Source organism: Rhodospirillaceae bacterium (genome assembly GCA_018660465.1).
GTDB lineage: Bacteria > Pseudomonadota > Alphaproteobacteria > Rhodospirillales > JABJKH01 > JABJKH01.
The window spans coordinates 113,866-210,016 of record JABJKH010000089.1; the positions used below are offsets into that span (position 1 = coordinate 113,866).

The 96,151-nt window shown below is 51.8% G+C and carries 97 protein-coding genes (1 of these 97 cut by a window edge); 60 read left to right on the forward strand and 37 right to left on the reverse strand.

All coding sequences use genetic code 11. The features are described from left to right. The 5 genes from HOM51_14705 to amrS form a co-directional block, all read right to left on the reverse strand. Positions 1–84: the 5' end (the start) of a DNA polymerase III subunit chi gene (locus tag HOM51_14705; GenBank protein ID MBT5035760.1), read on the reverse strand. It extends 372 nt beyond the left edge of the window; only the first 84 of its 456 coding nucleotides appear in the window; the start codon lies at positions 82–84; its stop codon lies off the left edge, out of view. 16 nt (positions 85–100) lie between these two features. After that, positions 101–1,615: a leucyl aminopeptidase gene (locus HOM51_14710; protein MBT5035761.1), complete on the reverse strand. Its 1,515-nt coding sequence runs from the start codon at positions 1,613–1,615 to the stop codon at positions 101–103. A 28-nt stretch (positions 1,616–1,643) separates the two neighbouring features. Then, complete coding sequence (locus HOM51_14715; protein MBT5035762.1) at positions 1,644–2,024, reverse strand: hypothetical protein; 381 nt, start codon at positions 2,022–2,024, stop codon at positions 1,644–1,646. A 76-nt stretch (positions 2,025–2,100) separates the two neighbouring features. Beyond that, entirely contained in the window at positions 2,101–3,078 is a 978-nt protein-coding gene (locus HOM51_14720; GenBank protein MBT5035763.1) for a flippase-like domain-containing protein, read from the reverse strand. A gap of 98 nt (positions 3,079–3,176) precedes the next feature. After that, positions 3,177–4,268: an AmmeMemoRadiSam system radical SAM enzyme gene (amrS, locus tag HOM51_14725; GenBank protein ID MBT5035764.1), complete on the reverse strand. Its 1,092-nt coding sequence runs from the start codon at positions 4,266–4,268 to the stop codon at positions 3,177–3,179. 182 nt (positions 4,269–4,450) lie between these two features. Here amrS and HOM51_14730 point away from each other — a divergent pair, with 182 nt between their 5' ends. From HOM51_14730 to HOM51_14740, 3 genes are all read left to right on the forward strand, one after another. Then, positions 4,451–4,903, forward strand: coding sequence for a hypothetical protein (locus HOM51_14730; GenBank protein MBT5035765.1), 453 nt, complete (start codon positions 4,451–4,453; stop codon positions 4,901–4,903). 21 nt (positions 4,904–4,924) lie between these two features. Continuing rightward, a complete protein-coding gene (locus tag HOM51_14735) occupies positions 4,925–5,674 on the forward strand; it encodes a sulfite exporter TauE/SafE family protein (GenBank protein MBT5035766.1) in 750 nt (249 codons plus the stop codon). 64 nt (positions 5,675–5,738) lie between these two features. Beyond that, the gene (locus HOM51_14740; GenBank protein MBT5035767.1) at positions 5,739–7,070 is read left to right on the forward strand and encodes a hypothetical protein; all 1,332 of its coding nucleotides are present in this window, start codon (positions 5,739–5,741) and stop codon (positions 7,068–7,070) included. Here HOM51_14740 and HOM51_14745 read toward each other — a convergent pair. Genes HOM51_14745 through HOM51_14755 form a run of 3 tightly spaced genes read right to left on the reverse strand, consistent with a single transcriptional unit; the run spans position 7,067 to position 9,607 of the window. After that, complete coding sequence (locus tag HOM51_14745; GenBank protein MBT5035768.1) at positions 7,067–8,317, reverse strand: MFS transporter; 1,251 nt, start codon at positions 8,315–8,317, stop codon at positions 7,067–7,069. The two genes, HOM51_14740 and HOM51_14745, sit on opposite strands and share 4 nt — an antisense overlap. A 60-nt stretch (positions 8,318–8,377) precedes the next feature. Next, positions 8,378–9,124, reverse strand: a complete 747-nt coding sequence (locus HOM51_14750) for a hypothetical protein (GenBank protein MBT5035769.1) — start codon at positions 9,122–9,124, stop codon at positions 8,378–8,380. A gap of 18 nt (positions 9,125–9,142) precedes the next feature. Beyond that, positions 9,143–9,607, reverse strand: coding sequence for a selenoprotein B glycine/betaine/sarcosine/D-proline reductase (locus tag HOM51_14755; GenBank protein ID MBT5035770.1), 465 nt, complete (start codon positions 9,605–9,607; stop codon positions 9,143–9,145). Positions 9,608–9,673: 66 nt separating this feature from the next. On the opposite strand from HOM51_14755, the gene amrB reads away from it, so the two are divergent. The 3 genes from amrB (at position 9,674) to HOM51_14770 (ending at position 12,896) form a co-directional block, all read left to right on the forward strand. Continuing rightward, positions 9,674–11,107: an AmmeMemoRadiSam system protein B gene (amrB, locus tag HOM51_14760; GenBank protein MBT5035771.1), complete on the forward strand. Its 1,434-nt coding sequence runs from the start codon at positions 9,674–9,676 to the stop codon at positions 11,105–11,107. A gap of 83 nt (positions 11,108–11,190) precedes the next feature. Beyond that, positions 11,191–11,943 (forward strand): 3'(2'),5'-bisphosphate nucleotidase CysQ, encoded by a 753-nt coding sequence (gene cysQ / locus HOM51_14765; protein ID MBT5035772.1) that lies wholly within the window; start codon positions 11,191–11,193, stop codon positions 11,941–11,943. Positions 11,944–11,954: 11 nt separating this feature from the next. Then, positions 11,955–12,896 (forward strand): threonylcarbamoyl-AMP synthase, encoded by a 942-nt coding sequence (locus HOM51_14770; GenBank protein MBT5035773.1) that lies wholly within the window; start codon positions 11,955–11,957, stop codon positions 12,894–12,896. A 3-nt stretch (positions 12,897–12,899) separates the two neighbouring features. Here HOM51_14770 and HOM51_14775 read toward each other — a convergent pair whose 3' ends face one another. Further along, complete coding sequence (locus tag HOM51_14775) at positions 12,900–13,775, reverse strand: MBL fold metallo-hydrolase (protein ID MBT5035774.1); 876 nt, start codon at positions 13,773–13,775, stop codon at positions 12,900–12,902. 167 nt (positions 13,776–13,942) lie between these two features. On the opposite strand from HOM51_14775, the gene HOM51_14780 reads away from it, so the two are divergent. After that, positions 13,943–14,986 carry a hypothetical protein gene (locus tag HOM51_14780; protein MBT5035775.1) on the forward strand — a complete coding sequence of 348 codons (1,044 nt, stop codon included), beginning with the start codon at positions 13,943–13,945 and terminating at the stop codon, positions 14,984–14,986. 4 nt (positions 14,987–14,990) lie between these two features. On the opposite strand, the gene HOM51_14785 is transcribed toward HOM51_14780, so the two are convergent. Continuing rightward, the gene (locus tag HOM51_14785; GenBank protein ID MBT5035776.1) at positions 14,991–16,184 is read right to left on the reverse strand and encodes an MFS transporter; all 1,194 of its coding nucleotides are present in this window, start codon (positions 16,182–16,184) and stop codon (positions 14,991–14,993) included. A gap of 116 nt (positions 16,185–16,300) precedes the next feature. On the opposite strand from HOM51_14785, the gene HOM51_14790 reads away from it, so the two are divergent. From HOM51_14790 to rsmA, 14 genes are all read left to right on the forward strand, one after another. Continuing rightward, on the forward strand, positions 16,301–17,119 hold the full coding sequence (locus HOM51_14790; GenBank protein MBT5035777.1) for a helix-turn-helix transcriptional regulator: 819 nt from the start codon (positions 16,301–16,303) through the stop codon (positions 17,117–17,119). 35 nt (positions 17,120–17,154) lie between these two features. Continuing rightward, the gene (locus tag HOM51_14795) at positions 17,155–18,561 is read left to right on the forward strand and encodes an FAD-binding oxidoreductase (protein ID MBT5035778.1); all 1,407 of its coding nucleotides are present in this window, start codon (positions 17,155–17,157) and stop codon (positions 18,559–18,561) included. A gap of 15 nt (positions 18,562–18,576) precedes the next feature. Then, entirely contained in the window at positions 18,577–20,346 is a 1,770-nt protein-coding gene (locus tag HOM51_14800) for an acyl-CoA dehydrogenase (GenBank protein MBT5035779.1), read from the forward strand. A 91-nt stretch (positions 20,347–20,437) separates the two neighbouring features. Further along, positions 20,438–21,283 carry a hypothetical protein gene (locus tag HOM51_14805; GenBank protein ID MBT5035780.1) on the forward strand — a complete coding sequence of 282 codons (846 nt, stop codon included), beginning with the start codon at positions 20,438–20,440 and terminating at the stop codon, positions 21,281–21,283. Beyond that, entirely contained in the window at positions 21,280–21,714 is a 435-nt protein-coding gene (locus HOM51_14810) for a hypothetical protein (GenBank protein MBT5035781.1), read from the forward strand. Before HOM51_14805 ends, HOM51_14810 begins: the two co-directional genes overlap by 4 nt. A 122-nt stretch (positions 21,715–21,836) precedes the next feature. After that, positions 21,837–22,013, forward strand: a complete 177-nt coding sequence (locus HOM51_14815; GenBank protein MBT5035782.1) for a hypothetical protein — start codon at positions 21,837–21,839, stop codon at positions 22,011–22,013. Between the two features lie 267 nt (positions 22,014–22,280). Further along, on the forward strand, positions 22,281–22,499 hold the full coding sequence (locus tag HOM51_14820; protein MBT5035783.1) for a plasmid maintenance system killer protein: 219 nt from the start codon (positions 22,281–22,283) through the stop codon (positions 22,497–22,499). 6 nt (positions 22,500–22,505) lie between these two features. Next, positions 22,506–22,799, forward strand: coding sequence for a HigA family addiction module antidote protein (locus HOM51_14825; protein MBT5035784.1), 294 nt, complete (start codon positions 22,506–22,508; stop codon positions 22,797–22,799). Between the two features lie 166 nt (positions 22,800–22,965). Further along, entirely contained in the window at positions 22,966–24,102 is a 1,137-nt protein-coding gene (lptF, locus tag HOM51_14830) for an LPS export ABC transporter permease LptF (GenBank protein ID MBT5035785.1), read from the forward strand. 3 nt (positions 24,103–24,105) lie between these two features. After that, positions 24,106–25,206, forward strand: a complete 1,101-nt coding sequence (lptG, locus tag HOM51_14835) for an LPS export ABC transporter permease LptG (GenBank protein ID MBT5035786.1) — start codon at positions 24,106–24,108, stop codon at positions 25,204–25,206. A gap of 7 nt (positions 25,207–25,213) precedes the next feature. After that, positions 25,214–27,412 (forward strand): LPS-assembly protein LptD, encoded by a 2,199-nt coding sequence (locus HOM51_14840; GenBank protein ID MBT5035787.1) that lies wholly within the window; start codon positions 25,214–25,216, stop codon positions 27,410–27,412. 113 nt (positions 27,413–27,525) lie between these two features. Further along, positions 27,526–28,791, forward strand: coding sequence for a hypothetical protein (locus tag HOM51_14845; GenBank protein ID MBT5035788.1), 1,266 nt, complete (start codon positions 27,526–27,528; stop codon positions 28,789–28,791). Next, positions 28,788–29,822 carry a 4-hydroxythreonine-4-phosphate dehydrogenase PdxA gene (gene pdxA / locus HOM51_14850; GenBank protein MBT5035789.1) on the forward strand — a complete coding sequence of 345 codons (1,035 nt, stop codon included), beginning with the start codon at positions 28,788–28,790 and terminating at the stop codon, positions 29,820–29,822. Before HOM51_14845 ends, pdxA begins: the two co-directional genes overlap by 4 nt. Position 29,823: 1 nt before the next feature. Further along, positions 29,824–30,639 (forward strand): 16S rRNA (adenine(1518)-N(6)/adenine(1519)-N(6))-dimethyltransferase RsmA, encoded by an 816-nt coding sequence (rsmA, locus tag HOM51_14855; GenBank protein MBT5035790.1) that lies wholly within the window; start codon positions 29,824–29,826, stop codon positions 30,637–30,639. A gap of 2 nt (positions 30,640–30,641) precedes the next feature. On the opposite strand, the gene gmk is transcribed toward rsmA, so the two are convergent. Both gmk and HOM51_14865 read right to left on the reverse strand, forming a co-directional pair. Continuing rightward, positions 30,642–31,274 (reverse strand): guanylate kinase, encoded by a 633-nt coding sequence (gene gmk / locus HOM51_14860; GenBank protein ID MBT5035791.1) that lies wholly within the window; start codon positions 31,272–31,274, stop codon positions 30,642–30,644. Positions 31,275–31,290: 16 nt separating this feature from the next. Further along, positions 31,291–32,181 (reverse strand): YicC family protein, encoded by an 891-nt coding sequence (locus HOM51_14865; GenBank protein MBT5035792.1) that lies wholly within the window; start codon positions 32,179–32,181, stop codon positions 31,291–31,293. Positions 32,182–32,287: 106 nt separating this feature from the next. On the opposite strand from HOM51_14865, the gene HOM51_14870 reads away from it, so the two are divergent. After that, positions 32,288–33,046 carry an SDR family NAD(P)-dependent oxidoreductase gene (locus tag HOM51_14870; protein ID MBT5035793.1) on the forward strand — a complete coding sequence of 253 codons (759 nt, stop codon included), beginning with the start codon at positions 32,288–32,290 and terminating at the stop codon, positions 33,044–33,046. Positions 33,047–33,173: 127 nt separating this feature from the next. On the opposite strand, the gene HOM51_14875 is transcribed toward HOM51_14870, so the two are convergent. The 6 genes from HOM51_14875 to fabD form a co-directional block, all read right to left on the reverse strand. Then, positions 33,174–33,635, reverse strand: a complete 462-nt coding sequence (locus HOM51_14875) for a cupin domain-containing protein (GenBank protein MBT5035794.1) — start codon at positions 33,633–33,635, stop codon at positions 33,174–33,176. 180 nt (positions 33,636–33,815) lie between these two features. Further along, positions 33,816–34,814 (reverse strand): endolytic transglycosylase MltG, encoded by a 999-nt coding sequence (gene mltG, locus HOM51_14880; protein ID MBT5035795.1) that lies wholly within the window; start codon positions 34,812–34,814, stop codon positions 33,816–33,818. 20 nt (positions 34,815–34,834) lie between these two features. Continuing rightward, positions 34,835–36,097, reverse strand: a complete 1,263-nt coding sequence (gene fabF, locus HOM51_14885) for a beta-ketoacyl-ACP synthase II (protein MBT5035796.1) — start codon at positions 36,095–36,097, stop codon at positions 34,835–34,837. A gap of 104 nt (positions 36,098–36,201) precedes the next feature. Then, positions 36,202–36,435 (reverse strand): acyl carrier protein, encoded by a 234-nt coding sequence (locus HOM51_14890; GenBank protein ID MBT5035797.1) that lies wholly within the window; start codon positions 36,433–36,435, stop codon positions 36,202–36,204. Positions 36,436–36,578: 143 nt separating this feature from the next. Then, positions 36,579–37,316: a 3-oxoacyl-[acyl-carrier-protein] reductase gene (fabG, locus tag HOM51_14895; GenBank protein MBT5035798.1), complete on the reverse strand. Its 738-nt coding sequence runs from the start codon at positions 37,314–37,316 to the stop codon at positions 36,579–36,581. A 26-nt stretch (positions 37,317–37,342) separates the two neighbouring features. Further along, positions 37,343–38,278: an ACP S-malonyltransferase gene (gene fabD / locus HOM51_14900; GenBank protein MBT5035799.1), complete on the reverse strand. Its 936-nt coding sequence runs from the start codon at positions 38,276–38,278 to the stop codon at positions 37,343–37,345. A 238-nt stretch (positions 38,279–38,516) separates the two neighbouring features. On the opposite strand from fabD, the gene rpsF reads away from it, so the two are divergent. The 13 genes from rpsF (at position 38,517) to HOM51_14965 (ending at position 51,278) form a co-directional block, all read left to right on the forward strand. Next, positions 38,517–39,017: a 30S ribosomal protein S6 gene (gene rpsF / locus HOM51_14905; protein ID MBT5035800.1), complete on the forward strand. Its 501-nt coding sequence runs from the start codon at positions 38,517–38,519 to the stop codon at positions 39,015–39,017. After that, positions 39,017–39,268 (forward strand): 30S ribosomal protein S18, encoded by a 252-nt coding sequence (locus HOM51_14910; protein ID MBT5035801.1) that lies wholly within the window; start codon positions 39,017–39,019, stop codon positions 39,266–39,268. Before rpsF ends, HOM51_14910 begins: the two co-directional genes overlap by 1 nt. Positions 39,269–39,332: 64 nt before the next feature. After that, entirely contained in the window at positions 39,333–40,274 is a 942-nt protein-coding gene (locus tag HOM51_14915) for a DUF2232 domain-containing protein (GenBank protein ID MBT5035802.1), read from the forward strand. After that, positions 40,274–40,969 (forward strand): 50S ribosomal protein L9, encoded by a 696-nt coding sequence (gene rplI, locus HOM51_14920; GenBank protein ID MBT5035803.1) that lies wholly within the window; start codon positions 40,274–40,276, stop codon positions 40,967–40,969. The genes HOM51_14915 and rplI overlap by 1 nt, the downstream gene beginning before the upstream one ends. Before the next feature lie 407 nt (positions 40,970–41,376). Further along, a complete protein-coding gene (locus HOM51_14925; protein ID MBT5035804.1) occupies positions 41,377–42,882 on the forward strand; it encodes a replicative DNA helicase in 1,506 nt (501 codons plus the stop codon). A gap of 250 nt (positions 42,883–43,132) precedes the next feature. Beyond that, entirely contained in the window at positions 43,133–44,236 is a 1,104-nt protein-coding gene (gene alr / locus HOM51_14930) for an alanine racemase (GenBank protein MBT5035805.1), read from the forward strand. A 6-nt stretch (positions 44,237–44,242) separates the two neighbouring features. Then, on the forward strand, positions 44,243–45,016 hold the full coding sequence (locus HOM51_14935; GenBank protein ID MBT5035806.1) for an ABC transporter permease: 774 nt from the start codon (positions 44,243–44,245) through the stop codon (positions 45,014–45,016). Continuing rightward, entirely contained in the window at positions 45,013–45,801 is a 789-nt protein-coding gene (locus HOM51_14940) for an ATP-binding cassette domain-containing protein (protein ID MBT5035807.1), read from the forward strand. Before HOM51_14935 ends, HOM51_14940 begins: the two co-directional genes overlap by 4 nt. 62 nt (positions 45,802–45,863) lie before the next feature. After that, a complete protein-coding gene (radA, locus tag HOM51_14945; GenBank protein ID MBT5035808.1) occupies positions 45,864–47,261 on the forward strand; it encodes a DNA repair protein RadA in 1,398 nt (465 codons plus the stop codon). Next, a complete protein-coding gene (locus tag HOM51_14950; GenBank protein MBT5035809.1) occupies positions 47,254–47,934 on the forward strand; it encodes a CvpA family protein in 681 nt (226 codons plus the stop codon). Before radA ends, HOM51_14950 begins: the two co-directional genes overlap by 8 nt. A gap of 14 nt (positions 47,935–47,948) precedes the next feature. Further along, entirely contained in the window at positions 47,949–49,427 is a 1,479-nt protein-coding gene (locus HOM51_14955) for an amidophosphoribosyltransferase (protein MBT5035810.1), read from the forward strand. Between the two features lie 2 nt (positions 49,428–49,429). Next, positions 49,430–50,146, forward strand: a complete 717-nt coding sequence (locus HOM51_14960) for an SDR family NAD(P)-dependent oxidoreductase (protein ID MBT5035811.1) — start codon at positions 49,430–49,432, stop codon at positions 50,144–50,146. A gap of 16 nt (positions 50,147–50,162) precedes the next feature. Then, on the forward strand, positions 50,163–51,278 hold the full coding sequence (locus HOM51_14965; protein ID MBT5035812.1) for a 2-aminoethylphosphonate--pyruvate transaminase: 1,116 nt from the start codon (positions 50,163–50,165) through the stop codon (positions 51,276–51,278). Here HOM51_14965 and HOM51_14970 read toward each other — a convergent pair. Further along, positions 51,275–51,991, reverse strand: a complete 717-nt coding sequence (locus HOM51_14970; protein MBT5035813.1) for a sel1 repeat family protein — start codon at positions 51,989–51,991, stop codon at positions 51,275–51,277. The two genes, HOM51_14965 and HOM51_14970, sit on opposite strands and share 4 nt — an antisense overlap. 3 nt (positions 51,992–51,994) lie before the next feature. After that, a complete protein-coding gene (locus tag HOM51_14975) occupies positions 51,995–52,351 on the reverse strand; it encodes a hypothetical protein (protein ID MBT5035814.1) in 357 nt (118 codons plus the stop codon). 247 nt (positions 52,352–52,598) lie between these two features. Here HOM51_14975 and HOM51_14980 point away from each other — a divergent pair, with 247 nt between their 5' ends. The 7 genes from HOM51_14980 to HOM51_15010 all read left to right on the forward strand — a co-directional run bounded on the left by HOM51_14980 (position 52,599) and on the right by HOM51_15010 (position 60,292). Continuing rightward, positions 52,599–55,295 (forward strand): PAS domain S-box protein, encoded by a 2,697-nt coding sequence (locus tag HOM51_14980; GenBank protein MBT5035815.1) that lies wholly within the window; start codon positions 52,599–52,601, stop codon positions 55,293–55,295. A 25-nt stretch (positions 55,296–55,320) separates the two neighbouring features. Then, positions 55,321–55,710 (forward strand): response regulator, encoded by a 390-nt coding sequence (locus HOM51_14985; protein MBT5035816.1) that lies wholly within the window; start codon positions 55,321–55,323, stop codon positions 55,708–55,710. 105 nt (positions 55,711–55,815) lie between these two features. After that, positions 55,816–56,316 carry a thermonuclease family protein gene (locus tag HOM51_14990; GenBank protein MBT5035817.1) on the forward strand — a complete coding sequence of 167 codons (501 nt, stop codon included), beginning with the start codon at positions 55,816–55,818 and terminating at the stop codon, positions 56,314–56,316. 165 nt (positions 56,317–56,481) lie between these two features. Beyond that, the gene (locus tag HOM51_14995) at positions 56,482–57,141 is read left to right on the forward strand and encodes a tetratricopeptide repeat protein (protein MBT5035818.1); all 660 of its coding nucleotides are present in this window, start codon (positions 56,482–56,484) and stop codon (positions 57,139–57,141) included. Positions 57,142–57,146: 5 nt separating this feature from the next. Beyond that, entirely contained in the window at positions 57,147–58,514 is a 1,368-nt protein-coding gene (locus HOM51_15000) for a PQQ-binding-like beta-propeller repeat protein (GenBank protein MBT5035819.1), read from the forward strand. A gap of 28 nt (positions 58,515–58,542) precedes the next feature. Further along, complete coding sequence (gene der / locus HOM51_15005) at positions 58,543–59,886, forward strand: ribosome biogenesis GTPase Der (protein ID MBT5035820.1); 1,344 nt, start codon at positions 58,543–58,545, stop codon at positions 59,884–59,886. Between the two features lie 100 nt (positions 59,887–59,986). Further along, on the forward strand, positions 59,987–60,292 hold the full coding sequence (locus HOM51_15010) for a PilZ domain-containing protein (GenBank protein ID MBT5035821.1): 306 nt from the start codon (positions 59,987–59,989) through the stop codon (positions 60,290–60,292). 12 nt (positions 60,293–60,304) lie between these two features. On the opposite strand, the gene HOM51_15015 is transcribed toward HOM51_15010, so the two are convergent. Beyond that, complete coding sequence (locus tag HOM51_15015) at positions 60,305–61,486, reverse strand: PrpF family protein (protein ID MBT5035822.1); 1,182 nt, start codon at positions 61,484–61,486, stop codon at positions 60,305–60,307. Positions 61,487–61,548: 62 nt separating this feature from the next. On the opposite strand from HOM51_15015, the gene HOM51_15020 reads away from it, so the two are divergent. Further along, on the forward strand, positions 61,549–62,310 hold the full coding sequence (locus HOM51_15020; GenBank protein MBT5035823.1) for an SDR family oxidoreductase: 762 nt from the start codon (positions 61,549–61,551) through the stop codon (positions 62,308–62,310). Between the two features lie 3 nt (positions 62,311–62,313). On the opposite strand, the gene HOM51_15025 is transcribed toward HOM51_15020, so the two are convergent. The 7 genes from HOM51_15025 to HOM51_15055 all read right to left on the reverse strand — a co-directional run bounded on the left by HOM51_15025 (position 62,314) and on the right by HOM51_15055 (position 67,802). Continuing rightward, positions 62,314–62,607, reverse strand: a complete 294-nt coding sequence (locus HOM51_15025; GenBank protein ID MBT5035824.1) for a hypothetical protein — start codon at positions 62,605–62,607, stop codon at positions 62,314–62,316. 2 nt (positions 62,608–62,609) lie between these two features. Further along, entirely contained in the window at positions 62,610–62,861 is a 252-nt protein-coding gene (locus tag HOM51_15030; GenBank protein ID MBT5035825.1) for a MoaD/ThiS family protein, read from the reverse strand. Between the two features lie 9 nt (positions 62,862–62,870). Next, entirely contained in the window at positions 62,871–64,151 is a 1,281-nt protein-coding gene (locus HOM51_15035; GenBank protein MBT5035826.1) for an FAD-dependent oxidoreductase, read from the reverse strand. Beyond that, positions 64,108–65,955 (reverse strand): aldehyde ferredoxin oxidoreductase family protein, encoded by a 1,848-nt coding sequence (locus tag HOM51_15040; GenBank protein ID MBT5035827.1) that lies wholly within the window; start codon positions 65,953–65,955, stop codon positions 64,108–64,110. The genes HOM51_15035 and HOM51_15040 overlap by 44 nt, the downstream gene beginning before the upstream one ends. A 13-nt stretch (positions 65,956–65,968) precedes the next feature. Continuing rightward, positions 65,969–66,448, reverse strand: coding sequence for a 4Fe-4S dicluster domain-containing protein (locus HOM51_15045; protein ID MBT5035828.1), 480 nt, complete (start codon positions 66,446–66,448; stop codon positions 65,969–65,971). A gap of 108 nt (positions 66,449–66,556) precedes the next feature. Further along, positions 66,557–67,147: an NAD(P)H-dependent oxidoreductase gene (locus HOM51_15050; protein ID MBT5035829.1), complete on the reverse strand. Its 591-nt coding sequence runs from the start codon at positions 67,145–67,147 to the stop codon at positions 66,557–66,559. A gap of 109 nt (positions 67,148–67,256) precedes the next feature. Then, positions 67,257–67,802, reverse strand: coding sequence for a hypothetical protein (locus HOM51_15055; protein MBT5035830.1), 546 nt, complete (start codon positions 67,800–67,802; stop codon positions 67,257–67,259). 120 nt (positions 67,803–67,922) lie between these two features. Here HOM51_15055 and HOM51_15060 point away from each other — a divergent pair, with 120 nt between their 5' ends. After that, positions 67,923–68,477, forward strand: a complete 555-nt coding sequence (locus HOM51_15060; protein MBT5035831.1) for a histidine phosphatase family protein — start codon at positions 67,923–67,925, stop codon at positions 68,475–68,477. A 135-nt stretch (positions 68,478–68,612) separates the two neighbouring features. Then, on the forward strand, positions 68,613–71,801 hold the full coding sequence (locus HOM51_15065) for an efflux RND transporter permease subunit (protein ID MBT5035832.1): 3,189 nt from the start codon (positions 68,613–68,615) through the stop codon (positions 71,799–71,801). 17 nt (positions 71,802–71,818) lie between these two features. Here the strand turns inward: HOM51_15065 and HOM51_15070 are convergent, their stop codons facing one another. Together HOM51_15070 and HOM51_15075 are read right to left on the reverse strand one after the other, a co-directional pair. Further along, positions 71,819–73,396: a phosphoglycerate dehydrogenase gene (locus tag HOM51_15070; GenBank protein MBT5035833.1), complete on the reverse strand. Its 1,578-nt coding sequence runs from the start codon at positions 73,394–73,396 to the stop codon at positions 71,819–71,821. 29 nt (positions 73,397–73,425) lie between these two features. Next, positions 73,426–74,586 carry a phosphoserine transaminase gene (locus HOM51_15075; GenBank protein MBT5035834.1) on the reverse strand — a complete coding sequence of 387 codons (1,161 nt, stop codon included), beginning with the start codon at positions 74,584–74,586 and terminating at the stop codon, positions 73,426–73,428. A gap of 194 nt (positions 74,587–74,780) precedes the next feature. Here HOM51_15075 and HOM51_15080 point away from each other — a divergent pair, with 194 nt between their 5' ends. Both HOM51_15080 and HOM51_15085 read left to right on the forward strand, forming a co-directional pair. Beyond that, positions 74,781–75,119 (forward strand): helix-turn-helix domain-containing protein, encoded by a 339-nt coding sequence (locus HOM51_15080; GenBank protein ID MBT5035835.1) that lies wholly within the window; start codon positions 74,781–74,783, stop codon positions 75,117–75,119. A gap of 265 nt (positions 75,120–75,384) precedes the next feature. Further along, positions 75,385–75,936: an RES family NAD+ phosphorylase gene (locus tag HOM51_15085; protein MBT5035836.1), complete on the forward strand. Its 552-nt coding sequence runs from the start codon at positions 75,385–75,387 to the stop codon at positions 75,934–75,936. Between the two features lie 2 nt (positions 75,937–75,938). On the opposite strand, the gene HOM51_15090 is transcribed toward HOM51_15085, so the two are convergent. Together HOM51_15090 and HOM51_15095 are read right to left on the reverse strand one after the other, a co-directional pair. Continuing rightward, entirely contained in the window at positions 75,939–77,807 is a 1,869-nt protein-coding gene (locus HOM51_15090) for an SLC13 family permease (protein MBT5035837.1), read from the reverse strand. A gap of 109 nt (positions 77,808–77,916) precedes the next feature. Then, positions 77,917–78,996, reverse strand: a complete 1,080-nt coding sequence (locus HOM51_15095) for a glycosyltransferase family 4 protein (GenBank protein ID MBT5035838.1) — start codon at positions 78,994–78,996, stop codon at positions 77,917–77,919. A 210-nt stretch (positions 78,997–79,206) separates the two neighbouring features. Between HOM51_15095 and HOM51_15100 the strand changes: the two genes are divergently transcribed. The 9 genes from HOM51_15100 to HOM51_15140 all read left to right on the forward strand — a co-directional run bounded on the left by HOM51_15100 (position 79,207) and on the right by HOM51_15140 (position 89,002). Continuing rightward, the gene (locus HOM51_15100) at positions 79,207–80,271 is read left to right on the forward strand and encodes a hypothetical protein (GenBank protein ID MBT5035839.1); all 1,065 of its coding nucleotides are present in this window, start codon (positions 79,207–79,209) and stop codon (positions 80,269–80,271) included. A gap of 145 nt (positions 80,272–80,416) precedes the next feature. Then, positions 80,417–82,564, forward strand: a complete 2,148-nt coding sequence (locus HOM51_15105) for a Gfo/Idh/MocA family oxidoreductase (protein MBT5035840.1) — start codon at positions 80,417–80,419, stop codon at positions 82,562–82,564. 15 nt (positions 82,565–82,579) lie between these two features. Continuing rightward, the gene (locus HOM51_15110; protein ID MBT5035841.1) at positions 82,580–84,667 is read left to right on the forward strand and encodes an alginate lyase family protein; all 2,088 of its coding nucleotides are present in this window, start codon (positions 82,580–82,582) and stop codon (positions 84,665–84,667) included. Positions 84,668–84,742: 75 nt separating this feature from the next. Next, a complete protein-coding gene (locus HOM51_15115) occupies positions 84,743–85,204 on the forward strand; it encodes a DUF302 domain-containing protein (GenBank protein ID MBT5035842.1) in 462 nt (153 codons plus the stop codon). Positions 85,205–85,213: 9 nt separating this feature from the next. Further along, positions 85,214–86,386, forward strand: coding sequence for a YeeE/YedE family protein (locus tag HOM51_15120; protein MBT5035843.1), 1,173 nt, complete (start codon positions 85,214–85,216; stop codon positions 86,384–86,386). A gap of 205 nt (positions 86,387–86,591) precedes the next feature. Next, complete coding sequence (locus HOM51_15125) at positions 86,592–87,119, forward strand: PAS domain-containing protein (GenBank protein ID MBT5035844.1); 528 nt, start codon at positions 86,592–86,594, stop codon at positions 87,117–87,119. 46 nt (positions 87,120–87,165) lie between these two features. Beyond that, positions 87,166–88,293, forward strand: a complete 1,128-nt coding sequence (locus HOM51_15130; protein ID MBT5035845.1) for a methyl-accepting chemotaxis protein — start codon at positions 87,166–87,168, stop codon at positions 88,291–88,293. Positions 88,294–88,322: 29 nt separating this feature from the next. Next, positions 88,323–88,634 carry an STAS domain-containing protein gene (locus tag HOM51_15135; GenBank protein ID MBT5035846.1) on the forward strand — a complete coding sequence of 104 codons (312 nt, stop codon included), beginning with the start codon at positions 88,323–88,325 and terminating at the stop codon, positions 88,632–88,634. A 32-nt stretch (positions 88,635–88,666) separates the two neighbouring features. Beyond that, on the forward strand, positions 88,667–89,002 hold the full coding sequence (locus tag HOM51_15140) for a tRNA-binding protein (protein ID MBT5035847.1): 336 nt from the start codon (positions 88,667–88,669) through the stop codon (positions 89,000–89,002). Here the strand turns inward: HOM51_15140 and HOM51_15145 are convergent. Then, positions 88,999–89,871, reverse strand: coding sequence for an SUMF1/EgtB/PvdO family nonheme iron enzyme (locus HOM51_15145; protein MBT5035848.1), 873 nt, complete (start codon positions 89,869–89,871; stop codon positions 88,999–89,001). The genes HOM51_15140 and HOM51_15145 overlap by 4 nt on opposite strands. Before the next feature lie 226 nt (positions 89,872–90,097). Here HOM51_15145 and HOM51_15150 point away from each other — a divergent pair, with 226 nt between their 5' ends. The 3 genes from HOM51_15150 (at position 90,098) to HOM51_15160 (ending at position 92,644) form a co-directional block, all read left to right on the forward strand. Continuing rightward, positions 90,098–90,355 (forward strand): hypothetical protein, encoded by a 258-nt coding sequence (locus HOM51_15150; GenBank protein MBT5035849.1) that lies wholly within the window; start codon positions 90,098–90,100, stop codon positions 90,353–90,355. Between the two features lie 171 nt (positions 90,356–90,526). After that, entirely contained in the window at positions 90,527–91,258 is a 732-nt protein-coding gene (locus HOM51_15155) for a hypothetical protein (protein MBT5035850.1), read from the forward strand. A gap of 102 nt (positions 91,259–91,360) precedes the next feature. Continuing rightward, on the forward strand, positions 91,361–92,644 hold the full coding sequence (locus HOM51_15160; protein MBT5035851.1) for an outer membrane beta-barrel protein: 1,284 nt from the start codon (positions 91,361–91,363) through the stop codon (positions 92,642–92,644). A 12-nt stretch (positions 92,645–92,656) separates the two neighbouring features. On the opposite strand, the gene HOM51_15165 is transcribed toward HOM51_15160, so the two are convergent. The 3 genes from HOM51_15165 to HOM51_15175 form a co-directional block, all read right to left on the reverse strand. Next, entirely contained in the window at positions 92,657–92,995 is a 339-nt protein-coding gene (locus HOM51_15165; protein ID MBT5035852.1) for a P-II family nitrogen regulator, read from the reverse strand. A 41-nt stretch (positions 92,996–93,036) separates the two neighbouring features. After that, positions 93,037–94,341: an ammonium transporter gene (locus HOM51_15170; GenBank protein ID MBT5035853.1), complete on the reverse strand. Its 1,305-nt coding sequence runs from the start codon at positions 94,339–94,341 to the stop codon at positions 93,037–93,039. A 268-nt stretch (positions 94,342–94,609) separates the two neighbouring features. Next, the gene (locus tag HOM51_15175) at positions 94,610–94,771 is read right to left on the reverse strand and encodes a hypothetical protein (GenBank protein ID MBT5035854.1); all 162 of its coding nucleotides are present in this window, start codon (positions 94,769–94,771) and stop codon (positions 94,610–94,612) included. Positions 94,772–94,955: 184 nt separating this feature from the next. On the opposite strand from HOM51_15175, the gene HOM51_15180 reads away from it, so the two are divergent. Next, positions 94,956–95,738 (forward strand): DUF427 domain-containing protein, encoded by a 783-nt coding sequence (locus HOM51_15180; GenBank protein ID MBT5035855.1) that lies wholly within the window; start codon positions 94,956–94,958, stop codon positions 95,736–95,738. On the opposite strand, the gene HOM51_15185 is transcribed toward HOM51_15180, so the two are convergent. Further along, positions 95,735–95,944 (reverse strand): hypothetical protein, encoded by a 210-nt coding sequence (locus HOM51_15185; protein ID MBT5035856.1) that lies wholly within the window; start codon positions 95,942–95,944, stop codon positions 95,735–95,737. The two genes, HOM51_15180 and HOM51_15185, sit on opposite strands and share 4 nt — an antisense overlap. Positions 95,945–96,151 lie beyond the last annotated feature (207 nt).

Consider the following 96,151-nt stretch of genomic DNA (forward strand, 5'->3'; position numbering starts at 1 on the left):
AGCCTCAACGGTTTTTTCCAAGAGCTTGGGCAAGGCCCGGTCGAGGGGCCATTTCTGTAAGTGATAGAATGCAACAGAAGTCATCCTACCCGCGCCGCCGCTACTTTTTCTCGTAGTAATCAGCCACCAGCCGGTCCAACAACCGGACCCCGAAGCCAGTTCCACCCTTGGGTACTGTCGGCTTCTCGGCCTTGGACCATGTGACGCCGGCGATATCCAGGTGCGCCCACGGGGTTTTATCTACAAATCGTTGCAGGAACTGCGCAGCCGTCGTGCTGCCTGCTCCCCGACCTGCGCCAATATTTTTCATATCCGCAGCGTCAGAGTTGATCATCTTGTCATAGGCGTCGCCCAGCGGCATCCGCCAAAGGTTTTCATCGACCTTCTTGCCGGCTTCGGTCAAACGTTCGGACAATCGATCATTGTTGGAAAACAAGCCCGCCATTTCACCGCCAAGACAAACGATGATCGCACCGGTCAACGTTGCCAAGTTGACCATGAACTTCGGCTTAAAGCGTTCCTTGGTGTACCAAAGCGCATCGGCCAGGACCAACCGCCCTTCGGCATCTGTGTTCAAAACTTCGATGGTCTGGCCCGACATTGAGGTAACAATATCACCGGGACGCTGAGCATTGCCACCCGGCATGTTCTCAACCAGCCCGACAACGCCAACAGCATTGACCTTGGCTTTACGTCCGGCCAGCGCCTTCATTAATCCAATAACGACACCAGATCCGCCCATATCCCATTTCATGTCTTCCATGCCGCCGGAGGGCTTTATCGAAATACCACCAGTATCAAACGTCACACCCTTACCGACGAATGCGATGGGGGCTTCTGCTTTCTTGCCTTTGGCAGGTTTGTCCGCACCATTCCATTGCATCACGACCATACGGGACTCACGGATACTGCCCTGCCCCACACCCAAGAGCGCGCCCATACCAAGCTTCGCCATCTGCGCTTCGTTAAGCACTTCAACCTTGATGCCCAACTTGGAAAGGGTTTGTGCCTGCTTTGCCAGGGTTACGGGATAAAGCACGTTGGCGGGTTCAGACACCAAATCGCGCGTAAAAAATACGCCATCCGCGACTTTATCTTTAGCCTGATACAAAGTTTTTGCGCGGGTATTTCCGGCACATTGGATCTGAATGGTTTTCAGAACCGGCTTGTTTTCTTTCTTTTCCTTGGTCCGGTACTTATCAAACCGATAGGACCGCAGCCGCGATCCAAATGCCATTTCAGCTGCTTGCTCCGCTGCCTTAAAAGAACAGCCATCAATGTCGTCAACCAGAACACTAATCGTGGTCGCACCGACCCGGTTTAGCGCTGCGTAAATCGCGCCCCCTGCGGACTGTAGCCCAAGATCATTGATCTCTTTAGGCTTGCCCAAGCCAACCGCAAGAATGCGGCTAATTTTGCCATCTCCGGGGGCCAAAAGCGTCAGCGTCTGACCTTTGGTTCCCTTGAAGGTGCTGGCTTTTACAGCGCGTGTTAAGGCACCTTTTAGGCTTTTATCAAGCGCGGTCGCACTGGCGGTAAGCTTTCGTCCGCCCAATATTCCGACAACGACAACACCTTTCTCAGGCAACGATGGCTTGGCAAATACGACTTTCATGAATCCCCCTTAGGTCCAAGGTGCGTAACTACTGTACGTAGTTATTGCTATTTTGTAGTTTTTCGAGATCAACCAGACGCTTTTCCCAACCTTCCAGGTCTTCCGGGTCGGCATCTTCGTCGTCTGTATCGATGAGTTCTTTGTGCATGTTGATCTGTTCTTGGACGACACCAATCACTTCGAACAATTGCGCATCGGTGATCGAATTAATGACGACCTTTGCGTCGAACAGCATGTCTGCCCGTGGCAGCGGGTCGAGCGATTCCAACCGAGTGTCCAATTGGCGCCACTGGTCATACCATTCATCGTAGACTGACGATCCACCTTCAACCGGTTTGCCCTTCCGGTTAAAATCCAGGTGGCCCATTATGGTCATGAACTCATGAACCGAAAATTCTAGTCTCTGCACCGTTACATCTCCTGCATGGCATGGAATAAATTAATCTAAGGACTCCGGGTCCCGCTTGCAATCAAACCTGTTGCTGTTAACTGTCGGCTTCTACAGCAGCCGTCTCTGTTTCAATATCCTTGCGGCGATATCCACTCATCAGCCAAATAATACCGCCGGGCAAACTTGCGACAATTGCTAAAATTCCCGCCAGTAATGAGAGCACCACAGCCCCCTCTTGCGATACACCAATAAGACCAAACGCGGCAACCATGGCGCCTTCGCGAACGCCCCACCCAGCAATGGAAATCGGCAGGGTCGTCGCTAACATGACCGGCGGGAACAGCGCCAAGCAATCTAACATCGATACATCTAACTTCAGCCCAAGTGCCAAAATATAAATACTCAGCGTTACATTCACGTGGCCAACCAAGGACCAAGCCAAAATTTTGGATGCCCATTGAGGGCTTAAGAATACCAACCTGGAATCGGAAGCCAGCATTGCAAGTCCGCGTACGACACGCCAATGGCTGTAACGTGAGGGCAGTCGGTCGAGGTTCATCAGCACGATCAAGCCCACAACCATCAGCACGAACAAGACCGCGACAGAGGTAAGAATTAAGCCTTCCTGATCATCTGGAACCCGGGTCATGAAATACGGCTGCATGGCCGTCACAATCAGCACCAGAGCAATAACCAACGCGCCACGTTCCAGAAGGACGCTATTAATAGAAGCTCCAAGCGGCACACCTGCTCTTTTCGCGATGTACATCCGAACGGCATCACCACCGACAGAAGACGGCAGGGTCTGATTGAAAAAGAGCCCGATATAATAAATCTTGAAGGAATCAATAAACGGCAACGGCGCACCAATCGCACTTAGAACGACTTTCCACCGCGCTCCCGCGATCACTGCCTGAACCAAAAACAACATCGTCGCGAACAACAGCATTTCCGGCGCAACATCCAACGCCCGGTCCTTGGCAGACGAGAGATCTATTTTACTGAGGACAAACCAGATAAGGGCACCCGAGACGGATACCTTTAGGGTTAGGCCAAGCCATTTTTTGAACATTGAATACGCCGCTAATTCCTTATCTTTGCGAACGTTTAGCAGGTCATGACCCGCATGTCATGCGCCGAAAAGAATGTTTAGGTAAATCGCCCTTGTGATTAAGAAAAACGCAACGGTACGCGCTTGCGGCCCCAGTCACCGGGTTCGTTTTCAAAGATCCCGGCGACAGGCTCACCACATTTCGCGCAATTGCCCCGGTAATTTCCGTCGAAGCTGATATTCCAAGCCTTTAACTCATGCCAATCGCGGCCAATCAATTTGCTTGAACAGTTATGGCAATAGCTGCTGCCGGTGCGTTCGTCGTGAATATTGCCAGTGTAAACGTAGTGAATGCCATTTTTGCGGGCGATGTTATATGCCTGAAATAGTGTCTCTGGCGGCGTTCGGGGCTTGTCCTGCATTTTCCAGTCGGGATGAAAGGCTGTGAAATGGACGGGTACATCAGGGCCTAAATTCTCGACAATCCATTGAGTCATTTCCTCCAGTTCCGCTTCCGAATCGTTTTCCCCGGGGATTAGAAGGTTGGTAATTTCGAACCAGACATCGGTCTCATGCTTCAGATATTTCAGTGTATCCAGAACCGGAGCCAACCGCGCCGTACAAAGTTTGTGATAAAAATCTTCAGTAAAACATTTCAAATCGACATTAGCCGCATCCATGTGCTGGAAAAATTCCTCACGCGCCGTGCCCTGAATATATCCCGCGGTTACAGCGACGTTTTTAATCTCCCGTTCGTGACACGCCTTGGCCACATCCACTGCGTATTCCAAAAATATAACCGGGTCATTATATGTGTACGCAACACTCCTGCAGCCCGACTGTTTTGCCGCCTCTGCAATCATTACCGGCGTCGCCTTATGCATTAGACGATCAGATTCTCGCGACTTGCTGATGTCGTAATTCTGGCAAAATTTGCACGTTAAATTGCACCCTGCGGTGCCAAACGACAGGATTGGCGTGCCCGGCAGGAAGTGGTTGAGCGGTTTTTTTTTGATAGGATCGATACAGAATCCGCTTGAGCGGCCATACGTTGTCAGAACGATTTCGTCGTTTTCGCGTGCACGGACAAAACACAGCGCCCGTTGCCCCTCATTTAATTTACATTCACGCGGACAGACATCGCACTGAATTCGACCGTCATCCAGCTTATGCCAATGCCTTCCTGATACTGAACCTGGAAACTCTGTCATGGGTCGGAATTATATATTACCCAACGCCGTCAAACCACCGCGTGTCCAATCGGCACACATTTTGTCATATGACAGAAACATTTTGAAATATATTAGATATTGATTATATAACGGTTTCAATTCATTGTTTCGCGATGTGTCAATAAAATCTATAATTTAAGTAATAAAAGATCAGTGTATTGGTGAGCTATAATACGGTTGTTCCGAGCGTTAACGCGCAAAATCATCCTTTAATTCAAGAGTTTGTCGCCTTGGTTAATGCGACAGCACCTGACGGCGTGCTGAGCTTCGCCGACTCTCAAACGCGACCTTTTATGAAATATTGGCCGAATATAATTATCAGCGAGTATCTAAAAAGCGAAGACGATTTTCTGTGCCGGTTTTTAGGAACGGCGTTGGTCGAAAATTATGGCGCCGACCACACCGGAAAATTAATGTCAGAGCGCGGCACCAAAGAGGTTCAAGAATTCCTGATGCAGCTCAATTTGGATGCCCTCAAAGGAGAAGGCCCAATTTATGCGAGCGGTAACGTCTTTTGGGACAGCAAAGCTCACAAAAAGTGGCATCAGGTTCGAATGGGTCTCAAATATGGTAAAACCATAGATGCCACGTTAGGGTTTGTTGTATTTGAATGACGGAAGGGAAGGAAGAGACCGCTGGAACTTGATCTCGTCCTCACCATCACTGGCTTATTTTTCTTAATTGCCGTTTTCTATTCTTCTGTTGGCCAAGCCGGGGCAACGGGATATCTGGCAGTGATGGCTTTGTTTGGGTTGCCGCCGGAAGTTATGCGGCCTGTGGCACTGGCGCTTAATGTCTTAGTTGCGGGACTAACCACCTACCGATTTTATAAAGCCGGGCATCTAAAGTTCTCTGAGGCATGGCCATTATTACTGATGTCAGCGCCGCTGGCCTTCGTTGGCGGTACAATGGTTCTGCCGCAAGAAATTTACCGCCTGCTTCTGGGTGGCCTGCTGATCCTTTCAGCGGGCTATCTTATTTGGCGGTCATTGGCCGAGCCTGACAGGTTTTCTGAAAATGATAAGATATTGCCGAAGGTGCCCGCACTGGGCACGGGCGGAACTGTCGGCTTTTTATCTGGCTTAACCGGCATTGGTGGCGGCGTTTTATTGAGTCCAGTGCTTTTGCAATTTGGATGGGCCGGCATTCGCAAAGCCTCCGCCCTATCAGCGGTTTTTATTCTGTTCAATTCAGCGGCGGGATTGGCTGGGAATTTAGTGAGTTTAAATTCACTGCCGACAGTCGTGCCGATTTGGGCAGTCGCTGCGATGCTGGGCGGCCTGATCGGTTCCAGAGGTGGGGCCTTAGCAATTCCATCGGTTTATTTGATCCGAATACTATCAGTCGTCCTATTGGCTGCTGGTCTAAAATTCGTCATATTTTAAGCCGTGTGCCGGTTAATTGTGGTACCATATTCCTCTCGACGATCACCAAATCATCGGAGGGAATATGAAGGATTGGCAACGCCTTTTTATATCAGCCTTGATTTTCGCTAGCGTGGTTGCGGGGTTCCCTTTGGTGGGGACTGCCCAAAATCCAATCATCCGGAACGATACAGATGGCGATGATCGCCTCTCGCCTGATGAATTCCCAGGCCCACCTCACGCTTTTGACCGTATTGATCAGAATGGTGATGGCTACCTTACTCTCCAAGAATTACGCCAAGGTCGCCAAGGGCGCCGCGGTGGAAGAAGCGGCCAAAGAGGGGGCGGCAGGTTCCCACCAGCACCTAAGTTAGCCCGCACGCCGTCGGCTTCCTGGCGCTATGTCGATACTCACATGCATCTTCATCCCATCGGACTAGATAACGCCCTTGGGCACGGCCGTGGCGGTGGAGACGAGAGACCCGATTTAGCCGAGAAACTGGAAGAGGCCGCGGATAAATTAATCGCGCGGATGGATAGCTTCGGTCTCGAGAAAGCTTTGATCGTCGTTGTTCCCTCCAACAAGCTCACCCCGGGAGAAGATTTCTATTTGATGCGAGACGCAGTTCGAAGCCAATCGGACCGACTGTTCCTGATGGCGGGTGGCGCAACCCTTGGGTCCACGATCCTACAAACTCCGCCGGACAAAGTGACTTCGTCGATTTCCAGTAAGTTCGTTGCACAGGCCAAAAAATTGTTATCCGCAGGCGCCCGTGGCTTTGGCGAAATGATCTCCTATCACCTGTGCATGACGCAACGCCATTCGTTTAAATTTGCGCTGCCGGATCATCCCTTGTTCTTAAAACTGTCCGACATCGCGGCAAAAAATAACGTGCCAATTGATTTGCATATGGAAGCCATTGAGACAGCAGCCCCGATGCCTGAGAACCTAAAACAAGCATGTGATAAAAATCCGGATCAGCTAACCCCGACGATTCCATCGTTAGAGCAATTGCTTGCCCATAACCGCATCACCCGGATTGTTTGGCAGCACGTTGGATGGGACAATGTCGGTCAAATGAAGCCGGTTCTTTTGGACCGCCTGCTCCGGCAAAACAAAAACTTATTTATGGCCCTTCGTGTGGAACGCCGCCCCAATCAGGTTGGCGGCGGTGGCCCCATGCCCAATAGAATTGTCGATACGAACGCCAATATTCATCCAGAATGGTTAAAGCTCATGACGGACCATCAGGACCGTTTGGTCATAGGAAGCGACGAATTCGTTGGGCCGTCCGGCAAAGAACCAAAAGGGGCGGCATCGTATACCGATACATGGGCCATGGTCAGCCGACTTCCTCCCGACATCGCCGCTAAAATCGGTCGCGAAAACGCCCTTCGAATCTATAACTTGCGTTAAATTTTAACGACATCACCTGCCGCGTATCGGCGGCGATATTTCATGAGACCGATCAGGACTAATAGGTTGATTGCTCCAGCGACAGCCGCAAAAGCATAAGAAATCACATAATTCCCCGTCGCATCATAGAAATACCCGGCGAGATACCCGCCTAATCCCATTCCAATCCAACCCGCTGAGACGATAAGAGCAACGGCAAGGCCAGTCATGCGCAGGGGAGCTGCTTCACGAGCGCAGACGATCAAGCAAGTCATAACACCAGAATACGAAAAGCCAAATAAGACAGCAAAAGTATAAAGCATCGGCAGGGACTGGGTTTGGGTAAACCAGAACACCACCGCGGTCTGACCGAATGATGCAATGGCGTAGCTTGGCAAACTGCCAATTCTGTCAGCGAGCATACCGAAGAATAAACGCCCCGGCACACCACTAAACATTAAGACAACAAGCACACTTGTCGCGGTTTCGGGGTCGAGCCCAAGATCAGTACCGAGTGGAACAAGATGAATGATCGGAACGGCCATGCAGATGCAGCAAAAAATTCCGGCACACCAGACCCAAGACAACGATATACGATGCGGAACGCCCCATTGATTGTTGTCTGAAAGCGGCGTGCCTGACGTGAGCGCACTCTGTCGGTCACCAAACAACGGGGGTGGTTTAAGAAAAAACAGCAGGGGGATCAGAATCACTAAATATCCAACACCCAAATACAGCATCGCATCACGCCAATCCCAATTGGATATCATCAACCGCAAAATATAAGGAACGGCTCCCTGACCAATAGCACCGCCCGCCGTGACAATCCCGAGTGCCAAGCCCTTGCGCCGGTCAAACCAATGTGAGGTCAGAGCCAATATCGGCGTAAAAAGACAAGCGAACCCAAAGCCGCCGATAAATAGGTAATGCAGATAAAACGCCCATAATTCGGTTTGCCAACTCAGCGTCATAATCGGGATCGATAAACCAAACGCACCGAGGAACGCGATTTTACGTGCGCCAATTCTATCGGACAAAACACCCCACAGAATACCACCTGCCCCGCAACCGATTGTCACCATCGTGTAGGCAAACGAGATTTCAGCTCGCGTCCAAGAAAACTCTTGTTCTAACGGCATGATCAGAACGGAGACCGATATATTGGCGCCAAACCCCAAGATCAGACAGATCGTGCCGACAAACACGATCACCCATCCATAGGGCCGTTCCTCAATCGATGAAGCATCGAGTGGTCCCGTATTACTCATGACGCACTAATACTTAATATTTGGCGGTTAAGCCACGTGGGAATACCCAGGACTAAAATCTCAGTCCTGTTTCAGCCGATGAGCCTGACTTCGTGGAATAAACGACCTGGTCGCCAGAATTTGTGTTTTCGGGTCATCGCTCGCGGCCATCGCACCATGTAAGTCCAGGAAGACTGATCCCACTGTGGTCTCTCCCCAGAACCAGTCGGCGATTTGTTTGCTTGTCGAACTGCCGGGCTGGGCGGTTGCCGCTTCCATATACCACGCCTTAATATCTTCTGATGCGAGTTTAAGAGCCTCGGCAAATTCAATTTCCGGCACGGGGTTATCCCTGTTCCCTTCCAGGTAACCGATCAGTGCACGCGCGGCTTGATCTATTGGCAACGAGCTTGCACCAACCGATGAGCCGCCTCGTTTTCGTTTGGCAACATCGTACCATGAGGCCAGGCTTGCCATCTCGGCGACAAGCGCTGTTTCTCGATCCGACGCATCGGATGGCGGTGCGGGTAGATTAACGGGACAGGTCCAGCCCTCGCACTCTTCTTCGTTCTCATCCGCGTTTAGAGGGGCGTCTTCATCAAAATCACAAAGCAATACGGGCCCCTCGTCTGACGCCAACAAAGCTAAGCTCTCACGCAGAACTTTCATTTGGAAATCCGGATTATTGGGCGCACCCAAGGGCCGACCCAGTTCGAACGGCACCCACAGAAAACGTGGCGGGCGCATCCCTACAGTATGTTCCCGAACCAAACTGATCCCTGTCGTCGCGATACCTTCATCTTCGATATAATGTCCTAACGCGCTCACGGCGGTTGTGCAGTTAGGTCATATGGGGATTAGCATCACCGCATCGACTGCGTCTTTCTTTAAAAGACTTGCGACTTCCCGAGCCGTGGGTTCGAAGGAGTCCGGTGTCGATCCAGCACCCATAAATCCATAGTGAAAATCAGCAACCGAGCCGATCTCTCCAGCTTCTTCAAGCTCACGCAGTCGGTCTATCGGAAAAGCGACATTGAGGTCTTGCTGAAACCCAGTGCGGTCGAAGTTCACGGATGAATGGGTCATCACCATATCTCCCGCTGCAACATCACCGGGAATGACCCGAAAGGCCGTGTCGTGAAAATCAAAGCTTTGTTCCCCCGCCAGATGAATGCCGGCAGTGGTGATCATGGCGACCCGACGTTCCTTCAAAGGAGGGCCCGTGACCCAGGGCTCCGTTGGAAAGGGTACGCACACCTTTTCTAGAAGGTGCGCCGCTTCATAGTCTGGTAAATCGCTTAGTCGAACCATGGGCCTTTTCCAAATCGTTATGATAGACTAGACAATCTAAACCAACTTTGAACCAGGAGACAACCGATGACATCGGTTCGCCCGGCAGCAGTTGCGGGTCAGTTTTATCCCGGTGATCCAGAGGAATTGGATGCCGCGGTTCAGTTCTTTTTATCTCGAATTCCCGCCGAAGACAGCCCCACACCAAAAGCCATTATCGCCCCCCATGCAGGCTATATTTATTCAGGCCCTATGGCGGCAGAGGCTTACGCTACGCTCCGCCCGGCACGGGGAACGATAAAGCGAGTCATCCTGTTGGGGCCGTGCCATCGAGTGGCGTTGGAGGGCCTTGGGCTTCCGAGTGTCAATTCATTCCAGACACCTTTGGGAGATATACCCATCGATAGTGAGGCCTGCGATAAAATTCTCGATCTTCCTCAAGTCCAAGTCTTCGACGCAACCCATGAAATGGAACATAGTCTTGAGGTCCACCTACCGTTTCTTCAGGTAGTATTAGATGATTTTACCTTGGTCCCCTTAGTCGTCGGCAGTGCCAATGCGGAACAGGTAGCACAAGTTCTTGATCGCCTATGGGGTGGTACGGAAACAGTCATCGTTATCAGCTCCGACCTCAGCCATTATCTGGACTACGGCACAGCACAGAAGATGGACGGCGCCACGTCTCGTGCCATCGAAACCTTAAATTATGCCGACATTAGCCGGGAACAGGCCTGCGGCCGCATCCCCATCAGTGGCCTATTGGCCTTGGCCAAGCACAAAGGCATGGCGGTTAAAACCCTCGGCGTCTGCAATTCCGGCGACACGGCAGGCACCAAGGATAAAGTCGTCGGTTATGGATCCTGGGCATTTTGGGAACAGAAGGGAAAAGCCGACAATTTTGAGAACGACACCAAAGAACTTTTGAATAAGTATGGTGCACAGCTTCTACATCTGGCCGCCGACTCACTTCAATACGGCCTGACCCATGGTGAACCTTTGAAGGTAAATCTCACCGGCGGCCCGCCTGAACTCACGGCCCCAGGCGCTTGCTTTGTGACCCTAAAACGCGAAGGCAAGCTTAGAGGCTGCATCGGTTCCGCCGTTGCCCACCGCTCCTTAGCCGAAGATGTCGTCGCGCGGGGTTACGACGCAGCCTTCAATGACCATCGGTTTCCCAATCTGACCGCCGAAGAACTGGATGGATTAGACCTGTCGCTCTCCGTGCTCAGCCCACAGACGTTAATGAATGTCGCCGACGAAGAAGACCTTCTCCGCCAGCTTCGGCCCGGCATTGATGGCCTGATCATCGAAGACAAGGGTCTCCGCTCGTTATTCTTGCCGTCTGTGTGGGAGCAATTGCCCGACGCCCAGCAATTCCTGGCCCACCTAAAACAAAAAGCAGGCATGGGACCCGGGCCTATGTCGAGCGATTTAAAGGCTTGGCGTTTTATTTCTGAGGAAATTTCCGCTGCTGACCTAGAAGACGGCGACGCTCTTTGGAAAATGTTGCCCGCCGATTAACCCTTGGTTCCTCACGCTGATCTTTCTATTGTGCCCAAAATCACTAAGGAGCAACGCTTGTGAGTTTGAACATTACCATCGACATGCTGGATAAGCTTGGGGACCTCGCCAAAAATGCCGGCGTGGAAATCATGAAGATTTATAATTCGGACTTCAAAGTCGATACCAAAGCGGATAATTCGCCGGTGACGGAGGCGGATCAAATCGCCGAAACCATGATTACCGAATATATAAAGAAAAACATCACCGATGCCTTCCCCATCATTGGCGAAGAAGCCGTTGCAGCCGGCACCGCCCCTCAGTTGGATGGCGGCCCGTTCTGGCTGATCGATGCCTTGGACGGGACCAAGGAGTTCATCAACAAAAGCAAAGAATTCACAGTCAATATCGCGCTGATCGACGTCAACCGCCCGGCACTTGGGATCGTCCATGCGCCAGCGCTGAATGCGACCTATTGGGGCAGTCAGATGGGGTGCTATGCCCAGGCCGCAGGTGAAAGTGAACCCCGTCAAGTCACAGCCCGCAAAGCCCCCGCGGACGGCTTGGTTGCCCTGGTCAGCAAAAGCCATAAGACACCAGAGGTGGATGAGTATCTTTCGAAGTTTACCATCAAAAAAGAAACCGCCGCTGGCAGTTCTCTAAAATTCTGCCGCATCGCCACGGGGCACGCAGATATTTACCCTAGATTAGGCCGGACCATGGAATGGGACACGGCGGCCGGACATGCTGTTTTATTCTATGCGGGTGGCAAAGTTCGTGATCTGGAGAACAACATCCTGCCGTATGGCAAACCCGAGTTTGAAAATCCGCATTTTGTTGCGACGGGCGCGGAATAACACTCAGAAGCATGACCCAGGAATTAGCAGCAACGGCGGAAGGAATCGCCACTGCGGCAGAACTCTTGCGCGCAGGTGACCTGGTTTCGTTTCCGACGGAAACTGTCTATGGCCTTGGTGCGGACGCGACCAACGACCACGCCGTCGCCGCTATTTTTGCCGCCAAGGACCGCCCCCAATTTAACCCGTTGATTGTCCACGTGGCCGACAAGGCTGAAGCCCACCGCATCGTTGATTTTAATCCAGATGCCGACCGCCTCGCCGAAGCCTTCTGGCCCGGCGCCTTAACTCTCGTCCTGCCCAGAACAAAAGACTGCGCCGTGTCTCTGCTGGTCAGCGCCGGCTTGGATACAGTCGCCGTCAGAGTCCCCAACCACAAAACGGCGCAGGACCTCCTACGCGCGACAGACCGCCCCGTCGCCGCGCCAAGTGCCAACCCGTCTGGCCAAATCAGCCCGACCACCGCCGCCCACGTCATGGATGGCTTGAGCGGTCGCCTCGCAGCTATTCTTGATGGGGGAAACTGTACCGTTGGGATAGAATCCACCGTCGTTGATGTATCAGGGCCTACTCCAGTCCTGCTCCGCCCCGGCGGTATTTCATTTGAGGATTTAGCCAAAACCCTCCCCTCTCTCGAAACTACAAGCGGTTCCCCGGATGCGCCAAAATCCCCCGGCATGATGGAACGCCACTACGCCCCCAACACGCCGCTACGGCTCAATGCCACAAAAGCAGAAAACGGCGAAGCTCTTCTAGGCTTTGGCCCGGAGGCCTCCACAACCTCACTCAACCTAAGCCCGTCGGCCAACCTAACCGAAGCTGCGGCCAATCTGTTCGCGATGATGAGAGAACTGGACGAAAGCAGTGCGAAAGGCATCGCTGTTATGGCAATTCCAGAGATAGGGCTGGGCCGAGCTATAAATGATCGTCTGCGCAGAGCTGCGACGCCTTAAAAATCAAGACTCTTCGGTTAAATATTTAAACCGAAAAGCGTCACCGTGGCGGGTAATTTCTCCCATGGACGGTGACGCAAAATGAGTCGCGCATACAAGGGTCCCACTCTCACAATAACGCTCCAGAAAAGCACGACGGGTCTGGCGGGCTAAGTCTCGGTCATAGTCCGGACGCACGGCCCAAGTTGGTTCTGCGCACTGTGCCGGACTGTGCATGACATCCCCGGTCATTACCGCGTTATTGCCGTTCGATGCGAGTCGCACGCTCATGTGATGAGGGGTGTGGCCGGGTGTTGGCTCGAACCATATCTCGTCGTCCAAGGCATGGTCTCTTTCAACCATGACCGCCCTGTCGGCTGCAACGACGGGAAGCACGCTGTCGGCAAAATGCTCCATCGGGGTCTGTTCGTGTTCGGCTTCCCAGAAGGTCCATTCGTTCTTCGAAATAACATATTTTGCGTTTGGAAATGTCGGCACCCAGCGGCCATCAATAAGCCGCGTGTTCCACCCGACATGGTCCGCATGCAGATGTGTACACATGACAAAATCAACGTCTTCCGGCTGAACACCGGCTTCAGCCAATCGGGCTAGGAAAGTCGCCCCCGTCTTCATATGCCAATGATGACGCTCGCGCTTTTTGTCATCGCCAACGCAAGTGTCTACTAAGATCGTATGGTGTCGCGTCCGGACCAACCAAGACTGGATCGGCAGGATCAGCATGTCAGTTTCAGAATGCATCGCCAGTGGTTTGAGCCAAGATTTATGCGGCTCCCAATCCTCTGCGCTGGTTTCAGGAAAGAAAAACGTCGGATCGATATCAGCGTTCTCGGATTCGACAATCCGGTCTATCGAGATATCGCCTAGATTTTGTCGCAACATGAAACGAACCCACGTAGATTTTGAGAATGAAACGGAGCCGATCATCAACATTCCTAGGGTTTCTATAGATATATGCAACATCTATAAATTTGAGAATGCTGTGGATGGCTTTAGATGTCCCCCCTATTATAATATCCAACTAACAACAATAAGTCGGGTTCCAGAAAATGAGCAAAAAAATCGCTGTGCTCGCGACGGGCGCAAATGGAAGCTGCATTTCAGCAGACCTAATTCGGGCCGGGCTCGATGTTTCTATGATCGATCAATGGCCGGCTCACGTCGCGGCGATGCAGGCAAACGGCCTGACGATCAAGACCAAGGACGACGAATATAATGTGAAGGTAAAAGCCTGTCACCTGTGTGATATGTGCGAGATCAATGAGACTTTCGATATCGTTCTGCTGACATCGAAGGCTTATGATTCGCGCTGGCTGACTGAGTTTATTGAACCCTTTCTCGCCGATGACGGACTGTTGATTGCGGTACAAAACTGCATGACGGCGGAAATGATCGCCGAAATTGTTGGGCCTGAGCGTACGGTCGGCTGCGTCGTCGAACTAGCGTCACAATTGTTCGATCCCGGAGAAGTCAGACGCAGCACCTTACAAGGGAACACCTGGTTCGGACTTGGTGCTTTCGATCCCGCGCACGAAGACCGCGTCGAAGACGCCGCCGAGATTCTCCGCCTCGTGGGAAAGGTCGGAATTACCGATGATGTACTTTCAGCCAAGTGGATGAAGCTGATGGTCAATTCCATGACAATGGCGGTTAAGGGCATTCTCGGCGCTAGTAACGAGCAGCTGTTCAAGCTGAATGGGAAAGAGTATGCAGACGAAGTGCGATCATTGGTTCTGCGCTCCGGCGAAGAAGCATTAGCTGCTGGCCAGTTGCTGGGCTACAAGATTGTGCCGGTCTTTGGGCTGAAGCAGGATGATGTTATGAACACCAACGCGCTGCTCGAAACCCTGCTCGATAAGATGGTCGGCGATGTTGGTCCGACCGCGCTTGCGACTTCTCTACAAGATAATCTGAAAGGTCGATACAGCGAGATCGACATGATCAATGGTCGGATCGCCGAGGAGTGCCAGTCGAAAGGCAAGCCAACGCCGGTGAATGACGTCCTTGTTGACCTAACCCGTCGCATTCACGCTGGAGAGTTGAAGCCTGACGTTTCCAACCTGGATTTGGTTCGCCAGCAGTTGGGGCGCTAGCAGCTTACTCTGCCGCCACCGCCTCCTCCTCCGCTGTGTTCCGCACGGGCACCACCAACGCCGCACACAAGACCAGAACCGCCAACCCGGACAGTGTATAAAACACCATATCAAACCCGCCTGTATTATCGCGGAGGTTTGCCACCAGTGGCACGGCCGTGATGGAGACACAGAACGACAAGGTGTATTTCAAGGAGTACATCCGCGCGCGCCAGTCGCTGGCCGTGTACTTCGCGATGATGAAATCTGTGATCGGAATTTGTCCAAAGACGCCGACCATCATCATTACCCCAACCCCGATCATCGCCCAGTTATGGGAACTGGCCGCCAAGGCCAACATGGGTATTTGGATCGAGACGGTTCCGATAAAGACTGTGCGGAGCGAATACCTATCCAACAGATGCCCGACGATAACTTGAGTTATGGATGCCAATGTCAGCACACCAGCGACGACCCATGTAACTTCCAGCATCGATGGGCCTAAATCTAACAACCGCTCATCGAACACCTTTGGCAGCGACACCGTTGTCGAATGAAAAATGATTCCGCCGCACGCAGTCGCGACAGCAATCACACAGACAACCAAAATTTGGTCTCGGCGGCTGAGGGTTAAGCTTGCGCCCACCTTCTTTTTGCCAAGGGCTTCGGCAGAGCGACGGCAACTCATCCAGTAAAAGATTCCGGTGATGATTGAGACGACACCGGGAACAATAAATGCCATCCGCCAATCATAAAAATGAATCAAAGCCCCAGCCGTAACAGGTGCCGCGGCGAGGCCTAAGTTTCCAACCACGCCATTAATGCCCATGGCTTTCCCCGTCTCAATCGCGTTTTGCGACACCATGGCAATGCCAACAGGATGATAGATCGCAGCGAAAATACCGATAAAGGCCAAGCCAACACCGATCTGAAACAATCCCTCAGCAAAGCCAGTCACGATAGACGCCGCACCAATGCCGATGAAGAACACCACCATCATACCTTGCCGGCTCCAGTGATCGCCGAGCCAGCCCGCAGGTAACGAACACACCCCAAAGGCGACGAACCCAAAGGTCGCCGGCAGCAAAAGATCGCCATAGGATTCATTGGGGAAAGTGTCACCCAACGCCAAAACCACCGTCGCGTAGAACAACAGAAACATGTGATCATAGGCGTGCGCTATGTTCATAAAAAAGAATTCAGTTTTGTTTTTAACCATGGGATCGATCCTTTTGCCGTCACCTTATCGTCTATTAATACCGGGATTAATCTCGACAGTCTTTCGCTATTCAGTCATATAATGTCTAGAAACAGCCACAAAGACGAAATTCTCGGATGACAGATACTAAAACACTTCCCCATGTAGAAGCGTTGGAGGCCACACCGCGCCCCATCGTTGCCATGGCCAGTGACTTCTCTGCTGGCCATCGGATCGGTCGCCATGTCCACCATCATGGGCAACTGCTGTATCCCGCCGATGGTGCGATTACGGTTTGGACGGAAGACGGCGTCTGGGTCATTCCACCGCAGCGCGCCCTCTGGGTGCCAGGCGGCATTGCCCACGACACCATGGCGACCAGCGATGTCGCCCTTCGTACTCTGCTGGTTGAACCGGAACGCCTGCCCGCCCTACCCCAATCTTGTTGCGCCGTGAATATCACGCCGTTGATGCGAGAACTGATCCTGCATGCCATGGACATCCCAGCGGTGTACGACGTCACCGGAGCCGATGGACGGTTCATGGGGGTGATCCTGGACCAGCTTGAACGCCTGCCCCAAGCACCGCTGCATTTGCCAATGCCCCGAGATTCTCGAATTAAGCGAATCAGCGATGTTCTGCTGGAACATCCCGACGACACCCGCACGCTTGAAGACTGGGGGTTAAGTTGCGGCGCCAGTTCGCGGACACTGTCGCGGTTGTTTGTCAGTGAAACGCGCCTGACCTTTGGTGCCTGGCGAAAGCAGGTTCGCTTGCTCAAGGCATTGGAACTTTTGGCCGCAAACAAGCCCGTCACCCAAGTCGCGTTAGACTTAGGATATGAAAGCCCCAGTGCCTTCATCGCCATGTTCCGCCGCAGCCTCGGCGACTCCCCCGCCCGCTACTTCAGGCGGGAGTCCTCAGCGAAGCAAAACCAGCCTGAGACAATTGCTTGAGTTTGCTCGGCCAATCAGCCATTTAAGTACCCACCATGACAATATCTCAAGAACACAAAGACGCACTTTCAGCCATCGTCGGTTCCAAAGGGATCGTCGATACATCCGACGACTTAGAGCCTTTTTTGGTCGAACAGCGGGGCATGTACCGGGGCAACTGTGATTTAGTTGTGCGTCCCGCCAATACCGCTGAAACTGCAAAGGTAGTTGGGGTTTGTCACGAACACGGAATCTCTATCGTCCCGCATGGGGGTAATACGGGTCTGGTCGGTGGGGGTATCCCGGACGGGGGCATCATCATCGACACCTCCCGCATGAATGCCATCCGCAACATCGACCCGATCAACCAAACCATCACGGTTGAGGCTGGGGTGATTCTTGCTGACATCCAACAAGCCGCAGCCGACTCCGGGTGCCTGTTCCCCCTCAGTTTAGGAGCAGAAGGAAGCTGTCGGATTGGCGGCAACCTATCAACCAATGCAGGGGGGGTTGGGGTGCTTCGTTACGGCAACACAAGAGACCTGACATTGGGCCTGGAAGTGGTGCTGCCGGATGGGCGCATCTGGGACGGGCTACGGTCATTGCGTAAGGATAATACCGGCTACGATTTAAAACAGATATTCATCGGTGCGGAAGGCACGCTTGGGATCATTACAACAGCTGTGATGAAGCTCTATCCCCTTCCAAAACAACAAGAAACCGTGGTCGTTACGTGTTCGGAACCCCATGATGTACTGGATATGTTCAGCCGCGCACAAAGCGCGTTCGCTGATAGCCTTACCGCATTCGAGATGTTCCCCCGAATTGCCTTGGAAGGTGTCTTAGAACACGTCCCAGGTACCACCGATCCGTTTGACGAAATCTCTCCTTACTATGCCATCATCGAGCTTTCCAGCCCGCGCGAAGACGAAGGCCTCAAGGACGCTTTTGAGGGGCTTTTAGGGACCGCTTTCGAGAACGGCATCATCACCAATGCGGTGGTCGCATCAAGCCAGACTCAGGCCAAAGATCTTTGGCGTTTGCGGGAGACTATTCCCGAGGCGGAACGTCTAGACGGTCCCAGCTTCAAACATGACGTCACGGTCCCGGTGTCATCGGTCGCTGACTTTTTGGTCCGCGCAAAAGCCGAAGTCGAGGCGGAAATGGACGAAGTTCGGGTGATTGCCTTCGGTCACATGGGCGACGGCAACATTCACTTCAATGTCTGTAATCCGCTCAATATGGCACGTGAAGAGTTCCTAAAAGAACAAGACCGCTTCAATAAAATCGTCTATGATATCGTGACTGACATGGGCGGAAGTTTTAGTGCGGAACACGGCATCGGTGTGCTGCGACGCAAAGAAATGACCCGCTACAAATCGGACGTGGAATTAGATTTGATGCGCGACATAAAATCGACACTCGACCCAAATAATATTTTTAATCCTGGTAAAGTTCTTTAGGGCAAAGTTTTGTAAATGAGCACCTATGCCGCCCCCTTGGCCGACCAGATGTTCTTGATGAACGAGGTGCTCGACTTAGGGGAAATCGCGGCGCTGCCTGGCTACGAAGATGCCACCCCTGATCTTGTTTCCGCAATTTTGGAAGAAGCCGGAAAGTTCGGCGCGGAAGTCTTAGCCCCCCTCAATCAATCTGGCGACGAACAAGGATGTTCGTTTGAAAACGGCGTCGTCCGCACCCCGGATGGTTTTGCCAATGCCTATGCCCAGTTTGTCGAAACCGGTTGGAACAGCCTTGGTGCGCCAACTGACTACGACGGTCAGGGAATGCCGACGCTGGTATCAACAGCGGTTTCAGAAATCTGGCATGGCGCAAACATGTCCTTTGGCTTGTGTCCGCTGCTGAACCAAGGCGGCATCGAAGCGCTAACCGCGCACGGGTCGGATGCGTTGAAGACGACCTATTTACCCAAAATGGTTTCCGGCGAATGGCCATCGACAATGAACCTGACTGAATCCCAAGCCGGATCAGACCTTGCGCAAATCAACACCAAGTCCGTCCGCGACGGTGAGCACTACAAGATCACGGGCCAAAAAATATTTATCTCCTACGGCGAACACGACATGGCGGCCAACATAGTTCATTTGGTTTTGGCGCGATCTCCGGACGGACCCGAAGGTATCAAAGGGCTTTCACTTTTCCTCGTACCAAAAGTCTTGGCAAATGACGATGCCAGCCTCGGCGAGCGCAATGACCTTCGCTGCGTTTCGATCGAGCACAAGCTGGGGCTGAAAGCCAGCCCCACAGCGGTGATGTCTTTCGGCGACGATGGCGGGGCTGTGGGCTATTTGATCGGTGAAGAAAATCACGGCATCAAAAATATGTTCACGATGATGAACAACACGCGATTGTCGGTGGGGCTGCAAGGTGTCGCTGTGGCAGAACGCGCCTATCAGCGTGCCCTCGCCTATGCCAAGGAACGCATTCAAGGCCACGATGCAGCAAGCGACAACGTGTCCTCCGCCCCCATCATTCGCCACCCAGATGTCCGCCGCATGCTCATGGCAATGAAGACCCAGACCGAAGCCACTCGGGCCGTCGCCTATTACATGGCTTCCTGCCTCGACTTCGCCCATCGCCACCCAGACGAAAACATTCGCCAAGCCAACCAAGCGATGGCCGACTTGCTGACCCCGGTCGTAAAAGCCTGGAGCACCGACACCGGTGCCGCTGTCGCCGACCTTGGCATTCAAGTCCATGGCGGCATGGGATACATCGAAGAAACCGGCGCCGCCCAGCACTTCCGCGACGTCCGCGTAACCGCAATCTACGAAGGCACCAACGGTATTCAGGCAGCGGATTTGGTCGGCAGAAAAGTTGCTCGTGAAAATGCAGAGTCTGTTAAGGCACTGATAAAGCTTATAAAAGATGACTTAGAAGGGTTCAATTCTGACAACGCCCATTTATCTAACGCCGTCAATGCCCTCAGCAACGCCACAGATTGGATCATCTCCACCTACCCAACCGCCCCCCAACATGTCGCCGCGGGCGCCGTCCATTACACCAGAATGCTCGGCCTCACCATGGGCGGGTGGCTGATGGCAAAGGCAGCGTCGAAGGCTTTCGAACTTACCAATGCAGGAACCGGCAACCCAGAATTTCTCGAAGCTAAAATCCTATCCGCCCGATTTTTCGCCGATCAATATGTGTCTCAGGTGCCGGCAATATTGGAGTTGGTTAAGTCGGGTGCTAATTCTCTTAAAAATGTGCGGGACGAGCACTTTTAGGAAATAAGGGTTACCCCCATTGCTTCCGTCTGCTCAAGAGCGACGGCAGCACATCTAGTGATTTCCCCCATGCGCCTGCTATACTATCGGTATGGTTGAAAGACGATCCCTTACCCCTGAATTTATTAATGAGCTAGTTAGCCCTAAGACGGGTGAACGTTGGGTTGCAGATACTAAAATTCGAGGGTTCGGTATCCGCTTGTGGAGTAGCAAGCGCGGCGATGGTGCGGCATTTGGGGTGCGTACAAGCAACTTAGAAGGAAAGGCTATACGCAAAACGTTTGATCCATTTGGAAGAAATTCACACAGGTGGCGTTGGTATATCAATTTCTCCGATGGCAACATAGATTTTTCCAATGGCATTCCAATGGGCTTCTTTTTAGATGACGCACGTAGTTGGGCTAGAAAAGTAATTGGGCAAGCAAAGGGCCGAATTCCAACTGATGACGAGCAAGTACAAATTAATGTGGAAGATCAAAAAAACCGAGAGCAATTTTCTAGACAACTCCAGGGTATTACGCTCGAGCGCGCTGCCGACATTATCTTATTCTATGGCCCACATAGGGGATGGTCCGACACATACACTTACCAAATGAAAAAGTTATTCCATTCGAATGTCCCAGAACGATTAAAAAGAAAATTAATAAAGAAAATTACGAGGAACGATATTGAAAACGTGCTTTCATCTGAAATGGTAAGACCTTCAAACGCTCGCGCATTGAGGAGCTTACTTCATCAAATATTTGAACGTGTCAGTATACTTAGGGGGCCAGAAATTTTGGACGGTATGCCTGGATACGCGCCCAATTTATATAAACGAAAACTTTCAAAAGAGACTGAATTTATTAACTCACTTAAGCATGATGATTTTATTCAACTATTTCAATTTCTTGAAGAAAAAATGATAAGTGGCCCCAACTTTGTTGTTTGCGGTTGAGCTTTGAATTGCAGGCGCCTTTTTCTCGATTACTGTCGGCGCGTTGGGATCAGATTTTTGAAAATAGATGGTACCCGTTTGGACCGGAAGAGAGGAAATATTGGCATTTGCTATGTGATCGAATTGATATGCCTGCTTATAAAATTCTTGAACGGGTTCACAAGTATGGTAATTCGGATTTTGGTGGATCGGACTATTGGTTTCCAAGTCAAACGTCGTCGCAAGGGCATATTAAAAACCCAGATCGTGTTTGGCGATCTATTTTAAAAGAAATTGCCTGGCCCTTTGTGCCAATCCGACTTATTTCGTCTCATTATTTAAATTTACCTAATTTTGATCGGCCACGATTTAACCAAAAATGGCAGGATGAACAAAATCAAATTGCGGCAAAATTGTCCACAATTTCCGGAATTTGCGATCTAACCCATTGATAGATATGGTAGGACACCTGGTTTCAAAGAATTTCATCGCTTGATGAATTAGGCTAATTTCTAGATAACATTCCCTCAGAACGGCCGTTCATTTTCCTAAACGCTTCAAAAGGAGTGAACAAATGAAGCATCTTTCTTTGACGGAAATTGCGGTAATTAAGGCTAGAATTGTTCGAGGTGATAAATATCATGAGATCGCGTCGGACTATCGAATAAATCAAGGTCGAATTGCAGACTTAAAATTCGGTCGGATTTATCGAGAAGTAAATCCCGCTAATCTAGAAACTCGTGGAAAATAGATATATTTTGAGGATCGGCGAAATTCCGTCGATCCTCGTTGTCTAAAATATTTTTCATTGAGCAGTCCAAGCGTCACATCTTGCCCTTTGCGCGTAGTAGACTAACTCAGACAAAGTTTTCCCTGATGCAAGTGATGTGCCCCCAGCATGGATATAACGCTTTACGTTTAATGCATATCATTATATATTATCTCTGTGCTAAAATCGTATAAGAACGCCAAAACCCGCCGAGTACATGAAACGGGGAATCCAAAAGGTTTCAAAGGCTTGGATGGTGCTCGGGCGGTTCGTGTTCTTGACCTGTTAGATGATGCCGCAACACTTGCCGACCTTCCAAGGCTTGCAAGCTATCGATTGCATAAGCTAACTGGAAATCTTGAGGGAAAATGGTCAATAACATCAAACCTTCCTTGGGCAATTATCTTTGAAATTGCAGAGGACAAAAAATTTGAGAATGTCGAAATAGTTAACTATCACAAGGGATAAAGCAGCATGACGAGAATTCATACGCACCCCGGCGAAATTCTTGGCGATGAGTTGGAAGCGCTGGGAATGTCAAAAAATGCTTTGGCGAAAGCTCTTGGAACAGATGCTTCTCGCATTGGCGAAATTGTTGCCAAGCGGCGCGGTGTTTCCGCCGACATGGCCATTCGGCTTGCCGAATATTTCGACGGTGCGCCCGATTTTTGGCTGACCATGCAGGCACGCCACGATCTCAGCGTCATCGAAACTTCAAAAGGTAGCAAAATTCGTCGTCAGGTTCGAAAGCCGGACGTCGCAGCGTAGTTCTTTGTTTTTGAGAAGGTCAAGGGCACAAAATTGACGATTTCGGTCTTCCCAACCCCTTGAAACAAAACAGCTAAATTTAGCTTGGGTTATCGCTTTGTTAACCCTTGATTCTTTACACTTTTTCCCACATTTTGGCCTGCTGTAGGCTTTGATCTGGGCACTCATGAAACGACTGAATATATATGTTTTACGCCAACTGCTGGTGGGCATGATTTTTGTGACCGCCGGGCTGACGTGCGTCATCTGGCTGAGCCAGTCGCTTCGGTTCGTCGAGATGATCGTCAACCGAGGGCTTTCTGCGGGCACGTTCCTCTATTTGACGGCCCTGCTGCTGCCCAATTTCATTACCATTATTATCCCAATTGCGCTTTTCACGGTGGTTGTTTTTATCTACAGCAAAATGATCAACGACCGGGAACTCACTGTCATGCGGGCCTCCGGTTTGAGCCAATTTTCCCTCGCTAAACCAGCCATTATCATGGCCTTAATGGTCATGATGATGGGGTATGCGTTGAATCTTTACGTCGTTCCCCAGACCTATAAGGCGTTCCGGGAAATGCAGTGGGATATTCGATTTAGCTATTCCCACGTATTGTTGCAGGAAGGCGCGTTCAATAACATTTCGAATAACATCACCGTATATGTTCGCGAACGCACGCCGGATGGACAACTTCATGGCATCCTGGTCCAAGATGCCCGAAAGCCGGAAAGTCCCTTTACCATCATGGCCGAACGCGGGGCGCTTGCAAAATCACCCAATGGGGCTCGGGTGATTATGGAAGCCGGCAATCGGCAAGCCATCGACAAGAAGACAAATCGGCTCTCGATCCTTTATTTTGACAAATACATTTTTGATTTAGGGACGAGGTCCAAAAAAACGGAGGTACGCTTTCGCGAGGCACGAGAGAGAACGCTTGACGATCTCTTCAATTTGGACCGCGACAAGCTGATGAACCCCGCTGATGTGGGCAAGTTTACCGTCGAGGCTCATAAACGCCTGACATCGCCAATTACGGTACTCGGATTTGCACTCGTTGGATTGGCTTGCCTGATATCAGGTAGTTTCAGCCGCCGCATGCAATCCCGCAGAATTGTCCTTGCAGTGGCCATCATAATTGGGCTTCAAGGGTTTTCGCTGATTTTAGAAAATCTCTGCGCCAAAAACCTAAGCCTGATTCCGTTTTTGTATTTTACTGCGATTTTGCCAGTGATCGCAGGATTCACTTTCATGATGCGGTCACCTCACGGACGACGATCCAAATCTGTAGGCGAAGCTCAAATTCCAGTGGGGGAACAATAGACAATGTTCCTGTCCACAATAATTTCATCCTATATCGGACGCAATTTTTTGGTGGCGTTTATCGTTTTGTTCGCGGCATTTTTATTGTTGATTCTGATGATTGATACCATCGAATTGATGCGCCGCACCGCAAGCAGATCTGAAGTCTCGTTCAATGATGTTATTCAGTTGGCCTTGCTAAAGCTTCCTCACATTGGTCAGAAAATTTTCCCCTTCGCCGTATTGTTTGCAGGAATGACCGCATTCTGGCGGCTGACACGCAGTCATGAATTGGAAATCATCCGCGCGGCGGGTGTATCCGCATGGCAATTTCTTTTCCCGATTTTGTTTCTCGCGTTTTTCTTGGGCGTTTTGAAGGTTACCGTTCTCAACCCTCTTTCATCGGCGACTTTATCACGCTACGAAAAGCTAGAAGCGACCCTATTAAAGGGGCAAAAAAGCCTGCTTTCGTTGTCGTCAACGGGGCTATGGCTTCGTCAAGCCGGATCAAAGGGACAATCCGTTTTACATGCCCAGCGTTTTCTACAGCACGGTCGAGACATTGAACTCAGAGAAGTTGTGGTGTTCCTCTACAAAGGTGCCGATCATTTCGTTGGGCGCATAGACGCCGAATCAGCGAAGCTGGAAGATGGCTTTTGGAACATGCGCAATGCCTGGCTCAATACACCAGAAGAGGCTCCCAAGTTCGAAAAACAACATTGGCTGGAAACTGACCTGACCATGGATAAAATTCAGGATAGTTTTGCGCCGCCCGAAACCATGTCATTTTGGGCGTTACCCGGATTTATTGAAGCTCTTGAGGAAGCGGGCTTTTCTGCCGTTCGTCATCGTCTGCACTGGCACAGCCTGCTGGCAGCCCCCCTATTGATGTGCGCCATGGTCCTGATTGCGGCAACATTCACGCTGCGCCAAGCCCGGCGTGGCGGCACGACATTTATCATTGGTGGCGGTGTCTTAACCGGGTTTGTTTTCTATTTTTTCTCGGATGTTGTTTTTGCACTTGGTCTATCCGACAGCATTCCCGTGATCCTAGCTGCGTGGACGCCATCCGGTGTTATGACGTTACTTGGGCTCGCTATGTTGCTACATCTGGAAGACGGGTAGGCAACAAATGAGTCAGGCAAATCAAAATACTTTAAAATTCTTGAGACGGTTTTCGGCCGTTGCCGTGTTGCTGTGCCTTCTCAACGTTAATGCGCTCGCCCAAACACCAGCGCCAACCGATGAAGAGCCGCCCGTTTCCTTCAGTGCGGATCAAATGACCTTCGACCGCAAAAATCAGATCATCACAGCGACTGGTAAAGTCGAGGTCTCGCAGGAAGGTCGGCTGATGTACGCCGATGATATATCCTACGACCAAAAAGCGGACGTTCTAACCGCAACAGGAAATGTTTCTATTTTAGAGCCCAACGGCGATGTCATCTTCGCCAAGAGACTAGAAGTCACGGGCGACATGAAGGACGGAATTATTGAGGATATTGGCTTGATCCTAGCCGATAAATCCCGATTCGCAGCAACGGGTGCCAGACGATCGAATGCCAATATTCTTGAAATGAGGAACGCTGTCTATTCGCCTTGTAACTTGTGTGAAGAAGATCCGACCGCGCCGCCATTTTGGCAATTACGTGCCGTAAGGATTATCCACGACAAATCAAAACAGCGGATTGAATATCGTGACGCAACGTTAGAAATTTTTGGAGTTCCAGTTGCGTACACGCCGTATTTTGCCCATCCTGACCCAACTGTAAAACGCCGGTCCGGGCTGTTGATCCCCAAAATTGGCAACTCATCCGATTTGGGAACAACCCTTCAAACTCCCTATTACTTTGCCCTAAACAAACGAAGTGACCTAACCGTTACACCGATTATAACGACAAAAGAGCGCGCTATTCTCGCCCTTGAATATCGGGAGTTCCTTAAAAACGGTCGAATTGATTTCCGCGGTAGCTTGACCTACAATTTGGACAATGAATGGCGCGGCCATATGGGGACCAAGGGACGTTTTGACATTGACCAAACTTGGCGTTGGGGTTTCGATGTCAACCGAAGTATCGATGGCACCTATATCCGGCGCTATGGTTTCGAGTCTGATCGCACCGCGTTATCATCAGGATCTCCAGACAGTTTGGTGACCCATCTATTCACCGAAGGGTTTCGGGGGCGAAATTATATTTCGGCCAATGCCTATGCATTCCAAGGACTTGAACAAGGCGATAAATTTAGCACCACGCCTCTTGTCGCACCGCTTATTGACTACAACCATGTCGGACAGCCCGACCGTCTGGGGGGACGGACAGTCCTGGACGTAAACTTATTGGCGTTAACTCGAACCGGCAGCAACGATACGAGACGTCTATCGATTCGCGGCGGATGGGAAGTTCCCTTTTTTACAAGCTTTGGGGACGCTTTCAAGCTGTCCGCCAAAATGCTTGGAGATTTTTACAACGTCGGTCAACTTCCGCGTTCCGACGCGCCTGAGGATTTTACTGGATTCTCCGGCCGTCTTTTGCCGGAATTAACGCTCAGCTGGCGGCACCCATTCGTCAGACAACAGGGTTCAGGGCATCAGGTAATTGAACCTATCGCATCGGTGGTCCTCAGCCCTTATGGCGGGAATACGGGGAAAATTCCTAACGAAGACAGTGTCGATTTCGAATTTGATGACACCAACCTATTTCGAAGCAGCCGCTTCTCCGGTCTCGACAGAGTTGAAAGTGGCCCTCGAATTAACTATGGCCTTAAGTGGGATATATATGGTCGTGACGGGGGAAGTACGGGATTCCTGATTGGACAGAGCTACCGAGTCAGGCGTGACAACACGTTCGCCGCGCTTTCCGGACTTGAAGATCATTTCTCTGATATTGTTGCCCGAGTCCAGGTCAAGCCAATAAAGCTCGTCGATCTCACCTACCGCACACGCATTAGTAAAGAAAATTTATCTCCGGCTAGAAACGAGATTGAATTTACTTTCGGCGCACCGCTATTTCGTGTAGGGGCAAATTATCTGTTTCTCGACCGCCAAGAAGATGATGAATTTTCTTCCCGCGAAGAAATTAGTATGAATATTTCATCGCAGTTAAACCGAAACTGGCGAACGTCTGCATCCGCTGTTCGTGATTTGGCAGGGGGAGGACAGATGCGCGCTGCAAATCTTAACGTATCCTATGAAAACGAGTGCTGTTTGATCGCAACGAATTTATCTCGAACGTTTTTTGAGGATCGTGATTTGACGCCAACGGATTCGATAACCTTCAGAGTGACCTTAAAAACACTCGGAGCCGTACAAACAGGAACATCACTTGGTGAGTAATACTAAGGCGAGCCTCGCCCCACAGACAAGAAGACACGGGAATTGCAGAATTCAAGTCATAGAGGTATTATAATATCGTGAATATCTGGAATTCAGCGAGACATTTGGTCGCTATGAAATCAGGGATCGTTTTCGTTTTATTGTTGGTCGGGAGTCTGCCTTCAAATCTGGTGGCGGCGCAGACCCTTGGCATTGCGGCGGTGGTCAATGAAGAAATTATTTCTGCCTACGATCTACAAAGTCGTATTTCCTGGAATATCATTACGACCAATGGCCGGAACGATGCGGAAACTCGGCAACGGTTTACAAAAAAAGTTTTAGATCGCCTCATTGATGAGAAGCTAAAACTACAAGAGGCGAAGCGGCTTGGCATTAAGGCCTCCCAAGCAGAATTACAGCGTCATATTAGGTTCGTCGAAGGGCAATTGAATTTCCCTAAAGGGGGACTGTCCCGTTTCGTCAGTCGGGCTGGGCTGAGTCAGAACGTCCTCAATGGTCAGTTTAATGCTGATATAGCTTGGAACAAGGTGATAAACCGAGTTTTGGGTTTCAGGGTTAAGATCGGTGAAGAGGAAATAAAAGACCGCATCCGTCAAATTGAGCTCAATAAGGGACGACCTGAGCACCGGATCATGGAGATATTCCTGCCCGTCGACAATCCTGACAGAGAAACCCAAATCGCCAATCAAGCGACGTCTATTGTCCAACAGTTAGAGCAAGGTGCCAGTTTTCAGGCGCTTGCTAAAAACTATTCGAAGAGCCCAACGGCTAATCGCGGCGGTGATCGGGGCTGGCTTCGGGCGGGGCAATTAGACCCTAATATTGATGCCGCAATAGCAAACATGCGGCCGGGTCAAATATCACAACCAATTAGAACCAAAAATGGATATTTCATTTTACTGCTTCATAGCCAAAGAAAGCCGCAAGAAGAAAACAAAAACGTTGATCCAATTGTATCGGTGCATCAATTCTACCTGCCCTTGCCCTCAAACCCGTCAGAGCTGGACGTTGCACAAAAATTAAAAATTGCGAAGGATGCCAAAGCTCAATCAAAGACGTGCAAGAACTTGGAACAATATGGAAAAAAAGTTGGCTCGACTTCGCTGAATATAAACAAGATCAAGTTATCAAGTTTAGCACCAGACTTGGTCCCTCTGGTTGCCAAACTTAAAATTAACGAAAGCACTGAACTCATTAAAAAGACCAACGGCATCGCGATCTACATGCTGTGCAATAAGCTTGGCAAAAAAAAGAAAAACACCAAGCTGACAATTCGCAAGCAGGTTAAGGGACAATTGCTCAACCAGCGACTTGGGCGGATGGCGCAACGTTACCTTCGTGATCTGCGCCGGCAAGCATTCGTCGATATTCGGCTATGACGCCGCATACCCCGGGCTCCGGGGATAATGCACGACCTCTCGCATTAAGCATGGGGGAACCCGCTGGAATTGGCGGCGAAGTAACGCTCAAAGCGTGGCTGCTGCGCAAGGAATTAGGGGCGCCATTTTTTGTTATCGATGATCCAGATCGACTGACTGATCTCTCGCAAGAATTTGGTATTGAAGTTCCGATCACGGTTATCGACACGCCAGATCAGACCTCCGATGTGTTTTTGAATGCCTTGCCGGTTTTGCCGGTGGGTAGACCCGTCAGGACCACCCCAGGGACACCGACGAAAGATACGGCATCAGCTGTTTTGGAGTCGATTGAAACAGCGGTCCGTCTCACTCTGGCCGGAGACGCTGGCGGCATCGTCACCAATCCAATTCAAAAAGAAATTCTTTACAGTGCAGGATTTTCTTATCCGGGCCACACCGAATATTTGGCTGCACTTGCAAAGACAAATTCTCCGCCTGTTATGATGTTGGCCGGGCATGATCTACGGGTTGTGCCGGTAACCATTCACGTCAGCCTTCGCCAAGCCCTTGAACAACTCACATCAGATGCGATTGTTCACGCGGCCCGTGTCACCCACAGGGCACTCAGCAGAGATTTTGGTATTTCGGAACCCCGCATCGCCGTTGCCGGGCTTAACCCTCACGCTGGAGAGGGTGGCGCTATGGGCGACGAAGAGGCAACGATAATAGAACCTGCAATTGCTGCCTTGGCGAACGACGCCATACAAGTCACAGGACCTCTGCCACCTGATACAATGTTTAGCCCAGATCTACGCAAGACGTACGATGCCGCCATTTGCATGTATCATGACCAAGCACTCATCCCCATAAAGGCTCTGGAATTTGACCAAGCGGTCAACGTGACACTTGGTTTACCATTTGTCAGAACCTCGCCCGACCATGGTACGGCACTGGATATCGCCGGAAAGGGAATCGCCAATGAGAGCAGTCTGATCTCTGCGCTAAATTTGGCCGCCAACATGGCGGTGCGTCGCCGACGACTGGTGGCGTAAAATGAGCACGTTATTGCCCCCCCTCCGCGATGTTATTTCTCGCCATGGCCTGCGCGCTAAAAAGAGCCTAGGTCAGCATTTTCTGCTCGACCTCAACTTGACCCAGCGTATCGCCAGGTCAGCAGGGACCTTACAAGGACGGCATGTGGTGGAGGTTGGTCCAGGCCCCGGCGGGCTCACACGATCTTTGCTCGAGTCTGAGGCGGTGTCTGTCACAGCCATCGAAAAAGATGAACGCAGCACGGTGGCCTTGCGAGAGTTGGAGGAGGCTTACCCAGGCCGCCTTAAAATTATTGCTGCTGACGCGCTGGAGACCAATTTAGCCGAACTCGTCCCAGCGCCGCGAAAAATTGTTTCAAATCTGCCCTACAACATTGGCACCCCCCTACTGCTCAATTGGCTCCGCCAAGCGCGGGAGTGGGAGAGCATGACTCTAATGTTTCAAAAAGAAGTTGCGGACAGACTGGCAGCGCAGCCCGGCAGCAAAGCCTATGGTCGGCTCGCCATTATCACCCAGTGGCTGTGTGACGTGCGGTCAGAGTTTAATGTGTCACCAAAGGCTTTTACGCCACCGCCAAAAGTTTCGAGTTCTGTTATTACCCTGCAACCACGGGCTGAACCCTTGGCACCTGCCCGCTGGGAGGCGCTGGAAAAAATTACACGAGCTGCTTTCGGACAGCGACGGAAGATGCTGAGAACCAGCCTCAAGTCTCTCAATTTGAATTTGGAAGCGATGGATATAAACCCTACCGCCCGTGCGGAAGAACTTGAAATCAGCCAATTCTGCGCGTTGGCACGGGCACTTGATGAGACTTGATATCAGCCTTCGCGCAAATTTGTAACAAATTCGTGCAGCCCGATTTGGCGTGCTCGCTTCAGTCGTTCGGCACGCAAAATCGACTGAACCTCGACAACGCTTTCAGACACATCATGGTTTACGATAACATACTGATATTCTTGAAAGTGGCTCATTTCGTCAGCCGCCTTAGCCATACGGCTCCGGACGACATCCTCACTATCTTGTGCCCTTGTCGTCAACCTACGTTCCAATTCAGCGGTCGATGGTGGCAAAATAAAAATACTGACCAAGTCCTTGCCGGCACTTTCTTCTAATTGCTGGGTTCCCTGCCAGTCTACATCGAACAATACATCCTGCCCCTTGGACAAAGCAGCTTCAACCGGGCCACGAGGGGTACCATAAAAGTTACCGAAGACTTCCGCATGTTCCAGAAATTCATTCTCCTCCAGCATATTTTTAAAGCCGTCATGATCGACAAAGAAATAGTCTTTTCCTTCAACCTCCGCTGAACGCGGCGCACGCGTGGTCGCGGAGACAGACATGATTAAGTTGTCATCCAACCGCATCAACTCCCTAGAAATCGTCGTCTTTCCCGCACCTGACGGGGATGACATCACCAGCATGAGGCCACGTCGAACAATTTTATCAGCCATATCTTTTTGGAGTTCGTCACTCAATGTTTTGCACCTGCTCTCGCAACTGATCAATTGTGGCCTTAAGTTCCAAGCCAACACGGGTTAATTCCAAGTCGGTCGATTTGGAACAAAGGGTATTGGCTTCACGGTTAAATTCCTGACACAAGAAATCCAAACGACGGCCGACCGCTTCACCAGATGCAAGCAGTTCCCGTGCTGCATCCACGTGGGCCGCAAGGCGGTCTAATTCCTCTCGTACATCTGCCTTCGCCGCCAACAATGCGGCTTCCCGCGCCAATTGTTCTTCCGGCAAAGGGACTGCTGCGTCCAATAATTCCGAAACTTGGGCCTGTAGCCGCGCCTTTAAGGTCGCCGGCTGAGTTGCCGCTAATTGACCGGCCTGTTCGCACAGGTCCGCAATGCTATTAAGCTGCGCATCCAACACCGTTTGAAGCTTCGTGCCCTCAATGTCTCTGGATTTTACAAGCGCCTCCAGCGCCTCATCCAAGCCAGCAAGGACCGAACCATCCAGAGCTTTTTGAGCCTCGTCCGATAGTTCCTCTTTGGTGGTTTCGATAACCCCCTTGAGCCCCAACAATCCATCGAAGCTGGGCGGCGATAATTCTGGAATCCGGGACTCCAAATCCGGCAGCAGTTTTAGAACCTTTTCCAACTGATCATAATTGACTTGATAGCCGCTGGTATCCTGGGTCGAATTCAATGCGAGGTTTAGAAAGACGTTTCCGCGTTGCAATCGCTTTCCGGCCTGCTCGCGAACCGGTTGTTCCAAATGGTCGAGCCCGTTGGGCAATCGACAGCGCAAGTCCCTACCTTTGCCGTTGACGCTTTTCAGCTCCCACGACCAAGCAAATGTATCGGTATGACCTTCAACCCTGGCGAACCCTGTCATGCTGGAAACCGGCATGTTCTTACCCTAATAACAAAAATTTATGTTACCCGTTATAACCGTGTCCAATTCCCGCAACAAGCTATGCCGTTTCCCTTCTTCTCTGATCCTCCTATAAGGAAGTATGAGTAAACATCCGACATCGATCTTAATTACCGGCGCATCCAGCGGCATTGGGGCCGCGCTTGCCTTGGTTTACGCGGGACCGAACGTCGACCTCTTCCTGTCAGGACGGGATCAAAATAGACTTATCAAAATCGCTCAGGCCTGCAGAGAAAAAGGCGCAAAAGTATTTGAGCAGACGATAAGTGTTACCGATCAAAGCGCCATGGCAACGTGGATATTAGACGCCGATTCGCAAGCACCGCTTGATCTGGTGGTAGCCAACGCGGGTATTTCGGGAGGATCAGACTCACAAAACGAAGAACTATCGCGACAAATATTTGCAACAAATGTGGACGGTGTCTTAAACACAGTCCTGCCGATCATTCCAAGAATGATCAGCCGAAAGCGGGGACAGTTGGCTTTAATGAGTTCCCTAGCAGGATTTCGTGGCCTGCCCAGCGCGCCTGCTTATAGTGCCAGCAAAGCCGCTGTCAGATCCTATGGCGAAGCCTTGCGTGGGTCGCTCAGTAATGATGGAATCAAGGTATCCGTAATTTGTCCTGGCTTCGTGGAAAGCCGAATTACCGAAAAAAATAAGTTTTACATGCCCCTTTTAATGACGGCTCCAAAGGCGGCTAACATCATCAAAATGGGATTGGCCAACAACAAACCCCGGATCGCCTTCCCGTTTCTAATGTATGCGGTCGTGTGGCTTATGTCTGCGTTGCCGACAATGCTTATGGATCCGATTGTGAATCGGTTACCAAAGAAAAAGTAACCACAAAGAAAATGCTCCTAAAAATAGGTCCTTTTCTAAGGAATTCAAAATCGTTAGGTTTCCACCACATAGCAGACATTGATCAATAGTGTTGAGATGGTCTGAATTTAGCCAAAAGACGGCACTTCTAACGCTCCCCGGCAGAATTTACTTCCTGCGTAACGCCGTTCTCTGCGAGAACCGCCTTCGCTTTTTCTATATCCCGGGGCCCCGGTGGAAATTCCCGATCCATGTTCGTGAACATCTGCGTGGCGTTGCTGCCGTCACCAGCAAGTTCTAGTACCGCTCCGCCACCGGGTCCGAACGTATAGCCATGTGCCGTACCGGCGGGAAGGTGAACTAGCGTACCCGGCTCGCACAACACAGTCTCCTCAGAGTATTTGAACTCTGCCGTGCCCCTCAAAACAAAGAAGGCCTCGTCCCAGCCGTGGCTATGTAACCGCGGGCCAGTTCCTTCTTCGCCTTCCTGAAAGGTAACTTCATAGCCGCCCGTTTCTTTGTTGGATACCAACACATTTACCTTAGTTCCCGCGACATCAAGTGCGCGCCCGTAGTCCTGCGGCGCAATAACAAACGGCTTCGTTTTCATCTTCTTTGTTCCTGATAAACATTTCGACCAGATAGATCGTTATCGTAGCACCTGTTTTAGTCGTATGTCACTTCGGTCCAAAGACTGAAACGGATCAAAAGCATTCGCCCACGGTAGAGTCGTGGCGAGTCCGCATTTGGGTTGGAAGCGAAACGATTGAAAGCGAGTTCCGCTAATGAATTACTTAGCCGACTTTGATTTTTGTCTCTGAATCTTCCGCCAACGCGCCACATTGCGATTGTGTTCTGACAGGGTTTTGGCAAAGGCGTGGCCGCCTGAGCCATCGGCGACGAAGTAAAGCTCTTCTGTTCGGGCAGGATGCAGGACTGCTTCGATGGCGGCACGGCCGGGATTGGTAATGGGGTCCGGCGGTAGAGCGTCAATTGTGTAGGTATTATAAGGCGTGGGATTTTTTAAATCAGTGCGAGTAAGAGGTCTTCCTAAAGCTCTCTTCCCCAGGGAAATTCCATAAACGACGGTCGGGTCGGATTGTAATTTCATACCACGGCGCAAGCGATTGATGAAAACACCGGCAACTCGGTCCCGCTCGCTGGCGACTCCAGTTTCTTTTTCCACGATGGACGCCAGAATAAGGGCCTCCTCAGGAGATTTTAGCGGCAGGTCTGCTTCTCTACTCATCCAAAGCAAATTCAGCGCGCGCTGCATATCGGCGCTCATACGGTCGGCAAGTTTTTGACGGCTGTCACCAAGTGAGAAATGATACGTTTCCGGCAGCAAGGATCCTTCAGGTGAAAAGTCTGCCTTCCCTGACAATCCTTCTACCGCGTTCAGCCTTTTTATAACTTCAAAAGAGGTCAGCCCTTCCGCCATGGTCAAGCGGCGTACCACGGTTTTACCACTTTGCAGAAGAACCAATATACCCTGTGGCGTTACACCGCGTGGGAAGACATATTCTCCTGCTTTGAGTCGCTTATCCGCCTCTGTCAGACGGGCTCCCAGACGAAATACCAAGGGGTATTGCAAGATGCCGTCTCGGTGCAATTGATCGGCGATGGATTCTAATCCCGCGCCCTTGGCAATAACCACGGTTGCCGGGACTTGAAGAGGGCCTGGTTTCACAAACTGTGCATAGCCGAAGGCAAATAAACCACCAGCCATGCCTCCGCCGATGAGCAGGAGGATAAATAAAGTTGCGAAGATGCGTACAGAGCGGCTCATGCCGCATTATCCTAATCTAATTAGGAATGGGAAGTGAAGACGAGTGACGCGTTTGTCCCGCCAAATCCAAATGAATTGGACAGAATGGCGCGAACCGGGCGTTCTTTGGCCGTATGAGGAACCAAATCAAGATCGCAGCCTTCCGATGGATTATCCAAATTCAAGGTCGGCGGTACGATACTATTGTTCATCGCCAAGATAGAGAAAATTGCCTCAACAGCACCGGCAGCCCCAAGAAGGTGACCGATTGCAGACTTGGTCGAAGACATCGACAGTTTATACGCCGCATCACCGAACAGACGTTTGACAGCACCAAGTTCAATGGAATCACCCAGCGGCGTAGACGTCCCATGCGCATTGACGTAGTCGACATCTTCCGGGTTCAATTCAGCCCGCTTCATCGCCATCGTCATGCAGCGAAACGCGCCGTTGCCATCGCTCGCCGGTGCGGTGATGTGATTCGCATCGCCTGACATGCCGTAGCCGATAAGTTCAGCATAAATCTTCGCACCACGCTTTTTCGCGTGCTCCAATTCTTCCAGCACAACGATGCCGGAGCCATCGCCCATGACAAATCCATCCCGGTCTTGGTCCCAAGGGCGAGATGCTTTTTCTGGTGTGTCATTGAAATTCGTCGATAGTGCCCGCGCTTGGGCAAACCCAGCAACGCCGAGCCGGCACATGGCAGCTTCTGCACCGCCGGCAACCATGACATCGGCATCATCCAGCATAATCATACGCGCCGCATCGCCAATCGCGTGAGCACCACTGGAACATGCTGTAACAACCGCGTGGCACGGCCCTTTAAATCCATACTTGATGGAGACATGACCTGAGACCAAATTAATCAAGCTGGCAGGGATGAAGAAGGGACTGAGCTTCCGCACATTCCGATCTTCGACAATTTTTGCACTCTTTGAAATTTCCGGCAGTCCGCCGATCCCGGCACCAATTAACACGCCTGTGCGGCACCGGCTTTCATCGTCTTCGGGCATCCACCCAGAATCTTGAACCGCCATCTGTGCGGCACCCATGCCATACTGGATAAACGCGTCCATGCGGCGCTGGTCCTTCGGCGGAACCCAGTCGTCAGCATTGAACAACCCGTCAGCAGTTTCCCCACGGGGAACCTCTCCGCCGATTTTCGCCGGTAAATCGGAGACATCGAACGATTCGATGGCACGTATGCCCGAATCGCCCTTAAGCAAACGATTCCAGACGTGATCAACGCCGCACCCCAAGGGGGTCACAAGACCGATTCCGGTAACGACTACGCGTTTCATGACAACCTGTAGATTTTAAGACTGCTTGGAAAATGAGACCGTGGTAAGCCAGTTTTGCTTAAAACGACAATTCCGGCCCATTGCTCACACTATGGCCTCTTCGCTTAGCTTTGCGAATCAATGAAATCGATGGCGTTTTTGACGGTCAAAATGTTTTCCGCCGCATCATCGGGGATTTCGCAGTTGAATTCTTCTTCGAACGCCATCACAAGCTCGACCGTGTCGAGACTGTCCGCTCCAAGATCATCGATAAAGCTCGCGTTATCAACGACTTTAGCTTCATCAACGCCAAGGTGTTCAACAACGATCTTTTTTACGCGCTCGGCGACATCACTCATATTACTCTTTCCCCAACTAAGAAACTGTTGATATTCAAATACTTAGCACCACTTTCAGCGTAATGCACCGCTACGGTGTGGTGATTTTCACCGCTTCGTATCATACTTTTTTCACGATGACCAGTGCTCAGAACAAGCAGTTCTCAAATCATAGCCATCCCGCCATTAACATGCAAAGTCTGGCCGGTGACATAAGCAGCTTCATCGCTCGCCAGATAAAGTACACTATTGGCGACATCCTGTGGCGTTCCCATCGTACCCTTTGGTATGCCCATAAGGATTTTTTCTTTTTGATCGTCGTTGAGGGCTTCTGTCATCGGCGATTCAATAAATCCCGGGGCAACACAGTTAACAGTAATCCCCCGATTGGCGACTTCTTGGGCCAGGGACTTGGACATGCCGATCATGCCCGCCTTGGACGCGACATAGTTTATCTGACCTGGATTGCCCATCACGCCGACGACTGATGAGATTGAAATGATCCGTCCCCAGCGCGCCTTCATCATGCCGCGCAGACAGGTCCGGATAAGCTGGAATGATGCCGTCAAATTGACGTCTATGACTTGCTGCCAATCTTCGTCCTTCATTCGCATGGCCAATCCATCACGGGTTAGACCGGCATTGTTAACCAGTATATCAACACTTCCCATGGCCTCAGCCGCTTCTTTGGCCAAGGTCTCAGCCGCACCGTCTTCGCCTAAGCGAGCAGCAACCACATGCGTGCGATCCCCCAGGTTCTTGGCCAAGGCTTCCAGCGCGTCAACCCGGGTCCCACTGAGCGTCACGGTCGCACCTTGAGCGTGCAGCACCCTAGCAATCTCTCCACCGATTCCGCCGGATGCTCCGGTCACCAGTGCATTTTTGCCTGCCAGGTTGAACATAGCTTTATTCCTTTCGGTCTTTAATTTTAGGCGAGAAAAGCCTCTATACCCTCAGGCGTTCCAACCGCAACACCACTTAGGTCACGATCAATGCGGCGTGCCAGCCCGGTCAGAACCTTGCCCGCACCAATCTCGACCAATGTATCGACACCGTTTTCTTTCATATAAAGAACACTTTCGCGCCAGCGCACCATGCCGGTGACTTGCTCCACAAGCAGTTGTCGAATTTCGTTGACGTCATTTTGAGCAGAAGCGGTAACATTGGCAATCAGGGGAACCGCAGGTGCCACCATTTTCACATCCGCCAAAGCTTCAGCCATGACATCCGCTGCCGGTGCCATCAGGGCACAATGGAAAGGTGCACTTACCGGCAGCAATACACTTCGGCGTGCGCCACGTTCCGAAGCAATCTCAATCGCCCGTTCGACGGCGGCGCGATTGCCACTTAAAACCACCTGCCCTGAAGCATTGTCATTCGCTGCCGTGCAGATTTCGCCCTGAGCGGCTTCCTCGGCAACAGCCTGGGCATCTTCTAATTCCAATCCCAGGAGTGCCGCCATCGCCCCTTCGCCCACAGGCACAGCGGCCTGCATGGCTTGTCCACGCGTCTTCAGCAATCGTGCCGTATCAGCCAGTTCAAACGTTCCCGCAGCAGCCAGCGCCGAGTATTCACCCAGCGAATGCCCCGCAACGAATTGCGCATCTGTGGCAAAATCCACCCCGCCCTCTTTTTGTAGAACCCGAACACAGGCCAAGCTGACCGCCATCAGCGCTGGTTGGGCGTTTTCGGTTAGGGTGAGGTCTTCTTCCGGGCCTTCAAACATTAACTTTGTTAGCTTTTGTTTAAGAGCCTCGTCGACCTCTTCAAATACTTCGCGAGCTGGCGCAAACGCTTCGGCCAGTTCTTTACCCATACCGACAGCCTGAGAACCCTGGCCCGGAAATACAAATGCTTTTGTCATTCTATACCCTTGAAACAACTCTAATTTAGAGCCTCATTAATTACACCAAAAATTCGTGTAGTGATAGCGGCAGTGATAGCGGCTGAACGGCTTCTGTCAAGTTTAGTGTGCCGCCTTTTAAGGGGCCCTTGCATGGCGAGAAAATATATGTATATTTCGCGCCCTTCACTCTCTGCCAGGACTGGCTTGGCTATGCCCGCATAAATATGGGTTGAGAAAATCCGAAGGGAGACAAATTTTGTCATACTATGAGAACGTGTTTATCGCACGTCAGGATATCACCGCGGAACAAGTCGAAGCACTTGCCGACGGTTTCACCAAAGTCATCGAAGACGAAGGCGGCAAAGTTGCCAGCCGGGAAAACTGGGGTCTTAGGGGTCTTGCTTATAAGATCAAGAAGAACCGCAAGGGACATTATGTCCTGATGAATATCGATGCACCTGCTGCCGCATTGCACGAGATGGAACGCCAAATGGGGCTGAACGAAGACGTTCTCCGCCATATGTCGCTTCGGCTTGATGAATTATCCGAAGGCCCATCTGTGATCATGCAGAGCCGTGGCAACCGGGAAGATCGCCCACGCCGCGACAAGCCTTATGAAAATCGCGATGCCGGGGAAACGAAACCTGAGGCACCGGCAGCTGAAGCACCGGCAGCTGAAGCACCCGCAGATGAAGCACCCGCGGTCGAGGCAGCGGAAGCTGATACACCCGAAGTTAAAGAAGAAGGAGACGCGTAATGAGTGATGATGACGCCAAAGGCGGCGCGCGCCGTCCGTTCTTCCGCCGCAAGAAAACCTGTCCTTTTACCGGACCGGGCGCTCCCAAGATTGATTATAAAGACGTGCGGTTGTTGCAGCGTTACGTTTCCGAGCGTGGAAAAATCGTGCCCAGTCGAATCACGGCCGTTTCAGTTAAGAAACAACGTGAACTGGCGAAAGCCATCAAGCGGGCTCGTTTCATGGCATTGATTCCCTACGTCGTCAGTTAGGTAATTGATCGACGCTGTCTGTCAGGGTTCCCTATAACCTAGAACAAACAGCAGGGAGAAGGCGATGCACCGGGATATCCTCATCGCCGTCGGCGGTGGCATACTAAGCGCAGTGGCATCCATGACAATTGTCTTGGGATTGCCGGGGGCTTTGGTTTTTGCCTATCTGGCGCCACTGCCTGTGATGATGGTGGGGCTGACCCTCGGGCTTCGGATGGCGACAGTCGCTGCGGCGGCTGGCTTTGTTATCGCGGGGATGGTTGGGTCGACCTTCAACGCCGGGCTTTATGGGTTAATCAATGCGGTACCGGCCGTCTTGCTTGTTCGGTACGCGTTGAGTGCGGAAACAGCACCTGACGGAAGCGCTCAATGGGCTTCAGCGGGTGTCGTGGTAAGTTGGTTAGCGGTCTTGGCGGCGGGATTGTTTATGATCGCCGTGTTTACCGTCTTCGGATCGGAGACGGGAATTGAGGACGAGATATATGGCAAGCTAAGCCAAGCCTTAGCATTGATGGCACCCGCCCTGGACGAGGGTCGGCGAACCATCATTGTCAGTGGGTTGGCCGCGATATTCCCGGGGGCACTGGGAACGTCATGGATATTCATGATTGCCGCCAATGGCGTGCTGGCACAAAGACTGGCTAAGAAGCTGGGAAAAAATTTAAGACCGACGCCTTCTTATAGAGGGCTGACATTACCGGACTGGATTTCATGGTTTGTAGTTGGATCTGCATTCCTAGCATTGATCGGTAGTGGAGATTTGGAGTATATGGGGCGCAATCTTGCGATGATCACGGCCACGCCTTTCTTTTTTCTAGGGCTTGCGATCATTCATTCGGTGGCGCGTTTTGTTAATTTCCCCACGGCGATGCTTGTGGGGACGTATGTGGCTTTATTAATGTCCAGCTGGGCGGCGATTGTGGTTGCCGGTGTTGGTATTGTCGAACAATGGTATAACCTACGCCAGCGCTTACCAGCGTTGAGCAGGAACGAGGAGAACGAGTGATGGATGTCATTCTTTTAGAAAGAATTGAAAACTTGGGTCAGATGGGCGAAGTCGTGAACGTCAAATCAGGCTTTGCACGCAATTACCTGCTGCCGCAAAAGAAAGCGCGCCGGGCAACCGAAGAGAACAAGAAATACTTCGAGACGCAACGCGCTCAGCTTGAGGCCGCGAACCTCGAAAAACGCTCCGAAGCGGAAAGCGTTGCCAAGCAAATGGGGGATATTTCCATTATCCTCATTCGCCAAGCAGGTGACGCTGGCCAGCTTTATGGCTCCGTTAACGCCCGCGATATAGCGACAGCAATGACCGATGCGGGCAACACCGTGACCCGCTCGCAAATTCGCCTTGCTGACCCCATTAAGGCGCTTGGCGTCTATAAGGTTCAGGTTGATCTGCACCCTGAGGTTGCCATCGAAATCACTGCGAACGTCGCACGAACTCAGGAAGAAGCCGATATCCAGACGAAAACTGGTCGGGCCGTCCTTGGTGAAGACGAAGAAGAGGCACTAAACCTACAAGAAGCAGCCCATGCTGAAGAAGTGTTTGACGAAGGCGCTGCGCCAGAGAATTTTGACGGCGAAGCCGAAGAGCCTGCTGAAGACGCAGCCGAGACGGCCTCAGCTGAAACTGATGAAGCAGCTGAAGAGCCTGCTGTAGAAGAAGCAGACGACGCTGGCGAAGAAAAAGACGCCTAATTTGGCATCAATCAGACGTTAGTTCTAAAACGGCGCGTTCGCGATATTGCTTCCGGATGCGCCGTTTTTTTGTGCGCGATTCGCATAAATGTGGGGATTTGCGCGGTTTAGGAACGATACCTAACTCACCAACATTAAACCGCCGAGCGTCCTTCGAGACGACTGCTTTGCAGTCTCCTCAGGATGAGGATGTTAAAATATTCATTTAATATCATACACATATACACCCCTCATCCTGAGGAGCGCTCACCAGAGCGCGTCTCGAAGGACGCTGAGCAACACGCCTAACGCTATGTCATCGTTCCGGCTGGCGTTATAATTCTTACCCACAGAAGAATGATCTTCTCCCCGTGTTCCACAGGGCACATGTGGGGTAATCACAGAACTTATGAAGTAATGTTCGGGCCATGCCGACAACAGTAACACCCTTCGCTTCGAACGATGCCCCCCAATCTGACGGGCAGGCTTCAACATTTCGCACGCCGCCTCACAACGTAGAAGCTGAAAAAGCTTTGCTTGGCGCGATCTTTGCCAACAATCGGGCGCACGAAAAGGTCTCCGAATTTTTGCGCCCGGAACATTTCTCCATTGCCGAACATGGTCGAATTTTTGAGGCGGTAACAACGCTGGTCGAAAAGGGACAAATCGCCGACGTGGTGACCCTGCAACGTTATTTCGAACAAGATGAGCTGTTGGCCGAGATTGGCGGGCCGGCTTACTTGGTAGATTTAGCGACATCCGTCATCACCGTTGGCAACGCCGGGCATTACGGCCAAATCGTTTATGACCTGCACTTGAAGCGCGAGCTTATCAACTTGGGCGAAGACTTGGTCAACAGGGCCTATAGCGGTGATGTCGAAGAAACGGCGACGGGGCAAATTGAATCAGCGGAGCAAAGCCTTTATGATCTCGCGACATCCGGCGAATACGAAGGCGGGTTCCAAGAATTTAAAGCCTCCGTTTTGGCAACCATTGAATTGGCCCAAGCCGCCCACAAACGAGAAGGGGCTCTTGCGGGCGTTACCACTGGATTGATTGATTTGGACAAGATGCTGGGCGGCCTTCATCCGTCTGACTTAATTATCCTCGCTGGGCGCCCTTCTATGGGCAAGACTGCACTCGCCACCAACATCGCGTATAACGCTGCCTATTCCTATCTTCAATCCAACGGCGAAGAAGGCGCTGTCGTCGGATTTTTCTCCCTAGAAATGTCGGCTGAGCAATTGGCCGCGCGGATTATTTCAGAACAAACCAATATTTCGTCTGATCGCATGCGCAAGGGCGAACTGTCTAATGACGAATTTTCACGCTTGGTCGTTGGCAGCCAACAACTCTATAAAACGCCGTTCTATATCGACGATACGCCGGCGCTTACTGTTAGTGCGCTTCGAACGCGGGCACGACGGCTTAAGCGCCAACATAAATTGGGACTGATCGTTGTCGATTATCTCCAGCTTATTGCGGGTAATCCAACATCGCGCAACGACGGGCGGGTAAACGAAGTTTCTGAAATTACGCGAGGGCTCAAGACCCTTGCAAAAGAATTGGAAGTTCCGGTGATCGCCTTGTCACAGCTATCTCGAGCGGTCGAGCAGCGCGAAGACAAACGCCCTCAGCTCTCCGACCTCCGGGAATCAGGCTCCATCGAACAGGATGCAGACATCGTGAGTTTCATCTTCCGGGAAGAATATTATCTAGATCGGTCAGAACCCATGCAGCGCCCGGATGAAAAAGACGACCACTTCATTGAAAAGAGGGACCGCTGGGAACAACGTCTTAACAACGTTCGAAACGTCGCCGAAGTCCTCGTCGCCAAGCAACGCCACGGCCCCATCGGCAAGGTCGAACTCCACTTCCAGGGCGAGTTCACCAGATTTAGTAATCTCGACCGGAGCCATATGGGGGAAGGCTAGCGTGAGGCAAGATTGATGGGGGACATTCTCACCATACATTCCCATCAGCATGGTGCCGCTGAGCACCCTTCGAGACACGCGATTCTCGCGTTCCTCAGGATGAGGTATAATTATATTTTGATTATTTTCAATTTCTCACTTAACACCCTCATCCTGAGGCGACGCGGAGCGGCGGGACTCGAAGGGTGCTCAGCGGCAAACTCTTTGAGACTTAAAAGTCGCTCCTCAACTCGTGAAAAAGTTTAGCGCCATGCCCCATGATGATCTCAGCGGGGCGATTCTAACCATCGGCCTGGATGCCATTTCAGCCAACTATAAGCTGCTTTGTAAGCAAGCCCCTGGAGCGACCACGGCAGGGGTGGTCAAAGCCAATGCTTATGGCTTAGGCGTGGATAAGGTTGCGCCGGTTCTTTTCGATGCCGGGTGCCGGGTGTTTTTCGTCGCCTCAGCGGATGAAGGCATACAGCTGAGAGAGCTGCTGCCAGACGTGGAAATCAACATCCTAAATGGTGCCCCTGCCGGACACGAGGCCCTGTTTCGCGAATACCGCCTTATACCTGTGCTTAACAACTTGGAAGCTGTCGGTCTGTGGCGCGCGTTCTGCATAGCCCAAAACCAACCCTTACCGGCAGCCCTTCACCTTGATACCGGCATGGCGCGATTGGGGCTGCCGCCGGATGAACTGGATCGCTTGGCAGAAGACCCAGACCAACTGAAAGGGTTCGAACTTCGCACTATTTTGTCTCATCTCGCCTGCGCGTCAGATGCGGAGCATCCGCTAAACCAGGAACAACTTGCTGCCTTCAAGAATGCATTGAGCAGATTGCCATCGGCTACGGCGTCCTTCGCGGCCTCATCAGGTATTTTTCTCGGTCCTCAATACCACTTTGATCTGGTTCGCCCGGGCGCTGCCCTTTACGGACTTTGTCCGTTGACCAGCGTCCCGAATCCCATGGCTCAAGTGGTTAGATTACAAGGAAAAATCCTTCAAGTTCGTGACGTTGACACCCCTCAGACCGTTGGCTATGGTGCCACTCACCGCGTTGCTGGACCCAGCCGGATTGCCACCGTAGCAGCAGGTTATGCCGACGGATTTTTGCGCTCTTTAGGGAATTCCGGCTGTGGGTATTTGGGTGGTGTTCGGACACCAATAGTGGGACGCGTTTCCATGGATTTGATTACTCTTGATGTGACGGACGTTTCCCCAAAGCAGGCGCGCACGGGGGAATTGGTTGACCTTATTGGCCCTGATAATCCATTGGATCAAGTTGCTATCGACGCTGACACCATCGGCTATGAGCTGCTGACATCGTTGGGGGCGCGTTATCGTAGAACCTATGTGGGGGCTGGATAGACGGTTATGAATTTCCTTCAACCTATCGGACGCATTCTTCTCGCCTTTTTGGGCGCCGCTGGACGGATGACGCTGTTCACCATTTCCGGCGTATCACATTGTTTTCGGCCGCCGTTTTATTTTCGCATCATCGGTCGCCAAATGGTTGATATCGGATATTACTCCCTCCCGGTTGTCGGCCTGACGGCAATTTTCGCAGGCATGGTGCTGGCGCTCCAAAGCTACACCGGATTCGCGCGTTTTTCTGCAGAAGGGGCCATTGCGAACGTCGTCGTTCTGTCCATCACTCGGGAACTCGGCCCTGTTCTTGCCGGCCTTATGGTTGCGGGACGCATCGGCGCGTCGTTGGCTGCCGAAATCGGCACCATGCGGGTGACAGAACAAATTGATGCGCTGACCACGCTGAGCACCAACCCGATGAAATACCTGGTCGCCCCTCGGCTGATTGCAGGTGTGCTGATGTTCCCAGTGCTGGTACTGATTGCTGACGTGATTGGTGTCTTTGGCGGCTATTTGGTTGCGGTCTATAAGCTGGATTTCAACGCCACCAACTACTTGAAAAGCACCTATGAATTCTTGCGTGCTGAAGACGTGAACTCCGGCCTGATCAAGGCTGCCGTATTCGGCTTCATCGTCACCCTGATGGGCTGCTACCATGGCTATAACTCCAAGGGCGGCGCGCAGGGCGTCGGTACGGCGACGACAAACGCCGTGGTTTCAGCCTCCATCTTAATCCTATGTCTCGACTACGTCTTAACGGAATTGCTGTTCATTAAATGACGAATGCTCATCCCAAAATCAAATTAAGCGGGGTCAAGAAGGCATTTGGCCCCAAGGCGGTTTTGGACGGCGTGAACATGGACATCGGTGTTGGCGAATCGGTTGTGATCATCGGCGGGTCCGGTACCGGAAAATCTGTCACTCTGAAATGTATCTTGGGGCTGTTAACACCCGACGACGGCCAGATTGAAGTTGATGGCCAGTCCGTGGTGGGCATCTCCCAATCTGAACGCGACGACATCAACGACAAATTCGGCATGTTGTTTCAAGGGGCGGCCCTATTCGACAGTCTTCCCGTCTGGGAAAACGTTTCCTTTGGATTGCTGGCACAAAAAAAAGTGGATCGAATCGAAGCAAAAAAAATCGCCATTGAGAAACTCGCCATGGCGGGACTAGCGGCCGATATTGCCGATATGTCGCCTGCAGAACTTTCCGGCGGCATGCAAAAGCGCGTTGGCCTGGCCCGCGCCATAGCATCTGACCCGGAGATCATCTTTTTCGACGAGCCAACCACCGGGCTAGACCCGATCATGGCTGATGTCATCAATGACCTGATCGTAAAAATCACCCGGGAAGTAGGAGCGACGGCCCTGTCTATTACCCATGACATGGCAAGTGCGCGTAAAATTGCCAACCGCATCGCCTTTCTTTATGGCGGTGAAATAATTTGGTTTGGTTCGACTGATGACATTGATAACTCTGGCAATCCGTACGTGGATCAATTTATCCATGGGCGTGCGGAAGGCCCTATACAGACCGAAGGCCCAAAACAACTAGCGGGATAGGCCCAAGATAGGTTAGAGACTGGCTTCTCTCGTTTGATTTATTTATTTTTAGGAGACCGCCTTTGGCCCGTAATGCAACCCAGTATGTCTGCCAGGAATGTGGCGCAACGTCCAATAAATGGGCCGGTCGCTGTGATGCCTGCAATGCCTGGAACACGATGGCGGAAGAAGCTTCTTCCGCGTCCGTGCCGAAGGGCCTGGGATCCAAGCGCGGTCGAAAAATTGAATTCGTAGGGCTTAAGGGCACGGGCAAACAGCCACCTCGGCGGGTCATAGGTATTAATGAATTGGATCGGGTCACAGGGGGTGGCTTGGTGCCGGGCTCAGCCCTTCTGGTTGGCGGCGATCCTGGGATCGGCAAGTCGACACTTTTGTTGCAGGCGACGGCGGCTCTATCACAAACAGCAGGTTGCGTTTACATCTCCGGCGAAGAATCCATTGATCAACTGAGGCTACGCGCGGAACGGCTGGGGCTTGCCGATGCGCCAGTCCGTCTCGCGGCGGCGACTTCTGTTCGTGATATCGTTGCATCATTAGAAGAATCTAACCCGCCGGACTTGGTGATCATTGATTCAATCCAGACCATGTATTTGGATAATTTGGAATCTGCACCAGGCACGGTGGCGCAAGTCCGAACATCGTCTCAGGAACTCATTCGAGTCGCCAAGCAGCGCGGTTTCACCTTGATCCTCGTGGGTCATGTCACCAAGGAAGGGCAGATTGCCGGCCCCCGAGTGCTCGAACACATGGTCGATACAGTACTGTATTTCGAAGGCGAGCGCGGCCATCAGTTTAGAATTTTGCGCGCGGTAAAAAATCGCTTCGGACCAACCGACGAAATTGGCGTCTTTGAAATGACCGATGGTGGATTGTCGGAAGTGAACAATCCATCCGAGTTGTTCCTCTCCGAACGCACCGGTGATATCAGCGGCGCGTGCGTCTTTGCTGGCATGGAAGGCTCGCGCCCCATGCTGGTCGAAATCCAGTCCCTGCTCGCCCCATCTGCACTTGGAACCCCGCGCCGCGCCGTTGTCGGCTGGGATTCAAGTCGGCTGGCGACGGTTATGGCTGTGCTGGAAACCCGCTGCGGCATGGCGGTGGGTGGCAATGATGTCTACCTGAATGTCGCGGGCGGCTTAAAGATCGCCGAGCCAGCGGCTGATATGGCGGTCGCAGCAGCCCTGGCATCATCAGCGAGTGGCGTCCCCGTCCCCACCGACTCGGTCATATTCGGCGAAATTGGTTTGTCTGGCGAAGTTCGCGCCGTGTCGCAGACAGACAACCGGCTCAGGGAAGCAGAAAAACTTGGCTTCACCCAAGCCATCATTCCGAAGTGGCGGGGCAAGGCCAAACGCGGTGCCACCAACTTAAAAATTCAAGAGATCGGGCACCTATCTGAACTCCTTGAGATTTTCCAAAGCTCGGAATCCAACAGCATTGGATTTGCCGGTCATGGATAATTTACCCATCAATATAGTCGATATCGGCGTTGGCGTGGTGCTGCTGATTTCCGCGTTCTTGGCCTATATGCGCGGCTTTGCACATGAGACATTGTCTGTGGTGGGCTGGGTCGGCGCGATATTCGCGACCCTTTATGGGCTTCCGTATGTTCAGCCCTATGCTCAGATGTACATAAAGAATGAAACCTTAGCCGCCATCGCAGCAGGTGCCGCTATATTCATCGTCAGCCTGATTATTCTTTTTATCTTTACCCGGTCAATTAGCAGTCGCATCCAGGCAAGTGCCCTCAATGCGCTCGACCGTTCCTTGGGATTTTTATTCGGCATCGTACGTGGTGCCGTACTCATCTGCCTTGTTTACTTGGCCGTTCAGTGGGTCTATCCGATCAAGGAACAGCCGAAATGGCTGACAACGGCAAAGACCATGCCGGTCATTAAATTCGGTGCCAAGGAGCTTTATGCCTTGATCCCAGAAGAGACCGCAAAAAAGGGCACAAAAGCCGCCGCCCAAGCTAAAAAGAAAGCCGAAGATGCCATCCGCAAACAAACTGAAAAGACTCTCCAAAAAATGATTGCACCCAAACCGCAAAGTGCCGATACAAAACAACCCGACGGATACCAAGAACGACAACGCCGCGCGATGGAACGTCTGATTGACGGCAGCGGGAAATGAGGGCAGAAAGACACATGCCAAGCAAATCACCCGCTCAATCCGAATCAGAGCACCCGACAGGCGATGATCACCTGCATGATGAATGCGGCGTATTTGGCATTTTTGGCGACGACGATGCAGCGGCAACCACCGTACTCGGCCTCCATGCCTTGCAGCATCGGGGTCAGGAAGCGGCTGGAATTGTCGCCTTCGATGGTGAACATTTTCACTCTCACAGGGCGCTCGGCCTGGTCGGCGATCACTTTAATTCCGAAGACGTTATCAGTCGGTTGCCGGGCGGTCAGGCCATTGGCCACGTTCGCTATTCGACCACTGGCGAGCCTGCCCTTCGAAACGTGCAGCCATTATTTGCGGACTTTAAGTTCGGCGGCCTGTCCATCGCCCATAACGGCAATTTGACCAATGCGGTGAGATGCCGACAAGAACTCGTTCAGCGCGGCTGCCTCTTTCAGTCTACCAGCGACACCGAAATCATCGTCCACTTGATCGCCATCAGCCTTTATTCCACGGTCGTGGATCGCCTGATTGATGCTCTTCGCCAAGTAGAAGGCGCCTATTCCCTGGTCGCCATGACACAGAAAAAGCTCATCGGCGTTCGCGATCCTCGGGGCGTGCGCCCATTGGTATTGGGTAAATTAGATAGCGCCTATATTTTGGCATCCGAAACCTGCGCGCTGGATATCATCGACGCTGAATTTATTCGCGACGTAGAGCCCGGGGAAATTGTCGTTATCGACAATGATGGTATCCAAAGCATAAAGCCCTTTGCCAAACTGAAGGATCGGTTCTGCATTTTCGAATATATCTACTTCGCCCGGCCTGACAGCATGATGGAAGGCAAAAATGTCTACGAAGTCCGCAAACGGATTGGCGCTGAATTGGCCAAGGAAAAACATGTTCCAGCCGACCTCGTTGTCCCAGTTCCAGATTCCGGGGTGCCGGCGGCCATCGGCTATGCAGAAGAATCAAAAATTCCGTTTGATTTAGGGATTATTCGCAATCACTACACGGGCCGCACCTTTATTGAGCCTTCGGCTGAAATTCGAAATTTGGGCGTGCGCCTGAAACACAACGCCAATTCAGCTTACTTGGCCGGGAAGCGCGTGATTCTTGTCGATGACTCCATCGTGCGCGGCACCACGTCAAAAAAGATTGTCAGCATGGTTCGGGCCGCAGGGGCTGCCGAAGTCCACATGAGGGTTTCCAGCCCACCGATTTCAGATTCCTGTTATTACGGCATTGATACGCCGACCAAGGATGAATTACTGGCGTCTAAATACACGATTGAGGAAATGGCTGAACTGATTGGCGTTGACACGCTAGCGTATATTACACCAGACGGCCTCTACAAAGCGGTCTGTGGTGAGGCACGTATCCAGGATGAGCCGCAGTTCTGTGACGCCTGTTTCACCAGCGCATACCCAATCCCGATCACCGATCACGACGATGGTCTAAATCCATCCCAGCTTTCCCTTCTGGCCGAGGTCGATTGATTGTGCCTGAGGATGGTAAGTTAGCGGGGAAAATAGCCCTGATCACCGGCGCATCCAGAGGGATTGGCGCAGCTGTTGCTAAACGCTTTGCCGCCGAAGGGGCGCACGTTATCTTGGTCGCCCGCACCCAAGCAGGACTAGAAGAAGTCGACGATGAAATCCGTGATGCTGGCGGCACGGCCACCTTATTTGTCGCGGACCTAACAGACTATGATAAAATTGACCAAATGGGCGCTGCACTATTTGAGCGCTTTGGGCGTTTGGATGTGCTGGTTGGGAATGCGGGCATACTCGGCGACCTTAGCCCTATCGGCCATATTGACCCGCAGGCATGGGATCAAGTCATGGCAGTCAATACCACGGCCAATTGGCGCCTTTTAAGAAGCTGTGATCCTTTATTGCGTCAATCCGACGCCGGACGAGCTATCTTTGTTAGCTCATCGGTCGGCGCGACACCAAAAGCCTATTGGAGCATTTACGCCATCAGCAAGGCAGCACTTGAAATGATGGTCAAAATTTATGCTCTAGAAATCGAAAATACAGCGATCCGCGCAAACTTGATTAACCCCGGTGCCACCCGCACCAATATGCGGGCCTTGGCCATGCCGGGCGAAGACCCTGAGACACTCAAGACTCCAGACGACGTAACCGATTATTTTATCGACTTAGCTCTGCCTGGCTGTACATGCAACGGCGAAACTATTAACGCCAAACGTTAAATAAGGAAATTTATTTATGGCACAGGATCCCTATTTATTAACCCCAGGACCTCTCACCACTTCGATAGCCACGAAGTCAGCCATGATGCATGACTGGGGATCTCGGGATCAGGCATTCATTGAAACGACGGCGCGGGTTCGCGAACGCTTGCTTTTGATAGCAGGTGCCAGCGACACCCATGTATGTGTCCCGCTTCAAGGTAGCGGTACGTTTGTTGTCGAAGCAACGCTTGGTACCCTCATTCCCAAGGACGGCAAAACATTGGTGGTCATTAATGGGGCCTATGGCGACCGAATGACAGAAATGCTGGATATCATGGGTCGCGAGTATGAGACCTATAAAACCGCCGAAGATGTCCCTTCCGACCCGGCCGAGATCGATGCAATTTTATCCAAGAACCTGACTATTACTCATGTTGCAGCGGTTTATTGTGAGACCACGTCGGGAATTCTGAATCCGATAGCCGAGATTGCAGCCGTCGTCGCAAAGCAGCGCCGGTCGCTATTGATTGACGCCATGAGCGCATTTGGTGCCTTGCCGTTAAAAGCGGCTGACGTCCCGTTTGATGCCCTAATGGCGTCCAGCAACAAATGCTTGGAAGGTGTGCCCGGCATGGGCTTCGCCATCGTTCGAAAGAAGGCCCTGGAAGTGTGCGCGGGCAATGCCCATTCGCTCAGTCTGGACTTACATGCGCAGTGGGCGGGACTGGAAAAATCCGGTCAATGGCGCTTCACGCCGCCGACCCAAGTAATCGTTGCGCTTGATAAAGCGCTTGATCAATTCGCCGGCAACGGCGGCACCGAAGGCCGGATCGCGCGCTATTCAGAAAACTGCAAAATTCTTGTGGAGGGCATGCGGGAAATGGGGTTCGAGACACTGCTGCCTGATGAACTCCAAGCCCCAATTATCGTTACGTTTCATAGCCCCGCAGACGCGGCGTTCAAGTTCGAAACATTTTATGATCTTATCGCCAAGAAGGGTTACCTAATTTATCCAGGTAAGCTCACTGTCGCAGAATCGTTTCGGATTGGCTGCATCGGAAATCTAGGTGAAACAGAAATGCATGGCGCATTGGATGCGGTTCGCTCGGCAATCGAAATGATGGGCGTCACAAATCTTTCGCCGACTTAACGCGACGGCTTCCAGGCTTTAACCCATTGTTTGCCTCTTTTAATTTGAAAATCATTCATTCGCGTAATGAGTCGTTCTAGCGCAGCTTTGGGGTCATAATTAGGATCAACTGCCATCACTTGTTGGGGATTGCTCGCTGCTAGAGTGTACCATTGGTAGGCCTTGATATAGTTGCGCGCGACGGCCCAGCCTTCTTCATACATACCTCCCATTAAATATTGCGCTGGCGCATACCCTTGGTTTGCTGATTTTCGGAACCAGCTTATTGCTTTGCCATAGTCTTTTAGAACGACTTTGCCGGTGTAGTAGATATAGCCGTATCCAAATTGCGCCCCTGGGTGCCGACCAATCCGAGCTGCTGGCTCGTACCACTTGGCAGCGCGGAGTAAATCTTCCTTCAGCTTGCCGCCCTTGTCGTAGAGCCGAGCCAGTTCATATTGCGCCAAAATATGACCTCTTTCGGCTGCCCTCTTCAACCAACGCGCAGCATTTACCGGCGATTCCTTTACTCCCCTCCCATCCATATAATGTTGTGCCAACGCGTACTGCGCCTTGGGGTCACCACTCTTGGCCGCGGGACGCAATGCGTCAGCGCGTGCTGCATGATCAACTTGTTGACGGTCGTGGGGGTCTATATCGTCGTTGGGAATAAGCCACAGGACCAACGCCACAAGAACGCCGGCAACTCCTGTCGCTATGATGATACGAAGCATTGATCAGCGGTACGGAATAAGCCGCTTTGTATCTTTACGTCCGAGTAGATTGTGGGTGGACTCATTTACCTTTTGATGGCCGTTGGCATGCGGATCGGGTTTATCGTAACACGTGACCTCTCCTAGTGTCCGATAGCAATGAACCTTGGGTTCTGGATTCAATTCATCTTCCGCACAATAGGTCCGACCTTGGTTGGTCCGAACCGTGGAACAATCTTTGCCACTAATTGCCGAGACGACATGATCCTCTATCGTCTTATCCGTCAAACCTACCGTCGCAAAATCGGTCAGCGCGACAGGCGGCACGATGGTGCATGCGTTAAGAAAAACTGCGCCCAAAATAAAAATGACATACCGCATCGTTCTACTTTCCAAAGAACCGGCACCACAGGAATGTACGCCGGATCAAGAGTAATTCAACGCTCCTACAATGCCATTTCTGGGTTAAGGACGGGTTAAAGAACTTGAAAATTGTTAATTTGGCCTTCTATTGTCATCTGTGACGTAATTTACAATTTGAATTTATTATCTTTGCCTCCATATGATTTTCAGGTGCTGGACTTTCCACAATCCCAATTTTATTTGCTCTTTTTAGGAATTTTACACGTTGAAGGATCAAGAACAAACGGACCGAGTAATTGTCTATTGGATACTCGGAATTGGGCTGACAGGTGGCTTATTGCTAGGGCACGGTGTTGGTTGGGTTGGCAGTGCCCAACTCCATACAGTCATGGAGGCGATTGCGACACTTTTGGCCGCCGTCGTGGGTGCCATGGCGCTGGTACGCTATTACAGCAAAAAAGAAAGCTTATTTCTTCTCATCGGTGCGGGATTTCTAGGAACGGCATCCCTTGATGGCTTCCACGCCATCGTAACATCAAGCTATTTCAAGCCGATGATGCCGTCTGATCTACCGCATTTGATTCCCTGGAGCTGGGTGGCATCGCGACTCTACCTTTCCGTCGTTATGTTTTTAAGTTGGTTCGTCTGGTTTCAGGAAAATAGCTCAGGAAAAACCAGCCCCATTGCCGAGCGATCCGTCTATGCAGGAACAGTCTTTTTCACTCTCCTCAGCTTCCTATTTTTCGTATTTTTCCCCCTGCCAGCCGCTTATTATCCAAATATATTCTTCCATCGACCTGAAGAATTCGCCCCGGCATTATTTTTTCTTTTGGCGCTCATAGGGTATCTAAAAAAGGGACATTGGCGCACCGACAACTTTGAGCACTGGATCGTAATTTCGCTGATCATCGGCTTCATAAGCCAAGCCGTGTTCATGTCTCATTCCGGTGAATTGTTCGATTATGAATTCGACGGGGCACATACGCTTAAGAAAGTGAGCTACATCTGCGTTCTGGCCGGATTGTTGATCAATATGCATGCTGTTTTTAAGCGCGAAGTGACGGCCGCAAGCGACCTTGGCATACTCAATCAACAGCTTGAAGAAAGTGAAGGACGGGTCCGTGCTATTGTTGAAAACATCATGGACAGCATCATTACGATTGATGAAAAAGGTACAATTCAATCTGTTAACCGGGCGACCGAGCAAATATTTCGTTACCCAGCAGAGGAACTCATCGGTAAAAATATTAAATTACTGACACCAGAACCTCATCGCAGTTCCCATGATCGCTACATCCAGAACTATTGCGAAACCGGTGAGGCAAAGATCATTGGCATTGGCCAGGAAGTAGAGGGTCAAAGACGCGACGGCACGACATTTCCGATGGATTTAAGCATCCAAGACCTTCGCCTAAAAAGCGGACGGTTTTTCATGGGCGTGGTTCGGGATATTACCGAGCGAAAGGAAATGGATCGCCTTAAGACAGAATTCATTTCCACTGTTAGCCATGAACTGCGGACTCCGCTTACGTCTATTCGGGGGTCTTTGGGAATGATTGGAAGCGGTGCGCTCAAGGACCCGGACCAGGTCAAAGATATGGTCGACTTGGCCTCCAGCAACACCGAACGCCTGATCAACCTCGTAAACGATCTGCTCGATATGGAGAAACTCCAGGCCGGAAGCATGGAGTTCAACCTTCTCGACCTGAATATCGGTGAATTAGTTGAAAAATCGCTCACCCTGAACGAACCATTTGCGATCGAACATGGTGTGACGTTTAAACTCACCAGTTCTATCGAAGATGCGACGGTGTATGGCGATTCAGATCGGTTAACCCAGGTGATTTCGAATTTGTTGTCTAATGCGGCTAAATTTTCGCCGGCTGGAGAAATTGTAGAAATCTCAATTGAACGCTCTGCAACATCATTCAGAATTAACGTATCTGACAAGGGACCTGGAATCCCGAATGAATTCCGAGACAGAATCTTTGGGCGCTTTACCCAAGCAGACTCTACCGATGCCCGAAAAAAAGGCGGGACAGGACTCGGCTTGAACATCTCACAGGCGATTGTGGAGAAGCACGGTGGCGTAATCGGGTTTGATAGTGTCGAAGGAGAAGGATCTACATTCTATTTCGAACTGCCAGAAAGAATTAGAACAGCAACTGCTCAAGCAAATTCCCCCTCAGAGATTTCGAAGGCCATCCGGGCAGAAGTTCCTGACGGTGGTAAGATTCTTGTTTTAGAAGATGATCCAGACGTCGCTAAGTTGCTTTCAATAATGCTTGAGGATAACGGCTACGATGTGGACATAGCCTATAACGCCCATGAAGCGAAAGCGCGGATCGCGAGAACAACGTATGCTGCCGTAACTGTCGACGTTATGCTGCCCGACCAAGACGGAATTAGCTTAATTCGGGAACTCCGCGCCGAGGAAAACACCCACAATTTAGCAACCATCGTCGTCTCTGCAAAAGCCAGCACAGTCAGAAGAGAAGTCGTTGCTGCATCAATGGGGATTATAGATTGGCTCGACAAACCGATAGACCAAAGCCGCCTTTTAAGCGCCGTTCAGCAGGCTACGTTTGTGGCGCAACGAGCAGAAAAACCCCGTGTCCTTCATGTTGAAGACGACGTAGACCTATGCCAGGTCATGACGGCAATGATCGGTGATACGATGGATTTTATGTGCGCCCACACGTTTAGGGAGGCTCAGCGCCTCCTGCTGGACGAAAAATTTGACCTGGTTATATTGGACCCGGGCCTTCCGGATGGAGACGGATTAGATCTGCTGGCGACTTTGAAGGTATCTGAAGAAGATTCGACGCCGGTCATTATTTTTTCATCGGATGGGGTAGACCGCGAAACAGCGGTGCAGGTGGAAGCCGCTCTGCTCAAATCTAGATGTTCGAATGAGGAACTTCTGGACCTTGTCAGTAGATTAGCCAAAAATGGTAAATAACAACTGATAAAGGGGATCAACTTTTATGGCGCCTAAATTAGAAAAAATTCTGTACGCGGAAGATGATGCTGACATCCGCAAGATAGCGGTTCTTGCCATGGAAGTCCTTGGCGGAATGACAGTTGAGACCTGCGAGTCCGGCGTTGATGTCGTCGAAAAGGCGCTTCAGTTTCTACCCGACCTCATCTTGCTAGATGTCATGATGCCAAATGTTGATGGCCCCACTGCCTTGGGCCAGCTTCGCCAAGTTCCCGAATTAATTTCCATCCCGGTAATTTTCATTACTGCAAAGGTGATGAAAGAAGAAGTCGCAGAATTCAGAGAATTAGGGGCGGTTGATATCATTGAAAAGCCGTTCGATCCTCAGAGTCTGACAGAGAAAATTAACGAAATTTGGGAAAGCACTCAAAAATAGCCTTTGATTTTGATTTAAGGTGATTAATGCGTTTTTAGCTGATCCCTGTTATTCTTGCTTAAGGAAACAAATTCCAGACGTCGAAACAGGGATTGATTAGGGCAAATGGCGTTCTTAAAACCTTTGCTGGCAGGGATATTCTTCAGCTTCGCCAGTGTTGCTGTGCCGGCTTTAGTTCAGGCCGCCGATTATGAAGTCATAACCGGTGTCGCACACGTCATTGACGGTGATACCCTTGAAATCGATGGCATGCGCATCCGCCTGCATGGGGTTGATGCACCGGAACAAAGCCAATCCTGCATCGCTGGCGACGGGCGCAAATGGGCCTGTGGTGCAGAAGCGACCTTCGCACTGGCTAACCTTGCTGGGGCGAAATCTGTTACCTGCAAACAGGTCAGCAAACTAAAGGACGGCAATTTTCATGGATCTTGCCAGATTGGAAAACACGATCTAAGCGCCATGCTCGTCTTTCAAGGCTGGGCTATTGCGGATCGACGCAGATCCAAGGATTACGTGAATGAGGAACTCGACGCAAAGGAACACATGCGCGGACTATGGCGGGGCAATTTTGTGGAGCCTTGGGTCTGGCGGGATAAACAGAAATAATACCCCATTATCATTGGCCATAATCATTGAATCTTCATGGTTTCTCGGTTAACAACGCCCAGAGACATTGTGAGACCTTGAGAAAGATACTTTTAACACTTCTCTGGGGGCATTGTTTCGGTGCTGTTAAGTTAAAAATATTGACCAATCAAGTTGGAGGCCCGAGTGGCGGACACGAGCGACGACGATTTTCTGTTACGTGAGATAGACGAAGAACTGCAGCAGGAGAAATATTCCGAGCTGTGGAAGGTGTACGGCAACTATATCATTGCTGTCATCCTCGTCATCGTATTGGGTGTGGGTGGATACCAGGGCTGGCGCAGCTATGATCTATCGGCACGGCACGAACAAAGTGTGCGATTTGCCGCCGCAATGAACGCCATTGCCGAAAAGCCTGAAGACGCCCGCAAGACCTTCGCTAAAATTGCCGAAGACGTAAGCGGCGGATATGGTCTCATGGCGCAATTTCAAAATGCTGGGTTGCTAGCGAAAAGCGGCGATAAAAGCGCCGCAGCTGCAGTATACGCGAAGATTTCAGCTGACACGTCGATTGATCCAATTTACCGCGATATGGCCATAATTTTAGGGGCTTTGAACGACTTAGATCAGGCAGACCCGACAGCCCTAAGCGCTCAACTGGCACCGCTACGTGCCACGGAAAATCCCTGGCGCCACAGTGCCACGGAACTTACCGCACTGCTGGCCATTCGCACGGGAGATAAGAAGACCGCGCGCGAACTCCTGACGGCCCTTACCAAAGACGCAACGGCACCAAGCGGTATGAAGTCCCGGGTATCGGAAATCATCACGCAGATTGGAAAGTAGACGGCATGCGAAAGACCGGATCGAACTCTTCCTCCTGGAAAAATTTCCTATTTCCACTGTTCGCATGCCTTATTTTAGCAAGCGGGTGCGATACCGTTTCTGAGTCCTTTGATGATGTGTTCAGCAAAAAACGTAAACCACCGCTGCCTGGAAAACGTGTTTCGATCTTGTTGAATCAACGATCCATCACGCCAGACCCGCGGGCAGCAAATGAACAAATTCTTCTGCCTGCACCCAGCGTCAACCGCGATTGGCCTCAACCCGGTGGTTATCCCAACCATGCGATGCACCATATTGCCGTTGGCGATGCGTTGAAGCAGATTTGGCGGGTCGATATTGGCGAAGGTGCAGATGAGGAATTGCGTCTTGTCGCAGCGCCCATCGTCGTTAACGGTTGGCTGTTCACGATAGATTCAGAACACCAGGTTACCGCTTTAAACGCAGAGTCCGGTAAGCAAATTTGGCGTATTGACCTAACCCCAAAAGCTGAAGATGACGGTCATATTGGCGGTGGAATTACTTTCGAAGCAGGCAGAATTTTTGTCGCCACTGGATTTGGCGTGGTTTATGCTTTGAATGCAAAAGACGGTGCCGTCCTGTGGTCAACCCCGGTTGATGGCCCCATGCGGACGGCCCCCACGGCCCATGGCGGACAAGTTTTCGTCATGACGTTAGAAAATAAAACAATCGCATTCGATTCTAAAACCGGCAAAAAACAGTGGACCCACGCTGGCACCACTGAAACAGCCAGCGTTTTGGGGGGCGGTAGCCCTGCGGTCGATCAAGGTGTGGTCGTTGTCGGCTATTCTTCTGGTGAAGTTTTTGCCCTTAAATCCGAATCTGGTCGTGTTTTGTGGTCGGACTCGCTTTCCGGTGTGCGCCGGGGCTCTGGTGCGTCCGGGCTGTCCCACATTCGGGGCCGACCAATTATTGACCGCGGAAACATCATTGCGATGAGCAATTCCGGCATCATCGCGTCGTTCGATTTAAGAACCGGGCGGCGAATTTGGGATAAGCGCATCAGCGGCGGGGAAAACCCATGGGTCGCCGGAAATTTTATATTTTTACTGACAAACGATTCAGAAATCGCGGCTTTATCACGATCATCAGGGCGAATTTATTGGGTCACTGGTTTGCCCCGGTTTGAAGGCGGAAGAACGTCCGGAACACCGATTGTTTGGACAGGCCCAATTTTGGCCAGTGATCGTTTGTTGGTTGCCGGATCAAATGGCGAAGCATTGGCCGTATCGCCCTATACAGGCAAAGTCCTCGGTAAAGAAAGTCTACCGGATGGCGTCAGTGTGGCGCCTATTGTTGCAAATCGCACAGTCTACTTTTTATCGGATAACGCGGATCTTTCGGCCTACCGATAGCCTGAACTTTTTGACGTAGCACCAAACCATGACATTTACCGTGGCCATTGTCGGTCGACCAAACGTGGGAAAATCAACCCTCTTCAATCGGCTTGTCGGCAAGTCGCATGCCATCGTTGACGACACCCCCGGCGTCACACGTGACCGGCGGGAAGCCGAAGGACGTCTCGCCGATTTACGGTTTAAGATCATTGATACAGCCGGATTGGAAGACGCCGACGACGATAGCCTGGAAGCCCGCATGCAAATCCAGACCGAGGCCGCCCTTGATGAAGCCGACGTCGCTTTGTTTCTGCTGGATGCTCGCGCTGGTGTCACCCCACTGGACACCCATTTTTCTCAATTCCTCCGGCGCTTAAGCACCCCCGTCATCCTCGTCGCCAATAAATGTGAAGGAAAAGCGGTTGAGGCGGGAATTGGGGAAGCCTATGGCCTTGGGCTGGGGGACCCCCTTCCAATCTCCGCTGAACACGGCCAAGGTTTGAGCGAGCTTTATGATGCTCTGGTACCCTATGAATATGAAGAGCCAGCCCCTGACATCGATGACGAAGATGATCCTGAAAGGGCTTTAAAACTTGCCATTGTTGGACGACCCAACGTCGGAAAATCTACCCTGGTTAATAATCTTCTTGGCGAAAACCGGATGTTAACCGGGCCAGAAGCCGGCATTACCAGAGATTCAATCGCTATCGCCTGGGACTATGAAGGCCGCCGCATTCAGTTGGCCGATACCGCCGGTCTTCGCCGCAAATCACGGGTCCGTCAGAAACTTGAATCGCTTTCTGTCGATGACACCCTTCGCTCCATCCGATACGCAGAAGTCGTCGTTCTGCTTTTGGATGCCGAAGAGGCCATGGAGAAGCAGGATTTATCAATTGCTCGGTTTGTCATCGAAGAAGGCCGCGCCCTGATTGTCGCCCTCAACAAGTGGGATCTGGTGAAGGCACAAGGCAAAAAAGTCCTGCAGCAACTGCACGACCGCCTGGAACGCTCGCTTCCCCAGGTCCGGGGTGTGCCCATCGTAACGATGTCTGCGTTGACCGGACGCGGCTCAGAAAAACTCCTGCCTGAGGTGCTCGCTCTACATGACATCTGGAACGCTCGAGTTTCCACATCGAAGTTAAACACTTGGTTAAACCTAATCACCGAAGAGCACCCGCCCCCCTTGGCGTCCGGCCGCCGAGTTCGAATTCGCTACATCACCCAAGCTAAAACCAGGCCGCCAACGTTTGCGCTTTGGGTTAACAGGCCTGAAAAGCTACCAGAATCATATCTTCGCTATCTTGCAAATCGAATACGGCAAGACTTCGACCTTCCGGGCGTGCCACTCCGATTGCAAACTCGCAAAGGAAGCAACCCTTACGCCAAATAAGGCGCCGTACTCTTTGACCTTTTATTTAAGGTGTAAATGCCTCTCCGATTAGTTTAACGTTCACGAAGATAACCGGGTAGAGCTAAGGACGTTCCGAATTATGGTTACTGCTAGAAACCCCGCGACCAAGCGCGGCCAAGAAAGGGATGAGGTTTCCCTCAAGGCCGAACTGACCTTCCAAGGCCAGAGCGTTAAGGGCGATGTCATGAATATCTCCATTGGCGGGGCTCAAGTGCGGGTTAAGGATGAATTCGGACCGGACGGCTTACTCCTTCTCGATCTCGGTCAATTCGGCTCCCTTCCTTGCCGTGTCGCCTGGGCCAACAAACAACTCTACGGTCTGGAATTCGTCGGTGATCAAAATGATATCGGCGAAACGCTCATGGCGTTGGCATCCTTCGCCTAAAGCATATTTCGATTATACCGGGTAGACCCATCCTTCCATCAAACGTCGTTGCGTTCGATAGACAGTGACGTGTTCTGCGTGCCAGGTTCCGTCTTTCAATCGGCCGACGTCCGCTTGTACCGGCAGGACACCGGACGGGTTGCCGATGCGGGTTCCATTTTTATCTCCTTGAGATGTCGCCATACAATGCTGGGCCACACGATGCGGAATCGAGCCCTCAATTTGGCATGCCGTCGCAAGGCACATGGACGTTGTCAGCGTAACCGCGCGATGAATGCGACCCATGGAAACTACACGAACCATAATATCGTGCTGGGCCGGATGGATGGTCTCTCCGGTCAGTGTCTTAAATTTCTCAGGCGCCGCAACCAAGGCAATCTTCGGACTGCCGAGGCCGACGTCCTCTGGTCGGTCCGCCATCCCCATCTGCACGCCGCCAAGTCTTCGAATTTCATCGAGTTTCGCCATAAATTCTTTGTCTGCTTCAAGCGCGTCAGGCTGCTCTGTCGCGTCGCGGCCAACGGCGTTCGCATCGATAAAGATAATCGCGTTGGTCGCATCGACGAACGAGGCTTCGATCACGCCGAGGCCTGGAACTGTCAGCTCATCAACTGTCGCACCAGAAGGTAATAAATTGCCCGTTACGGCGCCCCCAGGGTCCAAAAAATCAAGTTTGATCTTCGCCCCCGTGCCTGCGACGCCGGGAATTTCGAAGCTGCCCGTTTCCACTGCCTGCCCGTCCTCGACATTAAAGCACGCGTGGTAGATCTTACTGGTATTTGTATTGTAGACCCGAACTCGAGCCTCTCCATCGACCGGTTCCACCAGTCTTTCATCAACGGCAAACGGCCCCACGGCAGATGAAAGATTGCCACAGGTATTGGTGTAAACGACTTCGGGCCGATCGACGGCAACTTGCGCGAAGGTAAAATCAATATCGGCGTCTTCGCGCGCGGATGACTCGATGATTACCGCCTTGGATAACGAAGAAATTCCACCCCCCATGCCGTTGAGTTGCCGCTGGTAGGGATCGGGACTGCCAATGACATTTAGAAAGACAGAATCTCTTACCGGCCCCGGATCAGGAAGATCGCGGCCATGAAAGAAAACACCCTTGCTTGTGCCACCGCGAATAAACACGGCAGGAATACGATGTCGGGACACGGCCTTAACTCCTAAGCTGCGACGTTGCATACAATCCTGATTTTGTCCTGTAGTCTAATTTTTTACAACTCGGAGGATTGGGAGGAGACGGTTTGTCTGAACAACAAGTACAACCGCTGTTAGGGAAAGTCGCTTTAATAACCGGCGCCGCCCGACGTGCGGGCCGCGCCACTGCCCTTAAGCTCGCTGCCGATGGCGCTGCTATCGCCATCAATACACGACGTTCAGCCGATGAGGCGGCCTTGGTTAAAGAGGAGATTCAAGCCCTGGGGGGAAAAGCAGAGGTATACATTTGCGATGTCACCGATGAGACCGCCGTCAGTGATATGGTGGCCGCCATAGCCAAAGACTTCGGCGGCGTGGATATCTTGGTGAACAACGCAGCCGACCGCGGGCGCTGCCCCACCCTGGAAATGAGCTTTACCGAGTGGCGGCGGGTTCTAGATATTATTTTAGACGGAACGTTCCTTTGCTCCCGCGCCGTACTGCCGCATATGGTGGACCAGGGTTGGGGCCGGATCGTGAATGTTGGCGGCGATGGCAATTCAGCAGGATTTGCTGAGCGTATCCATGTCCATGCCGGAAAAGGAGGACTGGAAGCGATGAGCCGAAGCCTATCGAGCGAGTTCGCTGGGCAAGGCATCACCGTAAATACAGTTTCCCCCGCGCGCATCGGGGGCGAACGGTCCAGCACATCCGGCCCCCTGCCCCGCAATGCCGTCGGCATGCCGCCCGTTGGATTTGAAGGTGAACCCGCCGATGTCGCCAACATGATCCGGTATCTCTGCCAGCCAGAAGCGCGCTACATCACCGGTCAGACCCTTCGCATCAACGGGGGCTTGGTCCTCAGCTAAATTTTACCCTCCACCCTTTCGAAAATATTGATCGAAACGGTCGAGGGCCATTTGTAAATCTTCGGTGGCATAGCCTGAGAACGTCAAGGTGACGTTGGTTACAGGAACGACCATGGCCGCGATGCGCCGCTGTGATTCTATTGAAAGTTTTATTGTTAGTCGCTGATCATCTTGTTTTAGAAGGACCGTATTTCCCTGCCGTTCGAATTCGGTTGAGCCGAGGGCGCGGGGCAAAATTCGAAAGAAATCTTGGTGGCTGATTCCCATCTCTTTATTGATCGTGACGTCGTCACTCACGGCTATCCACCTGCGACCGGCGGCCATACGGCCAAGGCATCACCATCCTTAAGCGCGTGGGTATCGCGGGCACTGGGTTCGACATAAACACCGTTGACGAGTACCAGATGGCAGACTTCAGCTGGAACGCCAAGCCCCGCCAGGACATTGGCGATCACGGCATCTTGCTCCACCTCAATTTCCAATTGGTTTTCCTTGGCCGATGGCGGCAGGTACTTGCCTAACAAGGCGAAAAGCTTAACCGTGATCTTCATGCTTAATATTCAGGCCAAAAGCGCGACGAAGGCATCCATGACGCGGTTGGGATCGGCAATTAGACGTTGCTTCCAGTCCCCTAAGCGAGTCTGTGACTGAATCAGCCCACGCATGACGCCGATATTTTCAGTTCGACCTAGGCACAGGGCACCAACCAGGATATCTCCCTCAAACGCCAATCGCGTGTATCTAAATGCGTTCTCATCCACAAGCTCCGCCGCATCAGCCCCGTCCCATTCCCCAAACGAACAGGACACCAGGCCAACCGTATCGAGCACATTCATGATCAAGCTGCCTTTGTAGGCTGCGGGCCGCCCTGCCATATTCAAAGCAGCAATCCGCCCATGTTCAGCAGCAGTCGGTTGGATGGCGTGGACGTTCCAGCCACCAGTGGAAAAATCCGGTCCTTGGGCGGCATCCCCTGCTGCAAAGACACTCTCCACGTTGGAGCGGAGGTTTTCATCGACAACCACGCCTTGGTCTACCTTGACGCCGCTGCCGTCCAAAAATTCAGTGTTGGATTTTACGCCCGTCGCCACCACGGTCAGGTTCGCTTTGATTTTCTCTCCGTCTTCCAAGACCACCCAATTACCTTCGCCATCGGCTAACGGCTCCAACGCCGTGACCCGTGACGATGTCAGAACCCGAATGCCTTTTCCTTCGCACCAGCGTTTGATCATGTTGGCACCGGTCTCATTCATCATCCGCGGCAGCACCCGATCCTCAGCCTCAACCACAGTCAGGTTGACGCCACGGGATGCCAAGGCTTCCATAATAATGCAGCCAATAAAGCCCGCCCCCATCAGCACCACATCCGCGCCTGACGGTGTGTGGTCCATGATCTTTCGCGCATCCGCCATGGTCCAACAGTGACAGACATGCTTCCCGTCCAATCCTGGAATGTCTGGTTTGATGGCACTAGCCCCAGTCGCGACCAAAAGCATATCGAACGCCATGGTGTCGCCGTTGGATAACGTAATTTGACCGGTATCGGGTGCGACAGACTTTGCGCCCGCATAATGGAATTCAATCCCAAGATCGGTAAAATTAGTGCCGGAACGGCGCAGTAATGTCCCGGCTTCATTGACTTGACCGGTCAGCAGGTACGGCAAGGCCATGCGGGCATAAGGCGGTTCAGGTTCCGCACTCAGCAGCGCGATTTCGCTGTCTGGATCGGCACTGTGTAATGTCTCAGCCGCAATCAACCCTGCCGGTCCGGTGCCCGCTATGACGTAGCGCACGACCCTAGAGACCAAGCCTGGAAATGGTCTCGTTGGACGGTATACCATCCGCAGTCCATCCCCGAAGCTCATAATATTCAGGCAACATCTGCTCCAGTCCGCTGGTCAGGCCTTCCGCTGGACCTGTTTTGGCCGCGTCCTTTAACAAGCGCTTGGGCAAGGTATCGTCCTTGCCCGTAAAACCTGCCGCCAAATTGAACTGACGTTCCAGGTTCCAAACCCTCTCACCGACTTCCATCAAATTCTCGACGCTCCAGTCACCTTCACAGGCGGCGTCAATCTGCGGCGCGATGTCATCCATGGACCAAGCGAAGGTCGTGAAGACGCAAAGCCCGGCTGAATCCACCACGGCAGTCGCGTCCTGGAACGCTTTAACCAACCCGGCTTTGCCTTCGGTTACCAAGGGATCAGTCTTCTCCGGGATACCAAGAACCTCAGACGCGACCGTATAGCTTCTCAGGTGACAGGCCCCGCGATTGGATGTCGCGTAGGTCAGGCCCATGCCTTGAATGCCACGTGAATCATAGGCCGGGAATTCTTGTCCCTTCACACTCATGGACAGTTCAGGTTTACCGTATTTCTCACACAACAACTTGGACCCCAAACCAATTTCAGCACCAAAGCCCTCGCCCTTTCCAGTGAGTTCGACCAAATCGGTCAGCGCCTTGGCCGAGCCGAATTTGAGTTCCAGTCCGTTGGTTTCCTTGGTGGTAATCACACCGTCCTCGAACAATTCCATCGCCGCGCCGACTGTTGCGCCGAACGAAATCGGATCAATGCCTTGTTCGTTGCATATGAAGTTGGCAAACGTCAGCGCATCCAGATCCTCAACGCCCGTCGCCGCCCCCAAAGCCCAAGCCGCTTCGTATTCCAAACCACCTGAGGCCTTCTGATATTCTGGCCTGTCTTTTACCGTGTAGTGGGTTCGATCCACCGTTGAAATGCGACCGCAAGCAATGGTGCAGGCAAAACAGGCTGCATTGGTGACCAAGTTCGCCTTGCTGTCACTGGCACGCGGCTCAGCCATTGCTTCGGCGCTGATCTTACCCGCGCCCTCAAATTTAACATCGCGATGATTGCGGGTCGGTAGGGCGCCGGTCTCATTGATCACGTTCATCAGCACTTGGGTGCCCATGGCGGGGAGCCCTTGGCCCGTCACAGGGTTGTCGGCCAATACCTGTTTCCCCGCAGCTGCTGCGTCCATGAAGGCAGCAGGATCATCAACACTAACACCTAACGTGCCGCGAATCGCCACGGCCTTCAGGTTCTTAGAGCCCATGACCGTTCCGACGCCGGAACGACCTGCTGCCCTGTCCATGTCATTGACAACACAGGCGAATTTGACGCCCTTTTCGCCAGAAATTCCGATTGAGGCGACGCGGAGCATTGGGTCCTGGTGCTTGGCCTTGATGCCTTCTTCGGTATCCCAGACCGATGTGCCCCAATATTCAGCTGCATCGATCAACTCTGCATCGTCGTTTTGTATCAACAGATAGACTGGGCTCTTCGCCTTGCCTTCGAAGATAATCATGTCCCAGCCGGCGTTCTTCATTTCGTTGCCGAAGAACCCACCAGAGTTAGAGCACGCAATCGCCCCGGTCAGCGCTCCTTTGGTGATGACCGAATACCGCCCTGCTGTGGAGGCCGTGGTGCCAGTCAACGGTCCCGTCGCCATGATTAGCTTGTTGTCGGGCGATAGTGCATCGACCTTGGGGTCGACTTCTTCAACGAAGTATTTCGTCGCCAGTCCCCGCTGCCCCAAATATTTAGCAGCCCAGTCGTTGTTGAGGGGTTCAGAAGCACATGTGCCTTTACTAAGATTGACCCTGAGAATTTTTTGTGTCCATGCCATGATCTATCCCTCCCTATGCTTGTGCCGACTGGGCGGCGTCTGTTTTCGTCGCCCACTGGCGCATTCGATCCAATCCCGTCTCATCGGCGTTAATGAACGTAATCGCCTGGGTCGGGCAGGCCTTCGCACAGGCCGGATCACCGCCACACAGATCACATTTGATGACTTTGCCGGTGGATTGGTTGTAATTCACCGTGCCGAACGGGCAGGCAATGGTGCAGACCTTGCAGCCAACGCACAGCGGGTCGCTGACTTCCATGGCACCCGTATCAGGATTTTTGGAAATCGCCGCCACAGGACAGGCCTGCATGCACCAGGCCTCGGCACACTGGGTGCAGGTATAGGGAACGACGCGCCCTTGATCATGGAAGCGGAAGACTCTGATCCGAGACTTCGCCACATTGAACACACCTTCATTTTCATAGCTGCATGCCAGTTCGCACTGCACGCAGCCGGTACACTTGTCCGGATCGATATGAAGTGATTTAAGCATCGCGAATCCCTCCCCAAAGTTTTGGCCAACCGTGTATTTTGCTTAGGCCTAGTTGACACCCAATCGCTGAATCGGTGCAACTGTTTTATTAGGGAGAGGAAGGAGCAATTAGTACCCTTGAGGATAATCCTCGTATTCTTTCACGAATACCTGAAGTCGGCGCGTCCAAGCGTCCAAGTTTACGAGCAACGAAGAGACGTTGTCTAAAACGTGTTGGTCCGTCGGACGACCGTCATCGTCGAAGTTAGTTTCCCGTAAGCGGACGGCAACTTCAGGCTTGTTCATCACGTGCGAATTGGTAAAGACGAATACTTGGCGAAGGTGTTGCTGCGCCCGGCCTGCACCTGCGCCACCGCCGACACCCATGATCGCCACCGGCATATCGTCCAACGGGGACGGCTTTTTTCGAGAAGCCCAATCAATGGCGTTCTTAAACGGTGGTGTAATCGACCAATTATATTCCGGGCACGCTATCAAAAGCGCATCAGCTTTTTCCAGCGCTTCGGCCAGACGTTCGACCGATGGCGGAAAACCGTCGTCTTCGACATCTTGGTTATAAAGCGGGATGTCGGATATATCGAAGATATCAAGAGTCATCTCTTCCGGCACCAATCCCTGGGCCGTGCGTAAAAGTGCTGAGTTCTTTGATGCCTTGCGGAGGCTTCCGGAAATTCCAAGTACGTTCAGTATGCTGCTCATGGTCGTCCGTTCAATTTGGTAAGGTGTATAAGGCGTTGGGCGCAGAACATCCCCTTTATTTCCACCAATTTCAATGACTAATTTTTATAAACAATAAGACCTAGCCCTCTCACTCCCAGGTCAGCCACAACAGAGTATCCAAATCCGTTATCGACTTGATTGTTTTGGGCGGCGGGCTTGATTTTGGTCCAATATGGCCGATCCGCCGCGGAACATCGATTTTGCCGACAGGCGGAACTTTCCAGCCAATTTCCCAAGTGATCTTGGGGAAGTTCAGAAAATTGGTATAAGGCACAACATAGATGGTCAGTGGCTTAGTGGACTGATTAACCACGACAGTGCCCTTCCAACCGCCCGCATCAGGTCGGGTAATTTTAACGACCTTACCATTCTTAAAAGTGAAGGTACCGCCGCGAAAGTCCGCCACGGTCCGCCATTTGATCTCGTCTCCGTCTTCCTCGAGTATGGTCACAAAGAAAGACAGCGCGGATTTTTTGGCATTCATCACGGGCAAACCGACGAGCGGTGCGATAACTCCAGCGACAATCAATATTCGCAGCCCACGGAAATAAAGTCCTGCCACGACCAACATTCCGCCGATGACCCATAGCCCGGTATCCATATAGTCGGCAAAAAACATTCCCTGGTTCAGCATGACTTGCTCTCCTCCACTTTCGGCTCCCCTTTGTCTTTACCACTTTACCCTGAAATAGACTTCACAAAGCTACCCTTGTTTTGTCATTGCCAAGTTCGTTGTGATGGGACACAAGGCACCATGCTTCAAAAAACGCCTTTTTACTTCCTACGCCACGGACAAACCGATTGGAACCTGGAACACCGCTGCCAAGGGCAAACTGATGTTCCCTTGAACGCGACCGGCATTGGTCAGGCGGGTGATGCAAAAGCGCGCCTGACGGACATTCCGATAGCGACCATTTGTTGCAGTCCGCTGGGTCGAGCCCGACAAACGGCAGAAATCGTCAATGAAGCCTTAAACTGCCGGTTCGTGGTGATTGACGGTTTACAGGAATGTCGGTTCGGCGAGGCCGAAGGCAAGCTGATTACCCATGAAACTTATCACAAATTGATCAGAAGCGCTGGGACAACTGGTGGAGAGATATTCGAGGACTTCGTTGAACGTGCGATTGCAGGCCTGAACCAAGCCATCGTCGAGCCTGGCCCTGTTTTGGTTGTTGCCCATGGCGGCATCTTCAATGCCTTACAATTTCATGTTGGCCTTGATTACGACGGAGACATCAAAAACTGTGTGCCCGTCCGCTTCGAACCCCCAACCAATAAGAACAATGTGTGGAAGATGATTTCGGTGTAAACCTCCATATTGGCAAATATTGATCACGCGAGAGTGATTAATATACATTTCCAACTAAAGTAGATTTTTATTGCGGACAAAGTTAAAATAGACGAATAATTTTCTGGGGAATCAGACAAATAGGCGTTTTAAGCCATGGACCTAATAAAACTCGCAATTAAGCGACCAACGGCCATCATGGCGGCCGTCTTCATGATCATCGCCTTCGGGGTGGTGGCGATGGAGACGATTCCGATTCAGCTGACGCCAGATGTGCGCAGGCCAGTGCTGCAAGTCACAACTTGGTGGCCGGGTGCGGCACCGACGGAAGTCGAGAAAGAAATCACTAATCAGCTGGAAGAAGAACTCACCGGCCTTGAAGGGCTCGAAATTCTCAGCAGCAGTTCACAAGTCGGGCGCTCTCGGATTACCCTTGAATATCAAGTCGGCCAAAACATGGAACGGGCGTTCATGCTTTTGTCCAATCGCCTCGGCAGCGTTTCAGATTTGCCGTTCGAAGCGAAAGAGCCTCGAATTCGAACTTCCGGTTCCGACGACCGCCCCATCGCGCGCTTCGCTATTACCAGAATGGAAGGGAATACGCGCGAGATTGAAACCTATGGCGATTTTGTAGAAGACGTAGTGACAGAGCGCTTGGAACGGGTTCCCGGCGTCAGCCAAGTCAGTGCCTCTGGTGGCAGCGCCAAAGAACTTCAGATCATTGTCGAGCCGACCCAGATGGCGCGCTATGGCCTCACGGTTCCCAATGTAATTGCCGCCATTAGAGGGGCCAACGCCTCCATCACAGCTGGCGCTGTGGACGAAGGCAAGCGGCGTTATATCGTCCGCACGGACGCGGATACCGACACCATCGAACGGGTCCGGGAAATCGTCCTCCATACATCGTATGATAAGCCCAGCGGACGTGTGGTGACGGTTAAGGTCGGCGACATTGCTAAGGTCACGTTCGGCTACAAAGAACCCTCCAGTCGACGTAGGTTCAACGGCAAGCCGATGATCCGGCTAAATGCCATTCGTGATCAGGGTGCCAATGTCATCGAGACGATGGATGGCATTTATGAGGCGGTTAAAGACCTCAACGAAAATTCCCTGCCATCGGAACAACTCGTTCTTAAACAATTTTATGATGAGACAACCTACATTCGCTCGGCCATCAGTTTGGTGCATCAGAACATCTATATCGGCGGCGTTCTAGCGGCGCTGATCTTGTTGATTTTCTTACGGTCCGTGCGGGCAACGTTGATTGTGTCCCTGGCTATCCCGGTCTCCGTCGTTGGTGCTTTTGTCGCCATGGCGATGCTGGGACGGTCGATCAATGTGATTTCATTGGCAGGCATTGCGTTTGCTGTCGGCATGGTTGTCGATGCGGCTATCGTCGTACAGGAGAACATTTACCGACATCGTCAAGACGGGAATTCTGCGCCTGATGCCGCCTATAAGGGAGCAAAACAAGTTTGGGGCGCTGTGCTGGCCTCAGCACTCACGACTGTCGTGGTGTTTGTACCGCTGTTGACGTTGAATCTGCAGGCCGGGCAGTTGTTCAGAGATATTGCTGTTGCCATTTCTGTGGCCGTGTCGTTATCCCTCCTGGTATCGATCACTGTCATTCCTGCTCTCTCCCAAAGATTGTTGAGAAACAGCGCCACCGGCAGCGATAAAAAAATTCCCCTGCCGGGCATCGATCATATTGGCCGAGGGTTTGTAAAAGCGGCGCTGGCCATCATTCGGTTTAACATCACCTATCGGACGGCTTCGGTGTGCGTGGTATTGGTCGTATGCAGCCTGACGGCGGTCTCCACATTTCTCTTTTTGCCCAAGCTTGATTACCTGCCCGACGGCAACAGAAACTTTATTATCGGGCGTTTGAGCCCGCCGCCTGGCTACAACCTTAAAAGCACCTACGCCATGGCGGAGCGAATCGAAAACAAAGTGAAACCCCTCTGGGTGTCTGTCAGTGGCCCGGAGGCAGAGCCCGGACAGCCGCCTAAGATTTCCGACTTCTTCTTCATCGCAGCGCGGAATTTCATGCTTATTGGCGCAAAAAGCACCGACCAAATCCGTGCTCAAGAATTGGAACCAGTACTGAACAAACCCATCTTTCGAGAACCAGGTACCCGGGGGTTCGTCTATCAGGCCTCCATCTTCGGGCGCAGGATTGGAGGCTCCAGAACTATTAATTTGGATATTTCCGGACCTGATCTAGATGCAGTCTTGGATACCGCACGCCGTGCCGATGATCTTGTCGGCAAGGCGATGCCTCGGCGAGAGGGCACCCGCGTGCGTCCGCGCCCTGGCTTGCAACTGGCAGGGCCAGAAATCCGCCTGCTGCCGGATCAAACTAAGATCGCCCGTGCTGGCCTAACGGCGCGTGCCTTCGGCCAAACTGTGGACGTCCTTAATGAAGGGGCAAAAGTCCTGGAAATCAACCTTGGCAGTAAGCGCCTCGACCTCACCCTCAAAGGCCCCGACCGAACCGACAAGACCACCCAAGGGATTGGCAACCTGCCTGTGGTCACCGGCAATGGTACCATTGTTCCGGTCAGTTCGCTGTCCACAATCGATGTGACGTCCGGCCCGGTTGAGATTCGTCACCTCGACCGCGCACGAACCATCTCCTTGCAAATCAAACCATCACGCAAGCTGCCCCTGGAAACAGCCATTGAAACCATAAAGAATGATGTGGTTGGGGCCTTGGTCAAAGAAGGATTGCCGCCGGGCGTAAAAATTGGAATGTCTGGTGCCGCCGATCAGCTTTCCACAACCTGGGAAGGCATGAAATTTAATCTGATGATCGCACTCGTAATCGTTTACTTGGTGATGGCTGTATTGTTTGAGAGCTTTATCTACCCATTGATCATTATGTTGTCGGTGCCTTTGGCGACAGCTGGCGGTGTCGGCGGTTTGGCCTTGGTCAGTGCCTTTCAGCCCCAGCAGCTTGATATGATGACCATGCTCGGGTTTGTGATCTTGATCGGGATCGTCGTCAATAATGCGATCCTATTGGTGGACCAGACGTTACAGCATGTGCGCCTCGATAAAATGGCGGCCCACGACGCCATCATGCGGGCCTCCAGAAACCGCATGCGGCCGATCTTTATGTCGACCCTAACCAGTGTGTTTGGGCTGCTGCCGTTGGTAATCTTCGCCGGTGCCGGGTCAGAACTTTACAAAGGCCTAGGCTCCGTCGTCCTTGGCGGACTAACGCTTTCAGCGGTCCTGACCCTACTGATCATCCCACCGTTACTGGCCCTGCTTCTGGGCCGCAAGGAAGCAACTGAGAATGAGGGGCAGCCCGTAGATGCCGCCCCTACTCCCGCTGAATAGAACTCATTAAAACGTCCCTAGAACGTCATCGGCCTTACCATCATCACCTGTGGCAGATCGTGGATTTTCTGCAAGATTTTGGGTGAAGGTGGTTGATCGACTTCGACCAATGCAATCGCGTCGCCGCCTTGTTTTGCTCGACCTAAGTTAAACGTCGCGATGTTGATACCTTCGTCACCCAACAGAGACCCAAGCCCACCAATGAAGCCTGGTTTATCGTGATTGGTAATGTACAGCATGAACGGTGCCAACGTCGCATCAACAGGGATTCCCTTGATCTGAATGATGCGTGGTTGATCGCCGTAGAACAACGTGCCGGCAACATTCCGGGTTTGTGCCTCTGTCGTAACCGTCAGATTGATCAACGTCTGATAGGCGCCGCCCTTTTCTTTGTGAACCTCAGAAATATCAATGTTTCGGTCTTTTGCGACTGAAGGAGCCGAAACAATATTCACCGATTCCATGAGTGGTGCCAGAAGGCCCTGCAAGATAACCGCGGTTAAGGGCTTGGTATTGAGTTCGGCGACTTGGCCTAAATATTCGATGGTCACGGACTTAATCGCCGTCATTGTCGCTTGACCGGCGAAGCTGCCCAACTGTTCGGCAAGCTTCATGTAGGGTTTAAGACGCGGCGCTTCTTCTGCACTCAATGATGGCATGTTCAACGCATTGGTTACGGCCCCCGTCAGCAAATAATCCGCCAACTGCTCTGCCACCTGCTCGGCGACCTTTTCCTGCGCTTCTTCCGTCGCGGCACCCAGGTGCGGGGTGATGATCACGTTTTCCATACCGAAGAAGATACTTTCCGTCGCGGGCTCAGCAGATAGTACGTCCAGTGCGGCCCCACTCACGTGACCGTCATCAATGGCTTTCTTCAGGTCTGCTTCAACCACCAACCCGCCGCGTGCGCAGTTGATAATTTTAACGCCTTTCTTGGTCTTGGCGAGAGAGTCGGCGTTGATGATATCTTTAGTCGCATCGGTCAGCGGGGTATGCAGGGTGATGATATCGGCACGGGCCAAAAGATCATCCAGTTCCAGCTTCTCAATACCCAGTTTCTTCGCACGATCTGGCGAAAGATAGGGGTCATAGCCGACAACCTTCATCTTCAATCCCTGAGCACGGTCGGCAACAATGGAACCGATATTACCGCAGCCGATAACACCCAAGGTCTTGCCGGTCACTTCCATGCCCATGAAGCGGGACTTTTCCCATTTACCCAGATGAGTTGAGGCATTCGCCTGAGGAATATCCCGAGCCAGCGCCAGGATCATGGAAATCGCATGTTCCGCCGTGGTTGTAGAATTCCCAAACGGGGTATTCATGACAAGGACACCGCGACTGGTCGCCGTTGCGACGTCGATGTTATCGACGCCAATTCCGGCACGACCAATGACCTTTAGGTTGGTCGCGGCTTCGATGATTTCCGTCTTGGCTTTGGTTGAAGACCGCACGGCGAGGCCGTCATAATCACCTATACAGGCGATGAGTTCTTCGGGCGTCATGCCGGTTTTGACGTCAACTTCAATCCCTCGGTCCTTGAACACTTGTTCAGCGAGGGGGCTCATTTTATCGGATATTAGAACTTTTGGCATTTTATCAACTTTCTTGTCTTGGGCTTGTATCAAGCTTGAATTTCGGATTTGGCGGTTTGGAAGGCCCATTCGAGCCACGGCAGCAGCGCTTCAACATCGGCTTTTTCAACCGTTGCGCCGGTCCAAATGCGAAGTCCCGGAGGCGCATCGCGGTAGGCCCCCAAATCCAACGCCGCGTCTTCATCCTTCAACAGAACGACAATGCGCTTGGCGACAGCCGCTTGCTGGTCCGCATCCAAGTCACCGTCCACCACCTTCAAGCAAACAGATGTGCAAGACCGGATCGCTGGGTCCGCTGCCAGGTTGGCAATCCATGGGGTCGCTTCCACCCAATCGTCGAGGGTCTTAAAATTTGCTTCGCAACGCGCGCGCAGACCTGCTGCTCCGCCAACTGTTGCTGCCCAATTCAATCCATCAAGCGCATCTTCCACCGCAACCATGGACGGCGTGTTCAGGGTTTCGCCCCGAAAAACGCCATCGATTAATTTACCACCCTTGGTCAGGCGGAAGATTTTTGGCAGGGGCCATGGTGGGGTGTAGCTTTCAAGGCGTTCAACGGCGCGGGGGCTTAGGATCAGCATTCCGTGTCCGCCTTCGCCGCCCATCACTTTCTGCCAGGAATAAGTCCCGACATCGATCTTGTCCCAAGGAATATCCATGGCGAAGGCCGCCGACGTCGCATCACAAATCGTCAGACCTTCTCGGTCTGCTGGAATCCAATCGCCATTGGGAACGCGAACACCGGACGTCGTGCCGTTCCAGGTGAAAACAACATCGCGGTTACAATCGACCTGAGTCAAATCAGGAAGTTCGCCGTAGTCGGCTTCTATCACCCGCACGTCGTCTAATTTCAAATGCTTGGTGACATCGGCCACCCAGCCGGACCCGAAACTTTCCCAGGCCAGCATGTCAACGCCACGCGCGCCCAGCATCGACCACAGCGCCAACTCAAGCGCACCCGTATCGGAGCCTGGAACAATGCCAATCCGGTAATCGTCAGGAAGCCCCAAAAGGGCATGTGATTTATCGATTAAGTCTTTTAGACGCGCCTTGCCTTCGCTGGAACGGTGCGAACGCCCGACCAAAGAACGCGCTAAAGCATCAGACGTCCAACCAGGACGTTTAACGCAGGGACCAGATGAAAAGCTAGGTATAGCCGGACGCATGCCCGGTTTTTTGGAAGTCGTCATTTTATGTCTCCCTTCTCTTCCAAGAAGGGCTGCGATCCGTTGGGGGATCGTGGCCCGCCGCTTGTATAGGGAGCCAATCGGGCCGCGTCAATGTAGAATTCTGCCTCAATTTAGACATTTTCATTTTATAAATTGAAATTATGAAAGAAAAATGTTAAATTTTTTATAGAACCCTGGCCATTAGGAAAAAATTTATGACAAACGCGGTCGCAAAATTAATGGATGACCTCCGCGAACATGGCGGACTAAAAGGCATGGACGTTGCCAATATCGCCGATGTCTCGCCGGCGACGGTATCGCGTTGGTTTTCGGGAAAAACGTTCCCCCATCCCAAGACTCAACTTTTAATTTCAGACCTTCGTTACGTGGTTGATCGTCTCGCAGAATTCTACACACCAGAAGAAACTCGGATGTGGCTGTATTCGAAGCATCGGTTGTTAAATGACGAGCGCGCAATTGACCTCATTCACGAAGGACGAGCCGACGAAATTCTTACGATGATTGAGAGCCTTGATGAAGGGGCCTATACCTAGTGTCTTGGTTCAGAAGTTCGTTACATTTAGGACGCCCTTGCAGAGCTTTCGGCAAGGAGCCCTGTCCGCCGTGATGCTGTCGCATCACAAGGGCTGGGCGACGCTGACCGAAGGATCTGCAAGGGCGCCAAAGGTCACATTTCCCGTCCTCTGGGGGCGTCACCGCTGCTTAGCGATGCGCGACATCGCCTACGCAACGCTTCCTACCCAGAGGACGGGAAATGAGATCCTAAATGCAACGAACTTCTGAATCAGGACACTAGCAATGGTGCCACGTAGCCGGGTTCATGACAGCGTCATTCTTGATGCACTTGAAGCAATCGCCCCTACTCCATTCAACGACGACGTTTGGCGGGTCACGCGAAAGGAGCGAGAAGCCCTGAGGGGGGCCAGCGCCAATGGCCGCTGGAGTCCCCCTGGTGAATTCGAAGTCCTTTATACCTCAGAATCCGAAGAGGGTGCATTGGCGGAAATTGGCTATCGCCTGTCATTGGAACCTGTATGGCCGAGCCGCATCGAGCATGAAATTCATTGTATTGATTTACACTTAACCAGAACGCTCCGACTGGTCGATATTTCTCAGCTATCGCCGCTTGGGGTAGACATAGCCAGATACGAAAATTTTGATTACAGCGCGACCCAAGCCATTGCATCCGCCGCGCACTTTCTGGAGTTTGATGGCCTTGTCATACCAAGTGCACGCTTCGAGTGTTCAAACATCGTTGTGTTTTTGGAACAAGCTGCTGAGAAGGGTCGCATGGAAGTCCGTTCATCAGCAGCCGTCGATTGGTCTTCTTGGCAAAGAAAGCGCCGCTGACCCTACACCCCATAATACCACGGTGCGAACAGCGAAAAGGTGATCCACATGACGAACACCAAGGGGATGCCGACGCGGGTGAAATCCATGAATTTATAGTGCCCTGGCCCCATTACCAGAAGGTTGGTTTGGTAGCCCAAGGGTGAGGCGAAGGAGCAGTTGGCAGCGAAGATGACGGCGACGGCAAAGGCCTCGGGGGCGGCGCCGACCTCTATCCCAAAATCAATTGCGATAGGAGTGAACAGGACCGCCGTGGTCTTGGTGCTGATGATGTTTGACAGCACGGCGACTAATAAGAAAAAGACCGATAGCATCACCGCAGGCGACACGCCCTTCATTGCCGTTGCCATCGCGTGCGCAATATATTGAGCGCCACCAGTTTCCTGAAGCGCGATCCCTAAAGCTAAAGCCGTGCCAATGGTTGCGACGATCAGCGGGTCGATTGCGCGGGTCGCGTCTCGGACAGTAAGAACACCCGTCGCGACCATCCCAGCCGCCCCAGTCAGCGCCGCCACGACAATCGGTACGATACCTGTCCCGGCCATTAAGACGACACCAAAAAATATGAGCAAAGATCGACGGGCATGCTTCACCGCTGGCAATGTCTCATCCGACCAACCGACCAAGACAACATCGCGGCTGGCTTTCAATGCCATGACGTCTTCGTTCTGTCCCATGACCAGAAGTTCATCACCCGCTCTCAAATAGATATCAGTCATGCGCCCCCGCACCATGTGGCTGCGGCGTTTGATGGCCATGACGATACAGTGGGTGTGATAGCGAAAGCCGATTTGCGACAGGGTCTGACCAATCAACCGAGACGCCGGCGTCACCATGACTTCGGCCAACACCCGTTCGCCGTCATGCCACGGCGCATAGTCTTCATCTTCTGATGCACGTCCGTCGCGAAGGTCGGGATAGAACAGACCTGGATTGTGGGCCAAGACTTCGGTCAAAGCCTTGCGAGTGCCCGCCACGACGAGTGTATCCCCTAGCTGACCTTTGTATTCCTCAAACGGTGGTAAAATTGCTTCTTCACCACGTTGAATGGTCCGAATGACAATATCATCGGGCATGGCAGCGAAGTGCCCGCCGGGGGCTCCTGCGCCTATCAATTCCGAATTTTCTTCGATCGTAATCTGGGCGACGAACTGTTTACCGTCGGTATCATAAAGCGCATCGGTTCCAGCTTCCCGATCCGGCAAAAGCTTGGGCGCAATCGTCATTAAAAAGACCAATCCTGCAGCCGCCATCACCAATCCGGGAATTGAAAAATCGAAAAATCCGAACGGCGCTTTTCCCATTTCAATGAGTGCACTGTTGACCAACAGATTGGTGCCAGAGCCAATTAACGTGGTCATACCGCCTAAGACAGCAGCAAAGCTTAGGGGGATCATCACCTTGCCCACCGACATGCCATAGCGCGAGGCCAGTGCCTGCATGATCGGGATAAAAATGACGACCACAGGAATGTTATTTAAAAACGCACTGATCGCCATTACGACGATCAAAATTACAGCGATAGAGAACCAAGCACTGCCCCCCCCCAACGTCATGATCCAGCGCGCACCCAGGTCCAAAACCCCTGTGCGAATCATTCCTTGCCCGAGAACCAATAACGCCAGAACAGTAATCAAAGCAGGATTGGCGAAGCCCTTCAGAATTCGAACGTCATCCAAGCGGTTGCCGCCGTCAGGTCCGGCGATAGGAAAGAAATGGAAGAACACCAGGAGAATACAAACCACGCCAAATGACGTCACCTCCATCGGCAAGCGCTCCATGGCGTACAACACCAGAGCACCAACGACGATGGTGAACAGCACCCACATCTGAAACTGCGGGCCTAAATATTCAATCATGACTGCAGTCATATTATGTATACCGCCCCGATCTGAGTTCTGTCAGATTACATCTATATCACCGCATGGCGAGTGCGATGACAAGAGCTAAGGCCTTGAATTGCCGTATATTATAGAACCCTCAACTGGTTGCATCTAACAGGATAGACAAGGTTTTTTCTGCCGTTGAAGACCAAGAATACGACTTCGCCCGTTCGAGTGCTTTCTGGCCGGAAGCGCGACGTCGCTCGGGATCATCCAACAACAATCCTAAGACAGATGCCATATCAGGCACATCTTTGGGATCAAAATACAAAGCACCCTCCCCCGCCACTTCGGGCATTGCTGCCGTGTTCGAGGCTGCAACTGGTGCGCCACAGGCCATGGCTTCAACCAGCGAATTCCCAAATGTTTCCACCAGCGACGGAAAAACGAAAACCCCACAGCGCCGATAAAGATCAAGCAGATCATCGGGAGCCACATGCCCCAAAAATTCAACATGATCCGTCAACCCCAATCGCTCAACATCGCGAAGCAACGCTGCATGATATTCATCATCAAGTGCGCGACCCGCAATCTTTAGCCGGATATTGGGATGCGTATCGCGAAGCACAGCGACGGCTGCCAGCAACCGACTAAAGTTCTTCTGCACATAAAGATCAGAGACAGCGAGCAGGAAGTCCTCTCGTTCGACGTTGGACTCATCCGCAGTAAAGCGCGCATCGACTCCATGCGGCACGATTGCGATACGGCTCTTAAAAATTCCGCCGCTTGCCGATGTTCGAGCGTAATCTGATACAGTGATCGCCCGCTTGGAAAATAAAAGCGAAAGCCCGGTCGCAACATACAGCAATATCCAATACGCGATCTTTGCAGGGCGGCGCTCTACGAGCCCCACATTCAACGCGTTGCGCAACAAGATCACGGTATTGGATGCCAGGAGGGGGCCGTAATTGGCCGGAGAAAAAGTCACCGCGGCCCCAATGCGCCGGGCAAGTCGTGGCACATCGACTTGTTCGCGCCATAGAAGCTTCCAAAACCCGGTCGGGAACGACAATTCGTGGACCGTCACACCCGGTACATCCACAATCAGCAGGTCTTTTTGATCCGCGTGAATACACAGGTGCACATCCACTCCCGCCGCCTGACCAAACAACGGTAGAATGTTGTTAAGGTACGTCACCCCGCCACCGCTTTTGGAATGCAGCCCGTTAATCAGCAGTGTAATCGGCGTCTTTGGTGGAGTTTCGTTTGCCATGAACCCGATCATGGGCCACAGGCCCCCCTATCTGTCAACTTTGGCCTGTCAACTTTCTAAAATTATTACGGTTCGTCTTTTCGTCGGAAAGCGCATGAACTATTATCTGGTATTCGGTGCGCCGTTCTAGGACAGCCGCCCACATCCACGTTTTAATACCTCAATAGGACGGACATGGTCGGACGGATTTTCTTGGTATTGGTCCTCATCGCTGGTGGCGCTGCAGCGTACGTATACGCCCCCCGTTATTTGACACCTCAAACGACGAAGACCGTTACCATTTGGCTGGAAGAGGTTCTTACTCCAAAACCGTCCGCAGAAGAAAAAGTTGCCGTGGTGGCTCAGCCGCCGGTTGCCTCTCCCGTCCCAGAGCCAATTCCCGTAGAGCCTGAGCAAAAACCAGAACCGCCCGAACCACCTGAGCCTGATCCCGCACCTGCAGTCGTCGAACCGGAACCTCCCGCACCAAAAGAGATGCCGACTGAAATAGTTAAGGTTAAAGCGCCCACCACGCCCCCCATTCCCGTAAACTCCTTTAGCGGCGACTTGGTCACGTCGATGGAGGGTTGGGAGCTAGAGACAATTGCATCCGGAAACGTCGATGAGATTCTGATTGATGGTACGAATGATGGCTCTGGGTCGCACAAATTAGGCACTCGCCCCCTAACGAACAACGACGTTCTCAAAATCAAAGGCTGGGCCGGAAACACCGCACTTGGCATGCGAATGCACCATGTTCTGATCTCCATGTGTCAAAAGGTGATTGCCCATGCGCCGGTGATGGACCGACGTCCTGACATTGCCGAAAAGGTCCATCCAAACCTTGTCCTCTCTGGATGGACCGCATGGGTTGCCGCCGCCCATCTTCCGCGCTGTGAAACCCCTGAAATACGGTTTTGGGCAGCAGGCGCATTTGCGCCGGTGCTCAGTCCCGTCAACGGATGGCGGAGAATGGACCTGCCGTCAGCCGACATAGAGCCTGAAAAAACATTCTATACCGATGGCGTACCCCTCATGCCTGAAAACCTACCGCAACCGATCTCAGTGGTCTTAAACATCTCCGGCGGCAAAGCAAATCTGCATCATTGTGCCGACCTAAATTGTCGCGTAATCGGCTCCCGCACCATGGGCCGCCATCTCGCATTTATCGCTGATAGGGCCCAAGATTGGGCGCTTGTTCAGTTCAGGGATACGTCTGGATGGCTGGCACAATCGTCATTTAAGGTCGAAAAGGAATGAACAAAATTCCGATCCGCCCTTAAATCGCCATTTTTTTGGAAGAAATAGGCCGCTGCCGCTGCAAATTAATGAATTCGTAGACAATTCTGTTGAATGTAGAAGCCGATACTTTCGAGGGAAAACCAGGGGGAAGCTTCCCAACGTTATGAAACTTGTCGTCCAAAATTTTAAGAACGGAAAACTATCCGTCACCGACGCACCGATCCCGGCGTTGCAGCCCGGCGGCGTACTTGTTCGCGCGACCGCATCTCTGATCAGCGCCGGTACCGACCGCGCGGTGATTGGTCTCGCGCAAAAAGGCTATCTCGGCAAAGCCAAGGCGCGGCCTGATCTTGTCCGAAAGGTCATCGGTAAGGCTAAAACAGAAGGTCTGTGGAACACCTTCCAGGCTGTGCAAAACAGATTGTCCGAATTACTGCCGCTCGGCTATTCGCTCGTCGGTGAAGCTGTCGGCGTTGGCGCGGACGTGCATGACATCAAAGTCGGCGACCGTGTCGCCTGCGCAGGTCAAGGATATGCAGGTCACGCCGAGGCGGTGTACGTGCCAAAAAATCTCTGCGTCAAAGTGCCTAATGGTTTGGACGAAGAAAGTGCAGCCTACGTCACCCTAGGTGCAATTGCGCTGCATGGCGTTCGTCAAGCTGATCAACAATTGGGCGCGACGGTCTTGGTTGTGGGGCTGGGCCTTGTTGGACAGATTACCGTACAAATTTGCCGCGCGGCTGGGCACAAGGTAATCGGCTTGGATTTAGACAAACGAAAAAATGCGCTGGCTGTTGAGCAAGGGGCCGCCGCAGCCCTGCACCCTGACGATCCGAACTTGGGAGACACCATCGCCGCTGCTACCAGTGGACAGGGCGTGGACGCGGTCTTAATCACAGCGGCCTCCAAAGACAGCGGTGCCATTTTTGATCAGGTCGCGGCGCTTTGTCGTGATCGGGCAAAAGTCGTCGCGGTTGGCGATGTAAAAATGGACATGTCGCGCCGTGCGTTCTTTGAGAAGGAACTGGAAGTCCTACAATCGCGTTCTTATGGTCCTGGTCGCTACGACAGTAATTACGAAGAGAAAGGTCAGGACTACCCTATCGGCTATGTCCGCTGGACCGAACGTCGAAATCTGCAATCGTTCCTAGAATTGATGGCGGATGGCCGGATCGATATTTCTCACTTAACGACTCACCGTTTTCCAATCACCGAGGCCGAGGCTGCATATGATACAGCCACAGGTGCCAATGACGGTTTAGCGATTGGTGTGTTGCTGCAATACCCGAACGAAGTAACGGATAGCGCACCAAAGGCACCTGCCATTAAACGCGCGGTCCCTGGCAAAATTGGACTTGGTGTAATTGGCGCGGGTCGATTTGCAAAGGGCGTTTTAGTTCCCGCTTTCATGGGAACGAACCAATTTGATCTCGTGAATGTCGCATCAGCGCGGGGTCTTTCCGCTGTGGCGTTAAAAGATAAATACAATGCACAAGCAGCAACATCGGACCCAGATGAAATAGTGAACGACGATGCCGTCGAGGCCGTGGTCATTGCCACCCGCCACGACAGCCACGCGAAATATGTTATTGCCGCACTTAAGCAAAACAAACATGTCTTCGTTGAAAAGCCCTTGTGCCTCAACCGCGAAGAACTGGCAGCCATCGCCGAAGCTGCGGAAGCATCGTCCGGCATCCTAACCGTTGGCTTTAACCGCCGCTTCAGTCCCTGCCTAAAAGACGTAATTAAACATTTCGATGGACGCGGCGAACCGCTCGCCATGTCGTACAGAATTAATGCCGGGCGCATTCCCTTGGAGGGACCTGACGGCTGGCTACATGATCCCGCCATCGGCGGCGGGCGCATCATTGGCGAGGCCTGTCATTTTATTGACACTCTGCAAGCGGTCACCGGTGCCCGACCTGTCAGTGTCACGGCCAACACAGTTAATCCTGGTCGGGCGACCCTTGCCGGCAATGACATCGCCACGATCACAATTCAATTCGATGATGGGTCACTGGGGACGATCCATTACTGGTCCAACGGCGACGCCAGTGCGCCAAAGGAACGGTTGGAAATTTACGGATCCGGTCGCATCGCTGTGTTGGATAATTTTCGGCGGCTTGACTTGAGTGCCAACGGACGCACCAAGACCCACCGATCGCGCAACCAACAAAAAGGTTTCGCCGAAGAAGCTCAGGCGTTTATCAAGGGATGTCAAAGTGGCACACCACCGATCACAGTAGAAAGCCTGATCGACACCACCTTGGTCACGTTCCTAGCGACTGAGGATATTGGCAGCCTAGATTAGGTCATGGACTCATAAATGAGCCTGAAACACCTCATTACCCACGCAAGATCAATGCCGATTGGCGCCGCCGTGGCGAAGGGGAGCCGGGTCATTGGGCGGACGATATTGGGACAGTCGCGGCAACTTCTCACTAAGGGTCGCGATACATTTGGTGATTCACAGGCATTACGTGAAATCGCGACCTATGTGCCGGGCTTGCCCCCTGATGTGACAGAACCTCAGGCCGAGGCCTTAGCCGCACTCTGCCAACATTATCTTGGTCACCGGTTTGACCTTCTGGGTTCTGGCTGGGTGACGGTTAGCCACGGCATGGCCGCTTTAGGATTTGAGAGACAAGTTTATAAGGCGCCGCAAGCGCCCACAGACCTCACCTCGCTTTTGAATCCAGGCAATCGATCTCACGCGCAAAAAATACGCGCCCAAATCGCCGCAGATTACGTTCCGATTGATTGGCAGATCGATTTTAAATCCGGCTATCGCTGGCAAGAGAACCATGTGTCGAGCCGCCTGCAATACGGCCATGAGCCCGGCGTCGATATCAAAGTGCCTTGGGAATTGGCGCGGCTTCAACACCTGCCCCAATTGGCGGTGGCGTACGCTGCTTGCCGCATGGGTCTTGAAGGATTTGAGACCATAGAGACCTACCAAGACGAATTTCAGAATCAAGTCTTAGACTTTATCGCCGCAAATCCGCCAGGCTTTGGCGTCAACTGGTTCTCTGCCATGGACGTCGCCATCCGCGCGGCAAACCTGCTGATCGCATTTGATCTGTTTAAGCGCCACGATGCGAAATTCGATTTGAAATTCACCGCGGAATTCAGCACGAGTATCTTGGCGCATGGACGGTTTGTTGCCGCCAACCTTAGCACCGGGCATCGCGCCAACCATTACCTAACGGAAATTTGTGGGTTGTTGTTTGTCGCGGCCTATCTGCCAGCAACGACTGAGACAGATGGCTGGTTGGCGGAAGGCATACGAGAACTCACCACCGAGGTCAAACGCCAGTTCATGGTCGATGGTGGCAACTTCGAAGGATCAACAAACTATCACAGGTTATCGGGTGAAGCTGTCTTATACGCCACCGCCTTGGTATTGGGATTGCCGGAAAACAGACGCACAGAACCTTTTGAGCCCGGGTATACCGAACGCCTGGAACGATTAGCCGAATTCACCCAACACGTCACCAAGCCCTCCGGCCACGCGATCCAAATTGGCGATACAGACGATGGCCGGTTTATAAAACTTTGCCCGCCAGTTCGCGACGGCAGAGAAGACATTCTCGATCACCGTTCATTGGTGGGAGCTGCCAATGGATTATTTCGGCGCCAGGACTTTACGCGCACGGCAGGACTTCACGGTTATATCGATGCCACAATAATTGGCGGCCTCGCGGATGGCACGACGGCCCCAAGCTCACTTGCTGCCGGCGCGCTTCCCCCTGCCCAAGACCGACCGATTACGACTGTTGGAGACCTTGACGGTGCCCCCCCCCAAACCAGCCGGGAAGTGGTCATTACCCTGCCGGATACGGGGCCGTTGTTCGGCCTGAAGAATGCAGCCTACCCTGAATTTGGCTTATACCTTTGGTGGTCCAGGCGTTTGTTTTTATCAGTCCGCTGTGGTGGTTTGAACAATGACGGCTTGGGTGCCCATGCACACAACGACCAATTATCAGTTGAACTGCAAATTGATGGGGTTGATTGGCTGGCTGATCCGGGCAGCTATATCTACACGCCGACCCCCAAACATCGAAACCTCTATCGATCGGCTATCGCGCACAACGGCCCTAAGCTTCCGGACATAGAACCCGCTCGTTTAGACCTGGGCTTATTTAAGTTGGAAGACTCATCCGATGCCAAGTGCTTACATTTCGAAGGGACTGGATTTTTTGGATACTACACGGGCTATGGCGTGCCCGTTTCGCGTTTGATCGCGATTGGACGAGATCGAATTGTCATTCGAGATTCGTTCGGCTCGGTACGCCCGGCCCCAGCTGACTCAGCCGAAAGCGTTGACGTTACATCTGCGAATGAACTTCGCAATGCCCTTGCTGTAGCGATCCCATTTTCACCCGGTTACGGAAAAGTACTCACGGGAGAGTGAAGGCTGATCACGGTCCTTTTATTAGACGACGAGCGCCACCATACGTAGCTTGGGTCAAACAACAAAGAGGACACCATGCGCTTTTTAATTTTCATTTGTTTGGCTTTAATTCTCGCGCTACCTGCTCAAGCAGAGAACAAATCACCCTATTCAGGCACCAAGATTATCCAAACCGGCAAACCCTTCGCCGGTTACCTAAAATCTCTGAAGAGCGCCATCCGCTCGAACAAGATGGGTATCGTTTCAATTGCCTGTGCGACCTGTGGGGCAAAAGCCATCGGCGTCACTATTCCCGGCAATCGGGTCATCATGATCTATAACCCGCACTTTGCCGTTCGCATGTTAAAGGCGAGTGTAGAAGCTGGCGTCGAAGCGCCGTTGCGGCTTTACGTTACAGAAAACAAAAACGGCACAGCCAAGCTAAGCTATCGCCTGCCCAGCCATGTGTTTGCGCCCTACGATGTCGCGTCCTTGAATACCATGGCAAAGGAACTTGATAGCATCGTTCAGAAGATCATCGCTGATGCCGACAAGTAAGAATTGGCCATGACAACCGTAGCGCTCTCTCTCCCTCGAATTCAGCATCCTATTCTGGCTGTTGCTGGTTTGGTCACAGCAGGACTAGGGCTAAAGCTTCTAACCGAAGATGGAGTGATGGCGCTGTTGTTGCTGATCGGCATTGGACTGGGTGTCGCGCTTTATCATGCATCCTTCGGATTTGCTGGGGCCTACCGTAAGGCCATCGTCGATAAGGATATCTCTGGTGTCGCGGCCCAGCTTTTGATGCTTGGCACGGCGATTTTATTGTTCGCACCAATCCTGTCCCAAGGTGAAGCCTTCGGTCACAATGTCGGAGGCGCGTTTGCTCCGGTCAGTGTCTCCATGGCGCTCGGCGCGTTCGTCTTTGGCATCGGCATGCAATTTGCGGGATGCTGTGCGTCGGGGACATTGTTCGTCGCCGGTGGCGGGAATTCACGCATGACTGTGGTGCTGGTATTCTTTTGCATCGGCACCTTTATCGGCAGCTTGCATTTAGGATGGTGGACCGAACTCCCCAGCATTGGCAGCATTTCGCTCCGCAAAGAACTCGGATGGGAACGCGCAATCCCCTTACAGCTTGGCGTGCTAGCATTGGTCTACTTTGTGCTTCGTCGCAGCGGAGCCACGATCAAGCAGCCAATTTGGTGGACAGGTGATTTTTCAGTCGTCCGGCTTTTGCGCGGCCCTTGGCCTTTGGTGCTGAGTGCTCTCGTTTTAGCTGTGCTCAATTGGGCAACGTTGGTGGTCGCGGGACATCCCTGGTCGATCACGTGGGCGTTCACTCTTTGGGGTGCAAAAGGGGCGAGCTTGCTCGGTTGGCAACCGAACGGAAACTGGTTTTGGACGGGCGGTTACCAAGAACGGGCCCTTAATGCCTCTATCTTAAATGACACAACTTCCGTCATGTGCATCGGCATTGTCTTAGGCGCAATGATGGCAGCATCCCTGGCGGGTAAAATCGCCCCGAAACGCAGCATCCCCGTCCCCGCTCTCGCATCCGCCATCGTTGGTGGAATAATCATGGGCTATGGTGCCAGACTTGCCTACGGCTGCAATATTGGTGCTTTCTTCAGCGGCGTCGCCTCCGGCAGTCTCCACGGCTGGGTTTGGATTTTTTGTGCAATTCCAGGGAACTGGGTGGGGATTAAGTTAAGACCGTTGTTTAAAGAAGCGTTTTAGGGACAAACCCAAAAACAACCGAGATCATAAATCTCACTTTTATAAAAATGACTTCGGTCAATGTTGCAAGGGGCCTTTCCAGATATAAAAAGGCTCTTGCTGAAACATGCGAGACACATTGGGACACACGACGAAAGATATACGACATATTTGAGATATATAACGAAGGTAGAGTATGCCTGTCTAAATTATTGGAGAGCAGTTGATGAGCACGAGCGATGTAAGTCTAACGGGCATTGAGCGAACTTTTGGTAAGAATGAAATAATCGTTAGCAAAACAGACCTCAAAGGTCGCTTAACATATTGCAACTCTATATTTTTAGAGCTTGCCGGATATACCGAACGTGAATGTCTCGGCGAACCCCACAGCATGATCCGTCACCCTGAAATGCCACGTTGTGTCTTCAAGCTTTTGTGGGACCATATTCAAGCGGGGCGGGAAATTTTCGCCTATGTCGTCAACAGGTCAAAGAACGGTGATCATTACTGGGTGCTGGCTCATGTCACCCCCAGCAAAGACACTTCCGGTCAAATTATTGGGTTTCATTCAAACCGGCGTGTTCCAAACCGCCAAATTCTCGATACGACAATTATCCCCCTCTACCAGTCGCTCTTAGCCGAAGAAGCCAAGCACGCAAACAGCAAGGACGGCATGCATGCTTCGTTCGATATGCTGGTCGGCATACTGAAAGAGAGCAACGTAGAATATGACGAATTTATCGCCAGGCTATAGCGCCAAGGCCAGATACAATAATACTATATAAGAGGACGAAAACGTTATGGCTAAACCTTCACAATCAATCTCGAAGATACTTTCGGTCTGTAAGGCTGTCGCTGCCGGAGATTTAGAGGCACGAGTAATTGATATCGAGGCGGAAAGAGGCGAAATGAGAGAGCTCTGTGATGCAATTAATCATATGATAGACCTTTCGGATGCCTACATTCGCGAATCAACGGCGGCTTTAGAACACGTCTGCGAGAAAAAATTCTATCGCCGAATTCATGAAGAGGGCATGGTCGGGGAATTCGGTCGCGCCTCCGGTGTTATTAATACCGCAATTTCAGACGTCGAAACTCAGCACAAGGAAACCGCTGAACTGTCGGGAGAGGTTCTCACCGTGACTCGCGGCGTATCGAAATCGTGTATCTCGATGATTGATAAAGCCGAAAGCATGGCGGCTCGGACTGAGCAAGGGACAGGAAAATCCCTCGACGTTTCGATGGCAACCAAAGATACAATGATGCGGGTGGAAGCTGTTGCAGCTGCGACGGAGGAACTTTCAGGATCTATCTCTGAGATTAAAAATCAGGTTGATCATTCATCGGGAATCGCCAAACGTGCTGTTTCACAAGCCGAGTCTATCAATGAAGGTGTCAAAGTTTTAGCCACTGCAGCAAGCAAGATTGGCAGCGTCGTAAGCCTGATCACAGACATTGCCAGTCAAACGAACCTTCTTGCCTTGAACGCGACAATCGAAGCTGCCCGGGCCGGTGATGCGGGAAAAGGATTTGCCGTCGTTGCAAACGAAGTGAAATCTCTGGCCAATCAAACGTCTCAGGCCACAGATGAAATCTCAGCCCAGATTACGTCCATCCAAACTGCTACAGATGAAACGGTGACCACCATCGGAACGATAAGTGAAATCATCTCAGAAATGGACCAGATTACCCAAGAAATTCACTTCTCTGTAGATCAGCAGGCCGAAGCAACCGCAGAAATTAGTGAAAATGTACAGCAGGCTTCAAACGGCATGCAAAATGTCTCTAAAGGCACGAGCGACGTGACCCAGTCTAATGTTCAAACCGTCAGTAATGCAATCGACCTTCTTTGGCAGTCGAATGATATGAAGGGGCCGGCCGATGTGCTCCTAAACAGTGTTGAACAATTTGTAAAAAATTACACCTAGCCGCCCGAAAGTAGGAAAGATTAATTATCATGGACTATAGAATCTCATCCAACGGCAATAAGACGGAAGTTAACTTGGCCGGAAGATTAACCTTTGACGAGAACCAGCAGTTTCGGGAAATCATTACTGAGATCGCGGAGCTTGGAGGATCGCAAACAATTCTTGACCTCTGCAATGTCGAATTCATTGACTCAGCAGGTCTCGGACTCTTGCTCCGTATTAAGGCAGAAGTTGAAAGGGTGGGTAATACCGTTGGGATGAAAGTCTCGACCGGCGGTCAGGTCAAAGATATGATAGACGTCGCGCATTTCGAGCAACTCATCCCGATCATAAGCGATTGAGCACTAATATTGGCTCATAGTGAGGGTCTCCCATGACCATCACCTTTGACGACTTTATGAACGTGGATATTCGGGTCGGCACTGTTGTCCGTGCAGAACCCTACCCAGAGGCGCGTAAACCGGCGATAAAACTATGGATCGACTTTGGACCTGAAATCGGCGAACGCAAGACATCCGCACAAATTACCCTACATTACACCCCCGAGACGCTTCCCGGTCGGCAAGTTGCCGCAGTCGTGAATTTTCCCCCGAAGCAAATCGGCAAGTTCATGTCCGAATGTCTGGTTCTCGGCTTCCCCGATGAAGACGGTGAAGTCGTCTTGACCGAACCAAGCAAGCCTGTCCCAAATGGCGGTCGGATGTACTAATCCCTTACCAGCACCAACCTAAATCCGATCAGAATATGCTTGATTGCCATTGGCCGGGTGTGACGCGCCGCTGGGCGGCAGATGCCGCAGCCCCTGTCGTCCCATGAGCCGCCTTTAACGATTGCACGTTTTTTACCCGGCACGGCTTCGGTCCATTCAAAAACTTGGCCGGCACCATCCAACAGGCCATAGGGACTGGCCCCCTTCGGAAATCGGCCAACAGGAAGCGTATCAAACGGTCCCTTATCGTGACTGTTGGCTAATGTCGCCTCAAACGTATTACCCCAAGGGAACCAACTGCCATCAACACCCCTTGCAGCCTTCTCCCACTCCAATTCCCGAGGTAGTCGCCAGGTGTGCCCGGTCTGCTTTGAAAGCCATCCGGCATAGGCCATGGCATCTTGAAAAGAAACCATCACAACGGGATGATTTTCTCGGCCCTTTGGCACGACTCCGTCGCGCCAGGCATGACGTCTTGAACGTTGGTACGGATGGATCAGGCCATAACTCTTCCAGGTCTTGCGATCAACACCGGGAGGTCGGTGGCCCGTCGCTCGAATGAAGGCAGCATACTGGGCATTGGTGATCAGGTTTTTGGTAATCTTGAAGGATTTAATTTCAACAGCTTGGAGCTCGCGCTCATTCTCATACCATTCCCACTTCCGAGTGTTGTTATGGCCATAGGCACGTTCATCCAAGGTGTAAGCGTATTCACGTTCCTTTCGATTTGATCCGGCAATAAAGCTACCCTGCGGAATTTCAATGACGACAGGTCCGTTTGACGCTCTATGAGCAGAATCGGACGGTTGGGCACCGCAAACCATGGCGAAACCAAATAACAGTGCCGTCAGGGACCTGATGCCATTCATCAAGAAATTTCTCCATATTGAGTTGCTGCCAATATAGCGGGCGGCGAGGTTCTCCCTATCCTTCATCACATAGATTTGAAGCTGGTTTACTATACGTCAGCAGCGATTTCTGCGAGGTTCTTCATCAGGTACGGAAAAAAACGTGAATATTTGGGACATAAAAGAAGTCCCGCGCGAAACAACAGAAACAAAGTCAATCAACCTAAACAGAGAAGGATATCGAGACATGCTTAAAAAAACAGTAATCGCACTTAGTGTCGCAACGCTGGCTGGTGCTGGTGCCCTGGACGTTCTGCCAACAGCATCTGCTAAAGCTGCAACCGGCGTACAGCTGGCTGCCTGTAACCCTTGTGCTGGCAAGAAAAAATGTGGCGGGTGTAACCCCTGTCGCGCCAAATCAAAGTGTGGCGGATGTAACCCCTGTCGCGCAAAATCAAAGTGTGGCGGATGTAATCCCTGCGCAGGCAAGAAGAAAAAATGGTAATTTTACGGGCTCGGCCCTAGCAGCCTAGCGCGAAGCTATTATAGAATACGCCGTGAATCTGAATAGGATTTACGGCGTATTTCTTTTTAGGCGGGTTTGACGCTCCGAAATTTCTATTTAAATTATATAAGAACAAATGAAATCGAGTTATTTCGTTGGAAACGCTATTGAATGACCAATCTTAACACTCTCTCTAAAGAACGTCTTCAAGCCATGAGTGAGGCCGGCCAGCGGGTGCTCGAGTGCTATCGTGTCTTGCAAAAGACCAATCATAATGTGGTTGGAGAACTCTTAGATACTGCCGAGGACTTCTTCGAATGGGATCATTACCCGGACGGTGATGTCTATGACCACGAAACCCATGCACAGTATTACTACCACGCCCATCCCCCAGGCGAACGAACAGAAAAATTCGGCGAAGAAAACGGACATTTTCACACTTTTCTACGTCCCCGGGGCATGCCAAAAAAAATAAAACCCGTGCCACTGCCAGATTACGAAGAACCCGAAAGCGACAACGACGACCTTACCCATTTTGTCGGCATATCCATGAATGCCGCAGGCTATCCAGTCCGTATATTTACGACCAACAGATGGGTCACTGGCGAAGCCTGGTACAAGGCGGAAGATGTAATTGAACTCTTGGACAGTTTTGATATGGACATGGCGTGGCCTTCATGGCCGGTAAACATCTGGGTCACCAATTTGATACAGTTATTTTACCCGACGATCGTCGATTTGCTGCGAGAGCGCGATAAGGCTGTTACCGATTGGGAAGTTCGCCATCCTGGGATAAACGCCTACGACGATAGAGATTTAGAACTTACGTCGGTCAAAGGTATTTCCGTTGAAGATCAAATTAAAGCCGTTGATGCTGCCTTGAAAAAGAAGCGGGCTTCCTGACTAAGATAACAGTTAAGGAATTGAATTTTTTACGTTTCTTTGTGTATTTTCCGCTCATTCTTAGGCACAATAGAGGTGAACGAACTGGGACACCTTTGAGACATGGGTAAAATTATTAGGACCATTGGCATTGTGTGCATGCTTTTGGGCACAACAATTACGGCGTCACTTGCCCAATCAGTGGAGCAAATTCGGGTTGGTGTTCACAGCGCCATGACCCGAATTGTGCTTGATGTCCAGGGTGACGCGGACTTGGCCTACGATGTTGCCGGAACAGGCCAGGGCAAAGCCCTGCTGATCGCTTTTCCCAAAGTATCGTGGAATGCCCCCAAGACCTTAAATACACCCAAGGGCGTAGTATCAGGCTACCAATTCAAAGCTCACTCAGGGGGCGGAGCGTTGGCAATTACAACGACCAAGCCGATCAAAATAAAGCGCTCCTTTACATTACCGGCGTCAGGACGACGGGGACCCCGGATTGTATTCGATCTTGTTGATGCCCCAGCAGGACCGGGATTCAGCAGAGCGACGACCCAGCGCATCAGCGCTCCCCTAGGCCACACACCAAAACGCATGGTGTCGGCCAAACCCGCTCAAATTGCGCAAGCGATTGTCCTGCCCCAGGAACCGTGGCTCAAGGATTGGCTTTCTGCCCCGGTGCCCGGCAAGGGCTCATCTGGCCGATCATCTGGAGGACACGATACGCTTCAAAATCAGCAAGCTCCTCTAAGCCCTCAAATAAGACCGAGCTATTCTCCGCCATATACTTCACCAGGTCCGGCAATGGCACCAATGCCAATCGGTGCGACGGACCACGGTCTCCCCCAGGTGCCCGGTTCTTTGGCACCAAAATACCAACTCCCCCCGTCAGCGCGGTTGGACCCAATACAAAAAAAGACACAAGAGTTCGACACCCAAGGCGCCTATATCGGCGTTAACTTTGGGGGGTCGTTTTTGGATGTTACGGTAAGAAATTCGTTTGGAACTGCGGATATAGAATCAACCCAAACATATTTTAAATTATTTAGTGGGTATCGCTTCACACGGATTTTCTCGATGGAAGTATTCTATGCTGATTTGGGTAGTAGCACCAAATCAACGGATTCAACCCTTAATGCGGAGGTCAGTCTTTCGGGACCAGGGTTTGCCGTCCAGGCCGGGTATCCCATAGTGGAATGGTTTGTCCCCTTCGCTAAATTGGGACTCATCTACCTCAATATTGACGGAAAATTTGATAACGAGGATGCCGGCGGACATTCCGGCAAGTCGTATTTTGCCGCAGGTTTAGATTTTTGGCTTACGCCAAACATTGCCGTCCGGGGAGAATATGAAAACTACGCCCTAACCAACGATGCAATATCAGCCGGCATAATATATAAATTCTAAAGCCTTATAACCCTAAAGTGCTTCCGTTCCAGTTTCGTTTGTCCGAATTCTAATAGCCTCTCCTAAATCAAGTACGAATATCTTTCCGTCACCAATTTTACCGGTTGATGCCGAAGATTGAATGGCCTCAACAACTTGTTCGGTGATGTCAGCGCTGACGGCAATTTCAATTTTGATCTTGGGCATAAAACTAACTTCGTATTCTGCCCCACGATAAATTTCAGTCTGCCCCTTTTGGCGACCGAAGCCCTTTACTTCGCTGACTGTCATGCCCTGCACGCCCAAGGGCGTTAAGGCTTCTCGAACGTCATCTAATTTAAACGGCTTGATTATGGCCATTACTAACTTCATGGCTGTACTCCCTATTCAACTTATACCCAGAATTATTTATTTTAGAGTTCATATCCTCGTTCGCCATGGGTGGTGATGTCCAGTCCCTCGGTTTCCTCTTCCGCACTAACTCGGAAACCAACCATTGCGCTAACCACCTTTACAATGACGTAAGTTACAACGCCCGACCACACTGCTGTTGCGATCATGCCTGTCCCTTGTGCCATAAATGAGCCGCCCATGGTCATGCCTTCCTGGGGGTAACCAAGGCCACCCAGCGTAGAGGCAAGAACCGAAGCCATCATAATCCCCATGGCGCCACCAAGGCCGTGAACCGCGAATACGTCTAAGGTATCATCAACACCCCACTTCTGCTTCACAATTTGAACCGCTTCAAAGCAGACATAGCCGGAGACGATTCCGATAACGAGCGCGCCTGCGGGTCCAACAAAGCCAGAGGCTGGCGTGATCGTTGCCAGACCGGCGATCGTCCCTGTTACCGTACCAATCAATGTCGGTTTGCCGTACCGGGACCATTCAATGCACATCCACACCAACGATGCTGTTGCCGCCGAAATATGCGTCACTGTCATCGCCATACCGGCACTACCGCCAGCCGTTAAGGCGCTGCCCGCGTTAAAGCCATACCAGCCTACCCAAAGCATCGACGCACCAATCATCGTCATGCCAGGGTTATGTGGCGTCATGATATTCGATGGAAAACCTTTGCGACTGCCCAACATTTTGGCGATTACCAGTGCCGACGTGCCTGCGGTTACGTGCACGACCAAGCCACCGGCAAAGTCCATTACCCCCATGTCAGCAAGCCAGCCACCGCCCCAAACCCAGTGACAAACCGGGGCGTAGACCAAAATCAGCCATAAACCGCTTAAAAGCATGACGGCTGAAAACTTAATGCGTTCCACATAGGCGCCAACAATGAGCGCCGGTGTGATAACCGCAAACGTCATCTGGAACATAAAGAATACGGTCTCAGGTATGCTGCCACTCAGCGTATCTACACCGACACCAGCCAAGAATGCCTTGTCGAGTCCGCCAATAAATTTATTGCCTTCACTAAATGCCAAGCTATAGACGACAGCGAACCAAAGGACTGATGCTAAGCACGCGATGGCATAACAGTGCATCAGGACCGATAGAACGTTCTTGGTCCGAACCAAGCCGCCATAAAACAGTGCCAACCCCGGCAACGTCATAAACAGCACTAACGCCGTCGCCGTGAGAATCCACGCTGTATCACCGTCACTGAGCTTATCCGCTGCAAAAGCTTCGCCAGGCAACATGAAAATTCCGAGCGCAATAAAGAAGAGCACCCGGTGGGTACTCGCTAGGATGGACTTAGACATAAGGATATTCCCCACCGCAAAATTTAAGTTCATTAAACCAGCCCATATTACTATTATTTTTCAGGCTTAAACGTGCAGCATCCTAACATAAGCAGATCGCAAACCTCAACAATTTTGCCCAAAAAACATGCTTGTTTGTTTAATTTATTAATTTCAATCGATCCTGCCTATAAATTAAGCAATAAATTCAGTCCCGCAGTTCTTATACAAAAGCGCCGACTTTAACTAAAGTCGGCGCCCAAGAACAAAACCTGTCGGATACGACGCCCTATCCTTCTTCAATTTCGTAACGCGCCTCATTCAGGTCTCGCACACGAGAATTCAACAAATCCAATTCGATTTGTGCTTCCGTTTTGGTGCTGAACTGCTTGCCGCTATCGGTTCTCTTATCGTTTTTCACATCCAAGCGGACGATTTTATAAATTGCCATATCTGACTCCTATACATCTAATGAGGTGTTTTATTTAGTTTGAAAAACGATGTCCAGAGGAACAATTAAATATTTTTATTTTAGGCAGAAATTGTCTGCCAAATCTCTTGTTAGTCTAGGTTATGTAGTCATAAATACCCTGATTAATAGGTTTCAGTAAAACGTTTAGGATCGAGAGAATTCAATGGCGAATATCCCCAAATCAGAGCACAAAATTCAAGCATGGCCCTGCCCAAAACGGATTAGAGCTGTATTCGGCGACCTGGAGATCGCAGAATCGACAAATACCCTTATTTTGCGCGAAACCCGTCATGCGCCGGTTTATTATTTCCCCAAGGGTGATGTCCGGATGGATTTGCTTGAAAAAACCGACCACGCCACCGTTTGCTCCATAAAGGGGGATGCATCCTACTGGAATATCGCCACGCGTGAGAAAACAGCTGAGAACGCGGCCTGGAGCTACGAAAGCCCCATTCCAGGCGCGGAAAGGATAGCTGGATACGTCGCATTCTACTTCAAATTAATGGATCATTGGTACGAAGACGATGATGAGATTTTCATCCACCCAAAGGACCCGTTCGTGCGAATTGATGTTCGGAAAAGCTCTCAGCCTCTCCAGGTCGTCATCGGAGGAGAAACAGTGGCGGAAACCACCCGCGCCAGCCTACTTTATGAAACGGGATCGATTACTCGGTATTACATTCCCAAAGAAGATATCCGCATGGACCTTCTGCAAGCGACCGATTTGCACACGTCTTGCCCCTACAAAGGGACCTGTGACTATTGGACGGTACGCATTAATGGTGACGAATTTGAAAACGTCGTGTGGTCGTATCCAACACCGCTTCCGGAAGTGGCAGATATCAAGAATCTATTGTGCTTCTACAATGAAAAAGTCGATGAAATCCTTATTGATGGAATCCCACCATCCACATCAAAAATTCTATGGTATGAGAATGTCAGCTAATCAAACCCCATAATCGATTTAGCCGCTTTCCATATCACATAGCCAGCAGCCCCTGTCCAAATGATCAGCATGATCAAGAACATCAGGTTGCCGGATGTAAAAATTTTGTGTTCCTTACTTTCGGATTTCCGTCGGTCTTTTGGACGACGTTCCTTGCCCGCCAGAAACACCATATAGAACCCGCCGAACAGCCAAGGAACCGTCAAACGTAGATCGAGTGCATGCCTGCCCCAAACCTTGGCAAAGGTTTGGTCGGGTCTCGAGCCTTCTCCCGGTGTATGATCGAGAAGGCTGAATAGCCCCTAGATTTGTAGACACCTTGCAGTTTAAAAATGAAGCAAGGAGTTTAAGATTATGTCCGCAATACGATACACCGAAGAATTTAAACGCGATGCCGTTGCTCAGGTCACAGA

Coding starts and splice junctions, on each gene's coding strand:
- HOM51_15140 (MBT5035847.1), top strand. CDS start 88,667: ATGACCATCACCTTTGACGACTTTATGAACGTGGATATTCGGGTCGGC.
- HOM51_15085 (MBT5035836.1), top strand. CDS start 75,385: ATGGTGCCACGTAGCCGGGTTCATGACAGCGTCATTCTTGATGCACTT.
- HOM51_15110 (MBT5035841.1), top strand. CDS start 82,580: ATGAGCCTGAAACACCTCATTACCCACGCAAGATCAATGCCGATTGGC.
- HOM51_15045 (MBT5035828.1), bottom strand. CDS start 66,448: ATGCTTAAATCACTTCATATCGATCCGGACAAGTGTACCGGCTGCGTG.
- HOM51_15000 (MBT5035819.1), top strand. CDS start 57,147: ATGCGAAAGACCGGATCGAACTCTTCCTCCTGGAAAAATTTCCTATTT.
- HOM51_15150 (MBT5035849.1), top strand. CDS start 90,098: ATGCTTAAAAAAACAGTAATCGCACTTAGTGTCGCAACGCTGGCTGGT.
- alr (MBT5035805.1), top strand. CDS start 43,133: ATGCCCCATGATGATCTCAGCGGGGCGATTCTAACCATCGGCCTGGAT.
- rsmA (MBT5035790.1), top strand. CDS start 29,824: ATGAGCACGTTATTGCCCCCCCTCCGCGATGTTATTTCTCGCCATGGC.
- HOM51_14720 (MBT5035763.1), bottom strand. CDS start 3,078: ATGTTCAAAAAATGGCTTGGCCTAACCCTAAAGGTATCCGTCTCGGGT.
- HOM51_14815 (MBT5035782.1), top strand. CDS start 21,837: ATGAAGCATCTTTCTTTGACGGAAATTGCGGTAATTAAGGCTAGAATT.
- rplI (MBT5035803.1), top strand. CDS start 40,274: ATGGATGTCATTCTTTTAGAAAGAATTGAAAACTTGGGTCAGATGGGC.
- HOM51_15050 (MBT5035829.1), bottom strand. CDS start 67,147: ATGAGCAGCATACTGAACGTACTTGGAATTTCCGGAAGCCTCCGCAAG.
- HOM51_15035 (MBT5035826.1), bottom strand. CDS start 64,151: ATGGTATACCGTCCAACGAGACCATTTCCAGGCTTGGTCTCTAGGGTC.
- HOM51_14870 (MBT5035793.1), top strand. CDS start 32,288: ATGAGTAAACATCCGACATCGATCTTAATTACCGGCGCATCCAGCGGC.
- HOM51_15130 (MBT5035845.1), top strand. CDS start 87,166: ATGGCTAAACCTTCACAATCAATCTCGAAGATACTTTCGGTCTGTAAG.
- HOM51_14950 (MBT5035809.1), top strand. CDS start 47,254: ATGGATAATTTACCCATCAATATAGTCGATATCGGCGTTGGCGTGGTG.
- der (MBT5035820.1), top strand. CDS start 58,543: ATGACATTTACCGTGGCCATTGTCGGTCGACCAAACGTGGGAAAATCA.
- HOM51_15060 (MBT5035831.1), top strand. CDS start 67,923: ATGCTTCAAAAAACGCCTTTTTACTTCCTACGCCACGGACAAACCGAT.
- pdxA (MBT5035789.1), top strand. CDS start 28,788: ATGACGCCGCATACCCCGGGCTCCGGGGATAATGCACGACCTCTCGCA.
- HOM51_14785 (MBT5035776.1), bottom strand. CDS start 16,184: ATGGTTAAAAACAAAACTGAATTCTTTTTTATGAACATAGCGCACGCC.
- HOM51_14710 (MBT5035761.1), bottom strand. CDS start 1,615: ATGAAAGTCGTATTTGCCAAGCCATCGTTGCCTGAGAAAGGTGTTGTC.
- HOM51_14775 (MBT5035774.1), bottom strand. CDS start 13,775: ATGTTGCGACAAAATCTAGGCGATATCTCGATAGACCGGATTGTCGAA.
- HOM51_15170 (MBT5035853.1), bottom strand. CDS start 94,341: ATGTCTAAGTCCATCCTAGCGAGTACCCACCGGGTGCTCTTCTTTATT.
- HOM51_14780 (MBT5035775.1), top strand. CDS start 13,943: ATGAGCAAAAAAATCGCTGTGCTCGCGACGGGCGCAAATGGAAGCTGC.
- HOM51_14875 (MBT5035794.1), bottom strand. CDS start 33,635: ATGAAAACGAAGCCGTTTGTTATTGCGCCGCAGGACTACGGGCGCGCA.
- HOM51_15180 (MBT5035855.1), top strand. CDS start 94,956: ATGGCGAATATCCCCAAATCAGAGCACAAAATTCAAGCATGGCCCTGC.
- HOM51_14955 (MBT5035810.1), top strand. CDS start 47,949: ATGCCAAGCAAATCACCCGCTCAATCCGAATCAGAGCACCCGACAGGC.
- HOM51_14865 (MBT5035792.1), bottom strand. CDS start 32,181: ATGCCGGTTTCCAGCATGACAGGGTTCGCCAGGGTTGAAGGTCATACC.
- HOM51_15105 (MBT5035840.1), top strand. CDS start 80,417: ATGAAACTTGTCGTCCAAAATTTTAAGAACGGAAAACTATCCGTCACC.
- lptF (MBT5035785.1), top strand. CDS start 22,966: ATGAAACGACTGAATATATATGTTTTACGCCAACTGCTGGTGGGCATG.
- fabD (MBT5035799.1), bottom strand. CDS start 38,278: ATGACAAAAGCATTTGTATTTCCGGGCCAGGGTTCTCAGGCTGTCGGT.
- HOM51_14915 (MBT5035802.1), top strand. CDS start 39,333: ATGCACCGGGATATCCTCATCGCCGTCGGCGGTGGCATACTAAGCGCA.
- HOM51_15100 (MBT5035839.1), top strand. CDS start 79,207: ATGGTCGGACGGATTTTCTTGGTATTGGTCCTCATCGCTGGTGGCGCT.
- amrS (MBT5035764.1), bottom strand. CDS start 4,268: ATGACAGAGTTTCCAGGTTCAGTATCAGGAAGGCATTGGCATAAGCTG.
- HOM51_15065 (MBT5035832.1), top strand. CDS start 68,613: ATGGACCTAATAAAACTCGCAATTAAGCGACCAACGGCCATCATGGCG.
- HOM51_15125 (MBT5035844.1), top strand. CDS start 86,592: ATGAGCACGAGCGATGTAAGTCTAACGGGCATTGAGCGAACTTTTGGT.
- HOM51_15030 (MBT5035825.1), bottom strand. CDS start 62,861: ATGAAGATCACGGTTAAGCTTTTCGCCTTGTTAGGCAAGTACCTGCCG.
- HOM51_15080 (MBT5035835.1), top strand. CDS start 74,781: ATGACAAACGCGGTCGCAAAATTAATGGATGACCTCCGCGAACATGGC.
- gmk (MBT5035791.1), bottom strand. CDS start 31,274: ATGGCTGATAAAATTGTTCGACGTGGCCTCATGCTGGTGATGTCATCC.
- cysQ (MBT5035772.1), top strand. CDS start 11,191: ATGCTGGATAAGCTTGGGGACCTCGCCAAAAATGCCGGCGTGGAAATC.
- HOM51_14965 (MBT5035812.1), top strand. CDS start 50,163: ATGGCACAGGATCCCTATTTATTAACCCCAGGACCTCTCACCACTTCG.
- HOM51_15010 (MBT5035821.1), top strand. CDS start 59,987: ATGGTTACTGCTAGAAACCCCGCGACCAAGCGCGGCCAAGAAAGGGAT.
- lptG (MBT5035786.1), top strand. CDS start 24,106: ATGTTCCTGTCCACAATAATTTCATCCTATATCGGACGCAATTTTTTG.
- HOM51_14805 (MBT5035780.1), top strand. CDS start 20,438: ATGGTTGAAAGACGATCCCTTACCCCTGAATTTATTAATGAGCTAGTT.
- fabF (MBT5035796.1), bottom strand. CDS start 36,097: ATGAAACGCGTAGTCGTTACCGGAATCGGTCTTGTGACCCCCTTGGGG.
- HOM51_15155 (MBT5035850.1), top strand. CDS start 90,527: ATGACCAATCTTAACACTCTCTCTAAAGAACGTCTTCAAGCCATGAGT.
- HOM51_15115 (MBT5035842.1), top strand. CDS start 84,743: ATGCGCTTTTTAATTTTCATTTGTTTGGCTTTAATTCTCGCGCTACCT.
- HOM51_14825 (MBT5035784.1), top strand. CDS start 22,506: ATGACGAGAATTCATACGCACCCCGGCGAAATTCTTGGCGATGAGTTG.
- HOM51_14790 (MBT5035777.1), top strand. CDS start 16,301: ATGACAGATACTAAAACACTTCCCCATGTAGAAGCGTTGGAGGCCACA.
- HOM51_14840 (MBT5035787.1), top strand. CDS start 25,214: ATGAGTCAGGCAAATCAAAATACTTTAAAATTCTTGAGACGGTTTTCG.
- HOM51_15160 (MBT5035851.1), top strand. CDS start 91,361: ATGGGTAAAATTATTAGGACCATTGGCATTGTGTGCATGCTTTTGGGC.
- HOM51_15175 (MBT5035854.1), bottom strand. CDS start 94,771: ATGGCAATTTATAAAATCGTCCGCTTGGATGTGAAAAACGATAAGAGA.
- HOM51_14845 (MBT5035788.1), top strand. CDS start 27,526: ATGAAATCAGGGATCGTTTTCGTTTTATTGTTGGTCGGGAGTCTGCCT.
- HOM51_14990 (MBT5035817.1), top strand. CDS start 55,816: ATGGCGTTCTTAAAACCTTTGCTGGCAGGGATATTCTTCAGCTTCGCC.
- HOM51_15120 (MBT5035843.1), top strand. CDS start 85,214: ATGACAACCGTAGCGCTCTCTCTCCCTCGAATTCAGCATCCTATTCTG.
- HOM51_15135 (MBT5035846.1), top strand. CDS start 88,323: ATGGACTATAGAATCTCATCCAACGGCAATAAGACGGAAGTTAACTTG.
- HOM51_15070 (MBT5035833.1), bottom strand. CDS start 73,396: ATGCCAAAAGTTCTAATATCCGATAAAATGAGCCCCCTCGCTGAACAA.
- HOM51_14795 (MBT5035778.1), top strand. CDS start 17,155: ATGACAATATCTCAAGAACACAAAGACGCACTTTCAGCCATCGTCGGT.
- HOM51_15075 (MBT5035834.1), bottom strand. CDS start 74,586: ATGACGACTTCCAAAAAACCGGGCATGCGTCCGGCTATACCTAGCTTT.
- HOM51_14745 (MBT5035768.1), bottom strand. CDS start 8,317: ATGAGTAATACGGGACCACTCGATGCTTCATCGATTGAGGAACGGCCC.
- HOM51_15165 (MBT5035852.1), bottom strand. CDS start 92,995: ATGAAGTTAGTAATGGCCATAATCAAGCCGTTTAAATTAGATGACGTT.
- HOM51_14975 (MBT5035814.1), bottom strand. CDS start 52,351: ATGCGGTATGTCATTTTTATTTTGGGCGCAGTTTTTCTTAACGCATGC.
- HOM51_14925 (MBT5035804.1), top strand. CDS start 41,377: ATGCCGACAACAGTAACACCCTTCGCTTCGAACGATGCCCCCCAATCT.
- mltG (MBT5035795.1), bottom strand. CDS start 34,814: ATGAGCCGCTCTGTACGCATCTTCGCAACTTTATTTATCCTCCTGCTC.
- fabG (MBT5035798.1), bottom strand. CDS start 37,316: ATGTTCAACCTGGCAGGCAAAAATGCACTGGTGACCGGAGCATCCGGC.
- HOM51_14800 (MBT5035779.1), top strand. CDS start 18,577: ATGAGCACCTATGCCGCCCCCTTGGCCGACCAGATGTTCTTGATGAAC.
- HOM51_15090 (MBT5035837.1), bottom strand. CDS start 77,807: ATGACTGCAGTCATGATTGAATATTTAGGCCCGCAGTTTCAGATGTGG.
- HOM51_14740 (MBT5035767.1), top strand. CDS start 5,739: ATGAAGGATTGGCAACGCCTTTTTATATCAGCCTTGATTTTCGCTAGC.
- amrB (MBT5035771.1), top strand. CDS start 9,674: ATGACATCGGTTCGCCCGGCAGCAGTTGCGGGTCAGTTTTATCCCGGT.
- HOM51_14770 (MBT5035773.1), top strand. CDS start 11,955: ATGACCCAGGAATTAGCAGCAACGGCGGAAGGAATCGCCACTGCGGCA.
- HOM51_14940 (MBT5035807.1), top strand. CDS start 45,013: ATGACGAATGCTCATCCCAAAATCAAATTAAGCGGGGTCAAGAAGGCA.
- HOM51_14910 (MBT5035801.1), top strand. CDS start 39,017: ATGAGTGATGATGACGCCAAAGGCGGCGCGCGCCGTCCGTTCTTCCGC.
- HOM51_14985 (MBT5035816.1), top strand. CDS start 55,321: ATGGCGCCTAAATTAGAAAAAATTCTGTACGCGGAAGATGATGCTGAC.
- HOM51_15055 (MBT5035830.1), bottom strand. CDS start 67,802: ATGCTGAACCAGGGAATGTTTTTTGCCGACTATATGGATACCGGGCTA.
- HOM51_14755 (MBT5035770.1), bottom strand. CDS start 9,607: ATGGTTCGACTAAGCGATTTACCAGACTATGAAGCGGCGCACCTTCTA.
- HOM51_14890 (MBT5035797.1), bottom strand. CDS start 36,435: ATGAGTGATGTCGCCGAGCGCGTAAAAAAGATCGTTGTTGAACACCTT.
- HOM51_14970 (MBT5035813.1), bottom strand. CDS start 51,991: ATGCTTCGTATCATCATAGCGACAGGAGTTGCCGGCGTTCTTGTGGCG.
- HOM51_14935 (MBT5035806.1), top strand. CDS start 44,243: ATGAATTTCCTTCAACCTATCGGACGCATTCTTCTCGCCTTTTTGGGC.
- HOM51_15145 (MBT5035848.1), bottom strand. CDS start 89,871: ATGAATGGCATCAGGTCCCTGACGGCACTGTTATTTGGTTTCGCCATG.
- HOM51_15040 (MBT5035827.1), bottom strand. CDS start 65,955: ATGGCATGGACACAAAAAATTCTCAGGGTCAATCTTAGTAAAGGCACA.
- HOM51_15015 (MBT5035822.1), bottom strand. CDS start 61,486: ATGCAACGTCGCAGCTTAGGAGTTAAGGCCGTGTCCCGACATCGTATT.